Here is a 111,000-nt window from a genome sequence, read left to right as displayed (position 1 = left end):
GGGCCGCCGGCGGGCGCTCGCCCAGCGCGCCGCCATGCAGGCGGTGGCGGAGCGCTTCGAGGCCCGGGTCGGGCGCATCATCGCGGCGGTCGCCGACGCGGCGCGGGAGCTGCAGCGGGCGGCGGAGGGACTCGCCTGGAATGCGGCCGCGACGGCCGAGCGCTCCGCGACCGTGTCGGGCGCCGCCGGGGACGCCGCCGCGCACGTCGCGGCGGTCACCGCCGCCGCCGAGGCCCTCGCCGCCTCGGTCGGCGAGATCGGCCGCGAGGTGCGGGATTCCGCCGACCTCGCCCGGAGCGCGGTCGAGGAGGCGGCCCGCACCCGGGCGGTGGTGGGGGATCTCAGCGCCGCCGCGGGCCAGATCGGGGACGTGGCGGGGCTGATCGCGGCGATCGCGGCCCGGACCAACCTGCTGGCGCTGAACGCCGCCATCGAGGCGGCGCGGGCGGGCGAGGCCGGGCGCGGCTTCGCGGTCGTCGCCGCCGAGGTCAAGCACCTCGCCGCGCAGACCGCGCGCGCGACGGACGAGATCACCGGGCAGATCGGCCGGATCCAGGGCTCGACCGGGGCGGCGGTGGCGGCGATCGGCCGGATCTCCGGGGTGATCGGCCGGATCAGCCTCGGGTCCGAGGCGATCGCCGCGGAGGTGGCCGGGCAGGGCGAGGCGGCGCGCGAGATCGGCCACAACGTCGCGCGGGCCGCCCTCGGGACGGGCGCGGTCACCCGCACCATCGCGGGCGTCGCCGGGGCCGCGGAGGAGACCGGTGCCGCCTCGGCCCGCCTGCTCGCCTCCGCCACCGACCTGGCGAGCCAGGCCGAGACCCTGGGCGGGGAGGTCGCGCGCTTCCTCGATTCCGTGCGGGCGGCCTGATCCGGGATCGGCTTGATCGAAGCGGATCCCGGATCGCGAGCCTGCGCGGCGCCTGAGCGCTGCGCCTGAGCGAAGCCGACATCCGCATGGCCGAAATCGGAGATGGCGAAGCCATCAACCGGATGGCGCATGCAGACCACCCATCCATCCGGGCGAAATCCTGGCCGACGCGCTGGAAGAGATCGGCGTGACGCCGACCGAGCTGGCACGGCAGATCAAGGTGCCGCACAACCGCATCGGCCAGATCATCAACGGCAAGCGCGCCATCACGGGCGACACCGCGTTGCGCCTGGGCCACTGGTTCAGGACGAGCGCCGCGTTCTGGATCAACCTGCAGGCCGCCTACGATCTGCGCGTGGCCGAGCAGGAGGCCGGGGCCGAGATCGGCGCGCTGCCCGTCCGCCCGGAAGCCGAGCCGCAACCGGCGCAGCCGCGCATGCCGTAGCGCGGCCGAGGCTGATGACCCGCGAACGCGCCCGCGTTCGCGCGCGGCGGGTCACCATTTCCGCCAAGCCGCGGCCGTGCTAGGCCTCCCCGCAAAGCCGGTCGGACGGCGCATGCGGGGGGTATGCGGGCCCGGTCGGACGAGACCCTCCGCATCGTCCAGGCGCCCGCCGTGTCACGCTTCCGCCCGCGCCGTCTCCTCGGCACTCTCGGCACGCTCCTGGTGCTCGCCGCCGCCGCGGGAGCGGCCCTGTGGCTGCTTCCCGAGCGCCTGCGCGCGGCCGCCCCCGTCGGCAAGCCCCCGCCGCCCCGGGTCACCCGCGCGGTGATCGAGGAGGGGCGCAGCATCGTGAAGCTGAGCGCGGCCGAGCGCCGCCAGATCGGCGTCGAGACGGTGACGCTGCGCCTCGCCGAGCACCGCCAGGAGCGGCAGGCCTACGGCACGGTGGTCGATCTCGCCCGCGTCACCGACCTCACGAATGCCTACGCGGCCGCCCGCGCGCAGCTCCTCACCGCGCAGGCGAAGCTCGAAGTCTCGCGCAGCGCCTACCAGCGCGCGAAGGCGCTCGGCCCCTACGCCACCGCGGTCCAGCTCGAGACCGCCGAGGGCAGCTTCCGCATGGACGAGGCCTCCCTCGCCGCCGCCGAATCGCAGCTGCGCACCCTCGCCGCCACCGCCCAGCAGGAATGGGGCGCGGTGATCGGCCGGGCGATCGTCGAGCGGTCGCGCCTCGTGACGCAGCTGATCGAGCGCGAGCGCTTCCTGGTCCAGGTGACGCTGCCGCCGGGCGAGAGCGTCGGCGCCCCGCCCGCCACCGCCTACGCGGAGGTGCCGCCCCAGAGCGCCCGCGTGCCCCTCGCCTACGTCTCGCCCGCGACCCGCACCGACCAGCGCATCCAGGGCCTGAGCTACTTCTACACGGTCGCGGGCGACGGCGGCTTCCTGCCCGGGATGAGCTGCCTCGTCTTCGTGCCCTCGACCCGCGCGGTGGCGGGCATCGCCGTGCCGGAGGACGCGATCGTGCACTGGCAGGGCGGGGCGTGGTTCTATCGCGGGGTCGGCCCCGACGCCTTCGCCCGCCACCCCCTCGGCACGGACGCGCCGATGTCGGCCGACACCTTCGTGGTGGCGGGCCTGCCGGAGGAGACCGAGATCGTGCTGCGCGGCGCCCAGGCGCTCCTCTCGGAGGAGATGAAGAGCCAGATCCGCGTCTCGGGCGACGACGACTGAGATGGCCGCGCCGTCCTCCGGCCCGCAGGCCCTCCTGGTCGGCGCCGCGATCCGCTTCCGCGGCGTGGTGCTGGCCCTCGCCCTCGCGCTCCTCGCCTACGGGACGATCGCCCTCGGGGAAGCGCGCTACGACGTGTTTCCGGAATTCGCACCCCCCTCCGTGGTGGTGCAGACCGAGGCGCCGGGCCTGAGCGCCGAGCAGGTCGAGCAGCTGGTCACCCTGCCGGTCGAGGTCGTCGTCAACGGCCTGCCAGGGATCGAGAGCCTGCGCTCCGCCTCGATCCAGGGCCTCTCGGTCATCACGGTGGTGTTCCGGGCCGGGAGCGACGTCTTCCGCAACCGGCAGCTCGTCACCGAGCGCCTCGCCGCCGCCGCCTCCAAGCTGCCCCAGGGGGTGGGCCCGCCGACCATGACGGCGCTGACCTCGTCGAGCAGCACCGTGCTCCTCGCCGGGATCACCTCGGCGACGCGCACGGCCCTCGACCTGCGCACGGTGGCGGACTGGACCGTGCGGCTGCGGCTCCTCGCCGTACCGGGCATCGCGCAGGTCTCCCTCTACGGCGGCGACGTGCGCTCGCTGCAGGTCCAGGTCCGGCCCAAGGACCTGATCCGCTTCAATATCGGCCTCAACGACGTGCTCGCCGCCGCCCGCCGGGCCACCGGCGTGCGCGGGGCCGGCTTCGTCGACACGCCCAACCAGCGCATCACCCTGCAGACCGAGGGGCAATCCCTCACGCCCGAGCAGGTCGCCCGCACGGTGCTGGTCAACGAGGGCGGCGCGAGCGTGGTCCTCGGCGACGTCGCGACCGTGGTGGAGGCCCCCGAGCCGCCGATCAGCGCCGCCCTGGTCGACGGCGAGCCGGGCGTCCTGTTCATGATCGGCGCGCAGTACGGCGCCAACACGCTCGAGGTCACCCGCCGGGTCGAGGCGGCCCTGGCCGAATTGCGCCCGGGCCTGGAGCAGCAGGGCATCCGCCTCCACGCCGACCTCTTCCGGCCCGCCAACTTCATCGCGGTGGCGAACGGCAACGTCATCCAGGCGCTGGCCCTCGGCGGCGCCCTCGTGGTGGTGGTGCTGTACTTCTTCCTCAACGACTGGCGCACCTCGCTCATCTCCTGCGTGGCGATCCCGCTCTCGCTGCTCGCCGCGGCCCTGGCGCTGCAGGCCTTCGGGGAGACCCTCAACACCATGACGCTCGGCGGCCTCGCCATCGCGATCGGCGAGGTGGTGGACGACGCGGTGATCGGGGTCGAGAACGTGGTGCGGCGGCTGCGGCAGAACCGGCGCCTCGGCCTGCGCCGGCCCGAGGCGCGGGTCGTGCTCGACGCCATCCTGGAGGTGCGCACCTCCGTCGCCTACGCGACCTTCGCGGTGCTGCTCGTCTTCGTGCCGGTGCTGACCCTGACCGGGGTCGCGGGCCGGCTGTTCGGGCCGCTGGCGCTGGCCTACATCCTGGCGGTGCTCGCCTCCCTGGCGGTGGCGCTGACGCTCACTCCGGCGCTCGCCACGATGCTGCTCACCGGCCGCGAGAGCGCCCCCGCGCACGACCCGCCGGTGATGCGCTGGTGCCGGCGCGGCTACGAGCGGGTGCTGCGCGGGGTCGAGCGGGCGCCGCTCCTCGTCGGCGGGCTCACGGTCATCGCCACGCTGAGCGGGGCGGCCCTGCTCCCGACCTTCGGCAGCACCTTCCTGCCGGACCTCAAGGAGGGGCACTTCATCCTGCACATGGCGGCCGCGCCCGGCACCTCCCTGCAGGAATCGGTGCGGATGGGGCGCCACCTCACGGCGGCCCTGCGGGAGATCCCGGGCGTGCGGACGGTGGCCCAGCAGGTCGGCCGCGCCGAGGCCGGGCAGGACACGGCCGGCCCGCACTACAGCGAGGTGCATATCGACCTCGATCCGACCCTGGACGGCGAGGGCCAGGAGGCCGTCGAGGCGCGGATCCGGGCCCTGATGACCAGCTTCTCGGGGGCGGCCTTCTCGCTGAAGACCTTCCTGACCGAGCGGATCGAGGAGACGGTGTCGGGCTTCACGGCGCCGGTGGTGATCAACCTGTTCGGCCCGGACCTCGCGCGGCTGGAGATCGCGGCCCGCGACGTCGCCCGCGAGATCGGCGAGGTGAGGGGCGCGGCCGACATCCAGCAGGCGGCCCCGCCCGGCCTGCCGCAGGTCAACGTCTCGCTGCGCCCGGCCGACCTGCGCCACTGGGGCCTCGACGCGGTCGAGGTGCTCGAACTCGTGCGCACCGCCTATCAGGGCGACACGGTCGGGCAGAGCTACGAGGGCAACGCGATCTTCAACGTGATCGTGATCCTCGACGCCGCCGTGCGCGGGCGGCTCGCCGCCCTCGGCGAGCTGCCGCTGCGCACCCGCGGCGGCAGCTACGTGACGCTGCGCCAGGTCGCGGACATCTACGAGACGCCGGGGCGCTTCCAGGTGCTGCACCAGGGGGCGCTCAGGGTGCAGACCGTGACGGCGAACGTGGTCGGGCGCGACGTCGCCTCCTTCGTCGAGGCGGCCCGGCGCAAGGTCGCCCGCGAGGTCGAGCTGCCGCCCGGCACCTACGCGGCCTTCGCGGGCAGCGCCGAGGAGCAGGCACGCTCGCGGCGGGACCTCCTGGTCTCCTCGGCCTTCGCCGGTCTCGGCATCCTGCTGCTGCTCGGCGTGGTGACCGGGCATTGGCGCAACCTCGCGCTCGTCGTCGCCAACCTGCCCTTCGCGGTGGTCGGCGGCGTGCTCGCGGTGTTCCTGACCGGCCGGGTGCTGTCGCTCGGCTCGATGGTGGGCTTCGTGACCCTGTTCGGGATCTCCCTGCGCAACACCATCATGATGATCTCCCACTACGACCACCTGGTGGGCGTCGAGGGCCGGACCTGGAGCGTCGCGACGGCGATCGAGGGTGCCGGGGACCGGCTGGTGCCGATCCTGGCGACCTCGCTGGTCACCGGCCTCGGGCTGATGCCGCTGGCGCTCGGGGCCGGCGAGCCCGGCCGCGAGATCGAGGGGCCGATGGCGATCGTGATCCTGGGCGGCCTCGTGACCTCGACGGCGCTGAACCTCCTGGTCCTGCCGATGCTGGCGGTGCGGGTGGGCCGCTTCGTCGGGCCGGGCGCGGGATCGGACCCGCTGCGCGGGGCGCCGCACGCCTCCGAGGAGACGGCCTGATCGTCAGGCGCCCGCGTCGCCGCCCGGCTCCCGGAGCCGCCAGCGCAGGTCGAGCGCGTGGGCGATGCCCGCCCCCGCGAGCGCCAGGGCGATCCAGGTCCAGGCGGCGCCGACGAGCGCCGCCCGCAGGGCGAGCATCAGGCAGGCGCCCGAGGCGAGGTTGACGAGGAGACCGGGCAGGCCCGGCCGCCCGGCCCGCCGCCGCCACGCCGTCAGCGCCACCGCCTCGAGCGCGACGAGCGCCAGCACCAGGTCGACGATGCGGCCGCTCCCGAACAGGTCCGACACGCGCGCTCCCCCGCTCCGCCTCAGAACGGCCCGTTGAGGCGCACGATCGACCAGTTGAGGCAGGCCGCGACCCCGACCCAGAGCAGGTAGGGCAGCAGGAGCAGCACCCCGGTGCCGGAATGCCGGCCGACGACCAGCATCAGCACCGCGATGGAGAGCCAGAGCGCCGCCACCTCGGCGAGCGCCCAGTCGGGCCGGCGCAGGCGGAAGAACAGCCCGCTCCAGGCGACGTGGAGGGCACCGTTGCCCGCGAAGGCGACGAGGAGCCAAGTCCGCGCGGGGCCCGCCGGGGCGGCGTTCCAGGCCAGGACCCCGGCCGCGGCCGCGAGGCCGATGATCACGGTCCAGATCGGCCCGAAGGCCCAGTCGGGCGGCTTCCAGGCCGGCACGCGCAGGGCCGCGTACCAGGGATCGATGACCGTGAGCCACGCGCCCGCCGCGGCGAGCGCGATGCCCGCGAGGGCCGCCACGATCACCGGCGCCGCGGACCCGCCGAGCAGGCCGCTCACGGGGAGACCCAGCCGAACAGGTGCGCGAGGTCCTTGAAGAAGATCCGCGCGTGGGCGGCGGGCCGCGCCCGCACCAGCTCCTTGTTCATGTAGGAATCCCAGGTGAGCGACTGCACGTCCGGGTCGCGGCAGATGCTGACGAAGCGCTCCCGGAGCGCGTCGTTGCGGTACCAGACAGTCTGCATCAGGCGCAGGATCCAGAATACGCGGCCATGCGCCTTGAGGAAGCGGCGGCGGGCCTGGGCCAGGGCGCGGGCATCGCCGGTGGCGAGGCACTCGTGCACCGCCTCCGCGGCGAGCCTGCCGCCGAGCATCGCGTAGTAGATGCCCTCGCCCGAGGCCGGCGCGACGAGGCCGGCGGCGTCGCCGGTGAGCAGCACGTCGCGCCCGTTGTCGAAGCGGGGCAGGGGCTTGAGGGGCAGGGGGGCGCCCTCGCGGCGCAGCGTCTCGCCCGCGTCGAGCCCGGTCGCCTCGCGCAGGCGCCCGACCGCCTGGCGCAGCGAGAAGCCCTTGCGGGCGCTGCCGGTGCCGATGCTGAGCGTGTCGCCGTGCGGGAAGATCCAGGCGTAGAAGTCGGGCGAGAGGGCGCCCTGGTAGTAGACGTCGCAGCGCGCCGCCTCGAAGGCGCCGGAGGCCGGCGTGCGGACGACCTCGTGATAGGCGAAGACCTGCCGCATCCTGGCGTGGCCCGGGATCTCCTGGCGCCCGACCGCCGAGGCGGCCCCGTCCGCCCCGATCACCAGCCGGGTGCGCACCGCCTCCGCCTCGCCGTCGCGGCGACGCAGGTGCACGGTGACGAGCCCGTCCCCCTCCCGGGTGAGGCGCAGGAAGGTGCCGGTGCGGCGCTCGGCCCCGGCCAACGCCGCGCGGTTGCGCAGCCACTCGTCGAAGGGGGCGCGGTCGACCATGCCGACGAAGCCCTCGCCGACCGGCATGTCGACGGCCCGGTTGGCGGGCGAGACCATGCGGGCCGAGCGGATCCTCGCCACGAGCAGGTCGTCCGGGATGGCGAAGTCGCGGATCAGGCGCGGCGGGATCGCCCCGCCGCAGGGCTTGATGCGCCCCGCCTTGTCGAGGAGCAGGACCCGGCGGCCGAGCCGGGCGAGATCGGTCGCGGCGGTCGCCCCCGCCGGCCCGCCCCCCACCACCACCGCGTCGAGGACCGCGTTGCTCACGGGGGTGCTCATCATGGCCGTGCTCGTCATGGCCGTGCCTCCCTGGTTGCCGTTCTTCGTCGACGGGCCCTCGGCACCTCCTGCGGGCCCGAACGGGCCCGGAGAGGGGAGGTCGGATTCTCAGCCGTGCGAGGCCGCGAGGCCCGACAGGTCCGGCCGGGGCGCCTGCGCGGGTGCCCCGATCCGCCACGCGAGCCCCGCCGCGACCACGAACAGGGCCGCCTCGGCCGCGAAGACCGTCGCGTAGGCGGGCACGACCGCGCCGAGGGCGAGGCGGGCGACGTCGACGCTCGCGGCCCCGAGGAAGCCCCCGAGCCCGAACGCCACGCCCTGCGCGGCGCCCCAGACGCCCATGCGGGTGCCGTGGCGGCTCTCGCCGCCCGCGCCCGCGAGGCCCATCATCGACCCGATCGCCGAGACCGCGAAGACGCCGTTGAAGAAGCCGAGCAGCGCCACGCAGGTCCGCAGCAGCCCGCCCGGGCCGCCGAGAAGCGGCGCGTCGGGGCCGGCGCCGCAGGCCGCGATCGCCAGCAGCGCGGCGGCCGAGCCGAGGCAGCCGCCGGTGGTCCACAGCCGCAGCGAGGCGAGGCGCCCGCGCGCCCGCACGGTCACGAGGGCGACCAGGACCATCCCGGCGAGCACGCCGCCGTTCTGGATCCCGGCGAGCTTGGTGGTGGCGCCGGGCGTCATCGCGAAGACGAGGCCCGCGAAGGGCTCGAGGATCAATTCCTGGGCGGAGTAGGCGAGCATCGCCAGGAAGATGAAGATCGTGAAGCGCCGCGCCGCGGGCTCGGCCCAGACCTCGCCGAGCACCTGCCGGAAGGGCCGCCGCGCCGCCTCCCGGGCCGCCGCTCGCGGGCGCCGCGGCTCGACGCCCCAGAGTGCCGCGAGCGCCACCGCGAAGGCGATCGCCGACACGCCGCCCGAGACCGCGACGAGCCGCCCCGCGGAGAACGGGTCGAGCAGGTGCCCGGCGGTCGGGGCGGTGACGACGAAGCCGGCGATCATCATGATCCAGACGATGGTCGCGGCGGCGCCCCGGCGGCGGGGTGCCACGCCCGTCGAGAGCAGCACCAGCAGCGAGGTTCCGGCCGCCCCGACGCCGATGCCGACGGCCAGGAAGGACAGGATCGCCAGGGCGAAGCCGGCCGCCGGCGCGGTGGCGATCAGGACGGTGCCGGCCGCGGCGCCGACCCCGCCGAGCGCCAGCAGCGCCATGCCGCCGATGATCCAGGGCGTGCGGCGCCCGCCGAGGTCGGAGCCGTAGCCCCAGCGCGGCCGCAGCACCTGCACCGCGTAGTGCAGGGCGACGAGCGCGCCCGGCACCGCGGCCGGGAGCGCCAATTCCACCACCATCACCCGGTTGAGGGTCGAGGTCATCAGCACCACGATCGCCCCGAGGGCGGTCTGGACGAGGCCGAGGCGCAGGATCGTGCCCCAGCCGAAGGGGGCGGGGGCGGCGCTCACGCGGCCCCCCCGGCGCGCAGGGCGAAGGCGGCGACGAGCATGCCGAGCACGGAGAGCAGCGTGCCGGTGCCGTTGTACCACGCGGCCCGGCCGCGCGGATCGGCGAGGAGGCGGGGCATCAGGGCGCCCTGGCCGGCGAGGAGCAGCGCCACGAGGCCCGCGTGGAAGGGCCGGTCCCAGGCGAGCAGCAGGGCCACCACGGCGGCCTGCGGCAGGGCCATCACCGCGCAGGCCAGCCGGGCCGCCCGGGCGGTGCCGAGCTGGACCGGCAGGGAACGCAGGCCCGTGCGGCGATCCCCCTCGACGGACTTGAAGTCGTTGAGGGTCATGATGCCGTGGGCGCCCAGGCTGTAGAGCAGCGCCAGCAGGATCACCCGTCCGTCGGGCAGGGACCCCGTCATCGCGGCCGCCCCCGTGAACCAGGGCAGCCCCTCGTAGCAGAGCCCGCAGGCGGCGTTGCCCCACCAGCCGTTCCGCTTCAGTCGGACGGGCGGGGCGCTGTAGAGCCACGCCAGGGCGAGCCCGAACAGGCCGGCGCCGAGGATCCAGGGCCCGAGGGCGCCCGCCACCGCCAGGGAGAGCAGCGTCCAGGCCAGGGCGACGGCGAGCCCCCAGCGGCCGGGGATGCGGCCCGAGGGGATCGGCCGCTGCGGCTCGTTGATGGCGTCCACGTGCCGGTCGAACCAGTCGTTCACCGCCTGGCTGGTCGCGCAGACCAGGGGCCCGGCGAGCAGGAGGCCGGCGACGACCACCGGCCAGCGCCCCGCCGGCGCGACGCCCGAGGACACGACCCCGCAGGCGAAGGCCCACATCGGGGCGAACCAGGTGATCGGCTTCAGCAATTCGAGCAACGCGCCCGGCGCGGGGAGCGCGCGGGCTCCGCCACCGTCGCGACGGGCGGGCCGCCACTTCGTCCAGGGATGCGCGAGGGGCTTCGTCGTCATGCCGCGAGGGTGTGACGCGGCCGGGCAAGTGTCAAGTAAACTTTACACCCGCGCGGCGCGCGGCGGGGATCAGCCGGGCTCCTCCTCGGTGTCCTCGCTCCCGTCGAGGTCGCCGAGGCCGTAGCGGCGCAGCTTGGCGTAGAAGCCCTGGCGGCTGAGGCCCAGCATCTCCGCCGCCGAGGCGCGGTTGTCGTTCGTGATGCGCAGGGCCGCCTCGATGCAGAGGCGCTCGATCAGGTCGGTGGTCTCCCGCACCAGGGTCTTCATCGAGACGCGGCCGACGAGGTCGGTCATCTGCTCGACCGAGCGGGGCAGTTCGCGGCCGCCCGCCGCCGGGGCGACCCGGCGGGGCAGGCTGCGCAGGGTGAAGCCCAGGCAGGGGTGCTCGCCGCCCGGCACCGAGACCGCCGCGACCTCGACCTCCTCCACGGCCCCGAACTCGCCGCGCACGACGGTGGCGAAGTGGCGGACCGAGCCGTGCTCCACGAGCGTGCTGAACAGCGCGTTGATCTCGGTCCCCTCGCGGCCGAGCCAGCGGTCGAGGGGCTCGCCCTTGGCCTGGTGCTCGGTGGCGAGCTGCACGAGATCGAGGAAGGCGGCGTTGGCGCCGATGATGCGCCGGTCGCGGTCGGTGACGACGAAGCCCTCCGGCATCGCCTCGATCACCTCGAGGGCGCCCGAGCGCGAGGCCGCCGGCCCGGACGGCGCCGCGACCTGGGTGAGGCGCACCAGGATGTTGGTGCCGGTCTCCTGCCGGAAGAGGGCGGCGGAGACGCGGGCCTCGCCGCGGCGGTGGGCGAGCCGCGCGTGCAGGTCCTCGGCCTGGCCGGTGAGCCGCAGGCCCACCAGCAGCGACTGGACCGCGCGGGCGCTCTCGGGCTCGAACAGGTCGACCACGTCCTGGCCGACGATACGCTTGGCCGAGCGGCCGAGCAGGCGGGCCGCGGCCGGGTTGATCTCGGCGACGCGCCGCGTCCCCGCATCGACGATCAGCACCGATTCGCCCGCCAGCTGGAACAGCACGCGGTAGCGGGTCTCGGCCCCGCGCAGGCGGGCGTAGTCGCGCTCCAGGGCCTGCTGCGATTCGGCGAGGCGCTGCTGCAGGGCGGCGAGGGCCCGCAGGTCGCGGCCGATCGCGATGATGCGCCCGTCACCGGGGATGCGCAGGGCGGAGTAGCGGATCGGGACGTCGGCGCCGCCACTGCGCGACGGGTGGTTGACCTGCCGCCAGCGCGTCACCGTGCCGGGCCCGGCATCCTCCAGGAGGCTCGCGATCTTCGCGCGGCTCTCCGCCGTGACGGTGTCGATCCAGCGCCGGCCGAGCCAGCTCTCGCCCGCCTCCTCGGCAAGGCCGTCCGCGCCGAAGGTCGCGTCCCGGATCACGCCGTCCGGATCGACGATCAGCGACACGTCCGTCACCGCGGCGACGAGCGCACCCGTCGTCTGCGCGTCGAGGTGGGAGACGGCGTCTCGAAGCACCGCGAACGTTTCCTTCGCAGTAAGGCTCAAGGGCTTGTTCAAGGGTCACCACTGGACGCCGACCGCACTGAACACACCTTTCAGCAGGCTCTAACCCGTAGATCAAGCAGGCTCTGCGCGATCCCGGGCGCGTTGCGGGCATCTCCCACTGCGGCGTCCGCGCCCGCGTGGCGGACCCTGTCGGGCCGATCGTGGAAGGCGGGGCCGCCGACCAGGATCGAGACGCCGCGGTTGCGCGAGCCGCGCCGGATCACCGGGATGATCTCGGTGAGCGCGTCGAGATGCGCGTCGCAGGACAGGGACAGGCCGATCACGTCGAACCACTCGGCGCGCATGCGCGCCATCGGCTCCGTCAGCTGCCGGTCGACGCTCGAGGTGACGTCCCAGCCGGCCTCGCCGAAGAAGTGGGCCACCAGGGTCAGGCCGAACGTGTGCATCTCGCCCGGAGCCGGCATCAGCAGCACGCGGCGGCTCGCCGGATCGACGGGGTGCGGATCGAGAAAGAGCAATTCCAGGTCGTGGACGATGCGGCGCAGCCGCGCCATCGCGACCGTCACCTGCACGAAGTCGCACTCGTCCTCCTCCCACAGGCGGCCGATATGCCGCGCCGTGGGGGCGAGCAGCCCGAGCAGCAGGTCGTCGAGGCCGAGGCCCCCGTCGAGCAGCCCGCGGATCTCCGCCATCACGTCGGCGTCCTGCGGCGCCAGCATCAGCGCGCTGAACCGGACGACCTCCTCGGCGATCGGCGGGCGGCCGACCGCGCGCACCCTCGGGCGCTCGGACCGGTGGGCGAGCATCAGCCGCGGGATGATCTCGGCCTCGACCACGCGCGCGAGGTCGTCCCTCCACCTGGCCCCGCGCCCGAGACCGCCGGCCTCGCCACACGGGCTCTCCCGTGGCGGGACAAAACTGCCCGTCAGGTCGCCCGAATACCTCGGATCTCCCATCGGCACCTCCCCGATGCGCGTTCTGCCCGGATGTCCTTATACAGAGTCACGTTTTTTGCTTTGGGAGCCTCTCACGACAGGTCGAGAGAGCCGGGCTTTAGGGAAAATACCCGTCCTCGGCGTGGCCGCAAGTGACTTTCGCGGCCTAAGCCCTGAAATGTCACCCAGCACGACTGTCAACCTGTGTTGACACTCGCGCGGCCGTGGTCCTAGGCTGCCCCCATCGACGACCCGCCGCGAAGGCGGGCGGGCAGGGCAGGATCGAGGCAGGGCAGGCGCGATGGCGACGTCCAACAACCGTCCGGTTCTGTACAGCGAGGCCGAGCGGCGCCGCCGCGACGCCACGCCCTGGACCCTGGTGCAGGGCGTCCTGGCGCCGGTCCAGTTCGCGATCTTCCTGGTCAGCCTGGGGCTGGTCCTGCGCACCCTCGCCACCGGCGAGGGCGCGGCGCTCGCCAACGCCTCGGTGGTGACGAAGACGCTCGCGCTCTACGCCATCATGGTGACCGGCTCCCTCTGGGAGAAGGCGGTGTTCGGGCGCTACCTCTTCGCGCCGGCCTTCTTCTGGGAGGACGCGGTCAGCATGCTGGTGCTGGCCCTGCACACGGGCTACCTGGCGGCCCTCGCCACCGGGGCGCTCGCGGTCCCGGCCCTGATGGGGCTCGCGCTCGCGGCCTATGCCGCCTACCTCGTCAACGCCGCCCAGTTCCTCCTGAAGCTGCGCGCCGCCCGCGCCGGGGCGCCGGCGCGCCGCGCGCCCCGCCTGACGGAGGCGACGCCGTGACGGCCCTCGCGAGCCCCCCCGCCTGCGGCCCGGTGCTGCGCCAGGAGCGCGGCCAGCGCGCCGTGTTCTGCGGCCTCACCGGCATCGTCTGGCTGCACCGCCGCATCCAGGACGCCTTCTTCCTGGTCGTCGGCTCGCGCACCTGCGCGCACCTGATCCAGTCGGCGGCGGGCGTCATGATCTTCGCCGAGCCGCGCTTCGCGACGGCGATCATCGAGGAGCGCGACCTCGCGGGCCTCGCGGACGCCAACGAGGAGCTCGACCGGGTGGTGACCTGCCTGCTGGAGCGGCGGCCGGACATCCGGCTCCTGTTCCTGGTGGGCTCCTGCCCGTCCGAGGTGATCAAGCTCGACCTGTCGCGCGCCGCCGCGCGCCTCTCGGCCCGGGTCGCGCCCGCGGTGCGGGTGCTCAGCTACTCGGGCAGCGGGATCGAGACCACCTTCACGCAGGGCGAGGATGCCTGCCTCGCCGCCCTGGTGCCGGACCTGCCGCGGGACGAATCGGGCTCGCTCCTCGTCGTGGGCGCCCTCGCGGACGTGGTCGAGGACCAATTCGCGCGGCTCTTCGCGGAGCTCGGCCTCGGGCCGGTGCGCTTCCTGCCGGGGCGGCGGGCGGCGGACCTTGCGCCGGTCGGGCCGGGGACCCGCTACCTGCTGGCCCAGCCCTTCCTGGCCGACACGGCGCGCGCCCTCGACGCGCGCGGCGCGTCGCGGATTCCCGCCCCCTTCCCCCTCGGAGCGGAGGGGACGACGCTCTGGCTCGCGGCCGCCGCCCGCGCCTTCGGCGTGCCGGCCGGCCGCGTGGACGCGGTCACGGCGCCGGGCCGCGCCCGGGCGGCCCGCGCGCTCGCCGCCCATCGGGAGCGGCTCGCCGGGCGGCGGGTCTTCTTCTTCCCGGATTCGCAGCTCGAACTGCCCCTGGCGCGGTTCCTGGCGCGGGAGCTCGGGGCGGAGCTGATCGAGGTCGGCACGCCCTACCTCCACCGCGCCCACCTCGCCGAGGAGCTCGCCCTGCTGCCGGACGGGGTGGCGGTGACCGAGGGCCAGAGCCTCGACGACCAGCTCGACCGCTGCCGGGCGGCGCGGCCCGACCTCACGGTCTGCGGGCTCGGCCTCGCCAACCCGCTCGAGGCGGAGGGTCTCGCCACCAAGTGGTCGATCGAGCTCCTGTTCACGCCGATCCAGGGCTACGACCAGGCCGGCGACCTCGCCGGGCTCTTCGCCCGCCCCCTCGTGCGCCGCGCGCGGCTGGAGGTCTGAGGCGATGCAGCTCACGCTCTGGACCTACGAGGGGCCTCCCCATATCGGCGCGATGCGGGTCGCGGCGGCGATGAACGGCCTGCACTACGTGCTGCACGCGCCGCAGGGCGACACCTACGCCGACCTGCTGTTCACGATGATCGAGCGGCGGGATTCCCGCCCGCCGGTGACCTACACGACCTTCCAGGCCCGCGACCTCGGCGCCGACACGGCCGAGCTGTTCAAGCGGGCCGCCGCCGAGGCCTACGCGCGCTTCCGCCCGCAGGCGATGATCGTGGGCGCCTCCTGCACGGCCGAATTGCTGCAGGACGACCCGGCCGGCCTCGCCCGGGCGCTCGGCCTGCCGATCCCGGTGATCCCGCTCGACCTCCCGGCCTACCAACGCAAGGAGAATTGGGGGGCCTCCGAGACCTTCTACCGCCTGGTCCGGGCGCTCGCGGGGCCGCCGGCCGCGCGCCCGGCGCGCGCCGTGCGCAGCTGCAACATCCTGGGCCCGACCGCCCTCGGCTTCCGCAACCGGGACGACCTGCGCGAGGTGCGCCAGCTCCTCGACCGGCTCGGGATCCCGGTCAACGTGGTGGCGCCGCTGGGCGCCTCGCCCGCCGACCTCGCCCGCCTCGGCGAGGCCGATTTCAACGTCGTCCTCTACCCGGAGGTGGCGCGCGCCGCCGCGCAGTTCCTGGAGCGGACGCACCGCCAGCCCTTCGTCGAGATCGCGCCGATCGGGGTGCGGGCGACGCGCGCCTTCGTGGAGGCGGTGGCGGCCCGGGCCGGCGTCGATCCGGCCCCGGTCCTCGCCGACGAGGGCTCGCGCCTGCCCTGGTACGCGCGCTCGGTCGATTCGACCTACCTGACGGGCAAGCGCGTCTTCGTGTTCGGCGACGCGACCCACGCGGTCGCCGCCGCCCGGGTCGCCACGGCGGAACTCGGCTTCGCGCTCGTCGGCCTCGGCACCTACGCGCGCGAATTCGCCCGCGAGGTCCGGGAGGAGGCCGAGGCGCACGGCCTCACCGCCCTCGTCAGCGACGATTACCTCGCCGTCGAGGAGGCGATCGCGGCGGCGCAGCCGGAACTGGTGCTCGGCACCCAGATGGAGCGCCACATCGCCAAGCGCCTCGGCATTCCCTGCGCGGTGATCTCGGCCCCGATGCATGTCCAGGACGTGCCGGCCCGCCACGCGCCCCAGATGGGATTCGAGGGCGCCAACGTCCTCTTCGACACGCTCGTGCACCCCCTGATGATGGGGCTGGAGGAGCACCTGCTCGCCATGTTCCGGGACGACCCGGAATTCCACGACGGCGTCGCCCCCTCGCATCTCGGCGGGACGGCGCGGGACCTGCCCGCCGCCGCGCCGCAGCCCGCCGCCCTCGTCTGGGCCATCGAGGCCGAGCGCGAACTCAAGAAGGTGCCGTTCTTCGTGCGGGGCAAGGCCCGCAGCAACACCGAGCGCTTCGCCCGCGAGCGCTCGCTCCCGCTCATCACCGTCGAGACCCTGTACGATGCAAAAGCGCATTTCAGCCGCTGAGCCGGCGGACGCGCTGCCGGAGCTGCGCGTCGTCATCGTCACCCTCGATAACCACCTCGCCGGGGCGGTGGACCGGGCGCGCCAGAGCCTCGCCCGCAGCGAGCCGCGCCTCGTGCTGAGCTTCCACGCCGCGGCCGAGTGGGATTCCGACCCGGCCGCCCTCGACACCTGCCGGGCCGAGATCGCCCGGGCCGACATCGTGCTCTCGGCCATGCTGTTCATGGACGAGCACGTGCGGGCGGTGCTGCCGGCCCTGCTGGCGCGGCGCCCGCATTGCGACGCGATGGTGGGCTGCCTCTCCGCGGCCGAGGTGGTGCGCACGACCCGGATCGGCCGCTTCGCCATGGACGGCTCGCAGAACGGGGCGCTCGCCTTCCTCAAGCGCCTGCGCGGGCGCCAGGGCGGGCAGGGCGGCGGCGCCCGCCAGATGGCGCTGATCCGCCAGATCCCCCGCATCCTGCGCTTCATCCCGGGCTCGGCCCAGGACGTGCGGGCCTATTTCCTGACGCTGCAATACTGGCTCGCCGGCTCGGACGAGAACGTCGTCAACCTCGTGCGCTTCCTCGTGTCGCGCTACGCGGCCGGGCCGCGGGCCGGCTGGCGCCAGCGCCTGACCGCCGAGGAGCCGCTCGCCTATCCGGAGACCGGCCTCTACCACCCGCGCATGGCCGGCCGCATCGGCGAGCGCCCCGAGCGCCTGCCGGTCCCGGCCGGGAGCCACGGCCGGGTCGGCCTCCTGCTGATGCGCTCCTACGTGCTGGCCGGCAACACGGCGCATTACGACGGGGTCATCGCCGCCCTCGAGGCCCGCGGCCTCGCCGTCGTGCCGGCCTTCGCCAGCGGCCTCGACAACCGCCCGGCGATCGAGCGCTTCTTCCTGCGCGACGGGCGCCCCCGCGTCGACGCCCTGGTCTCGCTCACCGGCTTCTCCCTCGTCGGCGGCCCCGCCTACAACGACGCGGCCGCGGCCGAGGCGGTGCTGCGCCGCCTCGACGTGCCCTACCTCGCCGCCCACGCGGTCGAGTTCCAGACGCTGGAGCAGTGGGACGCCTCCGACCGCGGCCTCTCGCCGGTCGAGGCCACCATGATGGTGGCGATCCCGGAACTCGACGGGGCGACCGCCCCGATGGTGTTCGGCGGGCGCTCCGGCCGCCCGGCCGCGGGGCCCGCCCCCTCGGCCCATCCCCGCGACATGGCCGTGCAGATCGAGCGCGCCGACCGCCTCGCCGCGCGGGTCGCCCGCCTCGTCGCCCTGCGCCGCCGGCCGCGGGCCGAGCGCCGCCTCGCCGTCGTGCTGTTCAACTTCCCGCCCAATGCCGGGGCGACCGGCACCGCGGCCTTCCTGTCGGTCTGGGAATCGCTCTGGCGCGTGCTCGCGGCCCTGGCGCGGGACGGCTACCGCGTCGAGGTTCCGGAGAGCGCCGAGGCCCTGCGCCGCCGCGTCCTGGAGGGCAATTCCGCCCGCTACGGCACCCCGGCCAACGTCGCCCACCGCATCCCCGCCGACGAGCACGTGCGCCGCGAGCGCCACCTCGCCGAGATCGAGGCGCAGTGGGGCCCGGCGCCCGGGCGCCACCAGAGCGACGGCGCGGCGCTCCTGGTGCTCGGCGCCGCCTTCGGCAACGTCTTCGTCGGGATCCAGCCCGCCTTCGGCTACGAGGGCGACCCGATGCGGCTGCTCTTCGAGCGCGGCTTCGCGCCGACCCACGCCTTCTCGGCCTTCTACCGCTACCTGCGCGAGGATCTCGGCGCCGACGCGATCCTGCATTTCGGCACCCACGGGGCGCTCGAATTCATGCCCGGCAAGCAGGCCGGGCTCTCGGCCGCCTGCTGGCCCGAGCGGCTGATCGGCGAGGTGCCCAACCTCTACCTCTACGCGGCCAACAACCCCTCGGAGGGGACGCTCGCCAAGCGCCGGGCGGCCGCGACCCTGGTGAGCTACCTGACGCCGAGCCTCGCCCAGGCCGGCCTCTATCGCGGCCTCCTCGACCTGCGGGCCTCGCTCGAGCGCTGGCGGGCCCTGCCGCCGGAGGACGCCGCGGAGCGCGCCGCGCTCGCGGAGATGATCCGGTCCCAGGCCGAGGCCCTCGACCTCGCCGCGGCCGGCGACCCCTGGGCCGAGGAGGCCGGCGGCCGCATCGCCGACCTGACCCTGCGCCTCGTCGAACTGGAGCACACGCTGATCCCGCACGGGCTCCACGTGGTCGGGGAGGGGACGCGGCCGCAGGAGCGGGTCGACCTCCTGCTCGCCCTCGCGGACTCGGTCCACGGCCTCGCGCCCGCCCGCGCGGCGGTCGAGGCGCTGGTCGCGGGCGCCTCGCCCGACCAGGCCCTCGCCGCCTCCGGCCTCCCGGCCGACGAGGCCGCCCGGGCCGCCTTCCGGGCGCTCGCCGAGACCGACCGGCTGCTCGCCGAGGACCACGAGGTCCCGGCCCTGCTGCGGGCCCTCGACGGCCGCTTCGTGCCCCCGGTGGCCGGGGGCGACGTGCTGCGCACGCCCGCGATCCTGCCGACCGGGCGCAACCTGCACGGCTTCGACCCCTACCGGATCCCGAGCGCCTTCGCGCTCGCCGACGGCCGCGCCCAGGTCGAGCGGCTGCTCGCCCGCCACGCGGCGGACGGGGGCCGGCTGCCGGAGAGCATCGCGATTGTGCTCTGGGGCAGCGACAACCTGAAGACCGAGGGCGGCCCGATCGCGCAGGCCCTCGCGCTGATGGGGGCGGCGCCGCGCTTCGACGGCTACGGCCGGCTCTGCGGCGCGACGCTGATCCCGCTCGCGGAACTCGGCCGCCCGCGCATCGACGTGGTGGCGACGCTCTCCGGCATCTTCCGCGACCTGCTGCCGCTGCAGACCCGGCTCCTCGCCGAGGCGGCCTTCCTGGCGGCCTCGGCCGACGAGCCCGAGGCGATGAACTACGTGCGCAAGCACGCGCTGGCCCACCAGGCGGCCCAGGGGATCGACCTGGAGACGGCAGCCCTGCGGGTGTTCAGCAATGCCGAGGGCGCCTACGGGGCCAACGTCAACTTCCTCGTCGATAGCGGGCGCTGGGAGGACGACACCGAGCTCTGCGAGACCTTCTCGCGCCGCAAGAGCTTCGCGTATGGCCGCGACGGCAGGCCCGCGCCGCAGCGGGCGCTGATGCAGGCGGTGCTCGGCACGGTCGAGGTCGCCTACCAGAACCTCGATTCCGTCGAGGTCGGCGTCACCAGCGTCGACCACTACTTCGACGGGCTCGGCGGCATGGCCCGCGCGGTGAGCAAGGCCCGCGGCGCGGCGGTGCCGGTCTACATCTCCGACCAGACGCGGGGCGAGGGCAAGGTCCGCTCCCTGTCCGAGCAGGTCGCGCTCGAAACCCGCACCCGCATGCTCAACCCGAAATGGGTCGAGGGCATGCTCGGCCACGGCTACGAGGGCGTGCGCCAGATCGACCAGCACCTCACCAACACGGTGGGCTGGTCGGCGACCACCGACCAGGTCGCGCCCTGGATCTACCAGCGCCTCACCGAGACCTACGTGCTCGACGAGGCCATGCGCGAGCGCATGGCGGCGCTCAACCCCGCCGCCTCCGCCAAGGTCGCCCACCGCCTGATCGAGGCGCATCGGCGCGGCTTCTGGACACCCGACCCCGAGACGCGGGCCGCCCTCGACCGGGCCGAGGAGGCCCTGGAGGACCGGCTCGAAGGCATCACCGCGGAGGCCGCCGCATGAACATCGCGATCCGAAATCCCGTGGCGACGCGCCCGGCCGAGCGGCGGGAGGAAGGCAGCCTCCAGGTCGCCCTCGACCCGGACCTGCGCATCGACACCGCCAAGGTCTTCGCCGTCTACGGCAAGGGCGGGATCGGCAAGAGCACCACCTCCTCGAACCTCTCGGTCGCCTTCTCGAAGCTCGGGAAGCGGGTGCTGCAGATCGGCTGCGATCCCAAGCACGATTCGACCTTCACGCTGACGAAGCGCCTCGCCCCGACGGTGATCGATGCCCTGGAGGCGGTGAAGTTCCACGCCGAGGAACTGCGCGTCGAGGATTTCGTGGTCGAGGGCTACAACGGCGTGATGTGCGTCGAGGCCGGGGGACCGCCCGCCGGCACCGGCTGCGGCGGCTACGTCGTCGGCCAGACCGTGAAGCTCCTCAAGGAGCACCACCTCCTGGAGGAGACCGACGTCGTCGTCTTCGACGTGCTCGGCGACGTGGTCTGCGGCGGCTTCGCCTCGCCGCTCCAGCACGCGGACCGGGCGCTCATCGTCACCGCGAACGACTTCGACTCGATCTTCGCCATGAACCGCATCGTCGCGGCGATCCACGCCAAGGCCAAGAATTACGGGGTGCGGCTCGGCGGGGTGATCGCCAACCGCTCGGCGGCGACGGACGAGATCGACCGCTTCAACGCCGCGGTGGGCCTGCGGCGCCTCGCGCATTTCCAGGACCTCGACGTGGTGCGCCGCTCGCGCCTGCGCAAGGCGACCCTGTTCGAGATGGAATCCTCGCCGGAGCTCGACGCCGTGCTGGCCGAGTACCTCGCCCTGGCGGAGGCGCTCTGGGCCGGCGTCGAGCCCCTGGAGGCTGAGCCGATGCGCGACCGCGACCTGTTCGAGTTCCTCGGCTTCGATTGAGGGGGCGGGCGATGGGCATCGCGGCATCGCAGATCCGGGGAGACCGTCCCGCCCGCTTCCGGGACGGGCGCGGTGCGGCATCGCCAACGCGCGGAGGAACGACGCCGTGACCAGCCCCAGCTACGCCGCCCGCCGCTCGCAGCTCGAAACCTACTTCGACCGCACCGCGGTCGACGCCTGGGCGCGGCTCACCTCCGACGCGCCGGTGAGCCGTATCCGCGCCACCGTGCGGGCCGGCCGCGACGCCATGCGGGCCGAGCTGCTCTCCTGGCTGCCGCGGGACCTCTCCGGGTGCCGCCTGCTCGACGCCGGCTGCGGCACCGGCGCGCTCGCCGTCGAGGCGGCGCGGCGCGGCGCCGCCGTGGTCGCGGTCGACGTCTCGCCGACCCTGATCGGGCTCGCCCGCGAGCGCACCGCCGGCCTCGCCCTGCCGGGCCGCCTCGACTTCCTGGTCGGCGACATGCTGGACGACGGGCTCGGCCGCTTCGACCACGTCGTGGCGATGGATTCGCTGATCCACTACCCGGCCGCCGACATCCTGCGCGCCCTCGCGGTGCTCGCCCGCCGCACCGAGGCCTCGCTCCTGGTCACGGTCGCGCCCCGCACCGCGCTGCTCACGCTGATGCACGCGGCCGGGCGCCTGTTTCCCCGCGGCGACCGCGCCCCCGCGATCGTCCCGGTGAGCGAGGCGGCGCTGCGCCGCCGCATCGCCCGCGAGGCCGCCCTCGACGCCTTCGCGGTCCGCCGCTCCCGGCGGATCACCAGCGGCTTCTACCTCTCGAACGCCCTGGAGCTCGCGCGGCCATGAGGGCGACCGGCTCCCTCCTGCGGGTGCTGGCGAAGGCCGGGCCCCGCCTGCTCCCCTTCGCGGATGCGGCCACCGCGGAGCTGCCGCTCGGGCGGCTGCTGCGCCTGTCCCTGTTCCAGGTGACGGTCGGGATGGCCGCGGTGCTGCTCATCGGCACCCTCAACCGGGTGATGATCGTCGAACTCGCCGTGCCGGCCTGGATCGTCGCCGTGATGCTGTCCCTGCCGCTGCTGGCCGCCCCGTTCCGGGCCGTTGTCGGCTTCCGCTCGGACCGCCACCGCTCGGTGCTCGGCTGGCGGCGGGTGCCCTACCTCTGGTTCGGCACGCTGCTGCAATTCGGCGGCCTCTCGATCATGCCCTTCGCGCTCCTGATCCTGTCGGGGGACACGACGGGGCCGGTGGCGGTCGGGCAGGGCGCGGCGGCGCTCGCCTTCGTGCTCGTCGGGGCCGGGCTGCACACCACCCAGACGGTCGGCCTCGCGCTCGCCACCGACCTCGCCCCCGCCGAGGCGCGGCCGAAGGTGGTGGCGCTGCTCTGCGCCATGCTGCTCGCCGGCATGATGGCGAGCGCCGTGGTGTTCGGGATCGCCCTCGCGCATTTCTCGGCGATCCGGCTGATCCAGGTCGTGCAGGGGGCCGCCCTCGCGACCCTGATCCTCAACGGCATCGCCCTGTGGAAGCAGGAGGCGCGCGACCCCTCGCGCACGGGCGGCCCGTCGCAGGGCTTCCGTGCGGCCTGGGCGGCCTACGCGACGCAGCCGCGCGCCCGCCGCCGCCTCCTCGCCACCGGTCTCGGCACGGTCGGCTTCAGCATGCAGGACATCCTGCTCGAACCCTACGGCGGCGAGATCCTGCGCCTGCCGGTCGCCGCCACCACCGCGCTCACCGCGGTGCTGGCGGTCGGGGGCGGGGCCGGCCTCGTCACCGCGGCGCGCTGGCTCAACCGCGGCGGCGACCCGTTCCGGGTCGCGGCGGCGGGCGCCGTCGTCGGCATCGCGGCCTTCTCGGCGGTGATCTTCGCCGCCCCGCTCGGCTCGGGCGCGCTGTTCGGGCTCGGCGTGGCGCTGATCGGGGTCGGCGGCGGCCTCTTCGCCCACGGCACCCTCACCGCCTCGATGGCGGGGGCCGCGCCCGACGAGGCCGGCCTCGCGCTCGGGGCCTGGGGCGCCGTGCAGGCGAGCGCCGCGGGCCTCGCCATCGCGGCGAGCGGGCTCCTGCGCGACGCCGGCTCGGCGCTCGCCGTGGCCGGGCGCCTCGGCGAGGCCCTGACCGACGCCTCCACCGGCTACCTCGTCGTCTACCACGTCGAGATCGCCTTCCTGTTCGCGACGCTCGTCGCCATCGGGCCGCTCACCCGCGCGCCCGCGCGTCCGCGCGCCGGAGCGCCGCTCCCCGCGTCCCGTCCCGTCCGCCCGGCCCTGTCTTGAGGGAGGCCACGATGCCCAAGGGTGCCATCACCGGTTACATCGACGTCGCGCAAGTCGTGCTCTACGCGTTCTGGCTGTTCTTCGCCGGCCTCGTCTTCTACCTGCGCCGGGAGGATCGCCGCGAGGGCTATCCCCTCGAATCCGAGACGCGGGGCGGGCTGATGGGCTGGGACTGGCTGTTCCTGCCCACCCCCAAGGCCTTCGTGCTCGCGGACGGCAAGACCATCCTGGTGCCCCGGCCGGAGGAGGGGCCGAGCGGCCCGCTCGCGGCGGTCAAGCGCGAGATCTGGCCCGGTGCGCCCCTGGAGCCGACCAACGCGACGGACGGGGTCCTCGGCGACGGCGTCGGCCCGGGCTCCTACGCGCAGCGCACCGACACGCCCGACCAGACCTGGGAGGGCCACCATCGCATCGTGCCGATGCGCGTCGCCACCGAGTTCACCGTGGCCGCGCGCGACTACGACCCCCGCGGCATGCGGGTGGTCGGGGCCGACCGGGCCGTGGCCGGCACCGTCAAGGACATCTGGGTCGACCGCGGCGAGTCGCTGCCCCGCTACTACGAGGTCGACCTCGCGGAGGCGCCGGGGCGCTCGGTGCTGCTCCCGGTCGTCTTCGCGGACGTGCAGGGCGCCAAGGGCACCGTCGTGGTGGAGGCGCTGCTCGCCCGGCAATTCGCCGACGTGCCGCCGCGGCGCGAGGTCGACAGCGTCACCATCCGGGAGGAGGACCGCATCATGGCCTTCTACGGCGCCGGCACCCTCTACGCGACCCTCGGACGCCAGGAGCCTCTGCTGTGAGTGCCCCTGCTGTGAGCGCCCCTGCTGCGAGTGCCCCTGCTGCGAGCGCCCCCGTTGCGAGCGCGCAGGCGATCCCAGGCGGCCTGCCCGCGCCCCTGCCGCCCGGTGAGCGCCTGCTCTGGCAGGGCCGCCCGGCCCTCCTCGGCCTGGCCCGCCGCGCCTTCCACGCCGACCTCGTGGCGGCCTATTTCGGGCTGCTCGCCGGCTGGCAGGCGCTGGCCTCGGGCAGCCCCGCCTCGGCCCTGCCGGTCCTCGGCGCCGGGGCGGCGGCCCTGGCGATCCTCGGCGGCCTCGCCCTCGCGGCGCGCGCCACCACGACCTACAGCCTGACCGACCGGCGCCTGATCCTGCGCATCGGCATCGCCCTGCCGATGACCGTCAACCTGCCGCTGCGGGAGATCGAGGCGGCCGCCCTGCGCCGCTTCGCGGACGGGACCGGCGACCTGCCGCTGCGGCTGAAGGCGGGCACGCGCCTCGCCTACCTCCACCTGTGGCCGCACGTGCGGCCCTGGCGGCTCGCCGCCCCAGAGCCGATGCTGCGGGCCCTGCCCGGGGCGGACGAGGTCGCCGCGCGCCTCGGGGCGGCCCTCGCCGCCGCGCACGGGCAGGCCGCGCCGGCCTGGCAGCCGGCGCAGGCCGCCCGCACCTCGGCGCCCGGCCGCTTGGCCGCGGCGGGCCCGTGAGGAGGCGGCCATGGCCCATCACACCATCCAGGTCCCGCGCATCCAGGTCCGCCGGGCGATCCTGCTCGTCGGCTTCACGATCGGCGCCGTCGCGCTCGGCCGCTTCGGCGATGTCGGCACCACCCGCATGCCGCCGGCGCAGCCCGTCCAGGTGCTCGACCTGCGGATCGAGGACCGCGCCGGCGGCGCCGTCGCCCTCGCGGATGCGCGGGACGGCCACCTCGTCGCCACGGTGCAGCCCGGCGAGGACGGGTTCCTGCGCGCGACCCTGCGGGTGATGGCCCAGGCGCGGCTGCGGGAGGGGCTCTCCCGCGACCCGCCCTTCCGGCTCACCCGCTGGGACAACGGCACGCTCTCGCTCGACGACCTCGCGTCGGGCCGGCGCATCAACCTCGAAGCCTTCGGGGCCACCAACGCGGCCGCCTTCGCGCGGCTGCTCGAACAGGGGAGGGGCGCAACATGATCCCGTGGTTGACGACCAAGCGCCGCATCGAGGTGCCCTGCACGGTGGAGATCGAGCAGACGCCCGAATCCCTCCACGCGCACGTCACCCTGGAGGGCGGGCTCGCCATCGAGCCCGGCGACGAGGTCACGGTGCACGACGCGCCGACCTCGGTGCCCTACGGCACCCGCCTCACCGTGCGGCGGCGGGCCACCGTGCTGCGGGCGAGCGCGCTCGAGCGCGCCTGGACCCGCCTCGCGGGCCATTTCGAACTCACGGAACTCTACGAAGTCAGCTTCACGGAAAGGACGACGCTATGACCGCGACGGCTCTCCCGGCCCAGAACGAGAGCACCCGCGCCGCCCAGGCGACGACGTTCCTGAGCCCGCGCTTCTACACCACCGACTTCGCGGAGCTCGACCGCACCGACGTCGAGCCGGTGCGCGCCGAGTGGGACGTGCTCATCGCCGAGATGCGCGCCGACCCGAACCGGCGCCACTTCGTGCGCAACGCCGAGTTCGATCTCGACCTGTCCGGCCTCGATCCGGAGCTGCGCAAGGAGTTCCTCGATTTCCTGGTCTCCTCGATCACGGCCGAGTTCTCGGGCTGCGTGCTCTACGCCGAGATGCGCAAGCGCGCCAAGAACAAGGACATCCGCGAGCTCTTCGCCTTCATGAGCCGCGACGAGGCCCGCCACGCCGGCTTCATCAACGACACGCTGAAGGATTTCGGCGTCGGGGTCGACCTCGGCTTCCTCACCCGGGCCAAGAAATACACCTATTTCCGGCCGAAATTCATCTTCTACGCGACCTACCTCTCCGAGAAGATCGGCTACGCCCGCTACATCACGATCTTCCGGCACCTCGAGCGCCATCCCGAGAACCGCTTCCACCCGATCTTCAAGTGGTTCGAGAAGTGGTGCAACGACGAGTTTCGCCACGGAGAGGCCTTCGCGCTGCTCATGCGCGCCAACCCGAAGCTGCTCTCGGGCCTCAACGCCTACTGGATCAAGTTCTTCGTGCTCGCCGTGTTCGCCACGATGTACGTGCGCGACCATTGCCGGCCGGCCTTCCACGGGGCGCTCGGGGTCGATCCGACCGATTACGACTTCGCCGTGTTCCGGGTCACCTCCGAGATCTCGCGGCAGGTCTTCCCGCTGACCCTCGACCTCGACAACCCGGCCTTCAAGGCGGGGCTCGACCGGCTGCTCGCCTGCGCCCGCGGCATCGAGGCCGCCAAGGCGCAGGGGGGCCTCGCCGGGCGCCTGCGCCGGGCCGGTCACGCGGCCCGGGCCGCCCTCACCTTCGGACGGCTGCTGCTGCTGCCCTCCAAGCCCAACCCGATGCCCGAGCAGATCCGCCTCAGCCCCGCCTGGTAGACGCATGTCCGCCTACGCCTCGCCGATCCTCTTCGCCGTGCTGATGTGGTGGTTCCTCACCGGAGCGATCCTCTGGTTGAACCACCGCCCCCGGCACACTCATGCCTGGAGTTTCGGGGCGATGAGCCTCGCGCTCCTCCTCGCCCTCTGGGGCATCGCGGCCACCGCGGGGGCCGAGAGCGAGGCCTCGGCCTACGGGGCCTTCTCCGCCGCCCTGGTGGTCTGGGGCTGGCAGGAGATGGCCTTCTACATGGGCTACGTCGCGGGGCCGCGGCGCACGCCCGGCCCGCCCTCGATCCGGGGGCTCGCCCGGTTCGGGGCCGCGGCGGCGACCAACCTCTGGCACGAGGCCGCGATCGTGGCGGGCGCCGCCGCGATCGCCTGGCTGACCGCGGGCGCGCCGAACCGGATCGCCCTCTGGACCTACCTGGTGCTCTGGGGGATGAACCTCAGCGCCCGGCTCAACCTCTTCCTCGGCGTGCGCAACCTGCACGCCGAGTTCCTGCCCGAGCACCTGCGCTACCTCGGCAGCTTCTTCCGCCGCGCGCCGATGAACGCGCTCTTCCCGGTCGCCATGCTGCTGGCGACGGGCTTCCTCCTGGTGCTGCTGCACCCCGCCGTCACCGAGAGCGCCTCGGCCTTCAAGCGCAGCGGCCACACCATGCTGGCGACCCTGATGGCCCTCGCCATCCTGGAGCACGGCTTCCTGATGCTGCCGCTGCCCTCCGCCGCCCTCTGGGCCTGGGGCCTGCCGGCCCGCCGCCCACCCGATCCCGACACCGGCCCCCGCCCGGCCGGCGACATCGCCTGACCCGCGGGCCCGCGACGGCCCGCCCATCACGACAGAGGGGACGCACCATGGACTACGAGTCGTTCTTCGCCGCACAGCTCCAGGGCCTTCACCGCGAGGGACGCTACCGGGTCTTCACCGATCTCGAACGGCAGGCCGGGCGCTTCCCCTACGCCACGCAGCACGGAGCCCACGGCACCCGCGAGGTCACGGTCTGGTGCTCCAACGACTACCTCGGCATGGGCCAGCACCCGGCCGTCGCGGCCGCCATGCACGAGGCGATCGACCGCTGCGGGGCCGGCGCGGGCGGCACCCGCAACATCTCGGGCACGAACCACTACCACGTGCTGCTGGAGCGCGAGCTCGCCGACCTGCACCGCAAGGAGGCGGCCCTGCTCTTCACCTCGGGCTACGTCTCGAACTGGGCCGCCCTCGGCACCCTGGCCTCGCGTCTGCCCGGCTGCGTGGTGTTCTCGGACGAGGGCAACCACGCCTCGATGATCGAGGGGCTGCGGGCGAGCCGGGCCGAGCGCCACATCTTCCGGCACAACGACCCCGCGGATCTCGACCACAAGCTCCGGCTGGTGAACCCGGCCCTGCCCAAGCTCGTGGCCTTCGAGTCGGTCTACTCGATGGACGGCGACGTCGCCCCGATCGCGGAACTCTGCGACGTGGCCGAGGCCCACGGCGCCATGACCTACCTGGACGAGGTGCACGCGGTCGGCCTCTACGGCCCGCGCGGCGGCGGCATCGCCGAGCGCGAGGGGCTGATGGACCGCCTCACCGTGATCGAGGGCACCCTCGGCAAGGCCTTCGCGGTCAGCGGCGGCTACATCGCGGCCTCCGCGGCGCTCTGCGACTTCGTGCGCAGCTTCGCCTCGGGCTTCATCTTCACCACCTCGCTGCCGCCCGCGGTGGCGGCCGGGGCGGCGGCCAGCATCCGCCACCTCAAGGCGAGCGGGGCCGAGCGGGCGCGCCACCAGGACCGGGTCGCGGCGGTGCGGCGGCGGCTCGGCGCCCTCGGCATCCCGGTCATGGCCAACGAGAGCCACATCGTGCCGGTGATGGTGGGCGATCCGGTGCTGTGCAAGCAGATCAGCGACACGCTCCTCGACGAGTTCGCGATCTACGTCCAGCCGATCAACTACCCGACCGTGCCGCGGGGGACGGAGCGCCTGCGCATCACGCCCTCGCCCCTGCACAGCGACGCGGACATCGAGCATCTCGCGGCGGCGCTCGGGGCGATCTGGGCGCGGATCGGGCTTGCCAGGGCGGCGTGACGGGGGCGGCTCCGCCGCGCGCGGAGCCGGCGGCTCAAATCGGACAGGACCGCCCGCCCGGATCCCGGCGGCGGTCCTCCAGGCGAGGGGAAACGTCGTGGCGCTCACCCAATCGGCCCTGTCCCGGCGGGCCCTGAAGCCGGGCCCCGCAGCGTCGCCGGCCCCGGCGGCCGCGGCGCCCGCGCCCCGCCCGCCCTATCCGTTCACGGCCATCGTCGGCCAGGAGGCGATGCGGCGCGCCCTGCTGATCGGGGCCGTCGATCCCTCGGTCGGCGGCGTGCTGGTCTTCGGCGACCGCGGCACCGGCAAGTCCACCGCCGTGCGGGCGCTCGCCGCCCTGCTGCCGCCGATGCGCGCCGTCGCGGGCTGCCCCTATGCCTGCGACCCCGCCGACGAGGCCTTCCTCTGCCCCGCCTGCCGGGCCCGGGCGCCCCAGGGACTTCCGGTGCAGAGCGTGCCGGTGCCGGTGGTCGACCTGCCGCTCGGCGCCACCGAGGACCGGGTCGTCGGCGCCCTCGACATCGGCAAGGCGCTCACGCGCGGCGAGAAGGCCTTCGAGCCGGGGCTGCTCGCCCGCGCCAATCGCGGCTTCCTGTACATCGACGAGGTCAACCTGCTGGAGGATCACCTCGTCGACCTCCTGCTCGACGTGGCGGCCTCGGGCGTCAACACGATCGAGCGCGAGGGCTTGAGCCTGCGCCACCCGGCGCGCTTCGTCCTCGTCGGCAGCGGCAACCCGGAGGAGGGGGAGCTGCGCCCGCAGCTCCTCGACCGGTTCGGCCTCGCCGTCGCGGTGACGACGCCGGCCGACCTCGCCGCCCGCGTCGCCATCGTGCGCCGCCGCGACGCCTACGAGCGCGACCCGGCGGGGTTCGCGGCCGAGTGGGCCGGCGAGGAGGAGCGCCTCGCCGGCGCGATCCTCGCCGCCCGCGCCCGCCTGCCGCGCGTGGCCGTGCCCGACGAGGTGCTCGAAGCGGCCGCCCGGCTCTGCCTCGCCCTCGGGACGGACGGGTTGCGCGGCGAGCTCACGCTGATGCGCACCGCCCGCGCCCTCGCCAGCCTCGACGGCGACGAGGCGGTCGGGCTCGCCCACCTGCGCGAGGTCGCGCCCGCCGCCCTCGGGCACCGGCTGCGGCGCAACCCCCTCGACGAGGCCGGGGCGGAGGCGCGGGTCGCCCGCGCCGTCGCCGAGGTTCTCGGGTGAGCGCCGCCGAGACCTGGGCCCGGGCCTGCCTGGCGGCGGCCCTGTTCGCGCGCGACCCGGCCGGGCTCGGCGGCGTGCGGCTGCGCGCGCGGCCGGGACCGGTGCGGGAGGCGTGGCTCGCGCGGCTGCGCGCCCTCCTGCCCGCCGGCCGCCCGCTGACGCGGCTGCCGGCCGGCATCGCCGACGACGCCCTCCTCGGCGGCCTCGACCTCGCCGCGACCCTGCGGGCCGGGCGCCCGGTCGTGGAACCCGGCCTGCTGGCGCGCAGCCATGGCGGGGTGGTGGTCGTGCCGATGGCCGAGCGGCTCGACGCGGGGATGGCGGCCCGGCTCGCCCGGGTGCTGGAGACCGGCGCGGTCGATCTCGCGCGCGACGGGGTCGCGGCCCGGCTTCCCGCCGCCTGCGGCCTCGTCCTCCTCGACGAGGGCGACGGGGAGGACGAGGCGGTGCCCTCCGCCCTGCTGGAGCGCGCCGCCTTCCACCTCGACCTCGACGGGCTCACCCTGCGGGACGTCTCCGAGCCCGCCCCGCCGGACAGCGCGCCCGTGTCCGGGGAGACCGCCGCGGCCCCCGTCGAGGCGCGCGCGGCCGAGCGCCTCTGCGCCCTGGCGGCGCAGCTCGGCATCGCCTCCCTGCGGGCGCCGATCCAGGCCCTGCGCGCGGCGCGCCAGAATGCCGGGCGGGAGGGGCGTTCGGCCCTGGCCGAGCCCGACCTCGCCGCCGCGGCCGCCCTCGTCCTCGCGCCGCGCGCGACGCGCTGGCCGGCCGAGGCCGAGGCCGAGCCGCCCCCGCCGGAGGCGCCGCCCGAGGAGGCCGAGGGCGAGTCGGACCCGGGCGGCGGCGAGGCGGCGGAGGATCGCCTGCTCGCCGCGGCGGCGGCCGCCCTGCCGGCGGGCCTCCTCGCCCGGCTGACCGAGGCGGGCGCGCCGGGCGCGGCGCCCGGCCGGGCCGGCGGCGAGGCGCGCCAGGCCCGAAGCGGCCGGCCGGTCGGCGCCCGCCCGGGCGATCCGCGCCGCGGGCCCCTCGCCCTCTCCGAGACGCTGCGCGCCGCCGCGCCCTGGCAGCGCCTGCGGCGGGGCGCGGAGGCGGAGCGCCTGCGCCTCGCGCCGGAGGACATCCGCGTCCGGCGCTTCGTGCACCGGGCCGGGACCACCACGATCTTCGCGGTCGACGCCTCCGGCTCGGCGGCCCTGGAGCGCCTCGCCGAGGCCAAGGGCGCGGTGGAATTGCTGCTGGCCGAGTGCTACGTGCGGCGCGATCGGGTCGCCCTGGTGGCCTTCCGCGGTCGGGGGGCGGAGCTGCTGCTGCCTCCGACCCGCGCCCTGGTGCGGGCGAAGCGGGCGCTCGCCGCCCTGCCCGGGGGCGGCGGCACGCCGCTCGCGGCCGGGATCGAGGCGGCCGCGCTCCTCGCCGCTGCGGAGCGGCGGGGCGGGCGCATCCCGGTGGTGCTGCTGCTCACGGACGGCCGCGCGAATATAGGGCGCGGCGGCGCGCCGGGCCGGGCGCAGGCCGCGGCGGACGCGCTCGCTGCCGGGCGGGCCCTGGCGGCGGGCGGCACCCGCGCCCTCGTCATCGACACGGCCGCGCAGCCGCAGGACGGCGCCCGCCGCCTCGCCGAGGCCATGGCGGCGCGCTACCTGCCGATGCCGCGGGCCGATGCCGCGTTGCTGAGCGAGGCCGTGCGCCGCGAGGCGCCGCCGCGCGAGGCGGCGCGCGGGGCCGCGCCGCGAGGCTGACCCGGATGCCCATGACCAGCGACAGGCCGGCCTTCGCCCGCGAGGGCCGCGACTGGCCCAACCGCGAGGCGAGCCGCTTCGTCGCCGCCGGCGGGCTCACCTGGCACGTGCAGGAGGCCGGGACGGGGCCGTGCCTGCTCCTGCTCCACGGCACCGGGGCGGCCACCCATTCCTGGCGCGGGCTGCTGCCGCTCCTGGCGCGGCGCTTCCGCGTGGTGGCGCCGGACCTGCCGGGGCACGGCTTCAGCGATCCCCTGCCGATGCCCTCTCTGCCCCGGATGGCCCGCGCCGTGGCGGAGCTCGTCCGCGGCCTCGGGATCGCGCCGCAGGTGGCGGTGGGCCACTCGGCCGGGGCAGCCATCCTGGTGCGGCTCTGCCTCGACGGCGCGCTGGCGCCCCGCCTCCTCGTCGGGCTCAACGCCGCGCTCAAGCCCTTCCCGGGCATGGCGGGCCTCGTCTTCCCCGCCATGGCCCGGATGCTGTTCCTCAACCCGGTGGTGCCGCGGGTCTTCGCGTGGTCGGCCGACCGCAAGGCCGTCGCGCGGCTGATCGAGGGCACCGGCTCGGCCCTGGACCGCGAGGGGCTCGACCTCTACCGCCGCCTGTTCCAGATGCCGGGCCATGTGGCGGGCGCGCTCGGCATGATGGCCAACTGGGACCTCGTCGGCCTCGACCGCGAATTGCCGCGCCTCGCGGTGCCGCTCCTGCTCCTGGTCGGCGCGCAGGACCGCACGATCGCTCCCGAGGTGTCCTTCGGGGTGGCCGAGCGCCTGGGCGGCCGGCCGCGGGTGGAGCTGCTGCGCGGCCTCGGCCACCTGATGCACGAGGAGCGGCCCGAGCTGGTGGCCGGATCGATCGAGGAGGCGGCCCGGCGCGAGGGCGTGGAGGCGTGACGCGGGGGCGCCCTCGGCAGCGTTCCACCGGGTCCGGCGCCCGGCGCCCGATCCCGCCCTTGCCACCGGCCCCGACCGTGCTACTGTCAACTTATGTTGACACTCGACGTCGCGCCGCCGCGACACACCGCGCGGCCGCGCAAGCCCCATGCAGTGGTGATCGGCAGCGGCTTCGGCGGACTCGCGGCGGCCGTGCGCCTCGGTGCGCGGGGCTACCGGGTCACCGTCCTGGAGCGGCTCGGCCAGCCGGGCGGGCGCGCCCGCGTGCATCGGCAGGACGGCTTCACCTTCGATGCCGGGCCGACCATCGTCACCGCGCCCTTCCTGTTCGAGGAGCTCTGGGCGCTGTGCGGCCGGCGCCTCGACGAGGACGTCACCCTGGTGCCGATGCGGCCCTTCTACCGCATCCGCTTCCACGACGGGGCCAGCGTCGACGTGAGCGGCGACGAGGCCGCGATGCGCGCGCAGGTGGCCCGCATCGCCCCCGGCGAGGTCGAAGCCTACGGGCGCTTCATGGCGGCCTCGGAGGAGATCTGCCGGGTCGGGTTCGAGCAGCTCGGCCACGTCCCCTTCGGCGAGGCCGGGACCATGCTGCGGGTCGCGCCCGACCTCCTGCGGCTCGGCGGGCACCGCAGCGTCCACGGCCTCGTCTCGCGCTACTTCCGCGACGAGCGCCTGCGCACCGTCTTCAGCTTCCACCCGCTGCTGATCGGCGGCTCCCCCTTCCGGGCGAGCGCGATCTATTGCCTGATCGCCGCCCTCGAGCGGCGCTGGGGGGTGCATTGGGCGATGGGCGGGACCGGCCGCCTCGTCGAGGGGCTGGTGCGGCTGATCGAGGGGCAGGGCGGGCGCCTGCGCTGCCACGCCGAGGTGACGCGCATCCGCGTCGAGGGCGGCGCCGCGACCGGGGTCGACCTCGCCGACGGCACCCGCCTGCCGGCCGACATCGTGGTGTCGAACGCCGATTCGGTCGTCACCGCCCTCGACCTCCTGCCCCCGGAGGCCCGCGGCTGGCGCGAGCGGCGGCTCGCCCGCGCCTCTTCCTCGATGGGCCTGTTCGTCTGGTACTTCGGCATGCGGCGCACCTATCCGGACGTGCCCCACCACACGATCCTGCTCGGGCCGCGCTACCGGGACCTCCTCGCCGACATCTTCCGCCGCAAGGTGCTGGCCGAGGATTTCAGCCTCTACCTGCACCGGCCGACCGCCACCGATCCGGGCCTGGCCCCGCCGGGCTGCGACGCCTTCTACGTGCTCAGCCCGGTGCCGAACCTCGACGGCGGCCAGGACTGGGCGGCCCTCGCCGAACCTTATCGGCAGCGCATCGCCCGCCACCTCGAAGCGACCCTGCTGCCGGGCCTGTCGGAGGCCGTGGTCACCTCCCGGGTGACCACGCCGCGGGAGTTCCGCGACGATTTCCGCGCCTATCGCGGCTCGGCCTTCGGCCTGGAGCCGATCCTCAGCCAGAGCGCCTATTTCCGGCCGCACAACCGCAGCGACCGGGTGCGCCACCTCTACCTCGTCGGCGCCGGCACCCATCCGGGGGCGGGGCTGCCGGGCGTGCTCTCCTCCTCCAGGATCCTCGACCGGGTGGTGCCGGATGCCTCTGTCTTCGCCTGACCGGCCGCGCGCCGGCCCCGCCGACCACGCCGCCTGCCGGGCCGCCATCCGCGGCGGCTCGCGCAGCTTCTACGCCGCCTCCTGGCTGCTGCCGCGGGCCGTGCGCCGGGACGCCTACGGGCTCTACGCCTTCTGCCGCCTCTCGGACGACGCCGTCGACGGGCCGCGGGCGCGGGCGGACGCGGTCGAGCGCCTGCGCCTGCGCCTCGCCGCCGCCTGCGCGGGCCGGCCCTTCGACGATCCGGCCGACCGGGCCCTCGCCGAGGTGCTGGACCGGCACGGCATCCCGCCGGCGCTGCCGGCCGCGCTCCTCGACGGGCTCGCCTGGGACGCGGCGGGCCGGCGCTACCGGGACCTCTCCGACCTCGTCGCCTACGCGTCCCGGGTCGCGGGGGCGGTCGGCGCCATGATGACCCTGGTGATGGGCGAGCGCTCGCCCGAGGCGCTGGCGCGGGCCTGCGACCTCGGCATCGCCATGCAATTCACCAACATCGCCCGCGACGTGGGCGAGGATGCCCGCGCCGGGCGGCTCTACCTGCCGGAGGCGTGGCTGCGCGAGGCCGGCCTCGACCCGGACGCCTTCCTGGCCCGGCCGGCCCCGAGCCCGGCGCTGGCCGCGGTGCTGACCCGGCTCCTGCGCGCCGCAGACCTCCTCTACGCCCGCTCGGAGGCGGGCATCGCCCTCCTGCCCGCGCCCTGCCGCCCGGCCGTGCGGGCGGCGCGGCTGATCTACGCCGAGATCGGCCGCGCCGTCGAACGCAACGGGCACGATTCCGTCACGAGCCGCGCCCGGGTGGCCGGCGCCCGCAAGGGGCGGCTCCTCGCCCGCGCCGCCGCGACGCCGTCGCGGCGGGCCGCAGGCGGCCCGGCCCTCCCCGAGGCGGCCTTCCTGGTCGAGGCGGTCGCGGCGCATCCCTTCGCGCCGCCGCCCCCGGACCCGGCGTGGTGGGATCTCGGCCACAAGGCGGTGCGCCTCCTCGACCTCATCGAGGTGCTGCGCGAGCGCGAGAGCCTCGGCGACGCCGCGCCGTCGTGAGCGGGATGCTGGTCGCCCTCCTCGACATCGCGCTGCCGTTCGGGATCGTGCTCGGCCTCGGCCTGTGGCAGCTCCGGCTGCTGCGGCGGGACCGCGCCCGCGGCGAGGAGGTCGCCCGCGCCCGCCGGGAGCGCCCGCCGGAGCCCTGATCCGGGATCCGCGTGATCGCAGCGGATCCCGGATCACGCGCCTGCGCGGCGCCTGAGCGCGGCGCCTGAGCGAGGCCGACATCCGCATGGCCGACATCGGAGATGGCGAAGCCATCAACCGGATGACGTATGACAAGCCCGCGCGGCGCCTGAGCGAAGACGACATCCGCATGGCCGACATCGGAGATGGCGAAGCCATCAACCGGATGTCGCATGACCCGTCGTCCTTGCCTCGGGCTGGACTTCGGGTCGACCAAATCCTGGCGGGTCTGGTCCGGTCTCGTCGCGGTGCGGCGCCGAGATCGACGCACCGTCGATGGGATTTTGCGGGATCGAGTCCGGTCCGGGCGGCTTGCCAGCGGGCGCGAACTCGGCCCGTATGGGCGCGACGCATCCTGCCCCGGAGAGGACATGCCGCTCGACCCCGCCCTGCGCGACCGGATCATCGCCTCGGTCGAGGCGGGTTTCCCCGACCAGATCGCCCACACCCAGGCGCTGGTGCGCTTCCCCTCGACCCGCGGCCAGGAGCAGGCGATCCAGGATTTCGTGTTCCGCGCCTTCCGGGCGCGCGGCCTCGCCATGGACCGCTTCGCCATGGACCGGGCGGCGATCGAGGACCATCCGGGCGGCTCGAAATTCGCGCCCGACCACTCGGAGGCGCCGATCGTCGTCGGCATCCACCGGCCGCGGGCGGAGACCGGGCGCTCCCTGATCCTGCAGGCCCACGTGGACGTGGTGCCGCCCGGCCCGATCGACCTGTGGACCCACCCGCCCTTCGAGCCGGTGATCGAGGGGGATTGGCTCTACGGCCGCGGCGGCGCCGACATGAAGGCGGGCCACGCCGCCAACCTGTTCGTGCTCGACGCGCTCACCCGGATCGGCCTGCAGCCCGCCGCCACCGTGACGCTGCAATCGGTCGTGGAGGAGGAATCGACCGGCAACGGGGCCCTGATGACCCACCTGCGCGGCTACCGCGCCGAGGCGGTGCTGATCCCCGAGCCCGAGGAGGAGATGCTGGTGCGCGCCAATACGGGCGTGCTCTGGTTCCAGGTCGAGGTGCGCGGCCGCCCGGTCCACGTGCGCGAGATGGGGACGGGCGCCAACGCGATCGACGCCGCCTACCGGGTGATCGGGGCGCTGCGGCGGCTGGAGGAGAGCTGGAACGCCCGCAAGGCCGGCCGCCGCCACTTCGAGGGGGAGGCGCACCCGATCAACCTCAATGTCGGCCGGATCGAGGGCGGCGACTGGGCCTCCTCGGTGCCGGCCTGGTGCCGGATCGACTGCCGCATCGCGATCTATCCGGGCGTGGGCGCCGAGGAGGCGGCCCGCGAGATCGAGGCGGCGGTGCACGCCTTCGCCCTGGCCGACCCGTTCCTGTCGAACGCGCCCCCGCGCGTGACCTTCAACGGCTTCTTCGCGGAGGGCTACGAGCTCGCCGAGGGCTCGGAGGCGGAGGCCGTGCTCGCCCGGGCCCACGAGGCGGCGACGGGGCGCGCCCTGCGCAGCTTCATGACGGCGGGCTACCTCGACACCCGCGTGCACGCCCTCTACGACCGCGTGCCGGCGCTCTGCTACGGCCCGATCAGCGAGAACATCCACGGCTTCGACGAGCGGGTGAGCCTCGCCTCGCTCAAGCGCATCACCACCGCCATGGCCCTGTTCGTGGCGGAATGGTGCGGGGTCGAGCCGGTGTGAGTTCTGCTCGCCGGTGGATGATGGAGGAGGCGGCGTCCTGGTGCTGGAGGGGCCCGGCGCGAGCCGGGCCTTCGAGCAGGCCAGATCCTGCGCGGTGGCGCGCGGGCGGAACACCGTGACCAGTCGCAAAGTCCTGCAACAGGTGCCGAGTCTGGGGCGTCGAGGGCGCCTGAGCCGACGCGGCGCCGGCGCTCACCCCTTCGCGCGCGCGAGCCCCTTCGCGCGCGCGAGCTGCGCCCGGGCCGCCTCCAGCACCTTGGCGGAGGTGAAGCCGAACTTGGTCTGCAGGTCCTTGATCGGCGCCGAGGAGCCGAAGGTGTGCATGCCGAGGATCGTGCCGGCGCTGCCCGCATAGCGGTCCCAGCCGATCACCGAGCCCTGCTCCACCACCACGCGCGCCGTCACGGCGGGCGGCAGCACGCTCTCCCGATAGGCGGCGTCCTGCTGCTCGAACAGCTCCCAGGACGGCATCGACACCACCCGCGCCCGCACGCCCTCGCCCCGCAGGGTCTCGTAGGCGCCCAGGCAGAGCTGCACCTCGCTGCCCGTGCCGATCAGGATCAGCTCGGGCGTGCCCTCGCCGCCGGCCAGCACGTAGGCGCCCCTGGCGAGCCCCGAGGCGGGCGCGCAGGTGGCGCGGTCGAAGGTCGGCAGCGGCTGGCGGCTCAGCGCCAGCACGGCCGGCTGGTGCCTGAGGCCCATGATCACCCGGTAGGCCTCCGCCACCTCGTTGGCGTCCGCGGGCCGCAGCGTGATCAGGCCGGGGATCGACCGCAGGGACAGGAGGTGCTCCACCGGCTGGTGGGTCGGGCCGTCCTCGCCGACGCCGATCGAATCGTGCGTGAAGACGTGGAAGACCGGCAGCTCCATCAGCGCCGCGAGGCGGATCGGCGGCCGCATGTAGTCGGAGAAGACCAGGAAGGTCGCCCCGTAGGCGCGCAGGCCCACGAGGCCGAGCCCGTTCACGATCGACCCCATGGCGTGCTCGCGCACCCCGAAATGGATGTTGCGCCCGCCGGGCGTGAACGGCCCGAGCGCCTCCTCGCCCTCGATCCTGGTCTTGTTCGAGGGGGCGAGGTCGGCCGAGCCCCCGAGCAGCCACGGCACCTTGGCGGCGATGGCGTTCAGCACCTTGCCGGAGGATTCGCGGGTGGCGAGGCCCTTGGCGTCGGCCGGGAAGTGCGGGATCGCCGCGTCCCAGCCCGCCGGCAGCTCGCCCGACAGGAAGGAGGAGACCGCGCCGGCGAGGTCCGCGTCGGAGGCGCGCACCTCCTCCATCAGCTCCTGCCACTCGGAAAAGAGCGCCGCGCCGCGGGCGCCGATCCCCTGGCGGAAATTCTCGTAGACGCCGTCCGGCACCAGGAACTCGGCATCCTCCGGCCAGCCGAGGAAGCGCTTGGCGCCCCGGATCTCCTCCACCCCGAGCGCGTCCGAATGCGCCTTGGAGGTGCCCTGCTTGGTCGGCGCGCCGTAGCCGATGACCGAGTTGACGATGATCAGGGTCGGCCGGTCCTGCGATTGCAGGAAGGTCTCGATCGCGCCGGCGAGCGCGGGCACGTCGTTCGCGTCGGCGACGCGCAGCACCTGCCAGCCATAGGCCAGGAAGCGGGTCGCCACCTCCTCGCTGAAGGCGAGGTCGGTGTGGCCCTCGATCGTGACCGTGTTGGAATCGTAGATCCAGCACAGGTTGGCGAGGCGCAGGTGGCCGGCGATCGAGGCGGCCTCGGACGCGACGCCCTCCATCAGGTCGCCGTCGCTGCAAAGGGCGTAGACGTTGAAGTCGAACACCGCCCGCTCGCCGAACGGGAAGCGCTCGTTGAGGAAGCGGGCCCCCATCGCCATGCCGACCGAGTTCGCCACCCCCTGGCCGAGCGGCCCGGTGGTGACCTCGACGCCGGTGGTGAAGTGGTACTCCGGGTGGCCGGGCGTGCGGCTGTCGAGCTGGCGGAAGCGCTTGATGTCGTCGAGGCTCACGGCGGGCTCGTCGGCACCATCCTTCTGCGCGACGCCCGCGAGGTGGAGCAGGCTGTAGAGCAGCATCGAGGCGTGGCCGACCGAGAGCACGAAGCGGTCGCGGTTCGGCCAGGTCGGGTGCGCCGGATCGTAGCGCAGGTAGCGGTTCCAGAGCGTGAAGGCGACGGGCGCGAGCGCCATCGGGGCGCCGGCATGGCCGGAATTCGCCTTCTGCACGGCATCCATCGTCAGCGTGCGGATCGTGTCGATGCTGCGCTGGTCGATCGCGCTGATACCGGCCTTCGCGGCGGTCTCGGCTGCACTCATCTCGGACCTCGTCGGGTTCAGCTGCGGGCGGTCGCGCCGGCAGCGCCGCGCCCCTCGTCGTCGCTGCGCTCCATAGCGGGTCCGACCGCGCGACTGAAGTTCAGAAGTGTGTTGACCAGGGCGACGTGGCTGAAGGCCTGCGGGAAGTTGCCGACTTGGCGCTTGGCGACCGGGTCGTACTCCTCGGCGAGCAGCCCCACGTCGTTGCAGGCGGCGAGGAGCCGCTCGATCATCGCCCGGGCCTCCGCGCAGCGCCCGAGGCGGATCAGGTTGTCCGCGTACCAGAAGCTGCAGGGCAGGAAGGCACCCTCGCCGGCCGGGAGGCCGTCCGTGGTCTGGTTCTCGGTGTCGTAGCGCAGGATGAAGCCGTCGCGCATCAGGTCGCGGCCGATCGCCTCGACGGTGCCGACCACCCGCGGGTCGTGGTGGGGCAGGAAGCCCACATGGGCGATCAGGAGCAGGCTCGCGTCGAGGCGCTTGGAGCCGTAGGATTGCACGAAGCTGTTGAGCTCCGGGTCGAAGCCCTTCTCGCAGACCTGCGCGTGGATGCGCGCACGCACGTCGCGCCAGCGCGCCACGGTGGCATCCCCGGCGCCGTCCCCGTTCAGCCGCTCGTAGAACCGCACCGCCCGGTCGAAGGCCACCCAGGCCATCACCTTCGAGTGCACGAAGTGGCGCCGCCCGCCCCGAACCTCCCAGATGCCCTCGTCCGGCTCGGTCCAGACCTTCTCCAGGTGGGCCAGGAGGGCGAGGCCGACCCGCACGCCGTTCTCGTCCCCCTCCATGCCGCGCTCCTCGGCCTGGTAGAGCGCGTCGAAGATCTCGCCGTAGACGTCGAGCTGGAATTGCTGCGAGGCGGCGTTGCCGATGCGCACCGGCCGCGAGCCCTCGTAGCCCGGCAGCCAGTCGATCTCGATCTCGGGCAAGAGCCGCTCCCCGGCGATGCCGTAGAGGATGCGGGCCTGTTCCGGGCTGCCCGCGACCGCGCGCAGGAGCCAGTCGCGCCACGCCCGCGCCTCGTCGAGGTAGCCCGCATCCACCAGGGCGAGGAGCGTGAAGGTCGAATCCCGCAGCCAGCAGTACCGGTAATCCCAGTTGCGCACCCCGCCGATCGCCTCCGGCAGGGAGGTGGTCGGCGCCGCCACGATCCCGCCCGTGGGCGCGTAGATCAGCGCCTTGAGGGTGAGGAGCGAGCGCAGCAGGATGTCGTCCCAGGGCGTGCCGCCCTGGCAGCGGCTCGACCAGGAGCGCCAGGCGTCGGTGGTGCGGCGCAGAACCTTGCGCGGCTCGATCGGGGCGGGGTCGTCCTCGGCGGAGGGGGCGTAGCTCAGCACGAAGGACAGGCACTCCCCCTGCGCGAGGGTGAAGTCCGAGACGGTGCTGCGCCCGACGCCCCGCAGGGGCGCCTTCGTGCGCAGCACGACCTTGTGCGGGCCGACGATCGCCCGCAGGTCGTCGTGCTCGTTGCGCGAGACCCAGGGCACCGCCGAGCCGTAATCGAAGCGCACCACGAATTCCATGCGGACCGGGACCGACCCGCTCACCCCCTCGACGAGGCGCACGAGGTGGAGCCCGTCGTCGCTCGGCATGTAGTCGGTGACGCGGATCGTGCCGGCCTCGGTCTCGTGCGTGGTCTCCAGCACCAGGGTGCCGGGCCTGTAGCAGCGGGTGACGCGGGTCGCCGGGCCGGCCGGGGCGATGCGCCAATGGCCGTGCTCGGCCGTGCCGAGGAGGGCGGCGAAGCAGGCGGGCGCGTCGAAGCGAGGCCAGCACAGCCAGTCGATGCTGCCGTCGCGGCCGATCAGGGCCGCGCTGCGCCCGTCGCCCACCAGGGCGTAATCCTCGATCCGCGATGCCATGCTCGACCCTGCGGCACTCTCCCGTCCCGGGAGATAGCGGAACGGGTTCGCCGGTCCAGCCGCGGCGCCGGGTCAGGGATGCCGGTCGATCAGGTCCAGCATGGCGCTGCCCGCCTGCACGACGCCGGCGCCGAGGGCCGAGACGTGGCGCACCATCACGCGGCCGGTCTCGACGACGCGCGGCAGGGCGAGCCCCGCGAAGGAGGCGCGCTCGGTGGGCGGCGTCTCCTCCGGCCCGGCCTCCGCGGCCTGGAGAGCGGCCGGGCGGGACGGCCGGGCCTGCGCGGCCTGCAAAGCGTGGCGGGGGCTCGCCGGCCGCCTCGGGGCGGGGCGCGCGCTCAGCGGCAGGGGCTTCTCCGGGGCGGCCGCCGGCAGCGCCTCGCAGAGAGGGCCGGCCGCGGCCGGTTCGGCGGGCGCCCGTGCCTCGGCGGCGAGGGCGCTCGACACCGCGAGGGGGAATTGCCGCGCGAATTCGAGGGGGAGCGGGTGGCGCGTCAGCGCCTCGCCGCCCGCCTCGGCGGTGCGGAACGGGTCCGGGACGGGGCGCGGCGCCGCGGCGGCGGCCTGGCCGGCGGGCGGTCTGGGCGGCGCGTCGCGCCAGTAGAGCGACCCCGCGGCGAGGCAGGCGGCCACGCACAGGGTCGGGAGGAGGGGGAGGTAGCCGAGCGTCCGCCCTCCGTCCACCGATCCCGGCGCAGCCTCGCGCCGGCCGTCGAACTCGCTCATGGGGCCGATCCTCCGTTCGCTCACCCGCGCAGTGAGCCGCGGTTTTGCGGCCGAACCGCGGCCTTTTCATTGCGGCGAGGTTTCCGCAGGGTCGCGCCGGCGAGGTCTTGCGAGCCCCGGGCCGCTCCCCCGGCCGATGCGGGGTTTCCGCCCCCGCCGCGCGGTGCGAGCGCGGCCCGCGGGGACGGGTCCGGCGCGGCCGAGCCGCCGAAGCACGATCCGACTTCCGTCCGATCCCGACCGCCCCGGCCCGACATTTGCCTCTTGCGCCCGGCATGCCCGACCCTGTGACCACTGCCCCGCTGACCTCCCCCGACCAGAGCCTGACCATCGCGGTCGTCGACCCGAGCCGGGCGCGCGCGGCCGTGCTGGAGGAGGGCCTGCGCAACCTCGACGGCGCCCGCGTCGTCGTGATTCCCGACACGGTCGACCTCCTCGACAGGCTCTCGGCCCTGGCGCCCGACGTGGTCGTCATCCACCTCGAGAGCCCGAGCCGCGACCTCCTGGAGCAGCTCTTCGGCGTCTCCCGCCTGGTCGAGAAGCCGGTCGCGATGTTCGTCGACCGCAGCGACACCGCCATGATGCAGGCCGCGGTGGATGCGGGCATCTCGGCCTACATCGTGGACGGGCTCAAGGCGGACCGGATCAAGCCGATCATCGAGGTGGCGATCCTGCGCTTCAACGCCTTCGCGCGGCTCCAGCGCGAACTGGCCGAGGCCCGCAACGAACTCGCCGACCGCAAGCTCATCGACCGCGCCAAGGGCATCCTGATGAGCGCCAAGGGCCTGTCGGAGGACGAGGCCTACAAGCAGCTGCGCCGCAAGGCCATGAACGAGAAGCGCAAGATCGTGGACATCGCCCGCGCCATCGTCACCGCCGCGGACCTGCTCGGATGAGGTTCCAGCTCGGATACGTCCCGCTCACGGACGCCGCCACCGTCATCGCGATGGCGGAAGGCGGCTTCGCCGCCCGGGAAGGCCTGCGCGTCGAGCTCGTGGCCGAGCCCTCCTGGGCGACCCTGCGCGACAAGCTCGCCCTCGGCCTCCTCGACGGCGCCCACATCCTGGCGCCCCTCGCCCTCGCGAGCCATCTCGGCCTCAGCGGCCCGCCCGCGAGCCTGATCGCCCCGGCGGCGCTCGGCCGCAACGGCAACGCCGTCACCCTGTCGCTTCCCCTCTGGGAGGCGATGCGCCCGGACGGCGAGGCCCTGCCCGAGGTGGCCCGCGCCCTCGCCGCCCTGGCCGGAGCGCGGGCCGCGGCGGGGCGGCCGCTCACCTTGGGGACCGTGCATCCCTTCTCCAGCCACACCTACCAGCTGCGCCGGCTGCTCGCCCTCGGCGGCTGCCGCCTCGACCAGGTCCGGCTCGTCGCCGTGCCGCCGCCGCGGACCGTCGAGTCCCTGCGCCGGGGCCTGATCGACGGCTTCTGCGTCGGCGCGCCCTGGAACAGCGTCGCGGTGGAGGCCGGGGTCGGGCGCATCGCCGCCCTCGGCGTCGATCTCGCGCCGGATTGCCCCGAGAAGGTGCTGGCGCTGCCGGCCGAGCTGGAGGAGCGGGTGCCGCCGCTGCTGCGCGCCCTGCGGGCGGCGGCGCGCTGGTGCGGGGAGCCGGGCAACCGGCCCGACCTCGCCCGCATGCTCGCGGCGCCGCGCCACCTCGGCCTCGACCCCGACCTGATCCTGCGCGGGCTCGCCGGGTCGCTGCAGCTCGCGCCCCGGGGCGCCGCCCCGCGCGCCGCGCCCGACTACCTGACCCTCGGGGAGGAGGTCCTGGCCTTCGACATGGGGGCGATCGACTGGATCCTCGCCGAGATGGAGGCCTGCGGCCAGTTCGCCGCGCCGCCCGCCGCCCGCGCCCAGGCGGCGGCCCTGCCCAGGCCCGACCTGCTGGCCGCCTGAGCATCATTCGCCGAGGCGGTCGCCGGTCCGGGGGCGGTCAAGGACGCGAGAGCGAGAGGCGCGGCAGACTTGCCGCACGCCTTCTTGCCGCACGCCTTCTTGCCGCACGCCTTCTTGCCCCACGCCTTCTTGCCCCATGCCTTCTCGCCCCACGCCTTCTCGCCCAACGCCATCTTGCCCGACGCCGTTCTGCTCAGCGCGCAGGCAGGCCGCCGGCCTGCCTGTTTGGCAGACAGGGCGCTGCCGATTTGTGCAGCGCAGCACGGGGCGGCGCCCGGCGGCCGGGCCCGCGCCGGATCGGCTGGAATCGATCCAGATCAATGACTTGGGCGGTTCGACGAGAGTTGGCACGGGATCTGCTTTGAAAAGGATCGAGCCCGTCAGCGCCGACGGGATCTCACCGTCAGCAAGGCCGCTGACCCGACTCTCCGCTGGAGCCCCGCCTGCCGGGGCCCGGACGAGCTTGGGCAGCGGTTTTTTCGTTTCGGCAACGCGGGCGCCGCCCGCAAGGACGACAGGAGCGGGACACGGTGTCGATCGGCAGGGGTGACCACACGACGCGTCGCGGCCTTCTGAAGGGGGCGGCCGCCGCCCTCTCGCTCACCGCCGCCGCCAGGGCCGCGCTGCCGGGCGGGGCCTTCGCGCAGGGGACGGGGCCCGAGGTGAAGGGCGCCAAGCTCGGCTTCATCGCGCTGACCGACGCGGGCCCGCTCTTCGTCGCCAAGGAGAAGGGCTTCTTCGCCAAGCACGGCATGCCCGAGGTGGAGGTGCTCAAGCAGGCCTCCTGGGGCACCACCCGCGACAACCTCGTCCTCGGCTCCGAGGGCAACGGCATCGACGGCGCCCACATCCTGACGCCGATGCCCTACCTGATCAGCGCCGGCCGGGTGACCCAGAACAACGTCCCGGTGCCGATGCACATCCTCGCCCGGCTCAACCTCAACGGGCAGTGCATCTCGGTGGCCAAGGAGTACCTCGACGCCAAGGTGGCGCTCGATTCCAAGGTCTTCCGGGTCGCGACCGACAAGAAGAAGGCCGCCGGCAAGTCCGTGAAGGCCGCCATGACCTTCCCGGGCGGCACCCACGACCTCTGGATCCGCTACTGGCTGGCGGCCGGCGGGATCGATCCGGACCGCGACATCGAGACCATCGTGGTGCCGCCGCCCCAGATGGTGGCGAACATGAAGGTCGGCACGATGGATTGCTTCTGCGTCGGCGAGCCGTGGAACGCCCAGCTCGTCCAGCAGGGGCTCGGCTACACGGCGCTCACCACCGGCGAGCTCTGGAAGGACCATCCCGAGAAGGCCTTCGCCATGCGGGCGGACTGGGTCCAGAAATACCCGAACGCCACCCGCGCCCTGCTGATGGCGGTGATCGAGGCGCAGCAATGGTGCGACCGGCCCGAGAACCGGGACGAGTTCGCCGCCATCGTGGCCAAGCGCCAGTGGATCAACATCCCGGTCGGCGACGTCGCCGGGCGCATGAAGGGCACCATCGATTACGGCGACGGCCGGGTCGTGCAGGACAGCCCCTTCGTGATGAAGTTCTTCCGCGACCACGCCTCCTATCCGTTCCAGTCCCACGACCTCTGGTTCCTCACCGAGGACATCCGCTGGGGCAAGTTCGAGCCCCAGACCGACACCAGGGCCCTGATCGCCAAGGTCAACCGCGAGGACCTGTGGCGCGAGGCGGCCAAGGCGCTCGGCGTGAGCGCGATCCCGGCCTCGACCTCGCGGGGCAGGGAGACCTTCTTCGACGGCAAGGTCTTCGATCCGGCCGATCCGGCCGCCTACCTGTCCAGCCTCAGCATCAAGAAGGTGGCGTGATGGCCCTCGGAACCTCCATCGGCGGCCTCGCCGCCGCGCGGCGGAAGGGGGAGGCGTCGCGCGGCCCCCTCGTAACGGCGGCGGGCCTGAGGGCCCTCGCGGCCCGCATCGTGCCGCCCCTCGTGGTGCTCGGCCTGTTCCTGCTCGTCTGGCAGGTGCTCTGCGACCGGCCCGGCGCCGGCCTGCCCGCCCCGTCGCGGGTGATGAGCGAGGCCTGGCCGATCATCTCCGACCCGTTCTTCGACAATGGCGGCACCGACAAGGGGCTGTTCTGGCACATCGTGGCGAGCCTGCAGCGCGTGGCGCTCGGCTTCGCGCTCGCCTCCGTGGCGGGCGTGCTGCTCGGCACGCTGGTCGGCCAGTCCGAATGGGCCATGCGCGGCCTCGACCCGATCTTCCAGGTGCTGCGCACCATCCCGCCCCTCGCCTGGCTGCCGCTCTCGCTCGCCGCCTTCCGGGATGGCCAGCCCTCGGCCATCTTCGTGATCTTCATCACCTCGATCTGGCCGATCATCATCAACACGGCGGTCGGAATCCGCAACATCCCGCAGGATTACCGCAACGTCGCGTCGGTGCTCCGGCTCAACGCCTTCGAGTTCTTCGGCAAGATCATGCTGCCCTCGGCGGCGCCCTACATCTTCACCGGTCTTCGCATCGGGGTCGGCCTGTCGTGGCTGGCGATCGTGGCGGCCGAGATGCTGATCGGCGGCGTCGGCATCGGCTTCTTCATCTGGGACGCGTGGAACTCCTCGCATATCAGCGAGATCATCGTCGCCCTCGTCTATGTCGGCGTGATCGGCTTCGTCCTCGACCGCGTGGTCGCCGGGATCGGGCAGCTCGTCACCCGCGGCACCGCCAGCGCCTGAGGAGCCCCGCGCCATGAGCCACCTCGTCCTCTCGAATGTCGGCATCAGCTTCACGCGGGCCGGGCGCACCACGGAAGTGCTGCGCGACGTCAACCTCTCGATCGCCAAGGGCGAGTTCGTCTCGCTGATCGGCCATTCGGGCTGCGGCAAGTCGACGGTGCTCAACATCGTGGCGGGCCTGCTGCGCGCCTCGACGGGCGGCGTCCTGCTCGACGACCGCGAGGTCAACAGCCCCGGCCCCGAGCGGGCCGTGGTGTTCCAGAACCACTCGCTCCTGCCCTGGCTCACCGTGCGGGAGAACGTGGCCCTCGCGGTCGACAAGGTGCTGCGCGCCAGGAAGGGCCGGGCGGAGCGGCGCGACTGGGTCGCGCACAACCTCGCCCTCGTGAACATGACGCACGCGGCCGAGAAGCGCCCGCACGAGATCTCCGGCGGCATGAAGCAGCGCGTCGGCATCGCCCGGGCGCTCGCCATGGAGCCGAAGGTGCTGCTGATGGACGAGCCCTTCGGCGCCCTCGACGCCCTGACCCGGGCCCATCTCCAGGACCAGCTCATGGAGATCCACCTGCGCCTGCGCAACACCGTCATCATGATCACCCACGACGTGGACGAGGCGGTGCTCCTCTCCGACCGCATCGTGATGATGACGAACGGCCCCTCCGCCACGATCGGCGAGGTCCTGGCCGTGCCGCTCGCCCGGCCGCGCCGGCGCCTCGACCTCGTCGAGGACCCGACCTACACGCATGCCCGCGCGGAGGTGCTGGAATTCCTCTACGCCCGGCACGCCAAGCCGGCCCTCGCCGCCTGAGGCCGGGACGATGCAGGAACGCCTCGTCGTGGTCGGCAACGGCATGGCCTCGCTCCGCTTCCTGGAGCGGCTGACCGAGCGCCAGGGCGGCCGCTACGCGGTGACGGTCGTCGGCGCCGAGCCGGTGGCGGCCTACAACCGCGTGCTGCTCTCCTCGCTGCTCGGCGGCGAGGTCGACGAGGCCGCCTGCACCTTCCGCGGCCTCGACTGGTACGCCGATCACGGCATCACCCTGGTCACCGGCGCGCCCGCCACCGCCATCGACCGGGAGTCCCGCACCGTCCGGGTCGGGGAGGGGCTCGTCCTCCCCTACGACCGGCTCGTCCTCGCGGTCGGCTCGGTGCCGATCCGCCTGCCGAGGCCCGGGATGGACCTCCCCGGCATCGTCACCTTCCGCGACCTCGCGGACGTGGCGGCGATCCGGCGCGCCGCCGCGCCCGGCGCCCGCGCGGTGGTGATCGGCGGCGGCCTGCTCGGGCTCGAAGCGGCGGTCGGCCTCGCCCGGCTCGGCGCCGAGACGACGCTCCTCCACGTGATGGACCGCCTGATGGAGCGCCAGCTCGACCACGCCGCCGCCGACCTCGTGAGACGGGCCATCGAGGCGCGCGGGGTGCGGGTGCGGCTCGAGGCCGATACCGCCGCGGTCGAGGGCGAGGGGCGCGTCGAGGCCCTGCGCCTCGCCGACGGCGCGACGATCCCGGCCGACCTCGTCGTCCTGTCGGTCGGGGTGCGGCCCTCCACGTCGCTCGCCGCCGCCTCGGGCCTCGCGGTCGGGCGCGGCATCCGGGTCGACGACCGGATGACCACCTCCGACCCGTCCGTCTTCGCCCTCGGCGAGTGCGCCGAGCACCGGGGCATGACCTACGGCCTCGTCGAGCCGGCCTACGAGCAGGCCGAGGTGCTGGCCCGCCACCTCTGCGGCGAGGCGGCCGCCTACGCGGGCACCGCCCTCTCCACCAGCCTGAAGGTCTCCGGCCTGCCGGTCTTCTCGGCCGGGCTCGTGGACGTGCCGGAGGGCGCCGAGGCCGTGACCTGGAGCGATCCGGCGGCGGGGCTCTACCGCAAGCTCGTCATCGCCGAGAACCGCCTCCTCGGCGCGGTCTTCGTCGGCGACGTCGCCGAGCAGGGCTGGTGCAAGGCCCTGATCCGCTCGGGCGAGCGCCTCGCCCGCGCCGACCGGGACGACCTGATCTTCGGTCGCCCGGCTCCCCAACCCCTCGCAGCGTGAAGGAGCGCGCAATGGCCGACGACTTCGACGCCGAGCAGAAGCGTTACCTCGAAGGATTCGCGAACGGGATCCAGGCCGTCCGCCTGACCGGCGGGATCGGCCTCGGCGGCGCGGCGGCCCCGCCGGCCGCCGAGCCGACCGGGCCCGACGCCATCCACATCAAGGCCCAGGACCGGGTCGTGAAGGCCGGCGGCAAGCTCGCCGACCAGGAGAAGTGGAAGCGCGCCGAGAACCCCTTCGACGGGCACAACCGCCTGATCGCCGAGGCCGAAACCGGCAAGGCGCCCAAGCCCGAGGACAATTTCCGCTGGCGCTACCACGGCCTGTTCTGGGTCGCGCCGGCCCAGAACTCCTACATGTGCCGCCTGCGCATCCCGAACGGGATCCTGCAGCACTGGCAGTTCGCCGGCATCGCCGACCTCGCGGATGCCCATGGCGGCGGCTACGCCCACGTCACCACGCGGGCGAACCTGCAGGTGCGCGAGATCGCCACCGAGCACGGCCAGCCCTTCCTCGACGGGCTCGTGGATCTCGGCCTGACCGCCCGGGGGGCCGGCGCCGACAACATCCGCAACGTCACCGGCTCGCCGACCGCCGGCATCGACGCCCAGGAACTCCTCGACACCCGCCCCCTCGCCAGGTCCTGGCACAACTGGATCCTGAACGACCGCTCCCTGTACGGCCTGCCGCGCAAGTTCAACGTGGCGTTCGACGGCGGCGGCGTGCTGCCGGTGCTGGAGGAGACGAACGACATCGGCTTCCAGGCGGTCGAGGTGGCGGAGGGCGCCGCGGTCGCGCCGGGCCTCTGGATGCGCCTCGTGCTCGGCGGCATCACCGGCCACCGCGACATCGCCCGCGACACCGGCGTGGTGCTGCGCCCGAGCGCGTGCAACCGGGTCGCGGACGCGATCCTGCGCGTCTTCATCGAGAACGGCGACCGCACCAACCGCAACAAGGCCCGGCTGAAATACGTCCTCGACGCCTGGGGCTTCGACGCCTACCTCGCCGCCGTCGAGGACAAGCTCGGGCGCAGGCTCGACCGGGTCGATCCGGCCCATATCAGGCCCCGGGGCGGCTGCGACCGCTTCGCCCATGTCGGCGTGCATCCCCAGAAGCAGGCGGGCCTGAACTGGATCGGCGTCGTGCTGCCGGTCGGCAAGATGACGACCGACCAGATGCGCGCCCTCGCGCAGATCGCCCGGGAATGCGGCGACGGCCTGATCCGCCTCACCGTCTGGCAGAATTTCCTGATCTCGGGCGTGCCGGACGCCCGCGTGGCGGAGGTCGAGGCCCGGGTCGCGGCGCTCGGCCTGACCACCAAGGCGTCGAGCATCCGGGCCGGCCTCGTCGCCTGCACGGGCAATCGCGGCTGCAAGTTCGCGGCCTCGGACACGAAGGGCCACGCCCTGATGATCGCCGACCACGTCGAGGCCCGGGTGAGGGACCTCGACGTGCCGGTGAACCTGCACCTGACCGGCTGCCACCATTCCTGCGCCCAGCACTACATCGGCGATATCGGCCTGATCGGCGCCAAGGTGGTGGTGAGCGAGGAGGGCGACACCGTCGAGGGCTACGACATCGTGGTCGGCGGCGGCTTCGGCGAGGCGGCCAGGATCGGGACCGAGATCTGGAAGGCGGTGCGGGCCGAGGAGTGCCCGGGCCGGGTGGAGGCGCTGCTGCGCGACTACCTCGCCCACCGCACCGGCCCGCAGGAGAGTTTCCAGGCCTTCACCGCCCGGCGCGGGCCGGAGGCCCTGAGGGGCCTCGCCGAGGCCCGGATGCTGGAGGCGGCCGAATGAGCGCCGCCCTCGGAGCCGCCGGCGCGGGGCCCGCCCGCGCGACCGCGTCCGCCCCGCATTCTCCCCGGTGACCGCCATGACCCAGCACGTCACGCCCCCCCTCGTCCTGATTCCCGAGAGCGCGCCCTTCACCGCCGACCAGCGGGCGTGGCTCTCCGGCTACTTCGCGGCGCTCCTCGGCCCGGCGCTGGAGGGCGCGACCGCGCTCGCGCCCGGCGAGGTCCCGGCCGCCGGCCCGGCGCTCGCCGACAACGGCGACGCGCCCTGGCACGACCCGTCGATCCCCCTCGGCGACCGCATGGCCATGGCCACGGAGCGCTCCGCGGCGCAGAAGCTGATGGCCGCCATGGCCCAGCAGGATTGCGGCCAGTGCGGCTACACCTGCGCCGACTACGCCAACGCCATCTTCCTCAGGAAGGAGGAGCGCCTGAACCTCTGCCAGCCCGGGGGCAAGGAGACCCTCCGGATGCTGAAGAAGCTGGAGGTGGAGGTTGCCGGCGCGGCCCCGGCGGCGCCCGGCGCGCAGGCCGCCCCGGCGGCGCCCGCCGCGGCGGCAATAGCCGCAGAGGCCGCCCCGGCTGCCGGGGCGGCGACCGGCCCCTGCGGCTATTGCCGCGAGAACCCGGCCGAGGCGGTTTTCCTCTCCCGGCGGCGCCTCAACGCGCCCGGCGGCGAGAAGGAGACCTGGCACATCGAGATCGACCTCGCCGGCACCGGCATCGATTACGCGGTCGGCGATTCCCTCGGGCTGTTCCCGGCCAACGCCCCGGCCCTGGTCGACACGGTCATCGCCGAACTCGGCGCCCGGCCCGAGCGGGTCGTCGCCACCCGCTTCGGCGAGGCGACGCTGCGCGACCACCTGCTCGGCCACTACGCGCTCGGCGCGGCGCCGGACGGGCTGTTCCAGCTCCTCTCGCTCCTCACCTCGGGCCCGGCGCGCCGCAAGGCGCAGGCCCTCGCCGCCGGGGAGGATCCGGACGGCGACCTCGCCCATCTCGACGTGCTCGCGGCCCTGCACAAGTTCCCGGGCGCGCGGCCGGACGCCGAGGTCTTCCTCGAAGCCCTCGACGGGTTGCAGCCGCGCCTCTACTCGATCTCGTCGAGCCCCAAGGCCGATCCCGGCCGCGTCTCGCTCACCGTCGACGCGGTGCGCTACAGCCACCGCTCGCGGCTGCGCCTGGGCGTCGCCTCGACCCACCTCGGCGAGCGCCTCGCCGAGGCCGCCAAGGTGAGGGTCTACCTACAGAAGGCGCACGGGTTCGGCCTGCCGGACGATCCCGGGACGCCGATCATCATGGTCGGGCCCGGCACCGGCATCGCACCCTTCAGGGCCTTCCTGCGCGAGCGCGCTGCCGTCAAGGCGCCGGGCCGCAACTGGCTGTTCTTCGGCCACCAGCGGCAGGCCTCGGACTTCTTCTACCGGGACGAGCTCAACGGCCTGAAGGAGGCCGGCATCCTCACGCGGCTCTCCCTCGCCTGGTCGCGCGACGGCGGCGAGAAGACCTACGTCCAGGACCGCATGCGCGAGAACGGCCGCGAGGTCTGGCGCTGGCTGGAGGAGGGCGCCCACTTCTACGTCTGCGGCGATGCCAAGCGCATGGCCAAGGACGTCGAGCGTGCGCTCATCGACATCGCCGCCAAGGAGGGCGGCCGCAGCCCCGACGACGCGGTGGCCTACCTCGCCGCCCTCAAGAAGGCCGGCCGCTACCAGGCCGACGTGTACTGAGCGCAGCGCCCTCCAATCCGCGGAAGCGTCCTTGATGAACCTCCACGTCCCCGACCTCTTGCCCGATCTCTTGCCCGACCTCTTGCCCGACCTCTCGCGGCTGCCGGAGCCGGTGCGCACGACCTGCCCCTATTGCGGCGTCGGCTGCGGGGTGCTCGCGCGGCCGGACGGGCAGGGGGGCGCCCGCGTCGAGGGCGATCCCGAGCACCCGGCGAATCTCGGTCGCCTCTGCTCCAAGGGCTCGGCCCTGGGGGAGACCCTCTCCCTCGACGAGCGGGTGCTCCACCCGACGGTCGCGGGCGCGCGCGTGACCTGGGACCGCGCCCTCGACGAGGTGGCGGCGCGCTTCCGGCGCGTGGCCGCCGAGCACGGCCCGGATGCGATCGCCTTCTACCTCTCCGGCCAGCTCCTGACCGAGGATTACTACGTCGCCAACAAGCTCGCGAAGGGCTTCATCGGCACCCCGCACGTCGACACCAATTCGCGGCTGTGCATGTCCTCCTCGGTGGCGGCGCACCGGCGCGCCTTCGGGTCCGACACGGTGCCGGGCTGCTACGAGGATCTTGACGAGGCCGACCTCATCGTCCTCGTCGGCTCGAACGCCGCGTGGTGCCACCCGGTCCTGTTCCGCCGCATGCTCGACGCGCGGGCGCGGCGCGGGACCAGGATCGTGGCGGTCGATCCGCGCCGCACCCAGACCGGCGAGGAGGCCGACCTCTTCCTCGGCGTGAGGCCCGGCACCGACGCGGCCCTGTTCTCCGGGCTCCTGGTCCACCTCGCCGAGACCGGCGGACTCGATTCCCGCTTCATCGCCGCGCACACGGCCGGCTTCGAGGCCGCCCTGGAGCGGGCCCGCCTCATCGCCCCCGACGCGGCCGCGACCGCCGCCGCCACGGGCCTGACCGGGGCCGAGGTCGCGACCTTCTTCGACCTGTTCCGGACCACGCCCCGCGCCGTGACGGCCTTCTCGCAGGGGGTGAACCAATCCTCCCAGGGCACCGACAAGGCCAACGCGATCATCAATTGCCACCTCGCCACCGGGCGGATCGGCCGGCCCGGCACGGGGCCGTTCTCGCTCACCGGCCAGCCCAACGCCATGGGCGGGCGGGAGGTCGGCGGGCTCGCCAACATGCTGGCGGCCCACATGCACTTCGCGCCCGAGGAGGTCGACCTGGTGCGCCGCTTCTGGGGCGCGCCGCGGATCGTCACCGGCGAGGGGCTGAAGGCCGTCTCCCTGTTCGAGGCGATCGAGCGGGGCAGGATCAAGGCCCTCTGGGTGATGGGGACGAACCCGGCCGTCTCGATGCCGCGGGCCGACCGCGTCCGCGCCGCCCTGCGCGGCCTCGACACGCTGGTGATCGCCGAGGCCGTCGCGACCACGGACACGCTCGCGCTGCGCCGGGACGCGATCGTGCTGCCGGCCCTCGCCTGGGGCGAGAAGGACGGCACGGTGACCAATTCCGAGCGGCGCATCTCCCGCCAGCGCCGCTTCCTGCCGGCGCCCGGCGAGGCGCGGGCCGATTGGTGGATGCTGGCGCAGGTCGGGCAGCGCCTCGGCCACCTCCAGGCCTTCGCCTGGCCGAACGTGGCGGCGGTCTTCCGCGAGCACGCCGCCCTGTCCGGCTTCGAGAATGCGGGCAGCCGCGACTTCGACCTCTCCGGCCTCGCCGAGATCCCGGACGCCGCCTACGAGGCGGCCCGGCCGGTGCAGTGGCCGCTGCCCCGCCGGGCGAAGGGCGGGCAGGCCCGGCTGTTCGGGGATGGGCGCTTCTTCACCCGCGACCGGCGCGCCCGCTTCGTCGCCGTGCAGGCGCCCGCCCTGGCCCACCCGACGAGCGAGGCCTTCCCGTTCCGGCTCAATACCGGGCGGGTGCGCGACCACTGGCACACGCTGACCCGCACGGGGAAGAGCCCGAAGCTCTCGGCCCACCGCGCCGTGCCCTTCTGCGAGATCCACCCGCGGGACGCGGCCCGGATCGGCCTCTCGGACGGGGACCTCGCCCGCGTCACCACGGCCCACGGCAGCGCGGTGCTGGAGGTGATGCTGACCCCCGGCGCGCAGGAGGGCGTGCTCTTCGCCCCGATGCACTGGAGCGCGGCGACCTCCTCGGCGGGCCGCGTCGGCGCCCTGGTGCAGGGGGCGGTCGATCCGGTCTCGGGCCAGCCGGAGCTCAAGGCCACCCCGGCCGCGATCGCGCCGGTGCCGATGCGCTCGCGCGGCTTCCTGATCACCCGGGAGCCGGTGGCGGCGCCGGAGGGCTGGTGGTGGGCGCGCGCCACCATCGAGGGCGGCGTCGGGCTGATCGTGGCGACCGAGGACGGGCCGGACGAGGCGGCCGCCCTGATGCGGCGCCTGTTCCCGGACGCGTCCTTCAGCGCCTACGCGGATCCGGGCTGCGGCGTCTACCGGGCGGCCGCCTTCGTCGAGGGGCGCCTCGTCGGGGCGCTCGCCCTCGCGCCGGCGGCCGAGCGGCCCTCCTTCGAGGCCGCGAAGGCCTTCTTCCGCACGCAGGAACTGCTCGAACCGGCGGCGCGCCGCGCCCTGATCTCGGGACGGGCGCAGAGCGGCGGCGCCGGTCCCCTGGTCTGCGCCTGCCACAATGTCGGGCGCGACGTCATCGTCGGGGCGATCAGGGGCGGCGCCCACGCCGTCGAGGCGGTCGGCGCGGCCTGCCGGGCCGGCACCAATTGCGGCTCGTGCATCCCTGAGATCCGCAAGCTGCTGGCGGCCGAACTTGCGCCGAGCCCGGCCTGAGCGCATCGTCCCGAGCGAGAGAGTTCCGTACTTGAGGACGATGAGTTCCCCCCGAACCCCGCGCGAGACGCGCTCCCCCGGCCTCGAACCGCTCGCGGTGCTGCCGGTCTTCGTGACGCTGCAGGGCAAGCGGGCGGTCCTGGCCGGCGCCGGCGGCGGCGCCGCCTGGAAGGCGAAGCTGCTCGCCGCGGCGGGCGCCCAGGTGGACGTCTACGCCCCCGACCCGACCGAGGAGATGCGCGCCGCGCCCGCCGAGGCGGTGGCCGGCCGCATCGTGCTGCACGCCCGCGACTGGAGCCCGGCCGACCTCGCGGGGGCCGCCCTGGCGATCGCCGCCCAGGAGGACGAGGGCGCGTGCGCCTGCTTCGTCGCGGCGGCGCGGCAGGCCGGCGCGATCGTCAACGCCGTCGATCGGCCGCATCTCTGCGACGTGTCCTTCGGGGCGATCGTCAACCGCTCGCCGCTCGTGGTCGGCATCTCGACCGAGGGGGCGGCCCCGGTCTTCGGCCAGACCGTGCGGGCGCGGATCGAGGCGATGCTGCCCTCCGGCTTCAAGGCCTGGGTGGCGGCGGCGCGCGACTGGCGGGCGGCGGTGAGCGCGCGCTACCACGCCTTCGCGGAGCGGCGCGCCTTCTGGGAACGCTTCGCCGACCGCGCCTTCGCGGAGCCCGACCGGGCGCCCACCCGGGCCGATCTCGACGAGCTGACGAGAGAGGCCGATGCGGGCCCGCGCGGCGGCGCCGTCGTGCTGGTGGGGGCGGGGCCCGGGGACGCGGAGCTCCTGACGCTCAAGGCCCTGCGGGCCCTGCGCAGCGCCGACGTGATCCTGTACGACGACCTCGTGGCGCCGGAGATCCTCGACTACGCGCGGCGGGAGGCCCGCACCATGCTGGTGGGCAAGACCGGGCATGGCCCGTCCTGCCGACAGGACGACATCAACGCCCTGATGGTGAGCCTCGCGCGCTCGGGCAAGCGGGTGGTGCGGCTGAAATCCGGCGATCCGCTCGTCTTCGGCCGGGCCGGGGAGGAGATCGACGCCTGCCGGGCGGCGGGGGTGCCGGTCTCGGTGGTGCCGGGCGTGACGGCGGCGCAGGGCGCGGCGGCCTCGCTCTGCCTCTCGCTCACGCACCGCGACGCGGCGCGGCGCCTGCAATACGTGACCGGCCACGACCGCCGCGGCGCGCTGCCGGATGACCTGAACTGGGCGGCGCTCGGCGATTCCTCGGTCACGACCGTGATCTACATGCCCAAGCGCACGCTGGGCGCGCTGCTGGCCCGGGCCATCGCTGAAGGGTTGCGCCCCGACACGCCGGCGCTGGCGGTCTTCAACGCGACGCGGCCGGACCAGGCGGTGCTGCGGGGCAGCGCGACCAGCTTGGCGGAGGCGATCGCGGCGAGCGGGATCGCGGGTCCGGCGATCGTGATGGTGGGCGACGCGGTCGGTCGGGGCGCCGAGGCCCTGATCGCGGAGGCGGTGGCCGGGTTCCCGGTGGGGCCCGAGGCGGGGCGGGAACCGCGCTCGCTGTCGGGGTGAGGCGCCGGCGCGGCGCCCCTCCGAAGGCCCGCCGGCCCGGCCCGAGAGGCTCAGGCGGCGAGCTTGGCGGCGATCACGTCGTTCTGGTTGCTCGCGAAGAGCGGCGCCGAGGCGGGGGTCGGGGTCAGGCGGTCGGCGGCGACGCGCACCAGTGAGGCGTTCACGGCGACGGCGGCGACGAGACCGAGCAGGGCGAAGGCGATCATCGGTGGCACTCCCGAGTGGCGTTGTGCGACGCACACAATATGGCACCGCACAAAGAGCACTGGCATGCCATATGCCAGAGGGGAGCCATGCAACGGAAGCATGACGGTCGGCCTTCGACGGGTCAGGCCCCCTCGCTGGGCCGGCCGACCGACAGCATCTTGCGGGCCCCCCAGTGCCCCAGCCCGATCGCCGCGGCGATGAACGGGGCCGCGACGATGAGGGCGCCGAGCACCTCCGACCCGGTCAGCCAAGCCAGGAGCTTCACGGCGGCCACGAGCAGCAGGAAGCCCCCGCAGCACAGGAAGATCAGCCCGCCGCCGAAGGAGGAGCCGAGCCGCATCACCGTGCGGCGGATGCCGTCGAGTTCGTGCGCCAGGAGCGCGTATTGCGCGACCGCGAGATCGCCGGCCTCCCGGACCGCGTCGAGCATCAGCCTGACGGTCGACCTCTGATCGTCCTGAGCGATCCGCCGCGTCCGCGCCATCGTCCTGCCGCCTGAAGTGAGCCGGGTCCGGGCCGACAACGGCGGCGGACCGAGCCCGTTCCGCGGCCCCGCCCGCCTCGGGCAGCGCGCTCCCGGCATCGCCCGCGCCTCCACCGGCGGTGGCCGGTTCGGTCCTTCGGGCCGTCGCCTGGCGGCAAGCCGCCGCAGGAGATCACAGGCTTGATTTGGGTTAAATCATATCCTAAATAAGCACCATGAGCACCGCAAACACGATGCCGCACGGCCTGACGCGGGCGAGGGGGCGGCCCAGGGAATTCGACACCGATGTCGCCCTTGATCGGGCTATCTCGTATTTCCGTGAGCACGGTTATAGTGGCGTCTCTATTGCCGATCTTTCGGGTGCGCTGAATTTATCCGCTGGAAGCATATATAAGGCCTTCCATAGTAAGCACGAACTATTTTGCGCGGCTCTCGACAGGTATTTAAAGCTGCGTGGCGCGAGGCTATCGGAAATTGCGGCTTGCTCGGAAAGTGGTCGGGAAAAGCTGCGCCGCGTTCTAGATTTCTATGCGGAATCCTCGCACACCTCGGAAGGACGTGGCGGTTGTTTGGTGATCGTCGGCACGGTCGAACTCGGCAGTACAGATCCGGTCGTGGCCGCCAAGGTGGCCGACGCTCTGAGGCGGAACGAGGAAAGGCTGACGGAGATGATACGAGCCGGCCAGAGCGATGGCTCGATCCGGAAGGACCTGGATGCGGCGACCACGGCGAGAGCTCTGCTCGCGATGGTTCAAGGCATGCGGGTCTTGGGTAAGACCGGACGGGAGCGTGAAGCCATGATGGCCATAGTGGGAGTAGCCATGCGGCTGCTCGACTAGAGCGGCCCCCGATCACGTTGCAATCGGGTGCTGCTCTAGGTCTTTGATCTTGCCGCATCTTCTGCGACGAACCGGCATCCACTTCATCGAAAAATGGTCTAGAACGTAAACGCAACGACACGAGGTTGCCTTTCAGCGTGTCGGGAGGCGGTGCGCTCCCCCGGCATTGCGATTTTCCGAGCGCAATTAAGGAAAAAAATGATCCAAAATACCGTGGGTGCAACCGCGAGGGATCCAGCATCGCTTCGCACGCAGGATCCAGGAATGTCGAAGCGGCTCATGACTCTCCTGGCCTGCGCATGCGGCCTGATCGCCGTGAATATTTATTACGCACAGCCCCTTATTGGCCCAATCAGTTCTGAATTGAATTTGTCGAAAGAAGCTGGCGGCCTCATCGTCACCTTGACGCAGATTGGCTATGGTGCCGGGCTGCTGCTCGTGGTGCCTCTCGGCGACCTTTTCGAGAATCGCCGGCTTGCCATTTCCATCCTGGTCATCGGCGCATTCGGGCTCCTCATCTCCGGAATCGCCAGCTCGGCCGCGCCCTTTCTCGCCGCTGCCCTGATGGTGGGTTTGGGCTCGGTCACGGTGCAGATTCTGGTCCCCTACGCCGCACATCTGTCGCCAGAGGCCACGCGTGGCCGCGTGGTCGGTAACGTGATGAGCGGTTTGATGATGGGCATCATGCTGGCTCGACCCTTGGCGAGTCTGATCACAAACTTTTCGTCTTGGCGGGCCGTCTTTTTCTTTTCGTGCGCAATCATGATTGGCCTTACGCTCATACTCCGCTCTGCGTTGCCTCTCCGGCCAGTCACGGCTAAGATGAGCTATGGCAAAATGCTCGCTTCGATGGCCCATCTCGTCCGGACGACGCCGGCGTTGCGACGGAGGGCACTCTATCACGCCTGCATGTTCGGTGCGTTCAGTCTCTTTTGGACGATAACACCGCTTCTGTTGATGGGGCCGGCGTTTGGCTTCAGCCAACGGGGTACCGCTCTCTTCGCCTTGGCCGGCGTCGCCGGAGCCGTCGCCGCACCGATCGCCGGCCGGATCGCGGACCGTGGATGGATCAGATCTGCAACGGCTGCTGCCATGATGATGGCGGTCGCCGCCTTCGCCATGACGCATATCGCCGTGTTGGGCTCCAACCTATCGCTCGCGCTCTTCGTGCTGGCCGGCATCATCTTGGATTTTGCAGTGTCGGCCAATCTCGTCCTCGGACAACGTGTGATTTTTGCGTTGGCGCCCGAGTTTCGTGCGCGGTTGAATGGTGTCTACATGACAACCTTCTTCTTCGGTGGCGCGATTGGTTCCGCTCTAGGGAGCTGGGTGTTTGCCCGCTACGGGTGGAGGCTGTGTGAGAACGCGGTTGGGTGTGTCGCGATGCAGCGGTGATGGCGCGCGCGGTGCCGCGTGCCCTCACGCCCGCAGGGCGGTGAGGAGTGGGCCGGTGCCGAGGATCGCGATCACCCGCTTCAGATTGTAGGCCAGGACCTGCAGGCTCATCTCGGTGGCCACGTTCCTCAACCGACGCATCCGGAAGTGGGTCGCTCCCATCCAGCCCTTGAGCGTCCCGAACACGTGCTCGACCGTCTGCCGGCGCGTGCGCATCGCGTGAGGGTCCGTGTCGAGCCGGCGCTGCACGGCGTCCAGGACGGCCTCGTGCTCCCAGCGCATCACCCGCCGCTCCTTGGCCGGCGTGCAGCGCGCCTTGATCGGGCAGCCCTGACAGGCCGTCGTCCAGTAGCGGTGCAGCGTCAGCCCGCCCTCCACATTCGTGTAGCGGTAGGAGAGCCGCTCACCGGCTGGGCACCGGTAGGCATCCACCTCCGGCTCGTAGACAAAGTCCTGCTTGCCGAAGCGCCCCTCCGCCTTGGCGCCCGAGGTCAGCGGCTTGGGCAGCGTCACCGCGATGCCGACCTGCTCACAAGCCAGGATCTCCTCGCCCGAGAAGTAGCCCCGGTCCGCCAGCACGCTGAGCGCCTCATGCCCGGTTGCCGCCTGTCCCTGGCGGCTCATGTGAGCCAGCTGGGTGCGGTCGTGCCCGACGTTGGTCACCTCGTGCGCGACGATCAGGTGGTGCTCTGTGTCGACGACCGCCTGCACGTTGTAACCGACCAGGCCCGTGCCCTTGCCGCTCGTGGCCATCGCCCGCGCGTCCGGGTCGGTCAGCGAGATCTGTCGATCGGGGGCCGCTGCGACGAGCGTCTCCATCGCCTGCAGTTCGCGCATCCGCGTGCGCAAGGCGTCCAGACGCTCCGCGATGCGCACCTTGCGCACCCGCGCGACCTCGTCCTCCTGGCGGTCGGCGGTGTCGAGGGCGGCGAGATAGCGCGCGATGCTCGCCTCGACCTGCTCGATGCGGCGCCGGACCGCGGCCGGAGTGAAGTTGCGATCGCGCGCGTTCACCGCCTTGAAGCGGCTGCCGTCGAGAGCCACGAGGCCACCGGCCAGGAGGCCCAGTTGTCGGCACAGCACCACGAACTGGCGGCAGACGGCCTGGATCGCTGGACCGTTGTCGCGCCGGAAGTCGGCGATGGTCTTGAAGTCGGGGGCGAGGCGGCCGGTCAGCCACATCAGCTCGACGTTGCGGCCGGCCTCACGTTCCAGTCGGCGGCTGGAAGCGGCTTGGTTGAGGTAGCCGTAGAGCTAAAGCTTCAGCAGCGTGGTGGGATGATAGCCGGGCCGGCCCGTCGCGGCCGGCATCAAACCGTCAAAACCCAGAGCCGCAAGATCAAGTTCGTCCACGAACACGTCGACGACGCGCACCGGATTGTCCTCGGACACGTAGTCGTCCAACCGGTTCGGCAGCAGCGTGACTTGATGGCGATCCGCACCCCAAACAAACCGCGCCATACCAGCCTCCACCGTCAGGCAGAGACTATCAAAAACCCTCACGTTTTCACACAGCCTCGGTGGAACGGAGCATCTGCTGCCGGCATCGCCTTTGGGCTGATCGCCTTGGGATATTTCGCAACCGAGAAGGCGAGCGGATCGCGCGCGTGATGGCTTCCTGCGCGACGCCTCGCCGTCGACGGCCGCGGCCTCGCCGGCGACCCCGATGATGGCGGTGGCGATCCGCTTCGCCACCTCTCCGCGCATCCGAACCGGAGCGCGATCGTCTTGTCCGGATGGGCTTCGGCCGCCGCCACGGCGCTGCGAAGCCCTCTTTGGCAAAGCTCCGGCGGCGCCGGACACCCCTCTCGCGTGTTCGGCACGAGCCGATGGCCCGACGAAGATTCGAGAACGGAACCCACGGTCATGAGACGTGACCGTTGCGATCAGGCGACCCGGGCGGAGGGACCCTCCATCTCCACCAGCCGGCCGCCCTCGACCTTGAGCACCCGGCCGACGAAGGGCAGGAGGTGCGGGCTGTGGGTCACGAAGACCTTGGCGGCGGGCACGCGGACCAAGGCCTGGACCAGCTTCGCCTCCGAGACCGGGTCGAGATTGGCCGTGACCTCGTCGAGCAGCAGCAGGCGCGGACGGCGGCAGAGGGCGCGGGCCAGGATCAGGCGCCGCCGCTGGCCCGTCGAGAGCAGGTTGCTCTCGTCGGAGACGAAGGTGGCGTAGCCCTGCGGCAGCGCCTCGACCTCGTCGCGCAGCCCCACCACCGAGAGGGCCGCCTCCATCTGCAGCCGCGTGATGTCGGGGGAGTACATCGCGAGGTTCTCCGCCACCGTGCCGGCGAAGAGCCGGTCGTCCGCGAAGACGCAGCCGATATTCGCCCGGTACTCGTGCAGGCCGAATTGCGCCAGGGGCCGGCCATCCACCAGCACCTGCCCCTGGGCGGGCTCCGCGAGGCTGGCGAGCACCCGCAGCAGCGAGGACTTGCCGCAGCCCGAGGGGCCGAGGATCGCGATCGACTCGGCCGCGGCGACGTCGAGGGTGAGGTCGATCCCGTCGATGAGCGGCTTCTCGCCCCGCCCGTACTGGATCCGCACGCCCTCCAGCGCCACGCCGCGCCGGATCGCCCGGTCGATGCTGCTGCGCTCGCTCGCCTGCTCGGGCGCCTCGTACAGGATGTCGTCGAGGCGCTCGTAATGCACCCGCATCACCGAGATCTGCAGGAGGCTCATGATCAGGGTGTTCATGGTGGTGAAGAACGACGTCCTCAGCGAGAAGAACGCGTAGAGCACGCCCACCGACAGGGTGCTCTTCATGACGTCGGTGACGCCCATGTAGAGCGTCGCGACCGTGCCGAGCATGAAGACGAGGTGCAGGGCGAAATCGGCGTCGATCGCGTAGCGGCGCGAGCGGTAGCTGGCATTGGCGAAGCGCGAGAAGCTGTCGAGCCACTTCAGCGCGAAGAACTCGGTGGTGTTGCCGGCCTTCAGGGCGGCGATCTGCTTGAGGCCGTCGAGGAGGCGCATCTGCTCCTCGGAGCGCGCCTCCAGGGTCTCGGTCGTGGTGCGGGCGATGCGCGGATAGGTGGCGAAGCGGATCGCCACCGCCATCACCAGGGTCGCCAGCGAGGCCGCGGCCATCGACGGCGAGTAGTAGTACATCATGGCGATCAGCAGCACCGACATGATGCCGTCGGCCAGGGACGACACGAACCCGCTGATCAGGAAGGTCTTGATCTGGTCGATCGAGGACAGGCGGGTGATGAGGTCGCCGGGATGCCGGGCCTCGAAGAAGCCCAGCGGCAGGCGCAGGGCGTGGCCGACGACGTTGCGGGTGAAGTGCACCTCGAACAGGGTGGCGGTGCGCAGGGTCACCACGTCGCGCAGCCAGCGCGAGGCCGCCTCGAAGCCCGAGAACAGGATCAGCCCGACGGCGACCGCGTTCAGGAGGTCGAGGTCGAATTGCGGGATCACCGTGTCGACGGCGGCCTGCAGGAAGATGGGCGTCGCCAGGGCGAACAGCGTCGTCGCGAAGGACATCACGGCGACCATCGCGACCGTGTGCTCGACGCCCCGGCAGGAGCGGAACACCGCCCAGAAGGTCGAGGCGCGGGCCGCGCGGATCGCCCGGAAATCGACCCGGCGGGAGAATTCGAGGGCGACGCCCGCGAAGTGGCGCTCCACGTCCTCCCGGGCGTAGATCCGCGGGCCGAAGGCCGGGTCGTGGATGTGGAACTGCCCGCGGGCGACCTTCTCCAGCACCACGAAGTGGTTGCCGTCCCAGTGGAGTATCGCCGGGCAGGCGAGCTTGCCGAGCTCGTCGACCTGGGCGATGCCCAGGCCCTGCGCGTCGAGGCCGATCTGGCCGGCCACCTCGACGATCTCCTCGACGATCTCCGCGAAGCTCATGCCGCGGCGCGAGACCGGGAACAGCGAGCGCAGGTAGGGCAGGTCGATGTCGTGCCGGTGGGCATTCGCCACCATGGCGAGGCAGGCCAGCCCGCACTCCATGGTCTCGGCCTGGAGCACGGTGCGGACCCGGCGGATCCGCTCCCCGACGCGACGGCTCATCAGCGCCCCCTCAAGGCACGGATCGGATCGGTGGCCCAGTCGATCAGGCGCCGCCGCTCGACGACGATGTCGACCGACAGGGTCGCGCCGATCTTCAGCGGCACCTTCTCGCCGTAGGCGTCGACATCCGCCCGGTCGGGGCGGATGTCGATCCGGTAGGCGGATTGCATCGGCACCGGCCGCGGATCGAGCCCGGCCTCGGGCGGCAGCCCCTCGGTGACCGGCGCCCGCACGGCCGCCTCCGAGATGTACGTGATGGTGCCGTGATGGATGCCGAAGGTCTTGTACGGGAAGGCGTCGTATTTCAGGATCACCCGCTGCCCGACCTTGGCGAGGCCGACCGCGCGGGAGGGCGCCTCGACCACGATCAGGGGCGCGGCGGCCGGGTCGCCGATCGCGGCGACGAGCTGCCCGGACCTGACCGAATCGCCGACCTTCGCCCCGAGGGCGAGCACCGTCCCGGCGCTGGGAGCCTGGATCTCCAGGGCCGATTCGGTCCGCAGGGCGGCGATCCGGCTGTCGATGCTCTCGATCTGGCTGCGGGCGGCGGCCTTCTGGCTCTGCTTGGTGGCCACCAGGGTCTCGTAGGCGCGGCGGCGCTCCGTGTCCTGGCGCTGGTATTCGAGGCGCCGGAGCTCGATCTCGGCGAGCTGCCGCTCGTAATCGTAGGTCGTCCGCTCGCGCGCCTCGAGGACGTCGCGGGTGGCGTAGCCCTCCTTCACGTAGGCGGAGACCCGGCGCACGATGGCGCGGCTCTTGTCGGCGGCGGCGGCGACCTGGCGGGACTGGGCGTCGAGGCCGGCGTAGAAGCGGGACTGATCCGATTCGATCGCCTTCTGCTGGCGCGTCGCCTGGGCGATGAAGGCCTCCGCGGCCGCCGCCTCGGCCTCCTGGGTCCGGCGCGTCTGGAGCAGGTTGCGGATCTCGGCCTCCGCCACCGATTCCCCGCCCGCGGTCGCGGCGCCGAGGCGCAGGGCGTAGACCGGGCTGCCGGCCGCGACCCGGTCGCCCTGCGTCACGGCGAGGCGGCTGACCACGCCGGCGCGCGGCGCGTCGAGGCGCACGAAGCCGCCGGTCGCCGCGACCACGCCACGCACGCTCTCGGTCTGGGCGAAGCGCCCGAACCAGAGGCCGCCGAGGGTGGCGCAGACCGTGGCGCCGACGAGGAGCGTGGCGAACAGCGTGGTCCGGTTCTGCCGCAGGTCGATCGTCTCGGCGAGCAGCGGCGCGGCGGGCCGCGGGGGCGGGGCGGCCTCGGCCGGCTCCTCCTCCGGCGCCGCGGCGGGCAGGGGGGCGGCACTCACGCGGCTCTCTCCTGCGCCGCCTCGGGCGCGGCCAGGAACTCGCCGAGCCGCTGCCACATGAACCACTGCTCGGGCGCCGCCAGCACCGATGCCTCGATGTGGCGGCGCACGAGGTCGGTGACGCGGGCCTTGGCCTCCGGCCCGGACTCGGCCACCTCGAAGGGCCGGCCCGGCGCCACCACGTCCCCGTCGAGGTGGGAGCGCACCGCCAGCGGCACCACCGTCGCCTCGGTCAGCCGGGCGAGCGCGTCGAGCCCCATGGCGAGGCGCGCCGGCCGGCCGAACAGCGTCGTGTCGACCGGGCCGCCGTAGCTCGCCGGCAGGTCCACGAAGGACACGATCACCGCCCCGGCCCGGGCGAAGCGCACGGCGTCGATGTAGTCCTGCTTGTCGCGCACGTTGAGGAAGCGCATGTCGGTGCCGATCTCCGAGATGCGGCGCATCACCCGGGTCTCGATCTCGCGATCCTCGCGCGCGCGCAGGATCAGCATGCGCCGCCCCGGGAAGACGTCGTGCACGAGGCGCGCGAAGGGCAGGGCGAAGCTGCCCATGTGCAGCGGCGCCAGGATGACCGGCCGGGCGCCCGCCGCCACGCGCTCGAGCATCCCGCGCTCCAGGATGGTGACGTGGGCGGCGTCGGCCACCAGGGCCTCGCGCGACCGTGAGAGGATTGCGAGCCATTCGAGGCTGGTCATGCGGTCGGCGAAGACCGCCTCCCGGTCGAGGCGGCGCGCCTCGCGGGCCGGAACCCGCAGGGTGCGGGCCAGCGCCTCCGCGATCCCGAGCGTCCCGGCCCGGCCCCGCAGCACGGCGAGGCGCCAGCTCGCCCGCACCGCGCGGCGCCGCGCGCGCAGCGGCAGGCGGGCCGCGAACAGCTCGGTGCGGGTGGGCGTCATCGCGATGGGGGCCTGTCCTGCGGTCCGTCTCGGAAGGGCGCGGACCCGCGCCGGCGGGGCCGGAGGCGGGATCTGCCGGCCGCCGCGACGGGCAGGGCCGGCCGTCGGCTGCGCTCAGATCACGAGCACTTGCTGTTGCCGCAATCCTTCTTGCCGTCGTTCTTCGGCGGGGGGCACGGGGCGGGGGTGTCGCAGCCGCCGGAAATCGTCTTCAGGGTGGCGAGGTCGAGCGTCTTCACGGTGATGTCTCCGGTCGGAATCGGACGAGGTACCCCGCCCGGAGGCGGGGTGGGGCGCGCTCAGATCACGAGCACTTGCTGTTGCCGCAATCCTTCTTGCAGTCGTTCGCCGGCGGGGGGCACGGGGCCGGGGCGCAGGTGCCGCCGGAGATCGCCTTCAGGGCCGCGAGGTCGAGCTTCGTCATGATGATCTCTCCTGTCAGGGGAGACGGGGCGCCGCCCCGCCGCACGGTCTCTGTCGACCGCCGCCCGTTTCCACGACGTCACCTGACAGCATTCAAGCGCGGAAAACTACCGACTCCGCTCGTCGGAGCCGTCATTTCCTGTCCGTCGTTTACCATTGGGCGCGAAACCCGTTACTTTCGCGTTAATGAACTTGCCCAAGGCGCCGCCTCATTGAGAATGCCGGTCACGACATCTGAGAGACCGGCCATGCAGACCATTCCTTCCGCTTCGGCATACTCCACCGGAGATATCGAGCGCATCCTGCTCGAGATCGTCCGCAAGCAGGCCCGCAACGAGGGGGCCGATTGGTCCCTGACCACCACGATGGAGGAGGCGCAGATCGATTCCTTCGATCTCGTCGAACTCGTCTTCGAGGTGGAGGACCGCTTCGGCGTCGAGGTCAGCTTCAACGCCAACGAGCGGCCGATCGGCGAGATGACCTTCGGGGACGTGATCGCGCTGATCCGCGGCGCGCTGGCCTCGAAGGAGAAGGCGGCGTGACCCGGGTCGTCGTGTCGGGGCTCGGGGTGGCCGCGCCCGGCGGCCTCGACCCCGAGAGCTTCTGGGCGAGCCTGGTCTCGCCCGGGAGCTGCTTCACGCCGGCGCGCGAATATCCCGAGGGCGACATCCCGGTCGGACAGATCGACGCCGCGATCGACTTCGCGGACCTCCCGGTCCCCAACCCGGGCGCCTGCGACCGGGCCGCCCTCCTGGCGGTGGCGGCGACCCGCTCGGCCCTCGCGGATGCCGGCCTCGGCGAGGGCGCGGTCGATCGCGGGCGGGTGGCGGTCGTCCTCGGCAACGGCGGCGGGGGGCTGATGAGCCTCGACGAGCAGTACCGGCGCGTCTTCGTGGACGGCAAGCGCCCGCACCCGTTCTCGGTGGTGCGCGCCATGACGAGCTCCTCGGCGAGCTGGGTCTCCCTGGCCTTCGGCCTCAGGGGGCCGTGCTTCGTCACCGCGAGCGCCTGCGCCTCGGCCAGCCACGCCCTCGGCATGGGGCTCCTGCTGCTGCGCGCCGGCCTCGCGGACGTGGTGGTGGCGGGCGGCACCGAGGCGCCGCTCTCCTACGGCACCCTGCGGGCCTGGGAGGCGATGAAGATTCTGAGCCGCACCGGCTGCCGCCCCTTCGCCCGCGACCGGGACGGCCTGGTCCTGGCGGAGAGCGCCGGGATCCTGGTGCTGGAGCGCGAGGCCCACGCGCGCGCGCGGGGCGCGCGGCCGCGGGCCGTCCTCGCGGGCTTCGCGGCGAATGCCGATGCGGGCGACATCGTCGCGCCGAGCGCCGCCGGCATGGCGCAGGCGATGCGGGAGGCCCTGGCGGATGCGGGGCTCGCGCCCGCGGACGTCGCCTACGTCAACGCCCACGGCACCGGCACCCGCAGCAACGACCGCACCGAGATCGAGGCGATGCGGGCGGTGTTCGGCCGCGACCGCATCCCGCCGACCTCCTCCACGAAGGGCGCGACCGGCCACGCGCTGGGGGCGGCGGGCGCGATCGAGGCGGTGGCGACGGTGCTGGCGATGGGGCGCGGCGTGGCGCCGCCGACCAAGACCCTGACCGAGCCGGACCCGGACCTCGCCTTCGACGCGATCCCGCGCGCGGCCCGCCCGATGCCGATCCCGGCGGCGCTCTCGAACTCCTTCGCCTTCGGGGGACTCAATGCCAGCCTCGTCTTCCGCGCCGCGTGAGCCGCCCGCCGGGCCGGGGGACGCCGCCTCGCTCCTCGACGCCCTGCGGGCGCGCATCGGCACGATCGTCGCGGTCTCCCCCTGGACCGCCATCGACCAGGGCCGCATCGACGCCTTCGCGGCGGCCACCGACGATCACCAGTTCATCCACGTCGACCCCGTCCGGGCCGCCGCGGAGGGCCCGTTCGGCGGGACGGTGGCGCACGGCTACCTCACCCTGGCGCTCGCCGGCGCCCTCGCCGCCAAGGCTCTGCCCCCGCACCCGGCCGTGCGCGCGGTGGTCAATATGGGGGCGGATCAGGTGCGGCTCCTCGCGCCGGTCCCGGCCGGGAGCCTGCTGCGGGGCAGCTACGAACTCGCGCGGGTCGCCGCGCTGCCGGACGGCCGCGCGGCCCTGCGCCTGCGCGCCACCCTGGAGGCGCAGGGCCGCGCGCGTCCGGTGCTCACCGCCGAGTTGTCGCTCCTGCTCGTCCTCGCCTGAGCCCGCCGCAGGGCCGCGTCCTCTGCCCGGCCCGCCCCGGAATCTGGGGTTTAAGACGGTCTTAAGCATGACTTGCGCAAGGTCTCGGGCGCCGACCCTCGGTCATCCCGTTCCGGGGATTGTCCGCGCGTCGGCCCTCTGCTGCGGAAGGCCGGATGTCGCGACGCCCCATCCCGTTCGAGCGATGCGCCGTCCTCGCCCTCGCCGCGGCGCTGGTCGGCGGGACGGCGGGACCGGGCGCGGCCCAGAGCCTCGACGCCGCCGGGGCGGCGGCCCTCGACCAGAGCCCGGCCCTGAAGGCGGACCGCGCGCGCCAGGAGGGGGCCGAGGCGCGCCGGCGCGGCGCCCTCGACGCCTTCATGCCGAGCATCAGCTTCTCGGCCGACAGGCCCCTCGACAGCAAGTACAGCTACTCGCCCAACGCGGCGCCGACGCAGATCGGCATCGATTCGACGCCCCGCAGCGCGCCGACGCAGCTCGGCCTCAAGCTCGACCTGCCGCTCTTCGACGGGTTCAAGCGCTGGCACACGCTCGAATCGACGACGGGCCTGGCGGAGGCCGGGCGCTTCGTCAGCCAGGGCAAGCGCCAGCAGGTGCTGCTCGACACCGGCGTCGCCTACCTCGCGGTGCTGCGCGACGCGCGGAGCCTCGCCTACCGGGACGCGCAGGTCGCCGCCGTCGCCCGCATCCGCCAGCAGGCCGAGCGGCAGTTCGAGGTCCGCGACGCGACGCAGACCGATGTGGCGCTCGCGCGCTCGCGCGAGGACGCGGCGCAGGCGCAGGGCGACCGGGCCCGGGCAGACCTCGCCGCCTCGCGGCTCGAATTCCGCCGCCTCACCGGCATGGAGCCCGAGCGGATGGCGCAGCCGCGCCTGCCCGCGAACCTTCCGGCGAGCGCCGACGCCTATGCGGCGCTGGTGCAGCGGGCCAATCCCAACCTCGCGGCCTCCCGCCTCGATGCCGGCGCGGCCCGCGCCCAGGCCAGGGCCGCGCGGGCCGAGCTGCTGCCCCAGGTCAACCTGCAATTCTCCCGCTCGGCAGTGCTCAACTACAGCCAGGCGCTCGACCAGATCAACGACACCACGACGCGCCTCGTCGCCAAGCTGCCGCTCTACGAGCCCGGCGCCTATCCGCGCATCGAGGAGGCCTCGGCCCTCGCGCTGCAGCGCGCCTACGAATCCCAGGACCTTGAGCTGACGACGCTCACGGCGGCCCGCACCCTGCACGCCCGGCGCCGGGCGATCGGCGAGCAGGCCGAGCGGCTCCTGGAGCGGGTCCGGCGCCTGCGCGAGACGGTGCGGAGCTTCTCGGTCGAGCGCCGGGCGGGGTTCCGCACCGTCCTGGACGAGCTCAACCTGCGGGCGGAGCTCGCCGACGCCGAAGTCGCCGCGGCGGCGGTGGTCACGGAGCGCGACGCGCTGACGCTGCAGCTCGCCGCGGCCGCGGGGCTGCTGGGCCTGAACGGGCCGGGCCTCCGCCGCCTCGACACCCTGCCGCCGCCGCTGCCGCCCGGCCCCGTCGCCCTGCCCCCCGCCCTCGCCGGGGGCGAGCCCGAGGGCCCGCCTTTCCTGCGCGGCAGCCTCGACGCGGCGGGCCTCGGGGAGGGGCCGGGGCGCGTCTCGGTCGCCGCCGCGGGGGCCGGCCCGCGCCCGTGGTGAGCGGCCGTCGCGCGCTCCGGTCGCACCCGACCTGGACGGCGACGCTGAAACCGGGGCCCCGGACGCGCGGTTGGGCCGGGCGCGAGTGCCGGTCCCGGCGCTCAGGCGCGCCCGCAACCGTTCGAGAGGCCCCATGGACCGTCGTCTCGCGCTCACGACCCTCGCCACCCTCGTCGCCGTCCCGTCGCTGATCGGCACGGCCCTCGCGCAGAACGCGCCCAGTTCCGCGTCCCAGGCCACCGGGAATGCGGGCGCCCGCATCGGCGAGGCGGAGGCCAAGCACATCGCCGACACGCTCGCCGCCGGCTCCCTCGCCCTCGCGGCGAGCCGCCTCGCCCTCACCAAGGCGAAGGACGACGACGTCAAGGAATTCGCCCGCTTCGAGGTCGCCGAGCAGGAGACGATCGCCGACGTTCTCAAGGCGATGCGCGACCAGGGCACGCCGGCGAGCGGCCAGGTGAAGGCCCCGGCGGAACCCGAGGTGACTGGCCAGATCGACGCCGGCGGCAAGGCGAAGCTGGAGAAGCTGGAACAGGCCAAGGCCGGCGAGGCCTTCGACCTCGAGTACATTCGCGGCCAGATCGAGGGCCACCAGGCCCTGCTCAGGATCCAGGAAGCCTACCTCGCCGGCGGCAAGGACCGCGAGAACCTCGCGGTGGCCAAGCTCGCCCGGACCCAGATCCGCGAGCACCTCACCCTGCTCGCCGACATCGAGAAGGATCTCAAGGACTGATCCGACATCCGACGGATTGCTTCGCCATGCGGATCTCGGCGTCCGCAAGCGCCGCGCGGGCTTGGCATCCGCTGTCCGGACGTGATCGTCCGGACAGCGTCTGACGCGAGTCCCGGGCGGCCGCCGGACATGGCCGCCCGGGACTCGCGCGCCAAGCTTCGTGCCGGCCAAGCTTCGTGTCGGCCAAGCTTCGGCCCGGGCCGGGACCGGTTCGCGTGCACCGGCCGAATCGGGCAATCCGATCGCGCACCGTCGATCCCGTGCCGGACCGCACGGCGGCTCGGGCTCCGGGGCGCGATGGTCTCCCCATCGAAGCGGCGCCGCGCCGGAACGAGCGGGAGAGAAGGATGAGCGTCTTCACGGCAACCCTCGCCACGGAGCTCGCGGGCGAGGCGCGGGACCGGGAACTCGGCGACGAGAGCCTGGACGAGGTCAGCGGCGGCGCCCCGTTCCCGATCCGGCCCACGGCGCCGCTGCCCCCCGTCGTGGCGACGCACGACGGCAAGGGCTGGCATTTCAGCGGCGGCCTCTCCTGGCCGAGCGCGCCCGCGCCGCAGGTCCCGGCTCGCCCCGTCCCGGGCTGGTGACGGCTGCCGGGGGCTGGCGAGACGCGATCGCCGGACCATCCCGGTCCCCCGAGAAGCCGCCCCGGGCCTCAGCGCGACGGCTTGGCCGACTTCTCGGGCGAGGGCTGGCTGTCCAGGCGCTCGCCGCCGACGCATTCGCGCAGGTAGGTGTCGCGCTCGCCGCCGCCGAGCTTCAGCGCGTCGGCGCGCGAGGCGCATTCCCGCTGCCACTGCTCCGGCGAGGAGGAGGTCGGGGTCGCGCCTTCCGCGGCCGCCGCGCCGGCGGCGAGGGTCAGGCTGAGGGCGAGAAGGGCGCGGATCGGCATGGTCGGGCCTCCGGGACGGGCGAGCGATCAAGCCGCCGCCCTCCCGCCGGTTCCGGCCGCCGCGCGCCTCAGCGGCGCTCGTAGAGGAGCCGCGCCCGGATCGTGCCCTCGAGCTGCCGGATCTCCTCCAGCAGCGCCTCGGCGTCGCCCTCCACCGCGTCGGTCTCGATCACCACGTACCCAACCTCGCCGTCGGTCTGGTAGAACTGCGCCGCGATGTTGATGCCCTGGCGCGCGAAGACGTCGTTCAGGCGCCGCAGCATGCCCGGGATGTTGCGCTGGACGTGGATGTAGCGCGTGCCGAGCGGCCTCGCGGCGAGCTGAACCTGCGGAAAATTCACCGCGCCGAACGTCGAGCCGATATCCGAGTAGTCGACGAGCTTGCGCGCCACCTCGGCGCCGATCCGCTCCTGCGCCTCCTCGGTCGAGCCGCCGACATGCGGCGTCAGGATCACGTTCTCAAGGCCCTGGAGCGGCGAGACGAAGCGCTCCTGGTTCGATTTCGGCTCGACCGGGAAGACGTCGACCGCCGCGCCGCGCAGGTGGCCGTCGCGCAGCGCGCCCGCGAGCGCGTCGAGGTCGACCACGGTGCCGCGGCTGTTGTTGATCAGGTAGGCGCCGGGCTTCATCGCCCGGATCTGCGCCTCGCCGATCATGGTGTGGGTGGCGGGCGTCTCGGGCACGTGCAGCGAGACGACGTCGCTCTGGCCGAGCAGGTCGTCGAGGGTCTCGACCGGCTCGGTGTTGCCGTGGCGCAGGCGGTCGGTGAGGTCGTAGAAGATCACCCGCATGCCCATCGCCTCGGCGAGGTTCGAGAGCTGCGAGCCGATATTGCCGTAGCCGACGATGCCGAGCGTCTTGCCGCGCACCTCGAAGGAATTCGCCGCCGACTTGTCCCAGCCGCCCGCATGGGCCGAGACCGAGCGCGGCACGATGCGGCGCAGCAGCATCACGATCTCGCCGATGACGAGCTCGGCCACCGAGCGGGTGTTCGAGAACGGCGCGTTGAAGACCGGGATGCCGCGCCGGCGCGCCGCCTGCAGGTCGACCTGGTTGGTGCCGACCGAGAAGCAGCCCACCGCGATCAGCCGGTCGGCGGCCTCGAAGGCGCCCTCGTCGAGCTGCGTGCGCGAGCGGATGCCGAGGAGATGCGTGCCCCTGAGCGCCTCGCGCAGGTCCGCCGGGTCGAGCGCCTTTGCGAGGCGGGTGACGTTGGTGTAGCCGGCGGCGTTCAGCAGCGACACGGCGCTGTCGTTGATGCCTTCGAGGAGAAGGACGCGGATCCTGTCCTTCGGCAAGGAGAGCTTGTCGGCCATCGGGGTCGTCTCGTCGGGCGCGCGGGCGCAGGGCCGGACCGATAGGAGAGGCGAGGGCGCGGCGCAACCGGACCCCGCGCGATGCAGGGCTGGGCTGCGCGGGCGGCGGGGCGACGGCGTGCCCCGTTGCGGCGGCCGCCCCGCCGTGGTGTGGCGGCGTTATTCCTTCGCGCGAGGACCCGCCATGCCCCTCTCCCCCGCCATGCGCCGCGCGGCGATCCCGCTCGTCGCCTTCGTGCTCGGCCTCGCGGCGCTCGGCCTCGCCGCCTCGGCGATGCTCGGCCGCCCGACCGTCCCGGCGAGCGGCGTCGGCGGCCCCTTCGCGCTCGTGGACCAGGACGGCCGCCCCGTCACCGACAAGGACGTGGCGGGGCGGGCGCACCTCGTCTTCTTCGGCTTCACCCATTGCCCCGACGTCTGCCCGACGACCCTGCAGCAGATCTCGGACGTGCTCGCGGCGCTCGGGCCGAAGGGCCGCGACGCCAAGGCGCTGTTCATCACGGTCGATCCCGAGCGCGACACGCCCGAAGCCCTCAAGGCGTACCTCGCGAGTTTCGACCCGCGCATCGTCGGCCTCACCGGCACGCCCGAGGCCGTCACCGGCACGCTGAAATCCTACCGGGTCTACAGCCGCAAGGTGCCGCTCAAGGACGGCGACTACACGATGGAGCACACGGCGCTCGTCTACATCATGGACGCGCGCAACAACTTCGTCGGGTCACTCAACCTGATGCGGCCGGCGGCGGATGCCGCGGCGGAGTTCGCCCGCCAGCTCTGAGGCGGTCGAGGCCCGGCGCCTCCGGCGGGCCGCGCGGGCGAGGCCGTGCTCGGTCTTGTTCCAGCGGAACGGCGCGACGAAGAACTCGGCGAGGCCGAGCCACGCCCCGAGGCTGACGAGGACGTAGTAGGCCGGCAGCGCGGCGATCCAGGGGATCAGGTCCGGCCGGCCGCGGCGCAGGCAGCCGAGCAGGGCGGGCAGGGCGATCGCCGCGAAGCCGGCGCCGAACAGCTCGATCCCGAGCGCCGTGACCATGTTGGTCCAGAAGCTCGGATCCGGCTCGGCGGGCTGCACCAGGAGGCGCCAGCCCGCCACGAGGAGCGCGGCCGGGTAGACCAGGGCCGAGACGACGGCGCCGGGCACCAGGGCGAGCGCGGCCAGCGTCCCGAGCACGCCCAGCGCGCGGGCCGTCGCGACGGGCCGGCGGGCATGGGTGATCGTGGTCTGCACGAACCCCTTCATCCAGCGGGTCCGCTGCCGCAGCCAGCGCCCCGGGCGGCTCGGCATCTCCTCCCCGGTCGGGAGCGGCAGGTCGCCGACGCGGTAGCCGGCCGCGCTCAGGCGCAGGCCGAGATCCGCGTCCTCGGTGACGTTCCAGGCGTCCCAGCCATGCACGGCCCGCAGCGCCTCGGTCCGGAAATGCGTGGTGGTGCCCCCGAGCGCGATCGGCAGCCGCCACGCCGCCAGGGCCGGCACAAGCACGTCGAACAGGGCCGCGTATTCGAGCGCGAAGCAGCGGGTGAGCCAGGACTGCTCCGCGTTGTCGACCACGAGCCGGCCCTGCAGGCAGGCCGTCCGCGGGGACGTCCGCGCGAAGAGCGCGGCCGCCGCGCGCAGCTGCAGGGGGTGCGGCTCGTCCTCCGCGTCGTAGACGGCGAGGTAGGTCCCGCGGGCGAGGGGCAGGGCGACGTTGAGCGCCCGCGGCTTCGTGCGCGGCTCGCCCGGCGGGGCGACGATGACTTCGATCCAGGGCGGCAGGGCGCGGGCGGCGAGCGCCCCGGCCGTCTCCGCGTCGTCCGCCTCGATCACGATCTTCGCGTCGAGCTTGGTGGCCGGGTAGTCGAGCCGCGCCAGGGCCGCGATCAGGTCCGGCACGATCGCCGCCTCCCGGGAGAGGGCGACCAGCACCGTGTAGACCGGCAGGTCGGCATCCTCGGCCCGCGGCAGGTCCGGCAGCGGGCAGGGCGGCACGAGCAGGGCGGCGAGGCGGAAGACCGTCATGCCGAGGAACAGGAGGCTGACGGCGGCCGCCGCGGCCCCCTGCACGCTGCCCGGCGCGTCCCACAGGAGCGGCACGGCCGCGAGCGCGAGGCAGGCGGCGAGGCACTGCCCGGGGCTCGGGCCCGGCCGGTAGGCCCAGTCGGGCGCGGCGCGCTGCAGGGCCTCGCTGGCCTGGCGCGCCGCCTGCCGCGCGCAGGCTTCGAGCACCGCCGCCCGCAGCCGGCCCGGCGCGGTGATCGCGATCCCCGATCCGGCCCGGGCGCCGCCCGCGAGCAGGTGCCCGATCTCGGCCCCGCGCGGGGCGCGCACCAGGGCCGGACCCCCGCCCGGCGGGAGCGGCGCCACGCCCGCCAGGATGCTCTCCGGGTAGCGGGCTCCCGGGCCGAGGGCGATCGCCCCCGCGAGGTAGGGCGCGCCGAGGGCGCGCGCGAGGGCGCGGTAATAGGCCTCCTCGCTCATCAGGCCGCTGCGGATCAGCGCCGTGGCGCCGTCGGTTCCGCTGCAGCGGGCGATCCACCCGGCCAGGGTCAGGACGTCCAGCGGCACGCCCTCGGCCCGGAGGAAGGAGAGTTCGGGCCTGACGTCGGCATGCGCTGCGGCCGGCACTGCGAAGGGCACCCGGGCTCCCGGCGGCGATCGATCGTGCTACACGAGCGGCGTGGGACGGAGCCCCTGGCCGACAGCGAACCGGCAGCCCCGCGCACGCTTGGTGGATGGTTTACGGCCGGGAGAGACATGACGCAAGGGAAGCGATGGACGCGGCTCGTCTCGGCGCCCAACTTGGCGCCCGTCTTGGCGCCCGTCTTGGCGCCCGTCCTGGCGCTCGCCCTCTGGTGCGGCGCGGGCCGGGCGGCCGAGCCGGTCACGATCCCGAATTTCTGGAATCCCCGCGCGCGCCTGGAGCGGCCCGAGCCGCCGCAGACGAGCCGCGCCGTCCGCTTCATCACGGACGACGAGTACCCGCCGCTGCACTTCGCCGGACCGGACGGGAACCCGACCGGCTTCTCGGTCGAACTCGCCCGGGCGGCCTGCGAGAAGCTCAACCTCACCTGCACGGTGCAGGCGCGCCGCTTCGACACGCTGCTCGACGCGCTCGCGGCCAAGGAGGGCGACGTGGTGGCGGCCGCGATCCCGCTGACTCCGGCCCTGCGCGCGAATTTCCTCGCCACGCGGCCCTATTTCCGCTGGCCCGCCCGCTTCGTCGTCCGCGCCGACAAGGGCCTGCCGGCGCCCGACGCGAAGGCGCTCGCGACCCGCAGCGTCGGCGTGGTCGCGGGGACCGCGCACGAGGCCTACCTGAAGGCGTTCTTCCGCACGACCCCGCGCGGCTTTCCCGACCTCGGCACGGCGCAGGCGGCGCTGAAGCGCGGGGAGATCGACTACCTCTTCGCGGACGGGGTGGCGCTGGCCCTCTGGCTGGGCGGCGTCGACGCCGCCGGATGCTGCGCCTTCGCGGGGGGCGACTACCTGGAGAACCGTTACTTCGGCGAGGGGATCGGCCTCGTCACCCGCAAGGAGGACGAGGTGCTCGCCCGCGCCCTCGACGACGCGCTGCAGCGCCTGTGGGACGAGGGGAAATACGCGGAACTCTACCTGCGGTTCTTTCCCGTGAGCCCGTTCTGACCGCGCCCCGAGGAGGATGCGATGACCGAGACGCTGCGCCTCTATTATTCCCCGGGTGCCTGCTCGCTGGCGCCGCACGTCGCGCTGGAGGAGACCGGGGCGCCCTTCGAGCCGGTGCGGGTGAACCTCGCGGCGGGCGAGCAGCGGCAGGCCTCCTACCTGGCGATCAACCAGAAGGGCCGGGTGCCGGCGCTGGCCGAGGGGGCCTGGGTGCTGACCGAGAACCCGGCCGTGCTGCGCTACATCGCCCGGCGCTTCCCCGAGGCGGGTCTCTGGCCGGAGGACCCGCGCGGGGAGGCGGCCTGCGCGGAGTGGCTCGCCTGGCTCGCCTCGACGGTGCACGTCGCCTACGCGCATGTCCGGCGGGCGGAGCGCTACGCCGGCGAGGAGGCGGCGATCGCCGAGGTGCAGGCCAGGGGCCGGGAAGCCTGCTTCGACCTCTGGACCATGATCGAGGTCGGGCTGTCGCGCGGCGGCTGGGCCCTGGGCGAGCGCTACAGCGTGGCCGACCCCTACCTGCTGGTGTTCTGGATCTGGGGCCGCGGCCCGGCGCTCGGCTACGAGATGGCGCGGTTGTTCCCGCACTGGACCGCCCATGCCCGGCGGATGGCCGCGCGCCCCGCGGTGCAGAGGGTGTTCGCCCGCGAGGGGTTGGCGCTGCCCGCATAATACGGGATCCGCTTGATCCAAGCGGATCCCGTCTCACACGCCTGCGCGGCGCCTGAGCGAAGCCCACATCCGCCATCCCGAAGGGATCAAGCGGATCACCAGCCCGCGCGGCGCCTGAGCGAAGCCCACATCCGCCATCCCGAAGGGATCAAGCGGATTTGGTATAAGCTGTCCGCGGGAGCGGTGCCTGGCCTGGGCGCGGGGCGGGGCGCGTGACCGGCGCCCGCCGCCGTCGCTCGCCTCGCCGCTCTCCCGAAACGGCCCGAGGGCGCGCCGATCCGAAGCCTTCCCCGACCGGCCGCCCGTCAGCCGAGGAGGTGCCGCGCGGCCCGCAGCGCCGCGTAGCCCAGGCATGCCGTCCAGATCGCCGCGAGCCCGTGACGGAGCAGTTCGCCCTCCCGGTGAATGACCCTGAGGGCTCTCTCGGCTGTCCCTGAGCGTGTCATCGGCGTGCGGCTCGCGTGGCTCCGATGCCGAGCTTGCGCTGAATTTTTCATCTTGCCGTTGGGGCGACATCTAAAATTGTCGCCGGATCCGAGATTCCGGGTTCCGGCGGGACGCCGTGAAGAACGGCACGAGGGGAGCTTCGCTCGGTCGATCAGGCAGAACCCGACGCCCGTGCCGACGGGCCGGCCCGTCGGAGGGCAGTGCCTGTGCGACGCGCCGTCCGAGCTCAGGCCTGCGGTCCGGGCCGGGTCCGCATTCCGCCTGGGGAAGCGGAGAGATCAGCGGGATTGCCCGCCGTCGCGCGAGGGCGCGTGATGGGTCTCGTCTCTCGCCGGTCGTCTCGCCGGTCGTCTCACCGGTCGTCTCGCCGGTCGTCTCGCCGGTCGTCTCGCCGGTCGTCTCGCCTTGCGTCGAATGCCGGTTCCGGGCTGGAGGCGGCCGCCGGGGGCTGCCACGGGGTGGCGTCACGCCGCCCCGCCGCCGTGCCGGGGCGCGGGCGAGACGTTAACGACCTGTTAACCATGCCTGCCCGACATCATGCGGTCCGAGCATTCTCATCCCTGTGAGGCGGCATGGGCATCGTCGAGCAGCGTGAGCGCGCCCAGCAAGCGTGGGCTTTCGCGCTGGAGCACCTCGTGAGCAAGGGCTGCGACGAGGCCGTCGCCCTCGAGACCATGAGCGAAGTGGCGTTCCAGACCTACGTCGACCGCCACGGATCGGTGGCGACGGCGAGCTATCTGCGGCTGCTGGCGCAGCAGGTCGAGGAGGCCGATCGCGAATTCGCCGCCGCCCTGATGCAGGGGTGAGGGCGTCGGCGCGGGCCGAGCGCCGAGGCGCGGGCGACCGCGACGCACCGAGGAGATCCCGGACGCCCATGACCGAGCCGCTCCCCTGCCAGCGCCCCCTGTTCGAGATCCCCGATGCGGTGAGCTACCTCGACGCCGCGGCGTGGTCCCCGATCCCGCGGCCGGTCCGCGAGGCCGGCGAGGCCGGCATGCTCACCAAGGTCAGACCCTGGGCCCATCCCCGTGAGCGGGCGGCGGGCTGGGCGGAGGAGGCCCGGGCGGCCGCCGCCGCCCTGATCGGCGCGGGCCCCGCGGACGTCGCCATCGTCGGATCGGTCAGCCACGCCATGGCCACGGCGGCCCGCAACCTCGCGCCCCCGCCGGGCAGCCGGGTCCTGCGGGTGGCCGACGAGTTCCCCTCGCACCGCTACGCCTGGGACCGGCTGGCGCAGGCGCGCGGCCTCGTCGTCGAGGAGGTGGCGCGGCCCGAGGACGGCGACTGGACGGCGGCGCTCGCGCGCGCGATCGCGCGTCCCGGCGCGCCGCCGGTCGGCGTCGCGACGCTGACGCCGCTGCACTGGGCGGACGGCGCGCTCATCGACCTCGACCGGCTCGCGCCCGCCCTGCGGGAGGCGGGCGCCGCCCTGGTCGTCGACGCCACCCAGGCGGCCGGCGCCGTCCCGATCGACGTCGCCCGGCTGCGGCCCGACTTCCTGGCCTTCCCGACCTACAAGTGGGCGCTGGGACCCTACAGCCTCGCCTTCCTGTACGCGGCGGCGCATCGGCAGGACGGCGTGCCGCTCGAGGAGAACAGCGGCAACCGGCCGCAAGCGGCCGCGGGGGCGCGGCGCTACGACAGGGGCGAGCGCGACGATCCCGTCGCCCTGCCGATGGCCGCCGCCGGCATGGGGCTGATCGCCGGCTGGGGCGTGGCCGGGGTCGCGGCGCGCCTGCGCGCCCTCACGGACCTCCTGGCGGAGGGATGCGCCGCGCTCGGCCTGCCGGTGCCGCCGCGCGCCCTGCGCGCCCCGCACATCCTCGGCATCCACCTTCCCGGCGACGAGGCCGAGCGCCTGGCCGCGTTCCTGCGGGAGCGGCAGGTCTTCGCCAGCGCCCGGCTCGGCCGCCTGCGCCTGAGCCCGCACGTCTGGGCCGACGAGGCCGACATCGCCCGCTTCCTCCACGCGCTGCGCGACGGCGTGGCGGGCGGAACGGAGGGCCGCGCGGGCCGTTCCCCAGCTCTCACGGACAGGAGAGCGGAATGAGATTCGCGGGAACGGCAGCGGCGGCGATCGTGGTCAGCGCCCTCGGCATCGGCGCGGCCGAGGCCAAGGGCTGCATCAAGGGCGCCATCATCGGCGGCGTGGCCGGGCACTACCTCGCCAACCGGGGCGTCGTCGGTGCGGTGGCGGGCTGCCTCGGCGGCCGCTACATTGCCTCCCGCAACGCCCGCCGCGAGGTCGATTACGGCGCCCGCGTCGCACCCGGCGGCTACGGCCCGGGCCGCCCGCCCCGCCGCGACTACAATTACTGAGCGAGAGGCCCCTGCGCCGGATCGTGCCGGCGCCACCGAGATGGAGAGGCAGACATGAGCGACGGCTATCCGTCCATGACGGCCCTTCTGGGCCTCCTCGCGCTGGCAGGCTACCAGAACCGGGACAAGCTCGCCGAGATGTTCGGCGGCGGGGCCCAGACCGCGCCGTCCCCCGCCCCGGCCGGGCAGGGGGGAGGCCTCGGCGGCTTCCTCGGCGGCCTCGGCGCGGGCGGGGGTGGGGGCGGCCCGGGCGGCTTCCTGCACAGCGGCCTCGGCGAGATGCTGGAGCGCTTCCAGCAGGCCGGGCAGGGTCCGGTGGTGCAATCCTGGGTGGGTCACGGCCCCAACCAGCCGATCAGCCCCCAGCAGCTCGAACAGGCGATCGGCCCCGACGTGCTGCAGGTGCTGGCGCAGCGCACCGGCCTGCCGCGGGAGGAACTCCTCGAGCGCCTGTCGCGCGACCTCCCGCAGGCGGTCGACCGCTACACGCCCGACGGCCGGGTGCCGTCCTACTGACCGGGGCGGGGGCCGCGGCCCCCGCGCCGCGGCTCATTCCTGGCGAGGGCCCGCCTCGACCTTCAACTGGTCGATGACCCAGAGCCAGGCCCCGTCCTCTCCCTGGCGGGCGACCTCGACCGAGAGGGAGCCGCGGCCCGAGCGGGCCATCGTCAGGGCGACCGGCCCGGTGCGGATGACCGGCAGCGTCTCGACCGGGGGGAAGTGGGAGCGCTTGCGCAGCAGACCCTCGTAGAAGCGGCGGATCTCCTCGTGCCCGCGCGCCACCACCTCGCCGACCGCCAGGACGGCCTCCGGGGCGTAGAGCGCGACGAGTCCCTCGACGTCGCCGGCATTCGCGCGCGCCAGGAACAGGCGCGTGAGCGCCTCGGGCTCGGCGGCGCGCTCGCGGTCGGTGTCTTGCATCACGGCACTCCCTCACGGCGTGGAACGGCCCGCCTCCGCGGGCGGATCGCCGGCGGGCCAGGCGAGGCGCCCGCCCGCCCCGTCGCGCAGCGTGACGCGGACCGGCACCCCGGCCTCCACGCTCTCCGAGACGGTGCAGAACTTGCGGAACTGCGACAGGACCTTGTCGAGGCGGTCGGCCTCGACCGCCTCCAGGGCGAGGACGATCTCGACGTCGATCGCCTCCACCCGCAGGCGGCCCTCGGCATTGCGCGCGACGCGGCAGCGCGCCGTCGCCCCCAGGCCCCGCACCTCCTGGCGGTACTTGCCGAGGGCGAAGACGAGGCTCCCGCACAGGCAGTTCGCCACGGCCGCGGTGAGCATCTGCTCGGGGCTCGGTCCCTCGCCCGTCCCGATCGGGTCCGGCTCGTCGGTCAGGAGGTCCGGCAGCCCGGTCCCGAAATCGACCAGGAACTGGTAACCCTTCAGGTGCTTCAAGGAGACGTCGAACGGGTCCGGCATCGCGGCGGCCTGGGGCGGGACGATCGTCGGGCGGATCCGACCTGGGTGAACTCCGCAGGGCCGAACCGGTTCTCTCGACGGGTGGGGCCTTTCGCCGATGGCGACGGACGATGAGGGCGGGCAGGATTGGCGCTCGGTGGGCACGCGCCGGCCGGACGCGGCCGAGCGCGAGCGGGCCCTCGCCCGGGCCCGGGAGCCCGGCCGCGGCCGCACCGCCGCGCAGCCCTCGGAGATCCCCTCGCGCGGCTGGGGCGACATCCTCTGGCGCGTGGCCTGGTCGGTGCCGCAGGACCGCGTGCTCGCGACCGCGGGCGGGGTCGCCTTCTTCGCCCTGCTCGCCGTCTTCCCGGGGCTCGCCCTGATCGTGTCGCTCTACGGGCTCGTCGCGGATCCGGGCGCCATCTACAAGCACCTGAGCCTGCTCACCGGGCTGCTGCCGCAGGCCGTCCTCGACCTCCTCGCGGCCGAACTCAGCCGGGTGGCCGGCAAGAGCACGGGCGCGCTGGGCGCCGCCTCGGGCGTGAGCCTGCTCGTCGCGTTCTGGAGCGCCAATTCGGGGGTGAGCGCCCTCTTCGACGCGCTCAACGTCATCTACAAGGAGCGGGAGAAGCGCCCGCTCCTGCACTTCTACGCCACCACCTTCCTGTTCACCCTCACGGGCGTCCTGTTCGCGCTGGTGGCGACCGGCATGGTGGTGGCCCTGCCGGTCGTGCTCAACCAGGTCGGCTTCCAATCCTACGCCAGCGATGCGGCGCTGCGCCTGCTGCGCTGGCCGGCGCTCCTCGTCCTGGTCAGCCTCGGCCTCGCGGCGATCTACCGCTACGGCCCGAGCCGGCACGAGGCCAAGTGGCGCTGGGTGACCTGGGGCAGCGGCATCGCCGCGCTGCTCTGGGTCTGCGCCTCGGCGCTCTTCTCCTGGTACGTGGCGCGCTTCGACAGCTACAACCGGATGTACGGGTCGCTCGGGGCCGGCGTCGGCTTCATGACCTGGATCTGGTTCTCCATCGTGATCGTGCTGCTCGGGGCCGAGCTCAACGCCGAGATGGAGCGGCAGACCGTGCGCGACAGCACGACCGGCCGGCCGAAGCCCCTCGGCACTCGCGACGCCCACGCGGCCGACACGGTCGGCCCGAGCCACGAGTGAGGTTGCGTGCGGCCGGCTTCGGGGGTGTTCGGGTCTTGTGCCGGGCCGAGGCCGGGACACCGCGCTCCGCCCGGCTGCCGGCATCGCCCGGCCGTGGTCTGACCTTCGCGGTCATGCGGGCCAGAGAGGCCGGTGGCCTCGGGCCATCGCTCGGGTTCCGGCAGGGTCGGCGTGACGGACGTCGACAGGTCCTTGGTCTCTCATGCGACATCCGACGGATTGCGTCGCCATCTCCGATTTCGGCCATGCGGATGTCGGCGTCGCTCAGGCGCCGCGCGGGCTTGGCATACCCAATCCGCTCGATCCCTTCGGGATGGCGGATTGGGGCTTCGCTCACGCGCCGTGCGGGCTTGGCAGACGCTGTCCGGACGTGATCGTCCGGAGAAGCGGATCAGAGCAGCCGGATCGCCTGGGCGCGCACCACGATGCTGTCCTGGCGGAACCGGGCCTCCAGCTCGCGCCGGTACCGCGCCCACCAAGCCGGGTCGAGGTCGTCGCACATCACCTCGAATACCACGATGTCGTCGTGCGACCGCCCCTTCCCGTCCTGCCAGACGCCCTCGGCCGGGCCGCGGCTGTAGGCGGTCACGCCCCCGAAGGTGCCGGCGAGTTCGTCCCGCACGCCCGCATAGGCGGAGCCCGGAAAGGGGCGTCCCTCGTTGTCGGAGAGGGGGAGGAGGATCTGGACCAGGGTCGCGCTCATCGGCTCGCATCTCCCCGCTCAGGGCCGCTCCGGCGCGGGGCGCGGCGCACCGGCTCGCCCCGGACCAGCGCGGCGATCGCGGCCGCGATCTTCTCGCCGCCGCGGACCGAGGGCTCGATCGGATTGGCGAAATCCGCGTCCTCGTCGCAGAGGACGCGCAGGTCGATCAGCGGCAGATCCCGCGCCCAGGCCTCGCGGGTGACGACGTCGTTGAGCACGGCCAGCGCGGCCGAGGCCACGCGGCGATACGCGGGGTCCGCGTAGCGCGGATCGTAGATCGTGCAGAGGCAGGTCGGCGTGCCGCGGGCCAGGACCGCGTCCAGCATGGCGCGGTACTGGGCCCGGAACCCGTCGCGCGCGTCGGCGAGGGCGCCGACCGCCTCGGCGACCGAGCCGGCCGGCCGGACGAGCAGCGCGGAGGCCCGCAGGGCGTCGTTGCCGCCCGCGCTGACCACGAGGTGCGTCCCGTCGGGCGGGACCCCCGCGAGCTGCCGCGCGACGTCCGCCAGGACCGCGCCGTCCAGGGCGCAGAGCGTCGCCCGTCCCTCCGGCGCGAGGGCGGCGCGCAGCTGCCGCACCACGTCCGGACCGCCGCCCACGTAGGCGGCGTTGTCGAAGACCGAATCACCGAGGAGGACGACGTGGTGCATGAACCTCTCGCCTGGGCGGACGGGGCGGGCCCGGGATCCGCCAGCGCGCGAGGGCGTTGCCCTGTTCCATGCACCTCTTCCTCGACTGCGACGGCGTGCTGGCGGATGTCGACGCGGGGGCGACCCGCATGCGCGGCTGCCCGCCGCGGGAGTCCGAGCGCCGCCACGACCTCGCCCGGTTCTGGGCCGCGCTGGCCCGGGCGCCGAAGCGGCGATGGGCGCGGCCCGGCACTTCCCCGGCACGCGGATCATCACCTGCATGGCGGCCGACGAGCGGCACCCTTGCCGGGCGGGCGACGTCCTCGTCGACGACGCGCCGCGCCACCGCCACCTCCGGGAGGGGGCGGGCGGCGTCTTCATCCATCACCGCTCGGCCCGCGCCTCCCTCGCGGCGCCGGCGGCCATCGCCGGGACGAATCCATGACGCGTGAGCGGAGCGTGACCACGGGCGACGGCACCGCCTGGACCTGCCTCGAAGCCTATGCGGGTCTCGCCGAGACCGCGGATCGCGCCGAGACCGCGGATCGTGCCCTCGCGACGCGCCGCGATGACGGGAGGCGTGCGGTGGTGTGCACGCCCTCGGGCGGCGCGCACTCGGTCCGGCTGAGCCTGCCCGCCGGGTGGGAGGAGGATGTCGCCGACGCGGATCTCGCCGCGGCGATCGAGGCGCAGCACCCGCGCGAGCCCTGATGCGACATCCGGCGGATTGCGTCGCCATCTCCCATTTCGGCCATGCGGATGTCGGCTCGGTCAAGCGCCGCGCGGCCGCGCAGGGGCTCCGCTCCGGGCGGGCTCGGCCGTCGCCGGGCCGCCGGGCGCCGCGGGCAGCCCGCAGCGCTTCGGTACGCTGGCGAACGGATCTCCGCCCCCGCGCGCGAACGCGCCGGCGCGACCCCGCATTGGGACCGTCGGAGCCATCCGGCTCCCGTTTCGGTCCCACTGCCGGCCGGGCCATGCCCGCGCCGGCATTTCTTTGGCCCGCTACGGCGTCGCCTTGTCGTTCAGCCTCGTGATCGTGAAGGGGGTGAACGTCGCTCTGCCGGCGCCCGCGCCGGTCGGTCGCGCGCCGACGGGAGCCTGTTGCGACCCGGCACCGCCCGCCACGTGATCGAGCGCGTCGTCCCGAAGCTCGTCCCGGCGCGGGCGCGGCGTGGGCTGCTCACGATGCATGTCACCCTCCTCCGGGGTCGATCGAGACCCGGAAGGCTAGCACGCGGCCCGGCCGAGGGCGTGCGGCCCGGCACCGACCGGCACCGGGCCCGGCGCTCCGGCCGCGAGGTCCGAATCCTCCGCCGGGTGCTCGCGCGCCGGCCCCTCAATGGAGAGTGTGCGGGTTGGTGACCGGGCGCTCGTCGCGGAATTCCTGCACGACCGCGAGCATTTCAAGAGAGTTCGCAAGCTCGGCCGCAGCCTCGCGCGACATGCCGGTCTGCTCTCGCCCATTCAGGCGGACTGGTTCATTCGTCTTGGCCGCGTGAACGCTCCAGCCATCGTGTGTCTTTCGCACGATATAGCTCCGGTTCGGCATGAAGTTCCTCCGGCTGAACGCTCTCCTAGGTGTGTTGCCTGCCGATGCCGGCGACAAGGGGCCGAACAGCGCCTGCACACTTGGGCAGCGCTGCCACCTCTCGTACCTTGGTCCGGGGTCTGCGGGTTCGCGTGACCGTCGCGACGCGCCGAATTGCGCAGGATACATTCAAGTTTTCACGACATGCCGGACGTCATCGGGATCGGGCCCGCTCCGCGGCGCAGAATCGGGCCGGCGGGGGACGATCAGGCCGACCGGCATCGCGCCTCACCAGGGCTCCCACGGCAGCGGCAGGGGCGCGCGCGGGCCGGGCGCCGGCCGGGCCGGCGGCGACAGGCGCGCCTCGGCCGCCCGGCGCGGTCCCGCCGCGACGCGGCCGGGCGGGGGCTCGCGCGCGGGCCCGCGCGCCCGGCCGGCGCGCGCCTCGACGATCTCGCTCACGCTCGTCTCGACGCGGCGGAAATATGCGGCGGGCGCGTCCTTGCCGGCCAGCACCTCGCCGGCGGCGTCCCGCCGCCGTCCCATCCAGACGCCCAGCACCCGCCCCTCGCTCCAGCCGACGAACCACGCATCGGCATTGCCCGTGGAGGTGCCGGTCTTGCCGTAGGCCTCCCGCGAGCCGAGCCCGGCGTTGCGGCCGGTCCCGGAGCGCACGACCTCGCGCAGGATGCGGCGGGTCGGCGGGATGCAGCGCGCCGGGACGGCCCGCGCGCGCGCCGGGTCGAGGAAGCGCGCCCGCACCTGGCCGCGCCCGTCGACCACGGCGAGTACCCCGGTCGGCGCGACGCGGTAGCCGCCGTTCGCGATGGCCGCGTAGGCCGCCGTCACGGCCATCACGCTCGTCGCGTAGGAGCCGAGGACGAAGCCCGCATCCGGGTTCGGCCCCGGATCGAGGCCGAGCCGGCGGCTCGCCTCCGCCACGCGCGGCACCCCGATCTCCCGGGCGAGCCGCACGGACGCGGCGTTGCGCGAGGAGGCGACCGCCTCCAGCAGCGTCGTCTCGCCCCGGTAGCCGAGATGCCCGTTGGACGGCCACGTGTCGGTCAGCGGCAGGTCCAGCACCCGGCTCTCCGGCGACAGGCCCGCCTCGCAGGCCGCGACGAGGAGCGGCAGCTTCGCGGTCGAGCCGGGCTGAACGCTCGTCTTCACGGCCGCGTTGAAGGGGCGGCGCGCCCAATCGAGGCCGCCGATCATCGCGCGCACCCGCCCGTCGGGGCTCATCATCACGGCCCCGGCCTCGTAGGCGGGCGGGATCGCGCCGCTGCCCGCCATCTCGGCGAGCCGCGCCTCGGCCGCCTGCTGAAAGCGCGGATCGAGCGTGACGAAGAACCGGAGCGTCTCGCCCTCCTGCATGGTGCGCGGCGCGAAGCTCTGCACGACCCACTCGGTGAAGGGCTGGGCCTGGATCGCGAAGTCCGGCATCGACCCGGGCCGCACCCCGGTCCGCTCGGCCCGCAGGCGCTCGGCCTCGCTGATCCTGCCCTGCTCGACCATCAGGCGCAGGACGAGGCGCGCCCGCGCGTAGGCGCGCTCGCGGGTCGCCTCCCTCAGCGGGTTGAAGCGGGCGGGCGCCTGCACCATGCCGGCGAGGAGCGCGCACTCGAACAGGGTCAGGTCGCGCGGCTCCTTGCCGAAATAGTGGCGGCTCGCCCGGTAGAGCCCGACGATCTCGCGGCCGCCGAACTCGATCTGGTTGAGGTAGGCCGCGAGCAGCTCCTGCTTGCCCACGGCACCGTCGAAGGTGCCGGCGTGCCAGACCTCGGAGCCTTTCCGCTCCAGCTTGCTGAGGAAGTCCCGGCCCTGGAGGTCGTGGAAGACGAGGTTCTTGAGGAGCTGCATCGGGATGGTGCTGCCGCCGCGGCTCAGGCCGCCGCGCAGCACGGCGGCGAGGGCGATCAGGTCGACGCCCCCGTGCTCCAGGTAGCGGCGATCCTCGACGGCGATGATCGCCTTCTTCATCGCCTCCGGAATCTCGTTCGGCCGCAGCACCACGGGGCAGCGGCAATAGGCGTCGAAGCCCGTCGCCGTGCGGGTGACCATCACCTGCGGGGCGGCGACGAGCGCGCGCAGCTCCGCGGGTTTGAGGTCCCAGAAGGACGGGGTCTCGGGGGTTTCGGCGCGCGCCGGACCGGCGAGCGCGGCCGCGCAGAGCAGGGCGAGGCCGACGGAGCGGCGCATGTCTCGACTCCAGGGCCGTCCCGCGGAGGGACACGGCCACGGCTGGAGCAGGTGTGATCGCGCCGGGCGTTCGACAAGGGTGGGGGCGGCGGCGCGTCGGCTCCGCCCCCTCGCGACTCCGGTCCGGCCCGCGGCGTGACGCCCCGGCGCTTGCACTCCCGGATCGAGAACATATAGTGAACATATCGTTGACGAGGCCTCAGAGCCAGGGAGGACGGATCATGGCCCGCTACCGCTTCCACTGCACCAACGGCGCCGAATGCGTCCTCGACACGGTCGGGGCCGAGGTGCGCGCGCCCGCGCGGCTGACGGCGCGCGCGGCCGAGACCGCGCGGGCGGTGATGGGCGCGCTCGGCGAGCGGGCGGACTGGTCGCAGTGGCGCGTCAGCGTCCACGACCTGACCGGGCGCCGCGTCCTCACCCGGCCCTTCCTGGCGGCCGGATGCGGCCCCGCGGCGGTGGCGGCGTGAGCGGCCCGGCGGCCCGCAGGGTGGCGGGCTCCCGGCTCGCCCCGATCGCGGAGGCCGGCGAGGTCCCGGACGGGTCGATCCGCCCACTGAGCCTGTCGGATTTCACGGGCCAGCGCGCGGCGCGGGCGAATCTGGGGGTGTTCATCGAGGCGGCGCGGCGCACCGGTCAGGCGCTGGACCACGTGCTGTTCGTGGGCCCGCCGGGGCTGGGCAAGACCACGCTGGCGCAGATCGTGGCCCGGGAGCTGGGGGTGAATTTCCGCTCGACCTCGGGTCCGGTGATCGCCAAGGCGGGGGACCTGGCCGCGCAGCTCACCAACCTGGAGGAGCGCGACGTCCTGTTCATCGACGAGATCCACCGGCTGAGCCCGGCGGTGGAGGAGATCCTCTACCCGGCCATGGAGGATTACCAGCTCGACCTGATCATCGGCGAGGGCCCGGCGGCGCGCTCGGTCAAGATCGAGCTGCCGCGCTTCACCCTGGTGGCGGCCACGACCCGGGCGGGTCTGCTGACCACGCCGCTGCGCGACCGCTTCGGCATCCCGATCCGGCTGGAATTCTACGCGGTGGACGAGCTGGAGGCGATCGTGGCCCGGGGGGCGCGGGTGCTGGGGATCGGCATGGCGGCGGACGGGGCCAACGAGATCGCCCGGCGGGCGCGGGGCACGCCGCGGATCGCCGGGCGGCTGCTGCGGCGGGTGCGGGACTTCGCGATCGTGGAGGAGGCCGGGACGGTGACGCGGGCGATCGCCGACCGGGCGCTGCGTCTGCTGGACGTGGACGCGGCGGGTCTGGACACCATGGACCGCAAGTATCTGGGGCTGATCGCGCGCTCCTACGGGGGCGGTCCGGTCGGGGTGGAGACGATCGCGGCGGCGTTGTCGGAGCCGCGCGACGCCATCGAGGAGATCATCGAGCCCTACCTGCTCCAGCAGGGCTTCGTGCAGCGCACCCCGCGCGGCCGCCTCCTCACCCCGCACGCCTTCCGACACCTCGGCCTGCCCGTGCCGGTGCGCGAGGAGGAGCCCCTCGACGCCGCCCTGCCGGAGTGATGCGCTGTCCGGACGATCACCTCCGGACAGCGGATGACAAGCCCGCGCGGCGCGTGAGCGAAGCCGCCATCCGCATGGCCGACATGGGAGATGGCGAAGCAATCCGTCGGATGTCGTATGCCAAGCCCGCGCGGCACTTGAGCGAAGCCGACATCCGCATTGCGAAGCAATCCGTCGGATGTCGTCTGACGCCTTCTCCCGCGGGCTCACGCGCCGAGCGCGCGGCCGAACCACAGGCTGAGCAGCGCCGCGAGGGCGACGAGCGCCAGGAAGCCGTTCACCGCGACGAGGATCGCGGGCGGCAGCCGCGGCACGTCCGGCCGGGGCGGCGGGGCCCCGACGAAGACCTGCCGCCAGACGCCGGCCACGAAGCAGAAGGCGCTGAACAGGACCAGGATGGTGCCGAAGCCGACGATCATCCAGCCCGGCACCACCCCCTCCAGCAGCTTGCGCGCCCCGATCCCGCTCGCCAGAGCCACCAGGCCGGTGCGCATCCAGGCCGCGTAGGTCCGCTCGGCCGCGAAGACGGTCCGGTCCGCCGCGAGCTCCGTCCTGCGGTCCGCGCTGTCCTTGGTGACCTGCGCGGCGGCGGCCGTGCGCTCGGCCGCCTGCTCGGTCCGGCGCTCGCTGCCTGTCGCCTGCTCCATCGCGCTCTCCCTGGCTTTTCGCCCGATCCTCACCGCTCCGCCGGGCCCTGCGCCCCGTCGCCGGCCTCTCTGCGCCCGGCCGGCTCGACGATGACGGTCGGCGGCTCGGGCGAGGTGCCGCCGAGGGCCGCCTCCACGGCCTCGCCGGACGCGGCCGTGGCGGTGGCCTCGGGGGTGGGCCGGGTGATGCGGCGCGGCCGGCGGGGCCGGGTCGCGCCCTCGGCCGCCGCCTTCTCGGAGGCGACCGCCTCGACGGCCGGGGCCGCGATCAGGCCGAGGCCGGCCGCGTGCGCCGCGATGGCGCGGCTGTCGGCGGCGAGCACGAGGCTGCTGCCGGCCGCCGCCACCTCGCGCGCGAGCCGGGCGATCTCCGCCGCGCGCTCCGGCGCCCGCGACACGTTGCGGATGTAGACTGCGAGCACCCGGCCCGGATGCGCGTGCACGATCCCCGCATAGACCTCCGGGTCGTGCTGGCCGCTGTCGCCGATCAGCACGAAGGGAAGGTCGCGGTAGAGCGCCAGCATGCGGCGGATCAGCTCGGCCTTGTGGTCCTCGGCCCGGCGGGGCAGGGGATGGCGCCAGGACAGGCCCCATTCGCGCAGGAACAGCACCGGCCCGACCGGGATGTCGTGCAGGCGGAAGAATTCCGAGAGCATGTCGTAGATGCCCCAGGGCGCGCGCGAGACGTAGAGCATCGGGTTCTGCTCGGCCCCGCCCGCGCCGGCATGGAGCGCCCGGTACAGGGCCGCCACGCCCGGGAAGGCGACGCGGCGGGTCGCGTCGGCGACGAACAGGCGCCAGAGCATCTTCAGCTTGTTGGCGACGCCGGTGTGCATCACCGTGTCGTCGATGTCGCTGATCACCACGAAGCGGCAGCGCGGCGGCGGGATGAAGACCTCGCCCCGCGCCTCGACCGGCGGATCGCTGGCGAGGCGGATCGAGACCGGGTGCCACGCCCCCTCGCCCGGCCCGGGCGGGCGGGGGCAGAGATGGATGCGGAAATAGCCGTCCCGGTCCGTCACCGCGCGGGCGGCGCTGCCGCCGAACCGCGCCTCCACGGCGAGGCCGGGCAGGCGCCGGCGCCGGATGCGGCGGCCGATGTCGCGCAGCTGCGCGCGCAGGTCGTCCGGATCGGCCGCGCGCTCGGCCTCGGATTGCCGGAAGGCGCGGCCGATCAGGAAGATCTCCTGTGCCGAGCCGTAGCCGCGATAGACCTCGACCGCCACGCCCCTGCGCCCCTGCGCCCGGCGCACCGGCCGGGCGGCGAGGCCGAGGATCCAGCCGGCGGCCCGCCTCAGCCGGCCTGCCCGCGCGCCCGTCATGGCCGTCCGCCGCGCCTAGAGGTTTGGCGGCGCCTGCCAGGTGACGCCCGGATGCTCGCGGACGTCGCCGGCCTCGCGACCCGTATCGGCGTCGCTGACCCACTCGCCGGGCTCCGCGAGGTCGGCGATCCGCGCGGCCGGATAGGCCGCTTCGAGGAACAGGCGGGCCTCGCCCTCGCCCGCGGCCCGCACGGTGACGAGCGGGCGCGCCGCGTCGGCCTCGACGATCCTGGCGATGAACAGCTTCGTCATCTCGCGCTCCTGCCGCGGCCCGGGCCGCGCGAGAGCACAACGCGGGAGGAGGCCGATCGGGACGCCGCGCTGCGGGAAAAGTCGCGGCGCCCCGGCGCGCTCAGATCAGGCCGCGCAGGGCGAGTTCGTTCTTCAGGTAGGCGTAGAAGATCGGGGCCGCGACGAGGCCCGGCAGGCCGAACACCGATTCCATCACCAGCATGGCGGCCAGCAGCTCCCAGGCCCGCGCGCGGATCTGCCCGCCCATCACGCGGGCATTCACGACGTATTCGAGCTTGTGGATCGCCACCAGGAAGCCGAGCGAGCCGAGGGCGAGCGCCGGCGAGACGCTGAGGCTGACCAGCACGATCACCGTGTTGGAGATCAGGTTGCCGACCACCGGCAGCAGCCCGGCCAGGAAGGTGATCACCACCATGGTCTTGGTGAAGGGGAGGGCGATCCCGAGCCAGGGCACCGCGACCAGCAGGTAGAGCGCGGTGAGCGCCGTGTTGAGGGCCGAGATCCGCACCTGCGCGAAGACCACGCTGCGGAAGGCGGAGGCGAGCAGCCGCACCCGGTTCGTCAGGGCGTGGAGGAGGGGCGGGCGCTCGTCGAGGCCGGTCTCCCGGCTCACCGCCACCATGGCGCCGATCACGAGGCCGAAGACCAGGTGGAACAGCGCCCGCCAGACGTCCTGGCCGATCGCCCGCACCTGCCCGGCATGCTCGCGCAGCCAGGTCGCGGCCGCGGCCTTCAGCTCGGTCGATTCCTCCGGCAGGAAGCCGACCAGCCAGGGCGGCAGGCGCGAGCGCGCCGTCTCGATCACCTCGGCCATCTTGCGCAGCAGGACCGAGAGGTTGTCGGACCCGCCTGACAGCAGCCCGACCAGCCAGAGGATCGCCGCGCCCACGGCCGCGACGATCACCCCGGCGAGCAGGGCCACCACGATGACCTTGGCCGTGTGGTGGTGCACGAGGGCGTCGCTGCGCCGGGGCGCCAGCAGGTGGACGAGTTCGTGGACGAGCAATCCCGCGAGCAGCGCCCCGAGCAGGTGGAAGTGCAGCACGGCGACGAGGGCGAGGCCGGCCAGGATCTGGGTTGCGGTCTCGAGCCGATGGGGCGTTCCGGGGAACGGGGCGACGGTGAGCGGGTCGGACGGGCGAACGGGATCGAGCATGGGGCGGCTCCGACACGGGCTGCCGAACAGGCGCCGGGAGGGACAATGTCTGACACGGGAATGGCGGCGCGTCCGTGCGGCCGCATAGGCGGCCCAGAGTCGCGACCTGATCAGGTCGCCCCCGTGCGACGGCGAAACGAAGGAGCGGGATCCTCCCGCGCAGTCCGGGCGCCGCCCTCGGCCCTCAGCCCTCGCACCCGCGGCGGACGTCGCGCCCGGCGCGGTCAATAGGTCCAGCGCTGGGCCTTGGCGACGAGGAAGTCGCGGAAGGCCTGGACGCGGGCGACCGAGCGCATCTCCTCGGCGTAGACGAGGTAGCTCTCCAGGTTCGGCATCTCGATGTCGCGCAGCACCTGCTGCAGGAGCGGATTCCCGTTCGCCGCGTAGTCGGGCAGGATCCCGATCCCGGCCCCGGTCTCGACCGCCACCTGCAGGGCCGAGATGTTGTTGACCGTGAAGTGCACATTGCGCGGCTCGCGCCCTTCCCGGCCCGCGGTCGAGAGCCAGTGCGTCGCCATCAGGTAGGAGGGCTGGTCGCCCCCGAAGGAGACGATCCGGTGCTTGTCGAGGTCCTCGATCGACTTCGGCTCCCCGAAGCGCTTGATGTACTCGAGCGAGGCGAAGACGTGGTAGTGCACCGTGAACAGGCGGCGCTGGATCAGGTCGGGCTGGGCCGGACGGCGCAGGCGGATCGCCACGTCCGCCTCGCGCATGGCGAGGTCGAGCTCCTCGTTGGTGAGGATGAGCTCGATCCGCACCTCCGGGTGCAGGTCGAGGAATTCCGAGACCCGCTGCGACAGCCACGCGGTGCCGAGGCCGACCGTGGTCGTGACCTTGAGGTCGCCCGAGGGCCGCTCGCTCGTCTCCACGAGCCGGGCGCGGGTCGTCTCCAGCCGCATCTTCATGTCGCGCGCGGCGCGGAAGAGCAGGTCGCCCTGCTCGGTCAGGATCAGGCCCCGGGCGTGCCGGTGGAAGAGCGGCGCCTTCAGCTCGCGCTCGAGCGCGCTGATCTGGCGGCTCACCGCCGACTGGCTGAGGCCGATGTCGTCACCCGCCTTCGTGAAGCTGCCCGCCTCCGCGACGTTCAGGAAGATCCTGATCTTGTCCCAATCCACGGCCGTTCATCCCCGCGCCAGAGTCCCCGGCCGGCGGGTTGCGGCGGGCGGCTCTCGCGAACGCGAATTGTTTGGGGGCCGCGACGGAGCGGGGCGGGACCCCGCTCCGTCGCGACCGGTCCCGCTCTCCCGCCTACTCGGCCGCGGCCCGGCGCGGCGTCTCGCCGATCGCCAGGTTCGCGAGGTACTTCTCCGCCTCCAGGGCGGCCATGCAGCCCATCCCGGCCGCCGTGATCGCCTGGCGGTAGACGTCGTCGGTGACGTCCCCGGCCGCGAACACGCCCGGGATCTCGGTCGCCGCCGTGCCGGGCGTCACCGCGAGGTAGCCCCCGGCGCGCAGGGGCAACTGACCCTCGAAGAGCGCGGTCGCCGGCTGGTGGCCGATCGCCACGAAGACGCCGTCCGCCCTGCGCTCGCTGACCGCCCCGGTGGCGACGTCCCTCAGCCGCACGTGCGTGACCGAGGGGGCCGGGCTCTCGCGCCCGCAAATCTCCTCGACCGTGTGGTTCCAGACCACCTCGACGTTCGGGTGCCGGAAGAGCCGCTCCTGCAGGATGCGCTCCGCCCGGAACGCGTCGCGGCGGTGCACGACCGTGACCTTGGCGGCGAGGTTGGCGAGGTAGAGCGCCTCCTCGACCGCGGTGTTGCCGCCCCCCACGACCAGAACCTCCTTGCCGCGGAAGAAGAACCCGTCGCAGGTGGCGCAGGCCGAGACGCCGAAGCCCTGGAACTTCGCCTCGGAGGGCAGGCCGAGCCACTTCGCCTGGGCGCCGGTCGCGACGATGAGCGCGTCGCAGGTGTAGACGGCCCCGGAATCCGCCTCCAGGCGGAAGGGCCGCTGCTTCAGGTCGACCTTGGCGATGTACTCCGACACGATCCGGGTGCCGACATGCTCGGCCTGCAGGCGCATCTGCTCCATGAGCCAGGGGCCCTGGACGGCCTGCGCGAAGCCCGGGTAGTTCTCCACGTCGGTCGTGATCATGAGCTGGCCGCCCGGCTGGAAGCCGGAGATCAGCAGCGGCTCGACCATCGCGCGGGCGGCGTAGATCGCGGCGGTGTATCCCGCCGGGCCCGAGCCGATGATGATGAGCTTCTCGTGGGTGGTGGACATCGGAATCTCCGGGCCTCCCGGCCCGGGACGACCTCACGGGCCGCCCGGGTGGGTCTGCGGATCGCGCCGCCTCAGATAGGCGGCCGCGACGGCCTCTGCGATCGCGGGGGTGAAATCTAAGGGTTCGTAACGAGAACCTTCAAGTCTGCCATCGAACGGATGCACAGCTCCGTACTGCCGGAGTGCGGCGAAGAACGGGCGATGGCGGGCGTAGGTCTCGGTGAGCTCGCCGAGGAGGATCGGGGATCCGGTGGCGGCGGCCTCCGCGACCATGTTGGCGCTGTCGGCCGTCACCACGATCGCGTCGGCGAGCGCCAGCAGGGCGAGGTAGGGATCGGCGCCGCTCCCGTCATGGAAGAAGCCGCCGCGTCGCGACGCGAGGTCCCGCAGGGCCGCGCGCAGGGCGGGCGGCGTGCGCCGGGAGGGGGTGATCATCAGGCTCGCCTCGCCGGCGAGGCGCTCCAGGCCCGACAGGAAGGCCGCGGCGGCCTGCGGGCGGACCCGCCCGCGCCGGTCGTCGCCGCCGACCAGGATCGCCGCGCGGGGGGCCGGGAGGGCGCGGAGCCGCGGGTCGGGCGCCGCGCGGGCGGCCGCGAGGCGGGCGGCCGAGACCGGATGGGGGCCGGCCAGCGTGACGAGCACGTTCCGGCCGCGCAGGCGGTCGTGCTCCGGCACCCAGATCAGGTCCGCGGCGCCCGGGCCGGTGCGGGGGTCGCGCAGGAACACCGTGAAGGTCGCGGCCCCCGCCCGGCGCCGCAGCGCCCGCAGGACCGGGACGGCGCGCCGCCCGGCCGCGATGGCGAGGTCGGGCCAGGGCGGGGCGGGGGCGAGGTCGCGCGGGTCGGCCGGGCCGCGGGGGGCGAGCCAGGAGAAGGGCGGGCGGGGCGCCACGCGGCGCTCCTCGGCGACGAGGCCGAGCGCCTGCGCGAGGCCGCGGCAGGGGGCGAGGTCGCCGGCCTTGCCGTCGGTGAGGATCCAGGCCGTCGTGCCGGGCGGGAGCGTGGTCACCCGCTCCGCATCGGCCCGGCCCGGCGCCGGAGTCAAGCGGTGCCGGGCGGCCCCGGCTTGTCTCGGCCTGCCCCGCCCGCTAGTGACCAGACGCCCTCCGTCCCAGCCAGGATCGCCGAGCCCCTTGCCCGTCCGCCTCGACGCCATCGATTGGGCGATCCTCCGCGAGCTGCAGGCCGACGGCAACATCACCAACGTGGCGCTGGCGCGCCGGGTCGGGCTCTCGGCCCCGCCCTGCCTGCGCCGGGTGCGCGCGCTGGAGGAATCCGGGATCATCCGCGGCTACCGGGCGCTCCTCGATCCGAAGCTCCTCGGCTACGAGGTGGTCTGCTTCGCGATGGTGCAGCTCGCCGCCCAGGGCCAGGCGGAGATCGCGGCCTTCGCGGCCGAGATGCGCAACTGGGCCGCCGTGCGGGAATGCTGGACCCTCTCGGGCGAGACCGACTTCCTGCTCAAATGCGTGGCCGCCAACCTGCCGGCCTTCCAGCGCCTCGTCGCCGACCTGACCGCCCTGCCGAACGTGCGCAGCGTGCGCACGGCCCTCGCCCTCGACCAGATCAAGGACGAGCCGGTGGTGCCGCTGCCGATCGCCTGAGCCTCCGCCGAGCCGGCGGGTTCGGCCGCACCGACGGAGCCGGACCGGGAGCCGCGGCGCGGCCCGGCGTGCAGGTCCTCTCCGGTATCCGAACCGATCCGCTCGGCCCGATCGACGGCCGCGTCCGATCCATCGGGAGCATCCGCGATCTTGGCAGGCGGTCCCCGCTCCCGTGCCGCGTCACGGCGACGGCCCTCTCCCGGCGTCGCGGGGCCGGACCGGCGGCCTGGCGGGGATGCGGGAACCGCACCAGGGGTTGTTTCTGGTGATCGTTCGCATCAGCGGTTGCCGCGACGGCCGATCTGAGCTGAGGTGCGGGCCGGAGGGCCTGGATCTTGGCTGGAGACGGTGCATCGATGGCTCAGGAACGGATCACGGTACGGACGGTCGCTCCCGCACCCGTCGCGATCGTGTGGACGGCCTACACGTCGCCCGAGCAGATCAGGGAGTGGAACTTCGCGTCCGCCGACTGGCATTGCCCGAGCGCGAGCGTCGACCTTCGCGAGGGCGGACAGTTCTCGTCGCGCATGGAGGCGAAGGACGGCAGCATGGGCTTCGATTTCGAGGGGATCTACACCACGATCGTCGAGAACGAGCGGATCGAGTTCGCCTTCGGCGACCGTCGAGCGGTGGTCGAATTCACCCCGGAAGGGGACCACACCCGGGTGACGGTGTCGTTCGATCCCGACGCCGTGTTCCCCCTCGCGCAGCAGCGCAGTGGGTGGCAGGCCATCCTCGACAACTTCTCCAAGCATGTCGCGTTGCGGGCTGGAATGTCTGCAACGTAAAGGATTTGTCTGCGGGTTCGGTATGGGCCGACGTTCTCATGCAGCCTCCACCTTGAGCGGGCACTCGACGCGTTTGCCCTGCGCTATGCCGGGCGGGTGCGCAGCTGTCCCTCGTAGTCGCGCTTGCCGATCGGCACGCCCCGCGCGCGCAGGATGTCGTAGGCGGTGACGGCGTGGAAATAGAAGTTGGGCAGCGAAAACGAGAGGATCAGGGCCTCCGACGTGAAGGCCAAGCGCCGCGGACCGATCTGAAGGTCCAGTTCGCGGCCCGCCCAGCTGTTGACCTCGTCGGGGGTGTACGCCTCCAGCGCCGCTTCCGCCTTGCCCATCATGGCTTGCAGCTCGACGAAGGGAACCGGTCCGACCAAGCCGGGCGGCGCGAATACACCCGTCTTCGCGGCTTCCAGCCCCCACACGGCATGGTGCCAAGCGGCCTCGATCTGGAAATGGAAGGGTGCCATGTCATCGGAGAGCCGGGCTCTCACGAATTCATCCGGATCGGCGCCCGTCTCGCTGCAGTGCCTGCTCGCGCGGTCGAGGAAGCCCGCAACGGCGCGTACGGTCTGCAGGAAGGTCGGCACGCTGAGCTCGTAGAATGATGTCGCCATCGGAACGACCCCACTGCGCCATCGCTGGCATCCACCCCGTGGCGGATGCCATCATTGTACGCGTTCTCATGATCGATACTGAAAGGTAGCGGCGCGCAGGGTCCCGAACTTCTCGCGATCCTTGCCTCCCGGTCAAACGCCCGCGCCGGACGTCGCGAGAGGTCCAACCTCTCAGCGCATCGCCTCGCGCTGCGCGAGCGCGCCGCCGGAGGCCTTCTGGATCAGCCCGTCGGTCTGGTCGCGCTGGCGGCGGAACTCGGCGAGCAGCCGTCCGTCCAGTTCGCGGCCGCGGGGCACGCGGATCTTCATCGGGTCGACGAAGTGCCCGTTGATGATGACCTCGTAGTGCAGGTGCGCGCCCGTCGACAGGCCGGTCGAGCCGACATAGCCGATCACCTGGCCCTGCCGCACCCGGCCGCCCGCGGCGATGCCGCGCCCGAACCGGGACATGTGGTTGTAGGTGGTGACGTAGCCGTTGGCGTGCTGCAATTCCACCCGCCGCCCGTAGCCCGAATCCCACTCCGCCTTCAGCACCGTGCCGTTGCCCGCCGCCACGATCGGCGTTCCGATCGGCACCGACCAGTCGACCCCGGTGTGGAGCTTGGCGTAGCCCAGCACCGGGTGGCGGCGATAGCCGAAGCCCGAGGTCATGTTCCCGTCCGTCACCGGCTTGCGGATCAGGAACTTCTTGAGCGAGCGGCCCATGTCGTCGAAATACTCGACCGTGCCGTCGTCCGGCGACTGGAAGCGGTAGACCCGCCGGGCCTCGCCGCCGACCGTCAGCGCCGCATAGAGCAGGTCCGGCCGCTCCGCCGAGCCGCCGCCCTCCTCGTCGTAGGTGTAGACGAGTTCGAGGTTGTCGCCGCTGCCGACCCGGCGCTGGAAATCGACGTCGTAGCCGAAGATGCGCACGAGGTCCTCGACCATGCTGCGCGGCAGGTCGTGCCGGGCGGCGGTCTCGTAGAGGCTCGCGTAGAGCCGCGCCCCGGTGCCCTCCTCGTCCTCGTCCGCGCCGGGGGCGGGCACCGCCTTGGCGGGGGCGCCCTCCTGGCCGGGGGGCGTCACCGACACGAACTGGCCGCGGTCGTTCATCGCGGCGATCGCCTCGATGCCGCGCTCGCCGTAGAGGATGACCCGGTTGAGCTGGCGCGGATCGCCCGGCTTGGCGCCGGGGCCGACCAGGAGCCGCATCTGCTGGCCCTCGCCGGTCGAGGCCGTGCGCGCGAAGCCCCCGAGGGCGGCGACGATCGGCCGGACCTGGTCGTCCGCGGCGGCGTTCGCGCGCAGCACGCTCTCCAGGGTCTCGCCGCGCCGGATCGTGACGTCGCGCTCCTCGACCAGGGGCGTGCCGCGCGGTTCCAGCTTGGCGAGGTCGGTGACGTTCTCGCGCAGGACCCGCACCTCGATCGACTTGAACGGGCCCGAATCGCGGCCGAACTCGGAGTCGAGCGCCGGCAGGGCCGGGAAGCCGCGCAGGGCCCGCGACAGCATCAGCTGCGGGGCGATCGGCAGGGCGGCGAGGCGCCCGGCCTCCGCCGCGAGGCGCCGCTCCTCCTCCAGCTGCGCCTCCACGTCCTCCTCGGTGAGGGCAGGGGCGCCCGGGCCCACGGCGGCCTCGGCGAGGTCGCGCTTGACCACCGAGACGTCCGCGTCGGGCGCCTCGGTCGGCGGTGGCTCGGGCGCGCGCTCGGCCCCGGGCTCGCTGAAGAAGCGCATCGGGTCGAAGGCCGGGATGTCGGTCGCCGCGAGCCCGGCCGTCGCCGAGAGCGCGGTGGCGATCCGCACGAAGGGCCGCACCTTGATGATCTCGCGCTCGCCCGCCCGGATCGTCACGGGCGCGCGGAAGCTCTGCTTGGCGAGCGCCACCATCGGGTTGCGCACCAGCCGGTCGCCCTTGCGGGCGGCGTTCGAACCGCCGTCGCTCGGCTGCGGCCGCGCGGCGATCGCGGCCGCCTGCGGCAGCTGCGCGAAGCTCGCCTCGCCCTGGAGGGAGATCCAGATCGCCGAGCCGATCAGGCCCGTCCCGGCCATGCCCGTGAGCACGCAGGCCGTGAGCCAGCGCAGGTTCACGTCGCGCCGGTCGGTCTGCGAGGAGGCCACGCCCGCGAGGTTCAACGGCGGCTCGTGGCCGGGATCGGGGTTGCGTCCCGCGCGGGGGGAGGGGGGCGGAGACCCGGCCGGGTCGAGGCGCGCGCGCTTCACCGTGGCTCCTGGAAGGACAGCATGCCTCGCCCGGGCGGGGAGGGGACGCGGCGCCGTGCGGCTGCCGACGCGACCATGCGCAGGCCGCGGACCGAAATCAACCGCAGGACCCGCGCCGATCCTCAGGGCTTTCGCCCGCCAGGATGTCAGGATTGAGGCGCGGCGCGAATCGGACGGGCGCGATCGGGTCGCGGGCATCCCGGCTGCGGCTTTCTGCCGGCCCCTGCCCAGCGCGCGGAGCGCGCGATCCCTCTTGCCCAGCGCGCGGAGCGCGCGATCCCTCTTGCCCAGCGCGCGGAGCGCGCGATCTCCCGGGCAGGTTTCACGCGAGGCGGCATGCACCTTCACCTCGATGCGGTCGGCGGGATGGCCGGGGACATGTTCGTCGCCGCGCTCCTCGACGCCTTCCCGGAGCACGAGGCCGGCCTCGTCGACAGCATCCGGCGGGTGGCCGGCGCGTCGGTCTCCTGCCGGCTCGTGCCCCACGGCGACGGCGTGCTGCAGGGGCGCCGCTTCCTGGTCGCGCCGACCCGGGACCACGACCATCCCCATGGCGGCCACCCCCGTCACGACCATGCCGAGGGCGCCCACGCCCACGCGCACCGGCACTGGGCGGAGATCCGGCGCGCCCTGCGCGGGGCGGACCTCGCGCCCGCGGTCGCCGAGCACGCGCTCGCGATCTTCGGCCACCTCGCCGAGGCCGAGGCGCGGGTCCACGGCATCCCGGTCGAGGAGGTCGCCTTCCACGAGGTCGGCGCCTGGGACTCGATCGCCGACATCGTCGGGGCCGCCCACCTGATCGCGGCGCTCGCGCCCGCGGACTGGAGCGTCGGCCCGCTGCCGCTCGGGGCGGGCCGGGTGACGACCGCGCACGGCGCGCTGCCGGTGCCCGCCCCCGCCACCTCCCTCCTGCTCCGGGGCTTCGCGGTGATCGACGACGGCGTGCCGGGCGAGCGGGTGACCCCGACCGGGGCCGCGATCCTGCGCCATCTCGGCGGGCGGGGGCGGTTCGACGGGCCGCGGGTGATGGGGGCGAGCGGCATCGGCTTCGGCGCCCGGACCCTGCCGGGGCTCAGCAACTGCCTGCGGGTGCTCGCCTTCGAGCCCCTGCCCGGCGACCCGGCGGGGCCGGAGGGGGCCGGGGCGGGCCTGCACCGGGATCTCGGGGTGATCGAGTTCGAGGTCGACGACCAATCGGCGGAGGATCTGGCGATCGGGCTCGATCGGCTGCGCGCCGAGCCGGCCGTGCACGACGTCGTCCAGGCGCCGGTCTTCGGGAAGAAGGGCCGCATGATGACCCATATCCGCGTGCTGGCACGGGCCGAGTCCCTCGACGCGGTGATCGCCGCCTGTTTCCGCGAGACGACCACGATCGGCCTGCGCCACCGGATCGTCGCGGGCGTGGCGCTGCCCCGCCGCAGCGAGACGGTGACGGTCGAGGGGCGCGAGGTGCGGGTGAAGAGCGTCGAGCGGCCGGGCGGGCGCACCGCCAAGGCCGAGGCCGACGACGCGGCGGGCGAGGGCCACGCGGCCCGCGCGGCCCTGCGCCGGGCGGCCGAGCGGCGCGCCCTCGGCGGGGACGCTTCGTGAGCGGCGGCCTGGAGGCCGTCCTCGCCGGGATCGGCCCGGTCGCCGTCGCGGTGAGCGGCGGCGTCGACAGCCTCACCCTGGCCAGCGTCGCCCGCCGCGGCAGCGCCCGGATGGTCCACGCGGTCTCCCCCGCCGTGCCCGAGGAGGCGACGCGGCGGGTGCGGGAGGAGGCGGCGCGCCAGGGCTGGGACCTGGCCGTGATCGAGGCCGGCGAGTTCGGCGACCCGGCCTACCGCCGCAACCCGGTCAATCGCTGCTTCTTCTGCAAGACCAACCTCTACGGGGCGATCCGCGCCCTCACCGGGCGGGTGATCGTTTCGGGCGCCAACCTCGACGATCTCGGCGAGTACCGGCCGGGCCTGGAGGCCGCGAAGGCCTACGGCGTGCGCCACCCCTTCGTGGAGGCCGGGATGGGCAAGGAGGCGGTGCGGGCGCTCGCCCGCCGCCTCGGCCTCGGCGCGGTGGCGGAACTGCCCGCCGCGCCCTGCCTGTCGAGCCGGGTCGAGACCGGCATCCCCATCGAGCCCGCGACGCTGGGCTTCGTCCACGCCGTCGAGCGGCTGGTGAGCGAGGTCCTCGGCGGCGCGCCAGGGCCCCGGCGGGCGGTGCGCTGCCGGGTGCGCGCCTCCGGCATCGTGGTCGAGCTCGACCCGGCGAGCCTCTCGGCGCTGACCGCGGACGACCGGGTCGCCCTCGGTCTGCGCATCGCCGGAGAGGCGCCCGTCGACCTCGTCGGCGCCGAGATCCGCTTCGCCCCCTACCGGGTCGGCAGCGCCTTCCTGACCGGGAGCGCCCGATGACGGAGTTCGTCCTCGACGTCGAGCGCCCGGCCCGGATCGGCCTCGAGGAGGCGGTCTACGCCGCCGGCAAGACCGCCGCGCAGGTGGCCGCGATCCTGGCGGCCGCGGCGGAGCGGCGGGCGAGCCTCCTCGTGACCCGCCTCGACCCGGAGAAACTCGCCGCGCTGCCCGGGACCCTGCGGGCGGAGATCGATTATTGCGACCTCTCGCGCACGGCCTGGTTCGGGCCGCCGCGGCCGGTCCGGGGGCAGGGGCGGATCGCCATCGTGGCGGCCGGCACCTCGGACCTGCCGGTCGCCCGCGAGGCGGAGCGCACCCTGCGCTACGCGGGCGAGGCCGCCACCGTGATCGCCGATGTCGGCGTCGCCGGCCTGTGGCGGCTCACCCGGCGCCTGGAGGAGATCCGGGCGCATCCGGTCGTCATCGCGGTCGCCGGGATGGACGCGGCCCTGGCGAGCGTGCTCGGCGGCCTCGTCGCCGGGGCGGTGATCGGGGTGCCCACCTCGGTCGGCTACGGCGTCGCCGCGGGCGGGCGCCCGGCCCTCGACGTGATGCTGGCGAGCTGCGCGCCCGGCCTCGCGGTCGTGAACATCGACAACGGCTACGGGGCGGCCTGCGCCGCCCTGCGCTTCCTCCACGCGGCGGGCCGGCTCGCCGGCGCGTGAGGCCCGCGGGCGGGGTGACCCGCCGGGCCGCCCGGACCCCGGGCGGGCCCGCTCAGCAGAACGGTCTCGGGCAAGTCTGCCGGGACTTGATCCCGGCGGTCATGTCTCATGACCGCTGGTTCCGTTCCCGGATCGTCGCCAAGCCTTTGGCTTGGTGTCGCGAATCCGGGATGGTCGACGCCCCGGTGCGGCAGCCTCCTGGGGCGTTGGTACGAGGTGCCGCATCCTTGTCGCCGCCGGAGCGGTGACCACGTCGGCGAATGGTGCTCAGACCGGAGGGCGGACCATGGAACGTCGCAGTTTCCTGCAGGGCGCGGTGCTCGGGGCGGGCCTCGCGGCCGGCGGCTCGGCCGGCGCCGCGTCCCCGGCGGGGCCCGGCCCGGCGCTCCCGTCCGCGGGGCCGCTGCCGCCCGCGGCGGCCGCGCTCGCCGGGGCGAACCGGCCCGAGGATCCGGCGGCGCTGCCCTTCGTGACCGATCCGGGGGAGAGGCGGGGCGAGATGCTCTACCGGCCCCTCGGCCGCACCGGGGTCACCGTCTCGGCGATCGGCATGGGCGGGTTCCACCTCGGCAAGAAGGCGCTCAGCGATGCCGAGGCGACGCGGCTGATCCATCAGGGCGTCGACCGCGGCATCACCTTCATGGACAATTGCTGGGACTACAACGAGGGCAGGTCCGAGGAGCGGATGGGCGCGGCGCTCGCCGAGGGCGGCTACCGGGCCAAGGTCTTCCTGATGTCGAAGATGGACGGCCGGACCAAGAAGGAGGCGGCCGCCCAGATCGACACCTCGCTCAAGCGCCTGCGCACGGACCGCATCGACCTCGTCCAGCACCACGAGATCCTGCGCTACGACGATCCCGACCGGGTCTTCGCCGAGGGCGGGGCCATGGAGGCCTTCATCGAGGCGCGCCAGGCCGGCAAGCTGCGCTTCATCGGCTTCACGGGCCACAAGGACCCGCGCATCCACCTGCAGATGCTGGAGGTCGCGGCCGAGCGGGGCTTCCGCTTCGACACCGTGCAGATGCCCCTCAACGTGCTCGACGCGCAGTTCCGCAGCTTCGCGCACCTCGTGCTGCCCTCCCTGGTGGCGCAGGGGATCGGCGTGCTCGGGATGAAGACCTTCGGCGACGGGGTCATCCTCAAGAGCAACGCCCCGATCCGGCCGATCGAGTACCTCCACTTCAACCTCAACCTGCCGACCTCGGTGGTGATCACCGGCATCCAGAGCCAGCGCGACCTCGACCAGGCCTTCGAGGCGGTGAAGAGCTTCCGGCCGATGGACAAGGCGGCGGTGGCGGAACTGCTCGCCCGCGCCCGACCCTACGCGCTCGAGGGCAAGTACGAGCTGTTCAAGACGAGTTCGACCTTCGACGGCACCGCCAAGAACGCCGCCTGGCTCGGCGGCGAGGCCGAGGGCGTGCAATCCCTCGCCCCGACCATGGAATAGCCGGGTCCGGGGCCGCCCGCTGACGGCTGCCCCGAATCTTGCTTAACCTCGGCCATTCGAAAGCCTCGGCCATTCGAACGCTCGGTCACCCGACACTCGGCCATCCCACGCCATCGGAGCCCGCCATGACGCGCCGCCTGCCCCTCCTCGCCGCCGCCCTGATCCTCCTGCCGCAGGCGGCCCTCGCCCATCCGGGCCACGGCGACGCCGCCGGCTTCGCGCACGGATTCGCCCATCCCCTCGGCGGGGCCGACCACGTCCTCGCCATGGCGGCGGTGGGGCTGCTGGCGGCCCTGCGCGGCGGGCGGGCCCTGGTCGCGCTGCCGGTCGCCTTCCTGGCCATGATGGCGGTGGGCGGCGCCCTCGGGGCGGCCGGGCTGGCGCTGCCGGCGGTCGAGACCGGGATCGGCCTCTCGCTCGTCGCCTTCGGGCTCGCCGCCGCCCTCGGGGCCGGGCTGCCGCTCGCCGCGCTCGGGCTCCTCGTCGGGCTCTTCGCGGTGTTCCACGGCCACGCGCACGGGGCCGAGATGCCCGAGAGCGTCTCGGGCCTCGCCTACGGCGCGGGCTTCGTCGCGGCGAGCGCGCTGCTGCACGCTGCCGGGATCGGGCTCGGCCTCGCCGCCGGGCGGCTGCGGGCCGCCGCCCCGGTCATGGGCGGCGCCGTGGCGCTGGCCGGCGTCGCGCTCCTGGCCCACCTCGTCTGAGGCGGCTCAGCCCGGGTTGACCGCGGTCACGAGCCAGCAGGCGGCGCCGAGCACCACCGGCTCGGTGCGCGGCAGGGCCGCGGCGACCGCCGCAAAGGCGGCGGCGCGCTCGGCCTCGCCGAGGTCGCGCACCAGCACCGAGGTCGGGCCGAGGGTGAGGGCGAAGCGCGTCGCCTCCTCGGCGTCGCGCCCGAGCACGAGGTCGCGCAACACCGCCGACTCGGCCACCGCGGCGAAGCCGGCCTGCCGGAGCAGCCCGGCGAGGAGGCCGGGCTCCGCGAAGCGGAACGGGCCGGGCGCCCCCGGGACCGGCGGCTCGGGCGGCGGCACCACCCGCAGCGCCGCCTCCCGCGGCACCCGGATCCAGTCGTTGGCGGGCAGCCCCTGCCAGCACAGGAGCGCGATCCGCCCGCCGGGCCTGAGGCCCCGGCGCAGGTTGGCGAGGGCGGCCCGCGACTCGTCGAAGAACATCACCCCGAAGCGCGACAGCACCGCGTCGTGGACCGGCTCCAGGGGCTGGGTCTGGGCGTCCGCCTCGACCCAGGCGACCGGGGCGTTCTCGGGATCGGCCGCGAGGGCGCGCTGGCGCGCCCGGGCGAGCATCGGCCGCGAGACGTCGAGGCCGGTCACCGAGCCCCGCGGCCCGACCGCCCGCGCCGCCAGGAGCGTGGTCTCGCCGCAGCCGCAGCCGATGTCGAGCACCCGCTCGCCGGGCCTGAGGGCCGCGGCCGCGATCAAGGCCTCGGTGAGGGGCGCGAAGGCGGCGTCGAGCGCGTCCTGCAACCGCGCCCATCGCTCGCCCGCCTCGCCGTTCCAGTACTCGGTCTGGGAGATCGGGTCCGTCATCGCGGCCTCCGCCAGGGGCGTTCCGCGGCCTTCTCGACCGCCGCGCGCGCCCGCGCAAGGGCCAGTCAACAGGAGCTCGACGCTCGGATCGGCCTCGATCACCGCGAGGGCCTCCCGGCCGTCCCGGGCGAGCAGCACCGTGTCGCCGAGATCCTCCAGGTGCCCGCTGGCGCGGGAGCGCACGGCCTCGCTGCCCTCGACGACCAGGATCGTCTCGCTGCCGCGGCGCGGCGGCGCGGCCGGTCCCGCCTCGGGGCGCGCCCCCGGGCAGGCCGGGACGGGCGCCTCCAGGGCCCGCCTGATCTGCCGACCGGCCGCTCCTCGGTCACCGCCTGGAGGGCCATGTCGAGGTTGCCGGTCACGACCTGGAGCAGGTTGTTGAAGTCGTGGGCGAGGGCCGCCGTGAGCTCGCCGATCGCCTCCATCCGCTGGGCCTGCCGCTGGGCCTGCTCGGAGGCCCAGCGCCGCGACAGGTCGAGCTGCGAGGCGAAGAAGCACAGCAGGTCGCCCGCCTCGTCGTAGACCGGCCCGATGAGGACGCTGTTCCAGAATGCCGTGCCGTCGCGCTTGTCGTTGAGGATCTCGGTGGCGATCGCCCGCCTGTCGCGCAGGGCGTCGCGCATCTCGTCCACGGTCGCGCGGCTCGTCCGCGCGCCCTGGAGCAGGCGGCAGTTGCGTCCGAGCAGCTCCTCCTCGTCGTAGCCCGTCAGGTCCTGGAAGGCGCGGTTGGCGAGGATGATCGGGTTGGCGGGCTGGCGCGGATCCGTGAGGATCATCGGCATGCGCGTCATCTCCACGGCCGCGCCGGCGGCGGCTCCGGCCGGCCTGCGGGCTGATCGATCGCCATCGATTAGGCCGGCCATGTCCTTTCTCCAGCGCGGGAGGGGCGAAGGATCTCCGATTTCCGGTCGCGGAACCGCTTGCAGGCTGCCAAGGCCGTCGCTATAAGCCCCCCACGTCGGCGGCGCCGACGCTTCGGAGTGTAGCGCAGTCTGGTAGCGCACCACGTTCGGGACGTGGGGGTCGCAGGTTCAAATCCTGCCACTCCGACCAATCTTTCCCGAGACTTAGCTCAGATCCCCCTCAGACCGTGGACCGAATGGTGGACCGATTACCGGCGCCGGTAACAGCCTTTTGCGCCGCGATGAAGTGTCACTTTGAAGCAACGGTACGGGATCCCACATTGGGTATGGTGCTGCTCAATCTCAGCATACCGCCCCAGTGCGATCTCGCACTCTTGAGGAACCTCACAACCGTTAGACGATTGCCAATCGGTGAAAGGTGGCCTTAAAGAGAGTGTGCGACCTGAGTAGGCGAGCGGACCAGTCGGGGTGCGATACCGACGCCCACAGTCGCGAGAGGCGAACATGACCCCCATGCGGAAGATCCAAGAGGATCGTGGTCCCATCTGGGACGACGAGGTCCTTGCCAACTGCGCTGGCGAAGCCAGCGAGGAGGATCTGCGCCGCCTTGAGGAACTCGTGCGCCCGGAGTTCGAGCAAGGCGAGTGGCAGGTCGACGATGGTCCAGGATGGTGATGCGCCACCAGCACGGCATTGGACCTACCACGACCTCGGAACCCTCCCCCGGCAACTAGATATCGTCTGGTGCCGGTTTCCCTTCAAAATCGCAGAGATGGAGCCTGGACCGTATGCACGGCCCGGGCTCGTTCGTCAGCGGCAGGTTGATATCCAAAACCGCCGTGGCGCTGTGCAAATCGTGTACGGCACGACCAACCTGAAGCCCGGGCGTCGTGTCCTTGATCTGACGATCATGAACTCGTCGACCATTGATGAGCTGGGTTTGCGGGAAGCTACGCGGTTCGACCTGGACGCTACAGTGACGCTGCCCTGGTGCGTGGAGTTCTTCAAGGCTCCAAGGGGACTGCCTCTCCTGATCGGCTCCTTGCGAAATAGCCCGCGTGCCATGGACCAACTCGCGACTCTCAAGCACCTGCGCGAGCGGGTTGACCGGCTCCGGGCCGCAGCCGTCGAGAACGGCGCTGCGAAGCCGGAGTAGCGGATTACGTTCACTGGCCATGCCCGAATCACCCACCCTCGGCGACCTCTACAAGCTCAAGCGCCTCACCGACGAGCAGGTGACCGCCGCCGTCTCCGCCTACTGCGCCGACCCGACGCCGGGGGTGCGAGAAATCGCGGAGGGCGTGTCGCTCTACATCGCCGCGGCCGTCCTGGCGAGCCCGTATGCGCGAGAGGTACTGGCGCTGGCGGATGCTCAGGAGGGCATGCGGTGGACCGCCGTGCGGACTGCCATCCTGCTGGCGAGGCCCAGGTAGTTCGGCCCGCTGCTCAAGGGCGCCGAGCACAGCGCCCGCGGGGGCTGCTGGGCTGGCAATGCGAATGGTCAGGAGTGTTGCCTGGGCGCGAGGCCAATGGGCGAAGCGGAGATCAAGCTTGAGTTTGGTTAGGCGTTAATCTCCAGGAGCAGGCTGTTTGGGGCGGCAGGGGCATGAAGGTCGCTGAAACTGGCCATAGCGGCTCGGACGTGCGATGTCCCCGTGATGACCGATACCAACCTGCATCCCTTCACAATCGAAGTTTCACCGCTGACCACGCCCAAAGGCCACTTCGGCTGGGCCATCCGCAAGCACGGCAAGCTCCTCGAGCGATCCGACCGACCGCATGTGAGCGAGGACAAAGCGCACGCTCAGGCTATCGCGGCCGTGGAGCGGACGGCCCACCCCGGGACGGGAGCGCGGCGCTGATCCCGCTGGCAAGAGACGGCACAGCGGCCTCGTGCGGCCCGGTCATCGATATGCGGCGGGGCGCTCGCATACGGTAGGGGGGTTGTCCTGAGCGACGGCTACGCCGGCAGGTGCGCCAACACGGACGGCACCTCGGCAAGCCGCGTGGTGTAGCGCGGCGTGCGCATCTCGAACTTCGTCGACCACGTCCGCTTCTCGACGAGACCCGCCCGTGCCGGTACGACGCTGCCGCGCCCGAACCGCGTGTTGCAGGCGTCCATCGCCGCCATCAGCGCGCCTGAGCGCTCTCGGTCGAGCGCCCCGAACAGCGCCCGCGGGCTCTCGGCCAGCGGCACGAGGTCGGTCGTGATCACGCCGGCCTTGCTGTAGCGCCAGGGTATGCCGACCGGCTCGCGCCACGTGCGCGCGATCCCATGCTGGGCCGCCTTGATCAGCGCGAGGCTGTCGTTGGTCGCCTCCGGCAGGTGAATCACTGTGGAGGTGGAGCGCATCGGGTCGCCCCGGTCGTGCTCGCTGGTGTGGTAGAAGACCGTGATCTGGTTGGTCGCGAGCCCGTCCCGGCGCAGCTTCTCGCCGAGCTGCGCCGCATGCGCGGCCACCGCCTGCTCCAGCTCCGCCCGTTCGGTGATCCGGGCCGAGAACGAGCGCGTCATCGCGCAGCCCTGCCAGCGCGCCGGTACGAGTTCCAATGGCAGGCAGGCGCGGCCGCGCAGCTCGTGGATGATCCGCTCGCCCACTACGGTCAGCGCCTTGCGGGCGGGTCGCAGGTCGAGGTCGCGGAGGTCCGCTACCGTGTCGACCCCGAGCGCCTGGAGCTTCGCCAGCGAGGCCCGCCCGACACCCCAGACCTCCCCGGCCGGGATCCCGACGAGCCACGCCGCGCGCTCGTTCTCGTCCGAGAGGTCGCAAACCCCGCGGAGGTCGGGGATGCTCTTGGCAATGTGGTTGGCGAGCTTGGCGAGCGTCTTCGTCGGCCCGATCCCGACGCAGGTCGGCAGTCCCGTCCAACGCCGCACGGTGGCGCGCAGATCGCGCGCCAGCTCCACCCGGTCGCGCTCGCGCACGTCCGACAGGTCGAGGAAGCTCTCGTCGATGGAGTAGACCTCCACGTCGGGCGCGAAGGTCCGGTAGACGGCGTTGGCCCTCGCGCTCATGTCGCCGTAGAGCGCGTAGTTGGACGAGAACACCCGCACGCCCTCGCGCCGACAGAGGTCGCGGATCTTGAAGTACGGTTCGCCCATGCGGATGCCGAGGGCCTTCGCCTCGGCGGTGCGGGCGATGGCGCAGCCATCGTTGTTGGACAGCACGATCACCGGCACGCCTGCGAGCTTGGGGTCGAACACCCGCTCGCAGGAGCAGTAGAACGAGTTGCCGTCGATCAGCGCGATGGCGGGGCTCATCGCACGGTGCTCGGCCGGACGTGATGCCAGCGCACGGAGAACAGCAGCACGCCCCAGAGCTCGCACTCCTCCAGCTCCTCCAGGCCGAAGACGGGCATCTCAGGATTGTCGAAGGTGAGCGCGAGGCGGTTGCCGTCGAGCACGAGGCGCTTGAGGCTCATCTCCCCGTTGACGACCGCCACCACCACGGCGCCCGCGCTCGGCCGGAGGGAGCGGTCGACCACGGCAAGGTCCTCGTCGTGGATGCCGGCCCCCTTCATGCACCAGCCGCGCACCCGCCAGATGAAGGTGGCGGCCGGGTTCGGGGCGAGCCAGCGAGGGAGTTCGAGAGCGCCCTCGATAAAGTCCTCGGCAGGCGACGGGAAGCCCGCGCAGAGGGTCGTGCGCATGAAGGGGATGCGCACCAGCCCGCCCTCGTCCGCGGCCTGCTCGCCGACCCGGTAGAGACTCACGCCCGCCCTCCACGTTAGAACGAAAAGAGAACAAGCAGGCTGGGAGTTCCTCGGTCAAGGCCGTGCGTTGAGCCTGTGCAGAGCAGGGACGACGCGCTCCAACGAGGTGATGAATGGCCATGCGCACGACGTTCGTGGTGCAGACCTTCGAGGTGCACCGAAAGAAGCTGCGGCCCGGCGTGCGTGACGTGGCGCCGACCGAGAGCGGCGCCCTCAAGCGTGCGGAGGCCATTGCCGGCCGCCAACCGGGCGCGGCAGCGCTGAAGATCGTGGCGGACAACGAGACAGGCGAACTGGAGAGCGTCACGCTCCTTGGTCAGTTCGGCGAGGTGCCGGAGGATTTCGCCGAGAGCCTGCAGGGCGGCTAAGCGCACCGCGATTACGTGTGGAGACCAGAATGGCGTTCAAGGCGAAATCGGCTTCAGAGACCAAGGCCGCGGAGTTGGCATCCGCGCTCATCCGCATCGCGGATCGGGAGAGCGCACCGCTCACCATCGGCGTGGAGGGGCTTCTACGCGGCAATCCGCGCCTGACGCCTCTGGCGATCGGGCAGATGTACCGCAAGCACCGCGACAGCCTGGAGGCGGCCCTGGCAGAGCGCGGCTACACTCTCATCACCTACGCCGATCAGGGCCCGGGCCGCGGAATGGAGTTCGAGATCGGAGTGGTGGGTGGCTGACGCGCCCAGGGTCGGCGAGCTTCTGAAAGCCGGACGCGTCACGGACGGCGACCTGGATGCCGTCATTCTCGCCTACTTGCAGGATCCCAAGCCCGGCCCTCGCGCGATCGCAGAAGGCGTAGTGCTCGACGTGGCTGCCGCGTCGAGGATGCCCTGCTCGCTTTATTCATCATGCTGCATGAGGAGCTTCTGGCAGGATCGCAGCCATAATGACGAGCCGGTTTTTGGGCCGGCTTGCCGCTTCAGCTGCGGATTCCGATTGAAGTCGGCCACCGGTTCCGAGGCGAAGCCGGCCAGCGTTCCGATTTGATGTCGGCCAGCGTTCCGAGATGAAGCCGGCCACTCGGTAGCCGGCATCGG

At 73.5% G+C, this 111,000-nt stretch carries 107 protein-coding genes, 1 tRNA gene and 1 pseudogene (1 of these 109 running past the window's edge); 70 read left to right on the top strand and 39 right to left on the bottom strand.

Translation table 11 applies throughout. From position 1 onward, the window contains the following. The 4 genes from MET2598_RS0104950 to MET2598_RS0104935 all read left to right on the top strand — a co-directional run. A protein-coding gene (locus MET2598_RS0104950; protein ID WP_018260073.1) for a methyl-accepting chemotaxis protein crosses the window boundary here: on the top strand, positions 1-871 show its end. It extends 1,184 nt beyond the left edge of the window; 871 of the gene's 2,055 nt are visible here — the last part of the coding sequence; its start codon lies beyond the left edge, outside the window; the stop codon is at positions 869-871. Between the two features lie 142 nt (positions 872-1,013). After that, positions 1,014-1,316, top strand: a complete 303-nt coding sequence (locus MET2598_RS0104945) for a HigA family addiction module antitoxin (protein WP_036270256.1) — start codon at positions 1,014-1,016, stop codon at positions 1,314-1,316. A 123-nt stretch (positions 1,317-1,439) separates the two neighbouring features. After that, a complete protein-coding gene (locus MET2598_RS0104940; protein WP_018260071.1) occupies positions 1,440-2,546 on the top strand; it encodes a multidrug transporter in 1,107 nt (368 codons plus the stop codon). A gap of 1 nt (position 2,547) precedes the next feature. Beyond that, the gene (locus tag MET2598_RS0104935; protein WP_018260070.1) at positions 2,548-5,712 is read left to right on the top strand and encodes an efflux RND transporter permease subunit; all 3,165 of its coding nucleotides are present in this window, start codon (positions 2,548-2,550) and stop codon (positions 5,710-5,712) included. Positions 5,713-5,715: 3 nt separating this feature from the next. On the opposite strand, the gene MET2598_RS0104930 is transcribed toward MET2598_RS0104935, so the two are convergent. From MET2598_RS0104930 to MET2598_RS0104900, 7 genes are all read right to left on the bottom strand, one after another. After that, positions 5,716-6,000, bottom strand: a complete 285-nt coding sequence (locus tag MET2598_RS0104930; RefSeq protein ID WP_012333489.1) for a hypothetical protein — start codon at positions 5,998-6,000, stop codon at positions 5,716-5,718. Between the two features lie 20 nt (positions 6,001-6,020). Then, positions 6,021-6,509, bottom strand: coding sequence for a TspO/MBR family protein (locus MET2598_RS0104925; RefSeq protein ID WP_018260069.1), 489 nt, complete (start codon positions 6,507-6,509; stop codon positions 6,021-6,023). Next, entirely contained in the window at positions 6,506-7,714 is a 1,209-nt protein-coding gene (locus MET2598_RS0104920) for a geranylgeranyl diphosphate reductase (protein ID WP_012333491.1), read from the bottom strand. Before MET2598_RS0104920 ends, MET2598_RS0104925 begins: the two co-directional genes overlap by 4 nt. Before the next feature lie 90 nt (positions 7,715-7,804). Then, the gene (locus MET2598_RS0104915; protein WP_018260068.1) at positions 7,805-9,151 is read right to left on the bottom strand and encodes a BCD family MFS transporter; all 1,347 of its coding nucleotides are present in this window, start codon (positions 9,149-9,151) and stop codon (positions 7,805-7,807) included. Then, complete coding sequence (chlG, locus tag MET2598_RS0104910) at positions 9,148-10,095, bottom strand: chlorophyll synthase ChlG (protein WP_012333493.1); 948 nt, start codon at positions 10,093-10,095, stop codon at positions 9,148-9,150. The genes MET2598_RS0104915 and chlG overlap by 4 nt, the downstream gene beginning before the upstream one ends. A gap of 69 nt (positions 10,096-10,164) precedes the next feature. Then, on the bottom strand, positions 10,165-11,574 hold the full coding sequence (ppsR, locus tag MET2598_RS0104905) for a transcriptional regulator PpsR (RefSeq protein ID WP_018260066.1): 1,410 nt from the start codon (positions 11,572-11,574) through the stop codon (positions 10,165-10,167). A gap of 80 nt (positions 11,575-11,654) precedes the next feature. Then, complete coding sequence (locus MET2598_RS0104900) at positions 11,655-12,521, bottom strand: cobalamin B12-binding domain-containing protein (RefSeq protein WP_157182091.1); 867 nt, start codon at positions 12,519-12,521, stop codon at positions 11,655-11,657. Between the two features lie 280 nt (positions 12,522-12,801). On the opposite strand from MET2598_RS0104900, the gene bchF reads away from it, so the two are divergent. From bchF to MET2598_RS0104795, 21 genes are all read left to right on the top strand, one after another. After that, positions 12,802-13,305 (top strand): 2-vinyl bacteriochlorophyllide hydratase, encoded by a 504-nt coding sequence (gene bchF / locus MET2598_RS0104895; RefSeq protein WP_012333496.1) that lies wholly within the window; start codon positions 12,802-12,804, stop codon positions 13,303-13,305. Continuing rightward, positions 13,302-14,564 carry a ferredoxin:protochlorophyllide reductase (ATP-dependent) subunit N gene (locus MET2598_RS0104890; RefSeq protein WP_018260064.1) on the top strand — a complete coding sequence of 421 codons (1,263 nt, stop codon included), beginning with the start codon at positions 13,302-13,304 and terminating at the stop codon, positions 14,562-14,564. The genes bchF and MET2598_RS0104890 overlap by 4 nt, the downstream gene beginning before the upstream one ends. A gap of 4 nt (positions 14,565-14,568) precedes the next feature. Continuing rightward, the gene (gene bchB, locus MET2598_RS0104885; RefSeq protein ID WP_012333498.1) at positions 14,569-16,089 is read left to right on the top strand and encodes a ferredoxin:protochlorophyllide reductase (ATP-dependent) subunit B; all 1,521 of its coding nucleotides are present in this window, start codon (positions 14,569-14,571) and stop codon (positions 16,087-16,089) included. Then, positions 16,064-19,798, top strand: a complete 3,735-nt coding sequence (locus MET2598_RS0104880; RefSeq protein ID WP_018260063.1) for a magnesium chelatase subunit H — start codon at positions 16,064-16,066, stop codon at positions 19,796-19,798. The genes bchB and MET2598_RS0104880 overlap by 26 nt, the downstream gene beginning before the upstream one ends. Next, positions 19,795-20,700 carry a ferredoxin:protochlorophyllide reductase (ATP-dependent) iron-sulfur ATP-binding protein gene (bchL, locus tag MET2598_RS0104875; RefSeq protein WP_012333500.1) on the top strand — a complete coding sequence of 302 codons (906 nt, stop codon included), beginning with the start codon at positions 19,795-19,797 and terminating at the stop codon, positions 20,698-20,700. The genes MET2598_RS0104880 and bchL overlap by 4 nt, the downstream gene beginning before the upstream one ends. A 106-nt stretch (positions 20,701-20,806) precedes the next feature. After that, positions 20,807-21,508 carry a magnesium protoporphyrin IX methyltransferase gene (gene bchM / locus MET2598_RS0104870; protein WP_018260062.1) on the top strand — a complete coding sequence of 234 codons (702 nt, stop codon included), beginning with the start codon at positions 20,807-20,809 and terminating at the stop codon, positions 21,506-21,508. Continuing rightward, positions 21,505-22,935: a BCD family MFS transporter gene (locus MET2598_RS0104865; RefSeq protein WP_012333502.1), complete on the top strand. Its 1,431-nt coding sequence runs from the start codon at positions 21,505-21,507 to the stop codon at positions 22,933-22,935. Before bchM ends, MET2598_RS0104865 begins: the two co-directional genes overlap by 4 nt. Positions 22,936-22,946: 11 nt before the next feature. After that, positions 22,947-23,732 (top strand): photosynthetic reaction center subunit H, encoded by a 786-nt coding sequence (gene puhA, locus MET2598_RS0104860; RefSeq protein WP_012333503.1) that lies wholly within the window; start codon positions 22,947-22,949, stop codon positions 23,730-23,732. Positions 23,733-23,743: 11 nt separating this feature from the next. Then, positions 23,744-24,415 (top strand): photosynthetic complex putative assembly protein PuhB, encoded by a 672-nt coding sequence (gene puhB / locus MET2598_RS0104855; protein ID WP_018260061.1) that lies wholly within the window; start codon positions 23,744-23,746, stop codon positions 24,413-24,415. Positions 24,416-24,425: 10 nt separating this feature from the next. Further along, positions 24,426-24,878 (top strand): photosynthetic complex assembly protein PuhC, encoded by a 453-nt coding sequence (puhC, locus tag MET2598_RS0104850; RefSeq protein WP_018260060.1) that lies wholly within the window; start codon positions 24,426-24,428, stop codon positions 24,876-24,878. Further along, on the top strand, positions 24,875-25,177 hold the full coding sequence (locus MET2598_RS0104845) for a hypothetical protein (RefSeq protein ID WP_036270252.1): 303 nt from the start codon (positions 24,875-24,877) through the stop codon (positions 25,175-25,177). Before puhC ends, MET2598_RS0104845 begins: the two co-directional genes overlap by 4 nt. Beyond that, complete coding sequence (gene acsF, locus MET2598_RS0104840) at positions 25,174-26,235, top strand: magnesium-protoporphyrin IX monomethyl ester (oxidative) cyclase (RefSeq protein ID WP_018260059.1); 1,062 nt, start codon at positions 25,174-25,176, stop codon at positions 26,233-26,235. Before MET2598_RS0104845 ends, acsF begins: the two co-directional genes overlap by 4 nt. Before the next feature lie 4 nt (positions 26,236-26,239). Then, on the top strand, positions 26,240-27,046 hold the full coding sequence (puhE, locus tag MET2598_RS0104835) for a putative photosynthetic complex assembly protein PuhE (RefSeq protein ID WP_012333508.1): 807 nt from the start codon (positions 26,240-26,242) through the stop codon (positions 27,044-27,046). 47 nt (positions 27,047-27,093) lie between these two features. Next, the gene (hemA, locus tag MET2598_RS0104830; protein ID WP_012333509.1) at positions 27,094-28,305 is read left to right on the top strand and encodes a 5-aminolevulinate synthase; all 1,212 of its coding nucleotides are present in this window, start codon (positions 27,094-27,096) and stop codon (positions 28,303-28,305) included. Between the two features lie 97 nt (positions 28,306-28,402). Then, entirely contained in the window at positions 28,403-29,509 is a 1,107-nt protein-coding gene (gene bchI / locus MET2598_RS0104825) for a magnesium chelatase ATPase subunit I (RefSeq protein WP_018260058.1), read from the top strand. Continuing rightward, positions 29,506-31,245, top strand: a complete 1,740-nt coding sequence (locus MET2598_RS0104820; RefSeq protein ID WP_018260057.1) for a magnesium chelatase subunit D — start codon at positions 29,506-29,508, stop codon at positions 31,243-31,245. Before bchI ends, MET2598_RS0104820 begins: the two co-directional genes overlap by 4 nt. Positions 31,246-31,256: 11 nt before the next feature. Beyond that, on the top strand, positions 31,257-32,138 hold the full coding sequence (bchO, locus tag MET2598_RS0104815) for an alpha/beta fold hydrolase BchO (RefSeq protein WP_018260056.1): 882 nt from the start codon (positions 31,257-31,259) through the stop codon (positions 32,136-32,138). A gap of 93 nt (positions 32,139-32,231) precedes the next feature. Next, positions 32,232-33,758, top strand: coding sequence for a phytoene desaturase (locus tag MET2598_RS0104810; protein WP_026190513.1), 1,527 nt, complete (start codon positions 32,232-32,234; stop codon positions 33,756-33,758). Then, positions 33,739-34,794: a phytoene/squalene synthase family protein gene (locus MET2598_RS0104805; protein ID WP_018260054.1), complete on the top strand. Its 1,056-nt coding sequence runs from the start codon at positions 33,739-33,741 to the stop codon at positions 34,792-34,794. The genes MET2598_RS0104810 and MET2598_RS0104805 overlap by 20 nt, the downstream gene beginning before the upstream one ends. A 5-nt stretch (positions 34,795-34,799) precedes the next feature. Then, the gene (locus tag MET2598_RS42025; RefSeq protein WP_018260053.1) at positions 34,800-34,943 is read left to right on the top strand and encodes a hypothetical protein; all 144 of its coding nucleotides are present in this window, start codon (positions 34,800-34,802) and stop codon (positions 34,941-34,943) included. Positions 34,944-35,354: 411 nt separating this feature from the next. After that, the gene (locus MET2598_RS0104795; RefSeq protein ID WP_018260052.1) at positions 35,355-36,638 is read left to right on the top strand and encodes an ArgE/DapE family deacylase; all 1,284 of its coding nucleotides are present in this window, start codon (positions 35,355-35,357) and stop codon (positions 36,636-36,638) included. Between the two features lie 192 nt (positions 36,639-36,830). Here the strand turns inward: MET2598_RS0104795 and tkt are convergent, their stop codons facing one another. The 3 genes from tkt to MET2598_RS0104780 all read right to left on the bottom strand — a co-directional run bounded on the left by tkt (position 36,831) and on the right by MET2598_RS0104780 (position 41,503). Then, on the bottom strand, positions 36,831-38,918 hold the full coding sequence (gene tkt / locus MET2598_RS0104790) for a transketolase (RefSeq protein WP_012333517.1): 2,088 nt from the start codon (positions 38,916-38,918) through the stop codon (positions 36,831-36,833). 17 nt (positions 38,919-38,935) lie between these two features. Next, positions 38,936-40,777: a glycoside hydrolase family 15 protein gene (locus tag MET2598_RS0104785; protein WP_018260051.1), complete on the bottom strand. Its 1,842-nt coding sequence runs from the start codon at positions 40,775-40,777 to the stop codon at positions 38,936-38,938. Positions 40,778-40,849: 72 nt separating this feature from the next. After that, positions 40,850-41,503 (bottom strand): hypothetical protein, encoded by a 654-nt coding sequence (locus MET2598_RS0104780; RefSeq protein WP_012333519.1) that lies wholly within the window; start codon positions 41,501-41,503, stop codon positions 40,850-40,852. A 275-nt stretch (positions 41,504-41,778) separates the two neighbouring features. Here MET2598_RS0104780 and MET2598_RS0104775 point away from each other — a divergent pair, with 275 nt between their 5' ends. The 10 genes from MET2598_RS0104775 to cysG all read left to right on the top strand — a co-directional run bounded on the left by MET2598_RS0104775 (position 41,779) and on the right by cysG (position 55,942). Beyond that, entirely contained in the window at positions 41,779-42,399 is a 621-nt protein-coding gene (locus MET2598_RS0104775; RefSeq protein ID WP_051086502.1) for an ANTAR domain-containing response regulator, read from the top strand. Then, the gene (locus tag MET2598_RS0104770; RefSeq protein WP_018260049.1) at positions 42,396-43,400 is read left to right on the top strand and encodes a CmpA/NrtA family ABC transporter substrate-binding protein; all 1,005 of its coding nucleotides are present in this window, start codon (positions 42,396-42,398) and stop codon (positions 43,398-43,400) included. Before MET2598_RS0104775 ends, MET2598_RS0104770 begins: the two co-directional genes overlap by 4 nt. Before the next feature lie 530 nt (positions 43,401-43,930). Beyond that, on the top strand, positions 43,931-45,226 hold the full coding sequence (locus MET2598_RS0104765; RefSeq protein ID WP_018260048.1) for a CmpA/NrtA family ABC transporter substrate-binding protein: 1,296 nt from the start codon (positions 43,931-43,933) through the stop codon (positions 45,224-45,226). After that, positions 45,226-46,092, top strand: a complete 867-nt coding sequence (ntrB, locus tag MET2598_RS0104760; protein WP_012333523.1) for a nitrate ABC transporter permease — start codon at positions 45,226-45,228, stop codon at positions 46,090-46,092. The genes MET2598_RS0104765 and ntrB overlap by 1 nt, the downstream gene beginning before the upstream one ends. A 13-nt stretch (positions 46,093-46,105) precedes the next feature. Next, positions 46,106-46,900 (top strand): ABC transporter ATP-binding protein, encoded by a 795-nt coding sequence (locus MET2598_RS0104755; RefSeq protein ID WP_012333524.1) that lies wholly within the window; start codon positions 46,106-46,108, stop codon positions 46,898-46,900. Between the two features lie 10 nt (positions 46,901-46,910). Next, positions 46,911-48,128: an NAD(P)/FAD-dependent oxidoreductase gene (locus MET2598_RS35955; protein WP_018260047.1), complete on the top strand. Its 1,218-nt coding sequence runs from the start codon at positions 46,911-46,913 to the stop codon at positions 48,126-48,128. An 11-nt stretch (positions 48,129-48,139) separates the two neighbouring features. Continuing rightward, positions 48,140-49,927: a NirA family protein gene (locus MET2598_RS0104745; protein ID WP_018260046.1), complete on the top strand. Its 1,788-nt coding sequence runs from the start codon at positions 48,140-48,142 to the stop codon at positions 49,925-49,927. Positions 49,928-50,003: 76 nt separating this feature from the next. Then, positions 50,004-51,653, top strand: coding sequence for a sulfite reductase subunit alpha (locus tag MET2598_RS0104740; RefSeq protein WP_018260045.1), 1,650 nt, complete (start codon positions 50,004-50,006; stop codon positions 51,651-51,653). A gap of 34 nt (positions 51,654-51,687) precedes the next feature. Continuing rightward, positions 51,688-54,408 carry a nitrate reductase gene (locus MET2598_RS0104735; RefSeq protein ID WP_018260044.1) on the top strand — a complete coding sequence of 907 codons (2,721 nt, stop codon included), beginning with the start codon at positions 51,688-51,690 and terminating at the stop codon, positions 54,406-54,408. A 40-nt stretch (positions 54,409-54,448) separates the two neighbouring features. Continuing rightward, positions 54,449-55,942: a siroheme synthase CysG gene (gene cysG, locus MET2598_RS0104730; RefSeq protein ID WP_018260043.1), complete on the top strand. Its 1,494-nt coding sequence runs from the start codon at positions 54,449-54,451 to the stop codon at positions 55,940-55,942. 50 nt (positions 55,943-55,992) lie between these two features. Here the strand turns inward: cysG and MET2598_RS42020 are convergent, their stop codons facing one another. Further along, complete coding sequence (locus tag MET2598_RS42020; RefSeq protein ID WP_012333530.1) at positions 55,993-56,148, bottom strand: hypothetical protein; 156 nt, start codon at positions 56,146-56,148, stop codon at positions 55,993-55,995. Between the two features lie 122 nt (positions 56,149-56,270). After that, a complete protein-coding gene (locus MET2598_RS0104720) occupies positions 56,271-56,579 on the bottom strand; it encodes a phage holin family protein (protein ID WP_018260042.1) in 309 nt (102 codons plus the stop codon). Between the two features lie 269 nt (positions 56,580-56,848). Between MET2598_RS0104720 and MET2598_RS0104715 the strand changes: the two genes are divergently transcribed. Together MET2598_RS0104715 and MET2598_RS0104710 are read left to right on the top strand one after the other, a co-directional pair. Next, complete coding sequence (locus tag MET2598_RS0104715; protein WP_026190509.1) at positions 56,849-57,472, top strand: TetR/AcrR family transcriptional regulator; 624 nt, start codon at positions 56,849-56,851, stop codon at positions 57,470-57,472. Positions 57,473-57,670: 198 nt separating this feature from the next. Continuing rightward, entirely contained in the window at positions 57,671-58,867 is a 1,197-nt protein-coding gene (locus MET2598_RS0104710) for an MFS transporter (protein WP_442918987.1), read from the top strand. A 24-nt stretch (positions 58,868-58,891) separates the two neighbouring features. Here the strand turns inward: MET2598_RS0104710 and MET2598_RS35950 are convergent. The 4 genes and pseudogenes from MET2598_RS35950 to MET2598_RS0104690 form a co-directional block, all read right to left on the bottom strand. Beyond that, positions 58,892-60,328: pseudogene (locus MET2598_RS35950) on the bottom strand (IS1182 family transposase). A gap of 425 nt (positions 60,329-60,753) precedes the next feature. Beyond that, the gene (locus MET2598_RS0104700; protein WP_018260038.1) at positions 60,754-62,889 is read right to left on the bottom strand and encodes a peptidase domain-containing ABC transporter; all 2,136 of its coding nucleotides are present in this window, start codon (positions 62,887-62,889) and stop codon (positions 60,754-60,756) included. Continuing rightward, on the bottom strand, positions 62,889-64,193 hold the full coding sequence (locus MET2598_RS0104695; RefSeq protein ID WP_018260037.1) for an HlyD family secretion protein: 1,305 nt from the start codon (positions 64,191-64,193) through the stop codon (positions 62,889-62,891). The genes MET2598_RS0104700 and MET2598_RS0104695 overlap by 1 nt, the downstream gene beginning before the upstream one ends. Then, on the bottom strand, positions 64,190-65,089 hold the full coding sequence (locus tag MET2598_RS0104690) for an LpxL/LpxP family acyltransferase (RefSeq protein ID WP_018260036.1): 900 nt from the start codon (positions 65,087-65,089) through the stop codon (positions 64,190-64,192). Before MET2598_RS0104690 ends, MET2598_RS0104695 begins: the two co-directional genes overlap by 4 nt. Before the next feature lie 671 nt (positions 65,090-65,760). On the opposite strand from MET2598_RS0104690, the gene MET2598_RS0104675 reads away from it, so the two are divergent. The 6 genes from MET2598_RS0104675 (at position 65,761) to MET2598_RS0104650 (ending at position 70,703) form a co-directional block, all read left to right on the top strand. Then, entirely contained in the window at positions 65,761-66,054 is a 294-nt protein-coding gene (locus MET2598_RS0104675; protein ID WP_012333539.1) for an acyl carrier protein, read from the top strand. Continuing rightward, positions 66,051-67,244, top strand: a complete 1,194-nt coding sequence (locus MET2598_RS0104670; protein WP_018260034.1) for a beta-ketoacyl-[acyl-carrier-protein] synthase family protein — start codon at positions 66,051-66,053, stop codon at positions 67,242-67,244. Before MET2598_RS0104675 ends, MET2598_RS0104670 begins: the two co-directional genes overlap by 4 nt. Next, positions 67,216-67,725 carry a MaoC family dehydratase gene (locus MET2598_RS0104665; protein ID WP_018260033.1) on the top strand — a complete coding sequence of 170 codons (510 nt, stop codon included), beginning with the start codon at positions 67,216-67,218 and terminating at the stop codon, positions 67,723-67,725. Before MET2598_RS0104670 ends, MET2598_RS0104665 begins: the two co-directional genes overlap by 29 nt. 155 nt (positions 67,726-67,880) lie before the next feature. Next, the gene (locus tag MET2598_RS0104660) at positions 67,881-69,383 is read left to right on the top strand and encodes a TolC family protein (protein WP_018260032.1); all 1,503 of its coding nucleotides are present in this window, start codon (positions 67,881-67,883) and stop codon (positions 69,381-69,383) included. Between the two features lie 133 nt (positions 69,384-69,516). Continuing rightward, complete coding sequence (locus MET2598_RS0104655) at positions 69,517-70,116, top strand: DUF4142 domain-containing protein (RefSeq protein ID WP_012333542.1); 600 nt, start codon at positions 69,517-69,519, stop codon at positions 70,114-70,116. 347 nt (positions 70,117-70,463) lie between these two features. Then, on the top strand, positions 70,464-70,703 hold the full coding sequence (locus MET2598_RS0104650; RefSeq protein WP_012333543.1) for a hypothetical protein: 240 nt from the start codon (positions 70,464-70,466) through the stop codon (positions 70,701-70,703). Between the two features lie 68 nt (positions 70,704-70,771). Here MET2598_RS0104650 and MET2598_RS0104645 read toward each other — a convergent pair whose 3' ends face one another. Both MET2598_RS0104645 and serA read right to left on the bottom strand, forming a co-directional pair. Next, positions 70,772-71,008 carry a hypothetical protein gene (locus MET2598_RS0104645; protein WP_012333544.1) on the bottom strand — a complete coding sequence of 79 codons (237 nt, stop codon included), beginning with the start codon at positions 71,006-71,008 and terminating at the stop codon, positions 70,772-70,774. 68 nt (positions 71,009-71,076) lie between these two features. Beyond that, positions 71,077-72,324 carry a phosphoglycerate dehydrogenase gene (gene serA / locus MET2598_RS0104640; RefSeq protein WP_018260031.1) on the bottom strand — a complete coding sequence of 416 codons (1,248 nt, stop codon included), beginning with the start codon at positions 72,322-72,324 and terminating at the stop codon, positions 71,077-71,079. 184 nt (positions 72,325-72,508) lie between these two features. Between serA and MET2598_RS0104635 the strand changes: the two genes are divergently transcribed. After that, positions 72,509-73,102: an SCO family protein gene (locus MET2598_RS0104635; RefSeq protein WP_018260030.1), complete on the top strand. Its 594-nt coding sequence runs from the start codon at positions 72,509-72,511 to the stop codon at positions 73,100-73,102. Here MET2598_RS0104635 and MET2598_RS0104630 read toward each other — a convergent pair. Further along, on the bottom strand, positions 73,043-74,941 hold the full coding sequence (locus MET2598_RS0104630) for a glycosyltransferase family 2 protein (RefSeq protein ID WP_018260029.1): 1,899 nt from the start codon (positions 74,939-74,941) through the stop codon (positions 73,043-73,045). The genes MET2598_RS0104635 and MET2598_RS0104630 overlap by 60 nt on opposite strands. A gap of 117 nt (positions 74,942-75,058) precedes the next feature. Here MET2598_RS0104630 and MET2598_RS0104625 point away from each other — a divergent pair, with 117 nt between their 5' ends. From MET2598_RS0104625 to MET2598_RS0104595, 6 genes are all read left to right on the top strand, one after another. After that, the gene (locus MET2598_RS0104625) at positions 75,059-75,946 is read left to right on the top strand and encodes a transporter substrate-binding domain-containing protein (RefSeq protein WP_012333548.1); all 888 of its coding nucleotides are present in this window, start codon (positions 75,059-75,061) and stop codon (positions 75,944-75,946) included. A 21-nt stretch (positions 75,947-75,967) separates the two neighbouring features. Beyond that, a complete protein-coding gene (locus tag MET2598_RS0104620; RefSeq protein ID WP_012333549.1) occupies positions 75,968-76,615 on the top strand; it encodes a glutathione S-transferase family protein in 648 nt (215 codons plus the stop codon). Positions 76,616-77,634: 1,019 nt separating this feature from the next. Continuing rightward, the gene (locus MET2598_RS0104610) at positions 77,635-77,868 is read left to right on the top strand and encodes a hypothetical protein (protein WP_012333550.1); all 234 of its coding nucleotides are present in this window, start codon (positions 77,635-77,637) and stop codon (positions 77,866-77,868) included. A gap of 68 nt (positions 77,869-77,936) precedes the next feature. After that, positions 77,937-79,112, top strand: coding sequence for an aminotransferase class V-fold PLP-dependent enzyme (locus MET2598_RS0104605; RefSeq protein WP_018260027.1), 1,176 nt, complete (start codon positions 77,937-77,939; stop codon positions 79,110-79,112). Next, positions 79,109-79,381: a hypothetical protein gene (locus tag MET2598_RS0104600; protein WP_012333552.1), complete on the top strand. Its 273-nt coding sequence runs from the start codon at positions 79,109-79,111 to the stop codon at positions 79,379-79,381. Before MET2598_RS0104605 ends, MET2598_RS0104600 begins: the two co-directional genes overlap by 4 nt. 54 nt (positions 79,382-79,435) lie before the next feature. Next, complete coding sequence (locus MET2598_RS0104595) at positions 79,436-79,897, top strand: YidB family protein (RefSeq protein WP_018260026.1); 462 nt, start codon at positions 79,436-79,438, stop codon at positions 79,895-79,897. 33 nt (positions 79,898-79,930) lie between these two features. Here MET2598_RS0104595 and MET2598_RS0104590 read toward each other — a convergent pair whose 3' ends face one another. Together MET2598_RS0104590 and MET2598_RS0104585 are read right to left on the bottom strand one after the other, a co-directional pair. Next, positions 79,931-80,302 (bottom strand): YybH family protein, encoded by a 372-nt coding sequence (locus MET2598_RS0104590; RefSeq protein WP_012333554.1) that lies wholly within the window; start codon positions 80,300-80,302, stop codon positions 79,931-79,933. Between the two features lie 12 nt (positions 80,303-80,314). Beyond that, positions 80,315-80,803, bottom strand: a complete 489-nt coding sequence (locus MET2598_RS0104585) for an OsmC family protein (RefSeq protein ID WP_018260025.1) — start codon at positions 80,801-80,803, stop codon at positions 80,315-80,317. A 97-nt stretch (positions 80,804-80,900) separates the two neighbouring features. Between MET2598_RS0104585 and MET2598_RS0104580 the strand changes: the two genes are divergently transcribed. Continuing rightward, positions 80,901-81,947 carry a YihY/virulence factor BrkB family protein gene (locus MET2598_RS0104580; protein ID WP_012333556.1) on the top strand — a complete coding sequence of 349 codons (1,047 nt, stop codon included), beginning with the start codon at positions 80,901-80,903 and terminating at the stop codon, positions 81,945-81,947. Positions 81,948-82,338: 391 nt separating this feature from the next. Here the strand turns inward: MET2598_RS0104580 and MET2598_RS0104575 are convergent, their stop codons facing one another. Further along, positions 82,339-82,650, bottom strand: a complete 312-nt coding sequence (locus MET2598_RS0104575; protein ID WP_012333557.1) for a hypothetical protein — start codon at positions 82,648-82,650, stop codon at positions 82,339-82,341. After that, positions 82,647-83,300, bottom strand: coding sequence for an SGNH/GDSL hydrolase family protein (locus MET2598_RS0104570; protein WP_012333558.1), 654 nt, complete (start codon positions 83,298-83,300; stop codon positions 82,647-82,649). The genes MET2598_RS0104575 and MET2598_RS0104570 overlap by 4 nt, the downstream gene beginning before the upstream one ends. A gap of 214 nt (positions 83,301-83,514) precedes the next feature. Between MET2598_RS0104570 and MET2598_RS42610 the strand changes: the two genes are divergently transcribed. Beyond that, complete coding sequence (locus MET2598_RS42610) at positions 83,515-83,724, top strand: hypothetical protein (RefSeq protein WP_018260024.1); 210 nt, start codon at positions 83,515-83,517, stop codon at positions 83,722-83,724. Then, positions 83,721-83,990 carry a hypothetical protein gene (locus tag MET2598_RS0104560; protein ID WP_012333559.1) on the top strand — a complete coding sequence of 90 codons (270 nt, stop codon included), beginning with the start codon at positions 83,721-83,723 and terminating at the stop codon, positions 83,988-83,990. The genes MET2598_RS42610 and MET2598_RS0104560 overlap by 4 nt, the downstream gene beginning before the upstream one ends. 291 nt (positions 83,991-84,281) lie before the next feature. Here MET2598_RS0104560 and MET2598_RS0104555 read toward each other — a convergent pair whose 3' ends face one another. The 3 genes from MET2598_RS0104555 to MET2598_RS0104545 form a co-directional block, all read right to left on the bottom strand. Further along, positions 84,282-84,470, bottom strand: coding sequence for a hypothetical protein (locus MET2598_RS0104555; protein WP_012333560.1), 189 nt, complete (start codon positions 84,468-84,470; stop codon positions 84,282-84,284). 145 nt (positions 84,471-84,615) lie between these two features. Next, positions 84,616-84,828, bottom strand: coding sequence for a hypothetical protein (locus MET2598_RS0104550; protein WP_026190507.1), 213 nt, complete (start codon positions 84,826-84,828; stop codon positions 84,616-84,618). Positions 84,829-85,095: 267 nt separating this feature from the next. After that, complete coding sequence (locus MET2598_RS0104545) at positions 85,096-87,006, bottom strand: transglycosylase domain-containing protein (protein ID WP_018260021.1); 1,911 nt, start codon at positions 87,004-87,006, stop codon at positions 85,096-85,098. Between the two features lie 221 nt (positions 87,007-87,227). On the opposite strand from MET2598_RS0104545, the gene MET2598_RS0104540 reads away from it, so the two are divergent. Further along, complete coding sequence (locus MET2598_RS0104540) at positions 87,228-87,476, top strand: DUF6894 family protein (RefSeq protein ID WP_012333563.1); 249 nt, start codon at positions 87,228-87,230, stop codon at positions 87,474-87,476. After that, on the top strand, positions 87,473-88,528 hold the full coding sequence (gene ruvB / locus MET2598_RS0104535) for a Holliday junction branch migration DNA helicase RuvB (protein WP_018260020.1): 1,056 nt from the start codon (positions 87,473-87,475) through the stop codon (positions 88,526-88,528). Before MET2598_RS0104540 ends, ruvB begins: the two co-directional genes overlap by 4 nt. 206 nt (positions 88,529-88,734) lie before the next feature. Here the strand turns inward: ruvB and MET2598_RS0104530 are convergent, their stop codons facing one another. From MET2598_RS0104530 to MET2598_RS0104500, 7 genes are all read right to left on the bottom strand, one after another. Beyond that, the gene (locus MET2598_RS0104530; RefSeq protein ID WP_018260019.1) at positions 88,735-89,175 is read right to left on the bottom strand and encodes a YidH family protein; all 441 of its coding nucleotides are present in this window, start codon (positions 89,173-89,175) and stop codon (positions 88,735-88,737) included. A gap of 29 nt (positions 89,176-89,204) precedes the next feature. After that, complete coding sequence (locus tag MET2598_RS0104525; protein WP_018260018.1) at positions 89,205-90,497, bottom strand: App1 family protein; 1,293 nt, start codon at positions 90,495-90,497, stop codon at positions 89,205-89,207. Positions 90,498-90,512: 15 nt separating this feature from the next. Then, a complete protein-coding gene (locus MET2598_RS0104520) occupies positions 90,513-90,749 on the bottom strand; it encodes a hypothetical protein (protein ID WP_018260017.1) in 237 nt (78 codons plus the stop codon). 100 nt (positions 90,750-90,849) lie between these two features. Beyond that, positions 90,850-91,905, bottom strand: a complete 1,056-nt coding sequence (locus MET2598_RS0104515; protein WP_012333568.1) for an AI-2E family transporter — start codon at positions 91,903-91,905, stop codon at positions 90,850-90,852. 224 nt (positions 91,906-92,129) lie between these two features. After that, positions 92,130-93,020, bottom strand: a complete 891-nt coding sequence (locus MET2598_RS0104510; RefSeq protein WP_012333569.1) for a LysR family transcriptional regulator — start codon at positions 93,018-93,020, stop codon at positions 92,130-92,132. Positions 93,021-93,153: 133 nt separating this feature from the next. Beyond that, complete coding sequence (gene trxB / locus MET2598_RS0104505) at positions 93,154-94,131, bottom strand: thioredoxin-disulfide reductase (RefSeq protein WP_012333570.1); 978 nt, start codon at positions 94,129-94,131, stop codon at positions 93,154-93,156. 33 nt (positions 94,132-94,164) lie between these two features. Next, positions 94,165-95,139 carry a mitochondrial fission ELM1 family protein gene (locus MET2598_RS0104500; RefSeq protein ID WP_051086563.1) on the bottom strand — a complete coding sequence of 325 codons (975 nt, stop codon included), beginning with the start codon at positions 95,137-95,139 and terminating at the stop codon, positions 94,165-94,167. 124 nt (positions 95,140-95,263) lie between these two features. Here MET2598_RS0104500 and MET2598_RS0104495 point away from each other — a divergent pair, with 124 nt between their 5' ends. Together MET2598_RS0104495 and MET2598_RS0104490 are read left to right on the top strand one after the other, a co-directional pair. Further along, on the top strand, positions 95,264-95,734 hold the full coding sequence (locus MET2598_RS0104495) for an Lrp/AsnC family transcriptional regulator (RefSeq protein WP_012333572.1): 471 nt from the start codon (positions 95,264-95,266) through the stop codon (positions 95,732-95,734). 356 nt (positions 95,735-96,090) lie between these two features. After that, positions 96,091-96,522 (top strand): SRPBCC family protein, encoded by a 432-nt coding sequence (locus tag MET2598_RS0104490; RefSeq protein WP_018260015.1) that lies wholly within the window; start codon positions 96,091-96,093, stop codon positions 96,520-96,522. A gap of 83 nt (positions 96,523-96,605) precedes the next feature. Here MET2598_RS0104490 and MET2598_RS0104485 read toward each other — a convergent pair whose 3' ends face one another. Continuing rightward, a complete protein-coding gene (locus tag MET2598_RS0104485) occupies positions 96,606-97,130 on the bottom strand; it encodes a DUF1993 domain-containing protein (RefSeq protein WP_018260014.1) in 525 nt (174 codons plus the stop codon). 171 nt (positions 97,131-97,301) lie between these two features. After that, a complete protein-coding gene (locus MET2598_RS0104480) occupies positions 97,302-99,332 on the bottom strand; it encodes a M23 family metallopeptidase (protein WP_026190505.1) in 2,031 nt (676 codons plus the stop codon). A gap of 336 nt (positions 99,333-99,668) precedes the next feature. Here MET2598_RS0104480 and MET2598_RS0104475 point away from each other — a divergent pair, with 336 nt between their 5' ends. From MET2598_RS0104475 to MET2598_RS0104455, 5 genes are all read left to right on the top strand, one after another. Next, the gene (locus MET2598_RS0104475; RefSeq protein ID WP_012333576.1) at positions 99,669-100,922 is read left to right on the top strand and encodes a LarC family nickel insertion protein; all 1,254 of its coding nucleotides are present in this window, start codon (positions 99,669-99,671) and stop codon (positions 100,920-100,922) included. Continuing rightward, entirely contained in the window at positions 100,919-101,722 is an 804-nt protein-coding gene (locus tag MET2598_RS0104470; RefSeq protein ID WP_012333577.1) for an adenine nucleotide alpha hydrolase, read from the top strand. Before MET2598_RS0104475 ends, MET2598_RS0104470 begins: the two co-directional genes overlap by 4 nt. Then, entirely contained in the window at positions 101,719-102,387 is a 669-nt protein-coding gene (larB, locus tag MET2598_RS0104465; RefSeq protein ID WP_018260012.1) for a nickel pincer cofactor biosynthesis protein LarB, read from the top strand. The genes MET2598_RS0104470 and larB overlap by 4 nt, the downstream gene beginning before the upstream one ends. 286 nt (positions 102,388-102,673) lie before the next feature. Next, entirely contained in the window at positions 102,674-103,834 is a 1,161-nt protein-coding gene (locus MET2598_RS0104460) for an aldo/keto reductase (protein ID WP_012333579.1), read from the top strand. 125 nt (positions 103,835-103,959) lie between these two features. Further along, entirely contained in the window at positions 103,960-104,538 is a 579-nt protein-coding gene (locus MET2598_RS0104455; protein ID WP_018260011.1) for a HupE/UreJ family protein, read from the top strand. A 6-nt stretch (positions 104,539-104,544) separates the two neighbouring features. Here the strand turns inward: MET2598_RS0104455 and MET2598_RS0104450 are convergent, their stop codons facing one another. Continuing rightward, positions 104,545-105,384, bottom strand: a complete 840-nt coding sequence (locus MET2598_RS0104450; protein WP_026190504.1) for a methyltransferase domain-containing protein — start codon at positions 105,382-105,384, stop codon at positions 104,545-104,547. A 98-nt stretch (positions 105,385-105,482) separates the two neighbouring features. After that, on the bottom strand, positions 105,483-106,175 hold the full coding sequence (locus MET2598_RS43540; RefSeq protein WP_330218363.1) for a PAS domain-containing protein: 693 nt from the start codon (positions 106,173-106,175) through the stop codon (positions 105,483-105,485). Between the two features lie 185 nt (positions 106,176-106,360). Here MET2598_RS43540 and MET2598_RS0104440 point away from each other — a divergent pair. The 5 genes from MET2598_RS0104440 to MET2598_RS38600 all read left to right on the top strand — a co-directional run bounded on the left by MET2598_RS0104440 (position 106,361) and on the right by MET2598_RS38600 (position 108,109). Further along, a tRNA-Pro gene (locus MET2598_RS0104440) sits at positions 106,361-106,437 on the top strand. A gap of 314 nt (positions 106,438-106,751) precedes the next feature. Beyond that, positions 106,752-106,922 (top strand): hypothetical protein, encoded by a 171-nt coding sequence (locus MET2598_RS40735; RefSeq protein WP_018260009.1) that lies wholly within the window; start codon positions 106,752-106,754, stop codon positions 106,920-106,922. Beyond that, positions 106,906-107,403: a hypothetical protein gene (locus MET2598_RS40730; RefSeq protein ID WP_157182088.1), complete on the top strand. Its 498-nt coding sequence runs from the start codon at positions 106,906-106,908 to the stop codon at positions 107,401-107,403. Before MET2598_RS40735 ends, MET2598_RS40730 begins: the two co-directional genes overlap by 17 nt. 19 nt (positions 107,404-107,422) lie before the next feature. Continuing rightward, positions 107,423-107,680, top strand: a complete 258-nt coding sequence (locus tag MET2598_RS0104425; RefSeq protein WP_018260007.1) for a hypothetical protein — start codon at positions 107,423-107,425, stop codon at positions 107,678-107,680. A gap of 225 nt (positions 107,681-107,905) precedes the next feature. Continuing rightward, positions 107,906-108,109 (top strand): hypothetical protein, encoded by a 204-nt coding sequence (locus tag MET2598_RS38600; RefSeq protein ID WP_084673760.1) that lies wholly within the window; start codon positions 107,906-107,908, stop codon positions 108,107-108,109. A gap of 98 nt (positions 108,110-108,207) precedes the next feature. On the opposite strand, the gene MET2598_RS0104420 is transcribed toward MET2598_RS38600, so the two are convergent. Then, a complete protein-coding gene (locus MET2598_RS0104420) occupies positions 108,208-109,509 on the bottom strand; it encodes a Y-family DNA polymerase (protein ID WP_018260006.1) in 1,302 nt (433 codons plus the stop codon). Beyond that, entirely contained in the window at positions 109,506-109,961 is a 456-nt protein-coding gene (locus tag MET2598_RS0104415; protein ID WP_018260005.1) for a LexA family protein, read from the bottom strand. The genes MET2598_RS0104420 and MET2598_RS0104415 overlap by 4 nt, the downstream gene beginning before the upstream one ends. A gap of 113 nt (positions 109,962-110,074) precedes the next feature. Here MET2598_RS0104415 and MET2598_RS0104410 point away from each other — a divergent pair, with 113 nt between their 5' ends. The 3 genes from MET2598_RS0104410 to MET2598_RS40725 are packed head-to-tail and all read left to right on the top strand — an operon-like array spanning position 110,075 to position 110,950. Continuing rightward, entirely contained in the window at positions 110,075-110,329 is a 255-nt protein-coding gene (locus MET2598_RS0104410; protein WP_018260004.1) for a hypothetical protein, read from the top strand. Positions 110,330-110,358: 29 nt separating this feature from the next. Beyond that, complete coding sequence (locus MET2598_RS0104405; RefSeq protein WP_018260003.1) at positions 110,359-110,640, top strand: hypothetical protein; 282 nt, start codon at positions 110,359-110,361, stop codon at positions 110,638-110,640. Continuing rightward, complete coding sequence (locus MET2598_RS40725; RefSeq protein WP_157182087.1) at positions 110,633-110,950, top strand: hypothetical protein; 318 nt, start codon at positions 110,633-110,635, stop codon at positions 110,948-110,950. Before MET2598_RS0104405 ends, MET2598_RS40725 begins: the two co-directional genes overlap by 8 nt. The last annotated feature ends 50 nt before the right edge of the window (positions 110,951-111,000 follow it).

The sequence above is a fragment of the Methylobacterium sp. WSM2598 genome (genome assembly GCF_000379105.1).
Lineage (GTDB): Bacteria > Pseudomonadota > Alphaproteobacteria > Rhizobiales > Beijerinckiaceae > Methylobacterium.
The sequence above is the reverse complement of the archived record's forward strand: the minus strand, read 5'-3'. Positions and strand labels throughout refer to the sequence as shown.

Excerpts from the sequence above, each read along its gene's own strand:
- MET2598_RS0104880 (WP_018260063.1), top strand. The coding sequence starts at position 16,064 with ATGCAAAAGCGCATTTCAGCCGCTGAGCCGGCGGACGCGCTGCCGGAG.
- MET2598_RS0104555 (WP_012333560.1), bottom strand. The coding sequence starts at position 84,470 with ATGCATCGTGAGCAGCCCACGCCGCGCCCGCGCCGGGACGAGCTTCGG.
- MET2598_RS0104775 (WP_051086502.1), top strand. The coding sequence starts at position 41,779 with ATGCCCGACCCTGTGACCACTGCCCCGCTGACCTCCCCCGACCAGAGC.
- MET2598_RS0104515 (WP_012333568.1), bottom strand. The coding sequence starts at position 91,905 with ATGCTCGATCCCGTTCGCCCGTCCGACCCGCTCACCGTCGCCCCGTTC.
- MET2598_RS0104405 (WP_018260003.1), top strand. The coding sequence starts at position 110,359 with ATGGCGTTCAAGGCGAAATCGGCTTCAGAGACCAAGGCCGCGGAGTTG.
- acsF (WP_018260059.1), top strand. The coding sequence starts at position 25,174 with ATGACCGCGACGGCTCTCCCGGCCCAGAACGAGAGCACCCGCGCCGCC.
- MET2598_RS43540 (WP_330218363.1), bottom strand. The coding sequence starts at position 106,175 with ATGACGCGCATGCCGATGATCCTCACGGATCCGCGCCAGCCCGCCAAC.
- MET2598_RS0104550 (WP_026190507.1), bottom strand. The coding sequence starts at position 84,828 with ATGCCGAACCGGAGCTATATCGTGCGAAAGACACACGATGGCTGGAGC.
- MET2598_RS40730 (WP_157182088.1), top strand. The coding sequence starts at position 106,906 with ATGGTCCAGGATGGTGATGCGCCACCAGCACGGCATTGGACCTACCAC.
- MET2598_RS0104425 (WP_018260007.1), top strand. The coding sequence starts at position 107,423 with ATGCCCGAATCACCCACCCTCGGCGACCTCTACAAGCTCAAGCGCCTC.
- MET2598_RS0104600 (WP_012333552.1), top strand. The coding sequence starts at position 79,109 with ATGAGATTCGCGGGAACGGCAGCGGCGGCGATCGTGGTCAGCGCCCTC.
- MET2598_RS0104455 (WP_018260011.1), top strand. The coding sequence starts at position 103,960 with ATGACGCGCCGCCTGCCCCTCCTCGCCGCCGCCCTGATCCTCCTGCCG.
- trxB (WP_012333570.1), bottom strand. The coding sequence starts at position 94,131 with ATGTCCACCACCCACGAGAAGCTCATCATCATCGGCTCGGGCCCGGCG.
- MET2598_RS0104780 (WP_012333519.1), bottom strand. The coding sequence starts at position 41,503 with ATGAGCGAGTTCGACGGCCGGCGCGAGGCTGCGCCGGGATCGGTGGAC.
- MET2598_RS0104635 (WP_018260030.1), top strand. The coding sequence starts at position 72,509 with ATGCCCCTCTCCCCCGCCATGCGCCGCGCGGCGATCCCGCTCGTCGCC.
- MET2598_RS0104805 (WP_018260054.1), top strand. The coding sequence starts at position 33,739 with ATGCCTCTGTCTTCGCCTGACCGGCCGCGCGCCGGCCCCGCCGACCAC.
- chlG (WP_012333493.1), bottom strand. The coding sequence starts at position 10,095 with ATGACGACGAAGCCCCTCGCGCATCCCTGGACGAAGTGGCGGCCCGCC.
- MET2598_RS0104485 (WP_018260014.1), bottom strand. The coding sequence starts at position 97,130 with ATGGCGACATCATTCTACGAGCTCAGCGTGCCGACCTTCCTGCAGACC.
- bchO (WP_018260056.1), top strand. The coding sequence starts at position 31,257 with ATGACCAGCGACAGGCCGGCCTTCGCCCGCGAGGGCCGCGACTGGCCC.
- MET2598_RS0104940 (WP_018260071.1), top strand. The coding sequence starts at position 1,440 with ATGCGGGCCCGGTCGGACGAGACCCTCCGCATCGTCCAGGCGCCCGCC.
- MET2598_RS0104595 (WP_018260026.1), top strand. The coding sequence starts at position 79,436 with ATGAGCGACGGCTATCCGTCCATGACGGCCCTTCTGGGCCTCCTCGCG.
- bchF (WP_012333496.1), top strand. The coding sequence starts at position 12,802 with ATGGCGACGTCCAACAACCGTCCGGTTCTGTACAGCGAGGCCGAGCGG.
- cysG (WP_018260043.1), top strand. The coding sequence starts at position 54,449 with ATGAGTTCCCCCCGAACCCCGCGCGAGACGCGCTCCCCCGGCCTCGAA.
- MET2598_RS0104665 (WP_018260033.1), top strand. The coding sequence starts at position 67,216 with ATGCCAGCCTCGTCTTCCGCGCCGCGTGAGCCGCCCGCCGGGCCGGGG.
- MET2598_RS0104675 (WP_012333539.1), top strand. The coding sequence starts at position 65,761 with ATGCAGACCATTCCTTCCGCTTCGGCATACTCCACCGGAGATATCGAG.
- MET2598_RS0104610 (WP_012333550.1), top strand. The coding sequence starts at position 77,635 with ATGGGCATCGTCGAGCAGCGTGAGCGCGCCCAGCAAGCGTGGGCTTTC.
- puhA (WP_012333503.1), top strand. The coding sequence starts at position 22,947 with ATGCCCAAGGGTGCCATCACCGGTTACATCGACGTCGCGCAAGTCGTG.
- MET2598_RS42610 (WP_018260024.1), top strand. The coding sequence starts at position 83,515 with ATGGGCGCGGCCCGGCACTTCCCCGGCACGCGGATCATCACCTGCATG.
- MET2598_RS0104420 (WP_018260006.1), bottom strand. The coding sequence starts at position 109,509 with ATGAGCCCCGCCATCGCGCTGATCGACGGCAACTCGTTCTACTGCTCC.
- MET2598_RS0104740 (WP_018260045.1), top strand. The coding sequence starts at position 50,004 with ATGACCCAGCACGTCACGCCCCCCCTCGTCCTGATTCCCGAGAGCGCG.
- hemA (WP_012333509.1), top strand. The coding sequence starts at position 27,094 with ATGGACTACGAGTCGTTCTTCGCCGCACAGCTCCAGGGCCTTCACCGC.
- MET2598_RS0104690 (WP_018260036.1), bottom strand. The coding sequence starts at position 65,089 with ATGACGCCCACCCGCACCGAGCTGTTCGCGGCCCGCCTGCCGCTGCGC.
- MET2598_RS0104475 (WP_012333576.1), top strand. The coding sequence starts at position 99,669 with ATGCACCTTCACCTCGATGCGGTCGGCGGGATGGCCGGGGACATGTTC.
- bchL (WP_012333500.1), top strand. The coding sequence starts at position 19,795 with ATGAACATCGCGATCCGAAATCCCGTGGCGACGCGCCCGGCCGAGCGG.
- MET2598_RS0104865 (WP_012333502.1), top strand. The coding sequence starts at position 21,505 with ATGAGGGCGACCGGCTCCCTCCTGCGGGTGCTGGCGAAGGCCGGGCCC.
- tkt (WP_012333517.1), bottom strand. The coding sequence starts at position 38,918 with ATGAGTGCAGCCGAGACCGCCGCGAAGGCCGGTATCAGCGCGATCGAC.
- MET2598_RS35955 (WP_018260047.1), top strand. The coding sequence starts at position 46,911 with ATGCAGGAACGCCTCGTCGTGGTCGGCAACGGCATGGCCTCGCTCCGC.
- bchB (WP_012333498.1), top strand. The coding sequence starts at position 14,569 with ATGCAGCTCACGCTCTGGACCTACGAGGGGCCTCCCCATATCGGCGCG.
- MET2598_RS0104450 (WP_026190504.1), bottom strand. The coding sequence starts at position 105,384 with ATGACGGACCCGATCTCCCAGACCGAGTACTGGAACGGCGAGGCGGGC.
- larB (WP_018260012.1), top strand. The coding sequence starts at position 101,719 with ATGACGGAGTTCGTCCTCGACGTCGAGCGCCCGGCCCGGATCGGCCTC.
- MET2598_RS0104530 (WP_018260019.1), bottom strand. The coding sequence starts at position 89,175 with ATGGAGCAGGCGACAGGCAGCGAGCGCCGGACCGAGCAGGCGGCCGAG.
- MET2598_RS0104755 (WP_012333524.1), top strand. The coding sequence starts at position 46,106 with ATGAGCCACCTCGTCCTCTCGAATGTCGGCATCAGCTTCACGCGGGCC.
- MET2598_RS0104620 (WP_012333549.1), top strand. The coding sequence starts at position 75,968 with ATGACCGAGACGCTGCGCCTCTATTATTCCCCGGGTGCCTGCTCGCTG.
- MET2598_RS0104605 (WP_018260027.1), top strand. The coding sequence starts at position 77,937 with ATGACCGAGCCGCTCCCCTGCCAGCGCCCCCTGTTCGAGATCCCCGAT.
- MET2598_RS0104580 (WP_012333556.1), top strand. The coding sequence starts at position 80,901 with ATGGCGACGGACGATGAGGGCGGGCAGGATTGGCGCTCGGTGGGCACG.
- MET2598_RS0104745 (WP_018260046.1), top strand. The coding sequence starts at position 48,140 with ATGGCCGACGACTTCGACGCCGAGCAGAAGCGTTACCTCGAAGGATTC.
- MET2598_RS0104560 (WP_012333559.1), top strand. The coding sequence starts at position 83,721 with ATGACGCGTGAGCGGAGCGTGACCACGGGCGACGGCACCGCCTGGACC.
- MET2598_RS0104715 (WP_026190509.1), top strand. The coding sequence starts at position 56,849 with ATGAGCACCGCAAACACGATGCCGCACGGCCTGACGCGGGCGAGGGGG.
- MET2598_RS0104575 (WP_012333557.1), bottom strand. The coding sequence starts at position 82,650 with ATGAGCGCGACCCTGGTCCAGATCCTCCTCCCCCTCTCCGACAACGAG.
- MET2598_RS0104845 (WP_036270252.1), top strand. The coding sequence starts at position 24,875 with ATGATCCCGTGGTTGACGACCAAGCGCCGCATCGAGGTGCCCTGCACG.
- MET2598_RS40735 (WP_018260009.1), top strand. The coding sequence starts at position 106,752 with ATGACCCCCATGCGGAAGATCCAAGAGGATCGTGGTCCCATCTGGGAC.
- ntrB (WP_012333523.1), top strand. The coding sequence starts at position 45,226 with ATGGCCCTCGGAACCTCCATCGGCGGCCTCGCCGCCGCGCGGCGGAAG.
- MET2598_RS0104710 (WP_442918987.1), top strand. The coding sequence starts at position 57,671 with ATGATCCAAAATACCGTGGGTGCAACCGCGAGGGATCCAGCATCGCTT.
- MET2598_RS0104810 (WP_026190513.1), top strand. The coding sequence starts at position 32,232 with ATGTTGACACTCGACGTCGCGCCGCCGCGACACACCGCGCGGCCGCGC.
- MET2598_RS0104460 (WP_012333579.1), top strand. The coding sequence starts at position 102,674 with ATGGAACGTCGCAGTTTCCTGCAGGGCGCGGTGCTCGGGGCGGGCCTC.
- MET2598_RS0104545 (WP_018260021.1), bottom strand. The coding sequence starts at position 87,006 with ATGCGCCGCTCCGTCGGCCTCGCCCTGCTCTGCGCGGCCGCGCTCGCC.
- MET2598_RS38600 (WP_084673760.1), top strand. The coding sequence starts at position 107,906 with ATGACCGATACCAACCTGCATCCCTTCACAATCGAAGTTTCACCGCTG.
- MET2598_RS0104525 (WP_018260018.1), bottom strand. The coding sequence starts at position 90,497 with ATGACGGGCGCGCGGGCAGGCCGGCTGAGGCGGGCCGCCGGCTGGATC.
- MET2598_RS0104770 (WP_018260049.1), top strand. The coding sequence starts at position 42,396 with ATGAGGTTCCAGCTCGGATACGTCCCGCTCACGGACGCCGCCACCGTC.
- MET2598_RS0104520 (WP_018260017.1), bottom strand. The coding sequence starts at position 90,749 with ATGACGAAGCTGTTCATCGCCAGGATCGTCGAGGCCGACGCGGCGCGC.
- MET2598_RS0104585 (WP_018260025.1), bottom strand. The coding sequence starts at position 80,803 with ATGCCGGACCCGTTCGACGTCTCCTTGAAGCACCTGAAGGGTTACCAG.
- MET2598_RS0104735 (WP_018260044.1), top strand. The coding sequence starts at position 51,688 with ATGAACCTCCACGTCCCCGACCTCTTGCCCGATCTCTTGCCCGACCTC.
- MET2598_RS0104920 (WP_012333491.1), bottom strand. The coding sequence starts at position 7,714 with ATGACGAGCACGGCCATGATGAGCACCCCCGTGAGCAACGCGGTCCTC.
- MET2598_RS42025 (WP_018260053.1), top strand. The coding sequence starts at position 34,800 with ATGCTGGTCGCCCTCCTCGACATCGCGCTGCCGTTCGGGATCGTGCTC.
- puhC (WP_018260060.1), top strand. The coding sequence starts at position 24,426 with ATGGCCCATCACACCATCCAGGTCCCGCGCATCCAGGTCCGCCGGGCG.
- MET2598_RS0104490 (WP_018260015.1), top strand. The coding sequence starts at position 96,091 with ATGGCTCAGGAACGGATCACGGTACGGACGGTCGCTCCCGCACCCGTC.
- MET2598_RS0104645 (WP_012333544.1), bottom strand. The coding sequence starts at position 71,008 with ATGCCGATCCGCGCCCTTCTCGCCCTCAGCCTGACCCTCGCCGCCGGC.
- MET2598_RS0104410 (WP_018260004.1), top strand. The coding sequence starts at position 110,075 with ATGGCCATGCGCACGACGTTCGTGGTGCAGACCTTCGAGGTGCACCGA.
- MET2598_RS0104570 (WP_012333558.1), bottom strand. The coding sequence starts at position 83,300 with ATGCACCACGTCGTCCTCCTCGGTGATTCGGTCTTCGACAACGCCGCC.
- serA (WP_018260031.1), bottom strand. The coding sequence starts at position 72,324 with ATGGCCGACAAGCTCTCCTTGCCGAAGGACAGGATCCGCGTCCTTCTC.
- MET2598_RS0104720 (WP_018260042.1), bottom strand. The coding sequence starts at position 56,579 with ATGCTCGACGCGGTCCGGGAGGCCGGCGATCTCGCGGTCGCGCAATAC.
- MET2598_RS0104655 (WP_012333542.1), top strand. The coding sequence starts at position 69,517 with ATGGACCGTCGTCTCGCGCTCACGACCCTCGCCACCCTCGTCGCCGTC.
- MET2598_RS0104935 (WP_018260070.1), top strand. The coding sequence starts at position 2,548 with ATGGCCGCGCCGTCCTCCGGCCCGCAGGCCCTCCTGGTCGGCGCCGCG.
- MET2598_RS42020 (WP_012333530.1), bottom strand. The coding sequence starts at position 56,148 with ATGATCGCCTTCGCCCTGCTCGGTCTCGTCGCCGCCGTCGCCGTGAAC.
- MET2598_RS0104700 (WP_018260038.1), bottom strand. The coding sequence starts at position 62,889 with ATGAGCCGTCGCGTCGGGGAGCGGATCCGCCGGGTCCGCACCGTGCTC.
- MET2598_RS0104590 (WP_012333554.1), bottom strand. The coding sequence starts at position 80,302 with ATGCAAGACACCGACCGCGAGCGCGCCGCCGAGCCCGAGGCGCTCACG.
- MET2598_RS0104795 (WP_018260052.1), top strand. The coding sequence starts at position 35,355 with ATGCCGCTCGACCCCGCCCTGCGCGACCGGATCATCGCCTCGGTCGAG.
- MET2598_RS0104540 (WP_012333563.1), top strand. The coding sequence starts at position 87,228 with ATGGCCCGCTACCGCTTCCACTGCACCAACGGCGCCGAATGCGTCCTC.
- MET2598_RS0104625 (WP_012333548.1), top strand. The coding sequence starts at position 75,059 with ATGACGCAAGGGAAGCGATGGACGCGGCTCGTCTCGGCGCCCAACTTG.
- MET2598_RS0104900 (WP_157182091.1), bottom strand. The coding sequence starts at position 12,521 with ATGGGAGATCCGAGGTATTCGGGCGACCTGACGGGCAGTTTTGTCCCG.
- MET2598_RS0104650 (WP_012333543.1), top strand. The coding sequence starts at position 70,464 with ATGAGCGTCTTCACGGCAACCCTCGCCACGGAGCTCGCGGGCGAGGCG.
- MET2598_RS0104660 (WP_018260032.1), top strand. The coding sequence starts at position 67,881 with ATGTCGCGACGCCCCATCCCGTTCGAGCGATGCGCCGTCCTCGCCCTC.
- MET2598_RS0104785 (WP_018260051.1), bottom strand. The coding sequence starts at position 40,777 with ATGGCATCGCGGATCGAGGATTACGCCCTGGTGGGCGACGGGCGCAGC.
- puhE (WP_012333508.1), top strand. The coding sequence starts at position 26,240 with ATGTCCGCCTACGCCTCGCCGATCCTCTTCGCCGTGCTGATGTGGTGG.